Below are 111,305 nucleotides of genomic sequence, written 5' to 3'. Positions count from 1 at the left end.
CGACCTCGAGGGGCGGGTCGCCGTCTTCAACCCCGGCGCCGAGGTGATGCTGGGCCGGGCCGCCGAGGACGTGCTCGGGCAGCCCGCCGACCGGTTCTTCCGCGACGAGGAGCTCGGCCGTCACGCCGCCCGCCTCGGCACCCGGCCGCTGTTCGCGGACCTGTGTGCCGCCTCCGTCGCGGCCGACGACGACCGCCACCTCTGGGACGTACGCCGTCCGGACGGCGAGCAACGCACGCTCTCCCTGGTCGTGACCGGGATCCAGGACGAGCTGGGGGAGCCGTCGGGCTACCTGTGCGTCGCCGACGACGTCACCGAGCGCGAGGCCGCCCACGAGGCGCTCGTCGCGGCCCTGGACCACGAGCGGGACGCCGTCGAGCGGCTGCGCGACCTCGAGCAGGTCAAGGCCGACTTCGTCGCGACCGTCAGCCACGAGCTGCGCACCCCGCTGACGAGCATGATCGGCTTCGTCGAGCTGCTCGAGGACGGAGCCGTCGGCGAGCTCTCGGCCGACCAGCGGGCCGTCGTCAACCGGCTCGAGCGCAACGGCCGTCGGCTGCTGCTCCTGGTGGAGGACCTGCTGCTGCTCTCCCAGATCGAGGCCCGCCAGATGCAGCTCAACCCGACGAGGTGCGACCTGCGCGACGCAGCCCGGGCGGCGTACGACGCCCTCGGCCCGCTGCTCGCGACGCGGCACCTCGACATGGTCTTGCGGCTCCCCGACGAGCCGGTCGTGCACGAGGGCGACCCGGAGCAGGTCGAGCGGCTGGTGCTGAACCTGATCACGAACGGCGTGAAGTTCACCCCCGACGGTGGCCGGGTGGAGCTGGTCGTCCGGGAGCGGATCGACTCGGTGGAGATCGTGGTGCTCGACACCGGCATGGGCATCCCGGCCGACGAGCAGGACCAGCTCTTCACGCGGTTCTTCCGGGCCTCGACGGCGACGGCGCAGGCGATCCAGGGCACCGGGCTGGGCCTGACGATCGTGCAGGCGATCGTCGAGCGGCACGGGGGCCAGGTGTCGGTGTCCTCGAGCGAGGGGGTCGGCACCACCGTCGCGGTGAGCCTCCCCAAGGAGCTCTCAGGGGTGGGTCACTCCGCGACGCCGTAGAGCCGGTCGCCCGCGTCTCCGAGCCCGGGGACGATGTAGCCCTTGTCGTTGAGCTTCTCGTCGATCGCGCCGGTCACCACGGTGACGGGGACGTCGAGGTCCGCCAGCTCCTGCTCGAGCCGGGCGACGCCCTCGGGGGCCGCCAGCAGGCAGAGCGCGGTGATGTCGTTGGCGCCCCGGTCGACGAGGAAGCGGACCGCCGCCGCGAGGGTGCCGCCGGTCGCCAGCATCGGGTCCAGCACGTAGCACTGGCGGCCCGACAGGTCGTCCGGCAGCCGCTCGGCGTACGTCGACGCCTCGAGCGTCTCCTCGTTGCGGACCATGCCGAGGAAGCCCACCTCGGCGGTCGGCAGCAGCCGCATCATGCCGTCGAGCATGCCGAGCCCCGCGCGCAGGATCGGAACGACCAGCGGCTTGGGCCGGGCCAGCTTGACGCCCGTCGTGGGTCCGACCGGGGTCCGGATGTCCTTCGGCGAGACCCGGACGTCGCGGGTCGCCTCGTAGGCCAGCAGCGTCACGAGCTCGTCGGCCAGGCGCCGGAAGGTCGGTGAGTCGGTGGTCTCGTCGCGCAGGTAGGTCAGCTTGTGGGCGATCAGCGGGTGGTCGGCGACGTGGGTGCGCATGGCGAGAACCCTAGACCCCTCAACCGGACCTCTGACACTCTGGAGACGACCGCAGAACGTAGCCAGGAAAGGGAGTTCGTCATGGCCGACCAGCTGGACGGAGTCGACTTCGCTCTGGCTGCCTACCGGGAGGAAGGGGTCTGGCAGCTGCAGGAGCTCGCCCACGACGTGCTGGCCGACGTCGAGACCCTCTCCCACGCGCTACGACGGTTCCCGGGCGACGGCGGAGCCGTCGGTCTCGTCGCGATCGACGAGGACTTCTTCCTCGTCGTCCGCGTCGCCGGTGCCAGCACCCGCGTCCTGCTGTCCGACATCACCGCGGCCGAGGAGTGGGAGCTGGCGGCCTCGCTGGTCGACTTCCTCGGCCTTCCCCCGCCGGAGGACGACGACGAGCAGGCACCTGCCGGCGACCTCGACCTGCTCGGCGACCTCGGCATGCCCGCGATGGACATGGGCGTGCTGCTCGACGACTTCGACCTCTACCCCGACGAGATGCTCTCGGACGTGGCACGCCGGCTCGGCTTCGGCTCGCTCTTCGACGAGCACGTCGGGCTCGCCTCCTCCGCCTGAGTGCCGGGGTGACCGCGACGTACGACGCCGCCATGGGGGCTGCGCTGGAGGAGGCCCGTGCCGCGCTGGCGACGGGTGACGTCCCGATCGGCGCGGTGGTGCTCGACGCCGCGGGGGAGGTGGTGGCCACCGGCCACAACGTCCGCGAGGCGGAGTCCGACCCCACCGGCCACGCCGAGGTGGTGGCACTGCGGGCCGCGGCCCGCCGTCGTGGCGAGTGGCGGCTCGAGGGCTGCACGCTCGTCGTCACGCTCGAGCCCTGCACGATGTGCGCCGGCGCCGCGGTCCTGGCCCGCGTCGACCGCGTGGTCTTCGGGGCCCACGACGACAAGGCGGGCGCCGTCGGGTCGCTGTGGGACGTGGTCCGCGACCGGCGGCTCAACCACCGTCCGGAGGTGCTGGCCGGGGTCCGAGCGCCGGAGTGCGCGGCCCTGCTGGAGGAGTTCTTCCGCCGCCACCGGTGAATCGGTGGCCGCCGCCCGGTCGTCCCCTGCATGAGCGACCTCGACCTCCGTCCCGCCGCGGCGTCGACCGCGGCCCTGCTCGTCGGCGTGCGCGACGACCAGCTCGCCGACCCGACCCCCTGCCCCGACTGGACCGTCGGCGACCTCGTCGACCACCTCGGTGGCCTCGCCGTCGCGTTCACCCTCGCTGCGCGCAAGGAGTCCTACGACGCCGGACCGTCCGCCGACGCGACCCTGCTCGAGCCCGGCTGGCGGGACCGGGTCGCCGGTGCTCTGCACGGGCTGGGCGAGGCGTGGCTGGCCCCCGGTGCCTTCGACGGCACCACCCAGGCCGGTCCGGTCGAGATGCCGGCCGACGAGGCGGCGCTGGTCGCCCTCAACGAGGTGGTCGTCCACGGGTGGGACCTCGCCTCCGCCACCGGCCAGCCCTACGACCCGGACCCGGCCTCGGTCGCAGCCAGCCACGCCTTCGTCGAGTCCTTCGACGCGCCGGCCGACGACGGTGGGCTGTTCGGCCCGCGCGTCGACGTACCCCCGGCGGCGGAGCCGCTGCACCACCTGCTCGGCGCCACCGGCCGGGACCCGGGCTGGACGGCCTGAGGCGGATTTCGGCCGTCCCGGCCCCCTCCGGTAACCTTCCCGGCGGTGGCGTGTCCGAGCGGCCTAAGGAGAACGCCTCGAAAGCGTTTGTGGGTGCAAGCCCACCGAGGGTTCAAATCCCTCCGCCACCGCCAGCCAGCCGACAGCCGGGTCCCACGGGACCCGGCTGTCGTCGTCCGGGCACCCGCCGACCGATAGTGCGGTACGAATCGGTCGTCCCGGGCGCCTGACGACGACCGATCCGTGACGGACTATCGATCCATCGATGTGGGGGTCACGCCCGCTCCACCGGCAGCCAGAGCTCGCACGTGGCGGTCGAGAAGTCCTCGGCCCGGTCGAGGTAGGCCACGATCGAGGGACCCGGCCGCAGCCGCCACGGGTTCGACGGGAACCACTCGGTGGCGGTGGCGGCCCACGTCTCCTGCAACGTCGCCGGGTGCGGCCCGGAGGAGCGGAAGACCGCCCAGTGGCCGGCCGGGACCTCGATCTCGTCGAGCCCGGCCACGTCCGTCCCCGAGGCGACGGCGACGCCGTGGAGGTAGGTCAGCTCGGTGCCCTCCCGGCCGTCGGGGTCGACGTCGTCGCTGACCGAGAGCAGGCCCGGCGGGGTCCCGGACGAGAGGGCCTTGAGCCGCTGGTGCTCCTCGGGCGGGATGGCTGCGACGTGCTGCTGGATGTGGGGGTTGACGCCGTGGTGGACGAGCGGAACGCGGGTGGCGTGGCCGGCCAGGCGCAGGGCGGGGTGGTCGAGGACACGGGTGTCCATGGGGGTGCTCCCTTCGACGGTCAGGCGGAACCTGAGCTGCGGTTGTGTGCGGAGGGGGCCGCCGGACCGGCGCACGTCGCCCGGCGTGGCGCCGTGGACGGAGCGGAACGCCCGGCCGAACGCCTCGGTGGAGCCGTACCCGTGCCGGACCGCGATCGTCAGCAGGTCGTCCTCGCCCGCCACGACCTCGGCTGCTGCCACCGTCATCCGGCGGCGCCGGACGTACTCCGACAGCGGCATGCCCGCCAGCGACGAGAACATCCGGCGCAGGTGGTGCTCGGTCGTGCCGAGCGTGCGGGCGACCGCCGCCACGTCGAGCTCGTCGGTGAGCTGCTGCTCGACCACGTCGACCAGCCGGTTGAGCGCTCCGATCACGGCGACCTCCTTCCGGTGGACGAGCCTGCCCCGTCGACGGCGTGCTGCACCCGATCATCGCGGTCAGGTCCGATCGGAGTGGGTAGCCTCCCGCACCATGGCCTACGACCTGACGACCGGAGACGGTGACAGCGCGCTCGACGAGCGCCTCAGCAACGAGCTCGACCGCCACAACTTCGCGGCCGTCGGCCACGACGACCTCCGGGAGCTCACCGTCAAGGTCGAGGACGACGGCGAGCTGGTCGCCGGGCTGAGCGGCTGGACGTGGGGGACCTGTGCCGGCATCGGGATGGTGTGGGTGCGCGAGGCCGACCGGGCCGGCGGCTGGGGTGCACGCCTGCTCGCGGCCGCCGAGGAGGCCGCCCGGGAGCGCGGCTGCCGGCAGGTGCTGGTGTCCTCCTTCACCTTCCAGGCGCCGGAGTTCTACGCCCGCCACGGCTACACCGAGTTCGCGCGCTCGCCCGACCTGCCGGTCGAGGGCGAGGCCGACGTCCACTTCCTCAAGCTCCTGTGAGGCGCCGGACGTCGCGGAGTGGCATCGTGGACCCTGCAGCGGGCCGTGATCCCGCCGCAGGGGGTGCGCGGTGATCAAGGTCTTTCTCCTCGACGACCACGAGGTGGTCCGGCGCGGGCTGCGCCAGCTCCTCGAGGACGCCGGCGACATCGAGGTGGTCGGCGAGTCCGGCCTCGCCGTCGAGGCCGCCAGCCGGATCCCGGCGCTGCGTCCCGACGTCGCGGTGCTCGACGCGCGGCTTCCCGACGGGAGCGGCATCGACGTCTGCCGCGAGGTCCGGTCCGTCGACCCGACGATCAGCGCGCTGATCCTCACGTCGTACGACGACGACGAGGCGCTCTTCGCGGCGATCCTCGCCGGGGCGTCCGGCTACGTCCTCAAGCAGATCGGTGGCCACGACCTCGTCGACACCGTCCGCCGCGTGGCGGCCGGGCAGTCACTCATCGACCCCACCCTCACGGCGCGGGTCCTCGACCGGGTCCGCAACGGCGACCCGATGCCGAGCGAGCTGGCGGACCTGACGGAGCGGGAGCGCGAGATCCTCGGGCTGATCGCGGAGGGCCTCACCAACCGGCAGATCGGGGAGCAGCTCTTCCTGGCCGAGAAGACCGTGAAGAACTACGTGTCCAGCATCCTCGGCAAGCTCGGTCTCGAACGGCGTACGCAGGCCGCCGTGCTGGCCTCCCGGCTGCTCGGCTGACGGGACCTTGGTCCCTCGAGGGCCGGACCCACGCCCCTGACCCCGGAACCCTCCGCAGCGGTTGTCTGGAGGTGCCAGACAGGCACCTGACCAGGAGGACAGTCATGAACACCTCGACTCACGCCGGACATGCCGCCACCGCGTCCGACGCCACCACGCCGGTCGTGAGCAGGCCCGCCCGCCAGGCCCTCGCGGTCCTGCGGATCGGCTTCGGGCTCACGTTCCTCTGGGCGTTCTTCGACAAGCTGTTCGCTCTCGGCTTCGCCACCGGTCGCAGCGTCGACCCGGCCACCGGGGCAGAGACCGTGGACCGCTTCGGAGACGCCGCGTGGATCAACGGGGGGAGTCCCACCGAGGGCTTCCTCACCTTCGGCGCCAAGGGTCCCTTCCAGGACTTCTACAACTCGATCGCCGGCGACCCCTGGGCCGACTGGCTCTTCATGATCGGCCTGGCCGGCATCGGCTTCGCGCTGACGCTCGGCATCGGGATGCGGGTGGCCACCATCTCCGGCGCCCTGATGTACGTCCTGATGTGGACCGTCGTGCTGCCCCCGGAGAACAACCCGGTCCTCGACGACCACCTGCTCGGCGCGGTCACGATGATCGTGCTGCTGCTGACGGCCGCCGGCACCACCTGGGGCCTGGGGCAGGCGTGGAACCGCACCACGATGGTCAGCGGGAACCACTGGCTCCGCTGAACGCCCGGCACCGCACCCCCGACCACCCCGGGGGTGCGGTTGCCTGCGTGCCACCGTCCCGGACCTGGCTCAGCGCAGCGGCGCCCGCCAGGTGAAACGGGTGCCGTACGGCTCCACCGGCGCGACGACGAAGCTGCCACCGAGGTCGACCGCGCGGCGGCGGGCGTTGGCCAGGCCGCTCTCGCGGACCCCGTGGGCCGGACCGATGCCGTCGTCGCTCACCGAGAGCTCCAGCACCCGGTCGGCCACCCGGAGCTCGATCCGCGTCTCGGTGGCGGCGGCGTGGCGGGCCACGTTGCTGAGCGCCTCGCGCAGCACGGCGAGCAGCTCGTCGGCAACCCGGTCGTCGACCGCGGTGTCGACCGGTCCGTCGCTGCGCACCAGGGGCAGGAAGCCGAGCGGCTCGGCGTACTCCTCCGCGAGGGCCCGGACCTGCGAGAGCACGCCGCCGGTCCGGGCCTGGCGCAGCTCGAAGATGGTGGAGCGGATGTCGCGGATCGTCTCGTCGAGGTCGGCGACGGCCTGGTCGAGCCGTCCGGTCACCAGCGGGTCGCCGGCCTTCCCCCGCACCCCCTGCAGCTGCAGCCCGGTGGCGAACAGTCGCTGGATGACCACGTCGTGGAGGTCGCGGGCGATCCGGTCGCGATCGCTCACGACCGCCAGCGCCTCGCGGTCGGCCACCGCCTGGATCCGGTCGAGGGCCAGCGCCGCCTGGGTGGCGAAGGTCGCCATCAGCTCCCGCTCCTCCGACATCGCCTCACCCTGCAGCGGTCCGCCGGGGCGCAGCGCCACGAGCGCGGCGGCCGGGGTCAGGTGCGTGGGCAGCGGCACCAGGATCACCGGGTGCTCAGCCCCCACGGTCGACACCTCGTCGTCCTCGATCGCCCCCCGGACCGCCGCGGCCGCGGCGCTGACCACCTCGGCCACCCGGGAGCGGTGCCGGCCGTCGACGGCGACCAGCGTCGGTGCGTCGCCGTCGATCACCGCCACGCCGACCGGGTCGTCGGTGCCGAAGGCGCTGCGGGCGGCGATGGCGACCTGCTCGTAGGCCTCGGAGCGGTCGAGCTGCGGCTGCAGCACCTCCGTCAGCCGGGCGCTCGCCGCCAGCCAGCGGCGCTGCCGCTCGCTGCGGGCGTAGCTGCGGGCGTTCTCGATGACGAAGCCGGCCGCGTTGGCCAGCGCCTGCACCAGCCGCTCGTCCTGCTCGGAGAAGTCGCGGCCCCCGGCCTTCTCGGTGAGGTAGAGGTTGCCGAAGACCGTGCCCCGCACCCGCACCGGCACCCCGAGGAACGTCGTCATCGGCGGGTGGTGGGCGGGGAAGCCGACCGAGGCCGGGTGGGTGCCGAGGTCGCCGAGCCGCAGCGGGTCGGGGACCTCGGTCAGCAGGCCCAGGATCCCGTGGCCCCGGGGGAGGGCGCCGATCAGGGCGCGCTGCTCCTCGCTGATGCCGCGGTGGATGAAGTCGCTGAGCCCGCCGTCGCTGCCGATCACGCCGAGGGCGCCGTACGTCGCGCCGGTGAGGGTGCAGGCCGACCGGACGATCCGGTCGAGCACGTTGTGGAGGTCCAGGTCCGACCCGATGGCGACGACGGCGTCGAGCAAGGCGTGGTCGTCGCTGGTCAGCGTCGGGTCACCGGGATCGGGGCTCACCCGGCCATTGTGGCGGTGCGCGGGCCGATCCGTCGCCCGGTCAGGTCCTGCCACGGCAGCGAGACGTAGAGCCAGCGCTGTCCGCCGGCCCACGGCTGCGGGTCGTGGAGGTCGCGGATCCGCCGCAGCTCCTCGCTGTCCTCGACGAGCTGGCCAGGCCCGGTCGCCACGACGCTCCAGCCGGTGTGCTCCTCGGAGTCGACGTGGTCGATCTCGAAGGCCAACCGGCCACCGCCCCAGGAGTGCATGCCGAGCGCGCTGTAGGGGGTGGTGCGGAAGACGATCCGTTCGTCGTCGACGGCGTAGTTGACGGGGACGATCCGGGGACCGTCCGGCGTGCACACCGCGACCCGGCCCACCTGGCCCTCGCGCAACAGCTGAAGGCACGTGTCGTACGGCAGCTCGGCCGGGATCTTCATGGCGATGGCCTCCTCCGGGGGTAGGTGTGACTCGAGTCTGCTCCGCGGGAGACGGCACCCGGATGGGTCGAAGGTCCCGTGTGAGGATGGCCGGGTGACCTGGTTCGAGACCCCTGACGACGCCGCCTCGCGACTCGAGCGGACCGGCTACCTCGCCGACCCGGGGCTGGCGACCACGGCCTTCCTGGCGGGTCGGCTCGAGAAGCCGCTGCTCGTCGAGGGGCCGGCCGGGGTGGGCAAGACCGAGCTCGCCAAGGCCGTCGCCTGTGCCGCGGACGCCGAGCTGGTGAGGCTGCAGTGCTACGAGGGTCTCGACGAGGCCCGCGCGCTCTACGAGTGGAACTACAAGAAGCAGCTCCTCCGGATCCAGGCGAGTGGCGGCGAGGAGTCGTGGGGGGAGACCCACGACGACATCTTCACCGAGGAGTTCCTGCTGACCAGGCCGCTGCTCACCGCGATCCGGCGCGACCAGCCGACGGTGCTGCTGGTAGACGAGGTCGACAAGACCGACGTCGAGGTCGAGGGGCTGCTGCTGGAGGTGCTCTCCGACTCCCAGGTCACGATCCCGGAGCTCGGGACCGTTGCCGCCGTGCGCCGCCCGTACGTCGTCCTCACCTCCAACGCCAGCCGCGAGCTGTCGGAGGCGCTCAAGCGTCGCTGCCTCTACCTCCACCTCGACTACCCCGACGCCGACCGGGAGCGGGCGATCGTGGCCGGACAGGTGCCGGACCTGGACCGGCGGATCGTGGAGCGCCTGGTCGACACGGTGGGCCGGCTCCGCGACCTCGACCTCAAGAAGGCACCCTCCATCGCCGAGTCGGTGGACTGGGCGCGGACCCTGGTCGCGCTGCAGGTCCGCACCCTGGACGACGACGCCATCACCCGCACGCTCGGCGCCGTCCTCAAGCACGCCTCGGACACCGAGCGGGCCGTCAAGGAGCTGGGCCTGGGGTCATGAGCGGGCTCGTCGACCGGCACATCGTCTTCCTCGAGGCGCTGCGGGGCGCCGGCGTGCCGGTCTCCCTCGCCGAGGACCTCGACGCCGTCGCGGCGCTCTCGGTGCTGCCCTGGGACGAGCGCGCGACCGTGCGTGACGCGTACGCCGCCACCCTGGTCAAGAAGCACTCCCAGCGGCCGACCTTCGACGCGCTCTTCGACCTCTACTTCCCACGGCTCGTGGGCCGGCCCGGCCTCGACCACCGACCGCGACGACCTGGTCGCCAAGGACGGTCCCGAAGCGCTCGCAGACCTCCGCGAACGGCTCGCCGAGGCGCTCGGGTCCGGGGAGTCGGGCGAGCTCCAGGACCTGGCCGTCGAGGCCGTCGAGCGGTTCGGCGAGATGCCCGGTCGGGCCCCGGGGCTCTCGGGGTGGTCGGCCTACACGGCCCTGCGGCGGGTCTCGCCGGCCGAGCTGACCGAGCGGATCGTGGCGGGGCTGGTCGCGGGTGGTCGTACCGAGGAGGAGGCCCGCCGGGCGGCCGGCCGGCGGGTCGGAGGCTTCGCCGCCCTCGTCGAGGGCGACGCCCGCCGGCGGATCGCCGAGGAGAAGGGTCCCGACCACGTGGCCGACGTGGCGCTCCGGCCGACGATCGACCGGCTCGACTTCTCCTCCGCCCGCAAGGCCGACCTGGAGGAGATGCGTCGCGAGATCTACCCGCTGGCGCGCCGCCTCGCGACGCGGCTGGCCCGGGAGCAGCACGCGCGGCGCCGCGGACCGCTCGACGTCCGGCGCACGGTCCGGGCGTCGCTGTCCTCCGGCGGGGTCCCGCTCACCACCCACCACCGACCCAGGCGGCCGCACCGCACCGAGCTGGTGGTGCTGTGCGACGTGAGCGGGTCGGTGGCCAGCTTCGCGTCGTTCACGCTGCTGCTCGTCTTCGCGCTGCGCGAGCAGTTCACCAAGGTCCGCGCGTTCACGTTCGTCGACCGGGTGCACGAGGTGACCCACCACTTCCGGCCCGGTGCCGACGTCGCCGAGGTGATGGCGGACCTGGCGGCGAGCGCCGCGCACGCGGCGCTGTGGGGACGGACCGACTACGGACGGGCCTTCACCTCCTTCGCCGAGGAGCACGCCGACGCGCTCGGACCGAGGGCGTCGCTGCTGGTGCTCGGGGACGCCCGCTCCAACTACAGCGACCTCGCGCTGCCTGCCCTGCGCGAGCTCGCCGGCGGCGTCCGCCATGCGTGGTGGCTCAACCCCGAGCACCCCCGTCACTGGGACACCGGGGACTCGGCCGCCGGTCCCTACGGGGAGGTCGTCGCGATGGTCGAGTGCCGCAACCTGACCCAGCTCGGCGAGTTCGTCCACGACCTGGTGTGACCCACCCGGCATAACCCGCCGGTCACGCGCGTCGTTGACCCGGCACGACGACGCAACCGAGGAGGGCGCGTGAGGACCTGGCTGGTGTCCGCAGTGGTGGCCGTGTCCGGCCTGGTGGGGGTCTCCCCCGCCGCGGCCGGCGACGGGCAGGAGCCCGTCGGCGACGTACGCCGGGCGGTTTTCGTCGGCAACAACTGGGACGGCACGGCGACGGTGCTGGCCCCGCGCTCGTTCGAGCAGCTGGGCCGGATCGACATCATCCCGGACCGCGAGGAGCGGATGGCCGAGATCGCCCTCAACCCGGAGCGGCTCGCCTACTTCGTGGCGATCCGCGAGCTGATCGGCGAGGGCCACCACCAGTACGTCGACGACATGTACTCCTCCAACGACGGTCGGCTGCTCATCGTGTCCCGGCCCTCCTTCGCCGACGTGGTCGCCATCAGCCTGCGGACCGGTCGGATCCGGTGGCGCTTCCCGGTGGCCGGCCAGCGCTCGGACCACATGGCGGTCTCGCCCGACGGCCGCCGCGTCGTGGTGAGCGCGTCGACGGCCAACACCGTGCACGTGCTGCGGGTCCGTGACGGCGAGGAGCTGGGCTCCTTCCCCTCGGGCGGGTCGCCCCACGAGAGCGTCTTCATCGACGGCGGCCGCAAGATCCTCCACGCCAGCATCGGCCACGTCTACACCCCGACCGACCGCGACCTGGCCGACCCGACCAAGGGGGAGCGCGTCTTCCAGGTGGTCGACGCGCGGACCTTCGAGGTGCTGCGCCGCTACGACCTGCGCCGGACCTTCGACCGGGCCGGGAGGGACGGACTCAGCACCGCCGTCCGCCCGATGACGCTCTCGCGGGACGAGCGACGCGTCTTCTTCCAGGTCAGCTTCTTCCACGGGTACGTCGAGCTGGACCTCCGCACCGGCCGGCTGCTCGGCGTCACCCGGCTCCCCAACCTGGTCAGGGACACCCCGCGCGAGCAGTACCTGCTCGACTCCGCCCACCACGGGATCGCGATGAATCCTCGCGGCACCAGGCTCTGCGTCGCCGGGACGATGTCCGACTACGCCACGGTGGTCGACGAGGCCACCGGCCGGCGCGGTCCCCTGCTGCGGCGCGAGGACGGCAAGCCGTACTGGGTCACGCAGAGCGGGAACGGCCGGTCCTGCTACGTCTCGTGGAGCGGCACCGACGAGGTCTCCCGGATCTCCTACGCGACCGGTCGGATCGAGCGCACCGTCGACGTCGGCGACCACCCGCAGCGGATCCGCAACGGGTTCGTGAAGCGGTCGCTGGTGGCAGGGCTCCCCGACCACGTCCCGGACGAGGACGTGCAGTCGCCGCTCCCGCTCCGGTCGTCGCGCTGACCCCGCGCTGACTGCGCTCCCGCAGGGTGGAGCCGCCCGCTCGGCCCCGGTGCCCGCCGATAGACTGCGTCCTCGCCGCCCCTGCTCCGTCGCGAGGTGACACGTGTCGTTCGACGTCCACGACCTCGACACGTTCGTGCTCGTCGGCAGCGCCGTCACCCTGCTGGCGATCCTCGCGGTCCGGCTCTCGAGCCGCGCCGGGCTGCCCAGCCTGCTGATCTACCTCCTGATGGGGGTGGCCCTCGGCGAGGCCGGGCTCGGTATCGGCTTCGAGGACGCCCAGGTCGCCCACGCCCTCGGGTTCGCGGCGCTGGCGATCATCCTGGCCGAGGGTGGTCTCACGACCTCGTGGGCCGAGGTGAGGCCCGCGATGAAGCTCGGGGTCTCGCTGGCCACGATCGGGGTGGCGGTCTCGATCGCGGTGGTGGCAGTGGGCGCCCACTACCTGCTCGGTCTCCCGTGGCAGCTGGCGGTGCTCCTCGGGGCCGTCACGTCGCCGACGGACGCGGCCGCGGTCTTCTCGGTGCTCCGCGTGGTCCCGTTGCCGCAGCGGCTCAAGGGCACCCTCGAGGCCGAGTCCGGCCTCAACGACGCCCCGACCGTGGTGCTCGTGACCCTGGTGTCGAGCGGCGCGATGGCCGACCACGGGCTGCTCGGCGCCACCGGGATCGTGGCCTGGGAGCTGGTCGTCGGCGTCGCGTCCGGGCTGGTCTTCGGGTTCGGCGGCGCGTGGGCGATGCGGCGCGCGGCGCTGCCGTCCTCCGGCCTCTACCCGATTGCCGCGATGTGCCTCGCTCTGGTCTCGTACGGCGCCGCGTCGGCCGTGCACGCCTCCGGCTTCGCGGCCGTCTACGTCGCCGCGCTGGTCCTCGGCAACAGCGAGCTGCCCCACCGGGTCGCCACCCGTTCGTTCGCGGAGGGGGTCGCCTGGCTGGCGCAGATCGGCCTGTTCGTGATGCTGGGCCTGCTGCTCTCGCCGGGGACGATCACCCTCCGCACCGTCGCGCTGGCCGTCCTCGCCGGGTTGATCCTGACCCTGGTCGCCCGCCCGGTGTCGGTCCTGGTGAGCTCCGCGGCCTCGGACCTGTCGTGGAACGAACGCGGCTTCCTGTCCTGGGCGGGCCTGCGGGGTGCGGTCCCGATCGTCCTGACGACCATCCCGCTCTCGGAGGGCGTCCCCGGGGCGGACCGGCTCTTCGACCTGGTCTTCGTGATGGTCGTGATCTACACGCTGCTGACCGGCCCCACCCTGCCGACGGCCGCCCGGCTGCTGCGCGTGGCCAGCCGTTCGGAGCCGCGGGGGCTGGACGTCGAGGCCGCACCGCTCGACCGGATCGCCGCCGACCTGCTGCAGGTCAGCATCAGCCCGGCGTCGCGGATGCACGGGGTCGAGGTGGGGGAGCTGCGGCTGCCGGTGGGCGCGTCGGTCGCGATGGTGATCAGGAACGACGAGACGCTGGTCCCCGAGCGGCGTACGGTGCTCCGCCACGGCGACGACCTGCTCATCGTCACGCCCCGCCGGTTGCGCGAGAAGACCGAGAGGCGACTGCGCCAGGTCTCGGACTCCGGCCGGCTGGCGCAGTGGCTGGAACGCCCCCGCTGATCAGGCCCGTGGAGGGCCGCAGACCGAGGTGGCCTGACGTGCGACCACGGCGCGCTGGCCGGCCGTGAGGCTCTCGAAGTCGTCGCCCACCACGACCGCGATCCCCGCTCCGGGCGAGGAGCGCCGGACGACCCTGACGTCCTGGCCGAAGTGGCTGGCCACCAGGTCGACCGCGGGGTTCTTGGGCTCCTCGGTCCAGATCTGTACCCGCGCGACGCTCGCGCGGTCGGGGGCGTTGCCCTCGGAGCCCGCGGCGAACCCGGCGTCGGTGAGCAGGTTCATCGTCAGGCCGGCGAGCCCGACGCGGGTGCCGGCGTTGTAGACGCTGACCGTCACGTCGCGGCGGGTGATCCGGTCGCCGCGACCGAACTCGCGGTCCTCGCAGACCGCCGTCGAGGCCTCCTCGGGCAGTGGCTCGGTGAGCGCGGACCAGCCCCAGACGCCGCCGATGACGAGCAGGAGCGAGAGGACCCCGAGGGTCGCGATCGAGCGCGCCCGCGCCTCCATCAGCCCACCACCGCGTGCACCCGGGCGTGGAGCACCGAGCGCTGCTGCAGGGCGGCCCGGAGCGCGCGGTGGAGCCCGTCCTCGAGGTAGTACTCGCCCTCCCACTCCACGACGTGGGCGAACAGGTCGCCGTAGAAGGTCGAGTCCTCGTCGAGGAGCGCGTCGAGCTGCAGCGTGTCCTTGGTGGTGACCAGCTCGTCGAGCCTGACCTGACGCGGTGGCAGGGCCGCCCAGCCGCGGGACGTCAGCCCGTGGTCGGGGTAGGGCCGGCCCTGGCCGACTCGCTTGAAGATCACGGACGCAGCATAACGAGGGTCGTGGGGACCGCCCGGTCCCCGCGGAGTCTCCTGGATGAGTGATTCCCAGGGGAGTTGCCTGACCCGCGCCTCCCCGCATCCCGACTGGCTGCGTCGTCCTCGACCCGACGTGGCTCCGCCACACCTTCGCTCGTCCGCCGTGCCATCCGGGCGCGGATGAGGCGCTCGCTCGACCGGCACCCCCTGCGAATCACTCATCTACGCTGACGGCCATGACGGACAGCGCAGCGACGAGCCCCGACGACGCGGTCGCCGAGGGGATCGCGGCCGGCTACGCCTTCGAGGGGCCGGCCCTCGAGCTGGGTGGCCTGATGCTCGACGCGACCCGGCTGTCCGACGCACGGATCCGGATCCCGCTGTCGATGGTCAACCGGCACGGCCTCGTCGCCGGGGCGACCGGCTCCGGCAAGACCAAGACCCTGCAGCTGCTCGCCGAGCAGCTGAGCGCCCACGGCGTACCGGTCTTCGCGGCCGACATCAAGGGCGACCTGTCCGGCCTCAGCGTGCCCGGCGAGGGCGGCGAGAAGATCACCGCGCGGGCATCCTCAGTGGGTCAGGCGTGGCAGGCGACCGGCTTCCCGGTGGAGCTCTACGCCCTGGGTGGGCAGGGGACGGGGATCCCCCTGCGGGTCACGATGAGCTCGTTCGGCCCGGTGCTGCTCAGCAAGGTTCTCGGCCTCAACGAGACCCAGGAGTCCAGCCTGGGGCTGGTCTTCCACTACGCCGACCAGCGGGGGCTGCCGCTGCTCGACCTCGCCGACCTGCGCGCCGTGGTCCAGCACCTCGTCAGCGACGAGGGGAAGGCCGACCTCAAGGCGCTCGGCGGGCTGTCGGCCGCGACCGCCGGCGTGATCCTCCGCGAGCTCATCGGCTTCGCCGACCAGGGGGCGGAGGCGTTCTTCGGCGAGCCCGAGTTCGCGTCGTCCGACCTGCTGCAGACCGCCGCCGACGGGCGCGGGCTGATCAGCCTGGTGGAGCTGCCGAACCTCCAGGACCGGCCGGCGGTCTTCTCCACCTTCCTGATGTGGCTGCTCGCCGACCTCTTCCACGACCTCCCCGAGGTCGGCGACGTCGACCGGCCCAAGCTGGTCTTCTTCTTCGACGAGGCCCACCTGCTCTTCGACGACGCCTCGGAGGCGTTCCTCGACCAGATCGCCCAGACCGTCCGGCTGATCCGCTCCAAGGGGGTCGGCGTCTTCTTCGTCACGCAGAGCCCGACCGACGTGCCCGACGACGTGCTGGCCCAGCTCGGCTCGCGGGTCCAGCACCAGCTCCGTGCCCACACGCCCAGGGACGCCAAGGCGCTCCGGGCCACGGTGGAGACCTACCCCACGAGCTCCTACGACGACCTCGGCGAGGTGATCACCGGCCTGGGGATCGGCGAGGCGGTCGTGACCGTGATGAGCGAGCGCGGCGCGCCGACCCCGGTGGCCTGGACCCGGCTGCGGGCGCCCGAGTCGCTGATGGGCCCGGCCGACCCGGCGGCGATGCAGGCCGCGGTCGAGGCCAGTCCGCGGAACGCGACGTACGCCACGACCCTCGACCGGGAGTCGGCACGCGAGATCCTCGCGGCCCGGCTCGAGGAGGGCGCGGCCAAGGCGGAGGCCGAGGGGCAGACGGAGGCGGGTTCGACCGCGTCGAAGCCCAGGCCCAAGGCCAAGCCGAAGCCGAAGCCGAAGGAGGACGGCGGCCTGGTCCGCGACGTGGTGGAGTCGGACGCCTTCCAGGACTTCATGAGGACCGCGGCCCGCGAGATCGCCCGCGGGATGTTCGGCGCGGCACGCCGCTGACCCTCACCCCGCGGGTTCGGTCCACATCACCTGCAGCGCCCTGGCCCCGTCTCGGCCGACCAGTCGGGCACGGCCCGGAGGCCCCGGGACGGCCGTGAGCCGCCCGACCACGGGACCGTCGGTCGGGTCTCCCGGGAGCAGCAGGGTCGGGGACGCCAACCCGCGCAGCGCCTGGGCGACCGGGTCGTGGAGTGCCCGGACGCTGGTGCCGGTCGCCAGCACCAGGTGCAGCCCGACGTCGGCCGCGCGCGGGAGCAGCGGGAGCAACGGGGCAAGAGGCGGCGGTTCGCCCGGCAGCAGCGCCAGCTCGTGGTCGTCGACCACGACGAAGACCTCGGCTCCGGACCACCACGACCGCGCCCGGAGCTGCTCGCGGGTGACCCCGGGACCGGGCAGCCGGCGCTGCAGGTGGTCGGCCAGCTCGGCGAGGGCCGGGGCGGCGCCCGTCCCGTGGTGGCCCAGCAGGTGCGCCTCGGGGACCTCGCCCAGCAAGGACCGGCGGGGGTCGACCAGCACGACCTGGGCGCGGTCGGCCGGGTGGCTGCGGACGATCTCGTGGAGGAGGGTGCGCAGCGTCGCCGTACGGCCGGAGCCGGGACCGCCCAGCACGAGCGTGTGGGGATCCGCGACCGGGTCGAGGGTGACGGGTGCGAGACGCTCGTCGACGCCGAGCACCAGACCGGCGACGTCGCCGCTGGACGGTACGTCGGCCAGCGCGACCTGATCCGGGAGCGGGCGCAGCCGTGGCCGGGTCGTCGCGGGCCACGCCGCAGCCACCCGCGCCACCAGCCCCTCGAGGCCGGAATCGTCGAGGCGGGGCAGCGCCGCCAGGAAGTGGTGCGCCTCCGGCGTCAGCCCCCGCCCGGGCCGGTCCTGCGGGACGGCCCGGGCGGCGCGGCGGTCCACCTCGGAGTCGAGCGGGTCGCCGAGCCGCAGCTCCAGCCGGGTGCCGACCAGGTCGCGCATCGCCGCTCGCAGGTCGGCCCAGCGGTCGGCGGCGACGACGACGTGCACGCCGTGGGCGAGGCCACGGGCCGCGACCTGCTGGATCTCGGACTCGAGCTCGCCGGGCCCGCCACGCAGCCGGCTCCAGCCGTCCACCAGCACGAAGACCTCGCCGTCCCGGTCGCCGGCCCCGGTCTCGCGCCGGTCGAGCAGGTCGCGCAGCTCGGCCACCACCCGGCGTACGACGTCGGGGTCGTGGCCGGTGGCGTGGGCGACCACGTGGGGGAGCCCGGCAAGGGGGGTGAGACCACCGCCGGCGAGGTCGAGGAGCAGCAGCCGCACCTGCTCGGGGGAGTGGGTCAGCGCGAGCGCCGCCGCCAGGGTCTGCAGCAGGGTGGTGCGGCCGCTCCGCGGTGCGCCCACGACCGCGACGTGGCCGCCGGCTCCGGTCAGGTCGACGAGGAGCGGGTCGCGTCGCTGCTGGCGGGGACGGTCGACCGTGCCGAGCGGCAGCACCAGGCCCGCGGTCGCGACCTCCTGGAGCAGCGTGCCGAGCGCGGCGGGCTCGTCGAGCGGTGGCAGCCAGACCTGGCGGGCGCGCGGGCCGCGCCCGCAGAGCTGCGCGACGGCCTGCTCGAGCACCGACGGTCCGCCCGCCGGTGGGCCGGGCACGTCCGCGGGCAGCGGCACCTCCTCGAGCGTGAAGGGCAGCACCGCCGGGCGCGCCGTGGGTGGCGGTGCAGCCCCGGAGACGTACGACGCCCGGAACCGGACCGGGTCGCCGGGGCCGGTCCGCAGGAAGCCGCTGCCCGGGAGCGGCGGCAGCGAGGCGGCGTCCGGGACGCCCAGGACGGCCCGGGACTCGGCGCTGCTGAAGGTCCGCAGACCGATCCGGTAGGAGAGGTGGGACTCGAGGCCGCGCAGCCGACCCTCCTCGAGCCGCTGCGACGCCAGCAGGAGGTGCAGGCCGAGCGAACGGCCGAGCCGCCCGATGGCGGTGAACACGTCGAGGAACCCGGGCCGCGCGGCGAGCATCTCGGCGAACTCGTCGACGACCACGAGCAGGGAGGGGAGGACCGGCAGGTCGGACCCGGCAGCCCGGGCACGGTCGAGGTCGTGGACCGAGGCCAGTCCGCCCGCGGCCCGCAGCACCTCCTGCCGACGGACGAGCTCGCCCGCGAGGGCGTGCTGCACCCGGTCGACGAGCGTCAGGTCGTCGGCGAGGTTGGTGACGGTGCCGGCCACGTGGGGGAGCGGCGCCAGCCCGGCGAAGGTGGCCCCGCCCTTGAAGTCGACCAGCACCATCTCGAGGACGTCGGGCGGGTGGGTCAGGGCGAGCCCGAGGACCAGCGTGCGCAGCAGCTCGGACTTGCCCGAGCCGGTCGCGCCGACCAGCAGCCCGTGCGGACCCACGCCCCCGCGGGCCGACTCCTTGAGGTCGAGGTGCACCGGTCGTCCGTCGTCGCCGACGCCGATCGGGACCCGGAGCAGGTCGCGGGGCTCGTCCGGTCCCGAGGCCCGTTCGCCCAGGAGCGCGAGCAGGCCCGGATCGCCCAGCGGGCCGCCCGCGGGTACGGCGAGCGGCAGCAACCGCCTCGCCACGGCCTCGGCCGTCGCGAGGTCGCAGCGGTCTGCGACGGCGCTCGTGGGTGCGGCGCGGGGCGCCTCGACCCCCAGGGTGCCGTCGGGCCTCGCGTGCAGCCGCAGCGCCTCCCCCGAGGGTGGACCGGCTGGTCCAGGGCGCAGCCCGACCACGGTGAGGCCCGGGCGTGCCGGGGGCGGGTCGGCCCCGTCCACGACGAGCAGCACGTGGGCAGCGTCGGGTCCGGGCCGGGGGAGGAGCGGAGCCAGTGCCTCGGCCGAGGTCACGGCGCAGCGGGCACCGCCGACGGCGTCGTGACGCCGGCGGCTGTGCGCGTGGGGCAGCCACCCCAGCCAGCGCCAGTCGTCGAGAGCCTCGGGCGAGGCGAGGACCGCCACCGCGAGGTCGTCGGGCGAATGGCAGGTGGCGGCGGAGCAGACCATCGCCCGGGTCAGGGAGCGACCGGCCTCCCGCTCGCCGGTGACGTGGACCGAACCGGTCGCGACCAGGTCGACCAGCAGCGGCAGGCCGGGCACGTCACGGTGGGTGGCGAGCAGCCGGTCCAGGGCGGCCGACGCAACCGGGTCGGGCTCCTCGGCCGCACCGACCTCGGGGCGGACCAGCTCCACGGACAGCGGTTGCCGCGCCTCGGCGTACCTCACGAGGAGGGCGGGACCCTGGTCCGGTCGCTGCGGCCACGGCCGGCGCTCCTCGGCCCGAGCAGGAAGCGCGGTCGGCGGCGGGTGCTCACGGCGGAGGGCCTCCCGCTGCTGCGCGGCCGCCCGGTGCAGCCGCGCGCGGACGTCGGCGAGGTGACGCAGGTAGCCCCGCCGCGACCGTGCCTGCTGCTGCCGGCGCCGACTGCGCTGCCGGTCGACCTGCACCACGACGAAGCCGAGCGTTCCGAGCAGGAAGCAGCCCGCGGCGAGCAGGCTGCGGTGGCCGCCGGCCCCGGACTGGGTCGCCATCGTCGCCACGAGGACGACCGAGCCCAGGCTCCCCAGCATGGGTACGGCGCTCGACAGGATCGCTCCGACGCCCTCTCTCGGCTCGAGCGAGGGTGGCGCCTCCGGCACGATCGGTCCGGAGGGCGGGTCGGGGGCCGGCACGTCTGCTCCTCTCGGTCGGCGACCTCGAGGCTAGGACGGCGGGCAGGCTGCTGCCGGGTCGTGCGGGGAGCCTGTGGACAACGTCTCGGGCCGTTCCGCCGGGAGGGCGGCGCCGGGTAGGACAGGGGGTGCGCCCGGGCGAGCGATCCGGGGGACGGGAGCAACGTGATGGCCCACGAGATGGGGATGGGTGCCGGCACCCTCGGCCGGGCGGCCGAGCTGACGGCGGCCGCCCGCGAGGAGCTCGACCGGATGAGTGCCGAGCTCGACGCCGAGATCGTGCAGCTGCGAGGGCGGTGGGAGGGCGCCGGCGGCCGGGCGTTCTTCGTCCTCCAGGACGCCTGGAACGACAGGCAGCGCCGGATCGTCGCCGCCCTCGACGGGTTCTCGTCGTCGCTCCGCTCGACCGAGCGCGACGTGCTCGCCACCGACGAGGCGCAGGCCGCGACCTACCACCACGACCTCAGCCGCCTCGGCTGACCGGACCCAGGAGCCCCACATGGACCTCGACCGCATCCGCGTCTCCCACGACGGCCTCGATCGCGCAGCAGACGGGCTGCAGGCGCTGGTGCGTCGCATCGACGACCGCCTCGACCGCCTCGACGCAGAGCTGGCCCCGTTGCGCAGCGACTGGTCCGGCCAGGCGCAGCAGGCCTATCTCTCAGCCCGTCAGCAGTGGGAGCAGGCGATCCGCGAGATGCGCGACCTGCTCGACGCCACCGGACGCACCGTGGTCCGGTCCAACGGCGACTACCGCGCAGCCGACCAGCGGGGCGCGGCCAGCTTCGGGGCCTGAGGCGCGGTGACGCGCGTCGGTGCCGACCTGGTCCGGGTGACCGTGGTGGCGGCCCGGGGCCGGACCGACCTGGTGCTGCCGACGTCCGTGCCCGTGGCCGAGCTGCTGCGGGGGAGCGGCCTCCTCGACCGGGTCGCGGCAGGGGAGCGTCCTCGGCTGCTCGCCGGCGGGACGCGGGAGCTGCTGCCCGGCCGCGGGCTCACCGACCAGGAGGTCGACGACGGTGCGGTGCTCACCCTCACCTGCGAGACCGACCCGCCCCCGCACGCGCACGACGACCTGGTCACGGTCGTGGCCGACGTGGTCGAGCACGACCTGGCGACCTGGTCGGTCGCCACCGGCCGACGTACGGCCGTGGGGGCGGGGGCGGCGCTGCTCCTGCTCGGAGCCGCGGCGCTGCTGGCCGGGCGCGGTCCGCAGGCCTGGGGCGCAGCGGGGGCGGTGGCGCTGCTGGGCGTCGCGGCGGCCCTGGTGCTGTCGCGCCGGGGCTCGGCCCTCCCGGCGACGCTGGTGGCCTGGCTGGCCGTGGCGTACGCCGTGGTCGCGCTGGTGGGGTCGCCCTCACCGTTCCCGTGGCCGGTCCAGGGTGGGGCGGCGGCGGTGCTGGTGGGGGCCTCGTTCCTGCCGGACCGGAGGCTGCGGCTCGTGCTGCTGCCCGCGGTCCTGACCGGCGTCGCGGTGGCAGGGTCGGGTCTGCTCGCCGGGTGGCTCGGGCTGCCGGTCGTGGCGGTGCTCACCGGCGTGGCCGTGCTGGTGGCCGGCGCCGGGGACGTCCTGGTCTGGCTGGCGACGGTCCCTGCCCGGCTCCACCCCGAGCCGGTCGGCGTCCACGCCCTCGACCGTGACCGGGTCGTCGACCAGGTCACCCGGACCCACCAGGTCCTCGCCGTGCTCGGTGCTGCCTCCGGCCTGTTGCTGGTCGTGGCTGCCCCGGCCGCGGCCTCCCTCGGCGCCTGGGGCGCGACGGCTGCGATGGTCGCGTGCCTGCTCGTGCTGCTGCGGGCGCGGCGTCACCGGACGGCGACCGGCGTCCTCACCGGACTGGCCTCCGGGCTCACGGGGTCGGTGGCCCTCGCGGCGGCGGTGCTGTGGCTCCACCCCGACTGGCGGCTCGGGGTCGCTGCCGGCCTGGTCGCGACCGGGGGCGGGGCGGTGCTGGTCGGGGTTCGCGGGGTCGGCCCGTCCCTGCGCCTCGGACGCCTCGCCGAGCTGGCCGAGACGCTGGCGCTGGTGGCCCTGCCGCCGCTGCTGGTCGCGGCGACCGGGCTGCTCGGCGCCGTCCAGCGGTGGGTGCCGTGACCAGTCGCCAGGACCTGCTCGAGGCGCAGGCCTACGTCCGTCGCCGGCTGCACGCCGTGCTCGTCGGTGGCGCTCCGGGCGGCCTGGAGCCCGAGCCGGGCCAGCCCGGCCGCGCGCTGCTCGGGGGCCTGCTGGTCGGCGTGCTCCTGCTCGCCGGGGCTGCGGTGCTCGCGCTGCTCCGCTGAGACCTCATCCACCGGTGGTTCCGGCGTCGATCTCCTCTCCCAGGGTGGTGACGACGGTGATCCGGAAGCCGTCCGGGACGCTGCCCTCGAGGTCCTTCATGAGGGTGTCGGTCGGAGGAGCATGGGTCCGGGTGCGGACCTCGATCCTGAAGGTCACCGACGACAGGTCGACCGATTCGACCGACGCTCCCGGGACCTCACCCAGCCAGCTGGTCGCAGCGTCCTCGACGCGGGTTGTGAGGATCGCGACGTAGTAGGAGAACGCGGAGTTCAGGGCGAGCGGGACCAGCACGGTGACCGACAGCACGGCCAGGGTCGCGTAGGTCCGCCTCGGGCTCACGCTCCCGACCCCCTGGGTCGCGTCACGGTAGGCGAGGACCGTGAAGACGAACATCCCGGCGAGCACGAGTGCCACCAGGTTCGAGAGGAACAGCACCAGCGCCCCGGCCGCGAGGAGTCCGCTGCCGTGACCCAGGCAGACCCCCACCACGGCGAGCGGTGGGACCAGCGAGATCGCGATCGCCACACCCGGCAGGACCGCCGCCACGTCGCGGCGGGCCAGGGCCACCGCACCCGCCAGACCCGTGGCGAGTGCCGCTGCCAGGTCGACGAGCCGGGGCGAGACCCTGCCGGCGACCTGGGAGTTGTCGAGGAGGTCGTAGGAACCGGGCAGGGCCCACGAGAACGACGCGCCGACCGCGACCACCAGGAGCGCGCCGAGGACGACGTAGCGCACCGACCCGTTGCGCTGCCGCTTCACGACCGCGAGCGCGATGCCCATGATGGGCGTCGAGAGCGGGGCGATGATCATCGCCCCGATCACGGTGGCCGTGGAGTCGGCGAGCACACCGGCAGTGGCGATGACGGCCGAGAGCACGAGCATGGTCCAGAACGCCGAGCGCTTGGCGGTCGTGTCGCCGTGGCGCAGGTCGAGGTCCTCGGTCAGCTCGTCCAGGGTGCGCCGCTGGGCGGCCGGCAGGACGTGGGTCCGGAGAGCGGTCAGCATGGTCGAGTATGGCGCCGGCCCCGGTCCCGCCGCCTCTCCCGCCTCTCCCGACGCGAACGGCCGGACCCGTGGGTCCGGCCGTCGCGGTGGCGGAGGATAGGGGATTCGAACCCCTGAGGGCTGTTAACCCAACCCGCTTTCCAAGCGAGCGCCATAGGCCACTAGGCGAATCCTCCGCCGAGGAGAGTACCTGCCGCCGCGGGGGCGCCTGAAATCCGGGGCGCGAGGGGCCTCGGCTTGGTGGCCGCGACCTGCCCCACCTAGACTTCGGGGCAACCCCCCGTGCGGCGGCATCTTGCCGAACTCCCCCAGGGCCGGAAGGCAGCAAGGGTAAGCGAGCTCTGTCGGGTGCGCGGGGGGCCTTTTCATGCCCCGGCACCGCGCGCGCGACGCGTCACGGAACCGGCGGATCCAGCTCGGTGGACGCGGTCGACCACGCGGGTACCGGCTGTGGGAGCAGGTCGTTAGGGTTCAGGCGTGGAGTCACCCCTCGCCCTCTATCGCCGCTACCGGCCGGAGACGTTCGCCGACGTCATCGGGCAGGACCACGTGACGACTCCCCTCCGCGCGGCCCTCGCCAACAACCGGGTCAACCACGCCTACCTCTTCTCCGGCCCCCGCGGCTGCGGCAAGACGACCTCCGCCCGGATCCTCGCCCGCGCCCTCAACTGCGAGCAGGCGCCGATCTCCGACCCCTGCGGCGAGTGCGACAGCTGCCGCGACCTGGCCCGGGGCGGGCCGGGATCGATCGACGTGATCGAGATCGACGCGGCCTCCCACGGTGGCGTCGACGACGCCCGTGACCTGCGGGAGAAGGCGTTCTTCGCCCCGGTGCGGAGTCCCTACAAGGTCTACATCATCGACGAGGCCCACATGGTCACGACGCAGGGCTTCAACGCCCTGCTCAAGCTGGTCGAGGAGCCCCCGCCCCACCTGCGCTTCATCTTCGCGACGACCGAGCCGGAGAAGGTCATCCCGACCATCCGCTCCCGGACCCACCACTACCCCTTCCGGCTGATCCCGCCGCGGCTGCTCACGACCTACCTCGCCGAGCTCTGCGAGCGCGAGGGGGTGTCGGTGGAGCCGGCCGCGCTGCCGCTGATCGTCCGCGCCGGCGCCGGGTCTGCCCGTGACTCGCTGTCCGTCCTCGACCAGCTGCTCGGTGGCGCCGGTCCCGAGGGCATCACCCACGACCTCGCCGTCGGCCTCCTCGGCTACACGCCCGCCTCCCTCCTCGACGACGTGGTCGACGCGTTCGCCGCCGGCGACGGTGCGGCGGTCTTCGGGGTGGTCGACCGGGTCATCGAGACCGGTCAGGACCCCCGCCGCTTCACCGAGGACCTGCTCCGGCGACTGCGTGACCTGGTGATCGTCTCCGCCGTCCCCGACGCTCCCGCCACCGGCCTGATCGACGTCTCGGCCGACCAGGCCGAGCGGCTGGTCCAGCAGGCCAACCGCTTCGGTCCCGCCGAGCTGAGCCGCGCGGCCGACCTGGTCGCCGCCTCGCTCACCGACATGCGCGGGGCGACCGCGCCCCGGCTGCTGCTCGAGCTGATCTGCGCCCGGGTGCTGCTGCCCGGCGCCGACCCGTCCGAGTCGGGCGTGCTCGCCCGCGTCGACCGGCTCGAGAAGCGCGCCTCGATCGCCGGCGGCCCCCCCAGCGCGGCCCCGGTGCGCGAGGACCCCGCACCCCCGACCGCCCAACACCCCACCACCCCGGTGACCGAGCCCGAGACCAGCGCGCCGGTCGTCGAGCCGGCGCCGGCCATGCCCGAGCCGGTCGAGCCGGCCGTGGCACCCGCGCCCGAGGCCGAGGCTCCCGCCGCGGCGCCGGCCCCGGAGCCCGCGGCGGCGCCCGAGCCCGCAGCACCACCCGCCCCGGCCGGCGCGCTCTCGCTCGTCGACGTACGCCGGCTGTGGCCCGACATCGTCGAGGCGACCAAGCTCCGCCGCCGGGTGGCGTGGATGCACCTCACCCAGAACTCCCAGGTGGTGGCCGTCGAGGGCACGGTGCTGACCCTCGGGTTCGCCAACACCGGTGCCCGCGACTCCTTCGTCAACGGCGGCTGCGACGAGATCCTGCGCCAGGCGGCGATCGACGTGGCGGGCGTCGACTGGCGGGTGGAGACCATCGTCGACCCGGGCGCCGCCGGTGGCCAGGGTGCCACCCCGCCCCCGCGCCAGGCGCCGCCCGCGCCGGAGCCGCCCGCCGACGAGGACCGGGACGACCCGCCGCCGGCTGCCGCAACGGACCCCGGCGCGTCGAGCGCCGCGCGCGAGGCGATCCGCTCCACCCGTCCCGCCGGCCCGGCCGACGACGACGGCCCGTCCCGGGCGGAGGCCGACGCCGATGCCCACCCCGACGACCCCGACGCCGACACCAGCGGGCTGGCCGGCGCCGAGCTGCTGCAGCGCGAGCTCGGCGCCCAGGTGATCGAGGAGATCCGCCACTCGTGACCGGACCCGCCCGACCGACCCCGACCGATGAGGTGACTCACCCATGAGCCAGACCCCCGACAACCCCTTCGACGCCCTCGGCGGCGGCGGCTTCGACATCAACGCCCTCATGCAGCAGGCCCAGCAGATGCAGGAGCAGATCGAGCAGGCCCAGCAGCGGCTCACCGAGACCACGGTCGACGGCACGGTCGCCGGCGGTGCGGTGACCGTGACGGTCAACGGAGTGGGCGAGCTGGTCGGCGTGGAGATCCGGGCCGGCGGCTTCGACGGCAGCGACCCCGACGACCTCGCCGACCTCGGCGACATGATCGTCGCCGCCTACCGCGACGCCAAGGCCCAGGCCGACACCGTGGCCAGCGAGGCGCTCGGCCCGCTGTCCGGCGGCGGCGGGCTGCCCGGCCTCGGAGGGGCCTGACCTCCCGATGTACGAAGGCATCGTCCAGGACCTCATCGACGAGCTGGGCAGGCTGCCCGGCGTGGGTCCCAAGAGCGCGCAACGGATCGCGTTCCACCTGCTGCAGGCCGAGCCGGTCGACGTACGTCGGCTGGCCGACATCCTCCTCGAGGTGAAGGCCAAGGTGAAGTTCTGCACCACCTGCTTCAACGTGGCCGAGGACGAGCAGTGCCGGATCTGCCGTGACCCGCGCCGCGACCCGTCGGTGCTGTGCGTCGTCGAGGAGTACAAGGACGTCGTGGCGATCGAGCGGACGCGGGAGTTCCGCGGCCGCTACCACGTGCTCGGCGGGGCGATCTCGCCGATCGACGGGATCGGACCCGACCAGCTCCGCATCAAGGAGCTGGTGCAGCGCCTCGCCGACGGCACCCTCACCGAGGTGATCCTGGCGACGGATCCCAACCTCGAGGGCGAGGCCACCGCGACCTACATCACACGCCTGCTCAAGGACTTCGGCTTGCGCGTGACGCGGTTGGCGAGTGGACTGCCCGTGGGCGGCGATCTCGAGTACGCCGACGAGGTGACCCTCGGACGAGCATTCGCAGGAAGGCGGTCTGCAGATGACTGACGTGACTGGCGAGGTCGAGACGATCGACCGGGGCTTCGCGGCCCAGATCGCCGACCAGGTGGAGTCCTTCCTCCTGGCGCTGCGGGCGGTCGCCCGCGAGGGCGACGGAGGCCGCGGGATCTCGTTGCTGCTGCTCGAGATCTCCCAGATCTCGCTCGCCGGCGCGCGGCTCGGCGCCCAGCAGGACTTCACGCCCCGGACCGAGTACCAGCCCGACGTCGGGCCCGAGGCCGACGTCGAGGAGCTGCGGCTGGCCCTCGCCGCGCTGCTCGGCAACGTCGACACCTACAGCTTCGTCTTCGACCCCTACCTCCCCGAGGTGGTCGAGAGCCAGCTGTCCGACGACCTCACCAGCATGGCTTCCGACCTCGAGAACGGCCTGCGCCACTACCGCAGCGGCGACATCGCCGAGGCGCTGTGGTGGTGGCAGTTCTCCTACGTCTCCAACTGGGGCAACCTGGCCGGCGCAGCGCTCAACGCGCTGCTGTCGGTGGTCGCCCACGACCGGCTCGACGTCGAGCTGGAGTCGGAGCAGGAGCAGATCGAGGCCGCCGAGGCCGTGCTGGACGTCGACGAGGACTAGCAGGCCCCGCCGGTAGACTCGGTCGTCGATCCCGCACCCGAGAGCAGGAGGACGACCCGGTGGGCATTGTCGTGCAGAAGTACGGCGGCTCCTCCCTCGCCGACGCCGCAGCCGTCAAGCGGGTGGCGCGCCGGATCGTGGAGAGCAAGCGCGCCGGACACGACGTCGTGGTGGCCGTCTCGGCCATGGGTGACTCGACCGACGAGCTGCTCGACCTGGCCAACGACGTCAGCCCGCTACCGCCCGCCCGCGAGCTCGACATGCTGCTCACGGCCGGCGAGCGGATCTCGATGGCGCTCGTGGCGATGGCGATCTCCGACCTGGGGTTCACCGCGCGCTCGTTCACCGGTTCCCAGGCGGGCGTGATCACCGACTCGGTGCACGGCAAGGCCAAGATCATCGACGTCACGCCGGGCCGGATCTCCAGCGCCCTCGACGACGGTCACGTCGTCATCGTCGCCGGTTTCCAGGGGGTCAGCCAGGACACCAAGGAGATCACCACCCTCGGGCGTGGCGGCACCGACACCACCGCCGTCGCGCTGGCTGCGGCGCTGCACGCCGACCACTGCGAGATCTACACCGACGTCGACGGCGTCTTCACCGCCGACCCCCGCATCGTCCCGACCGCCCACAAGCTCGACCGCGTCTCCTACGAGGAGATGCTCGAGCTGGCGGCCTGCGGCGCCAAGATCCTCCACCTGCGGTGCGTCGAGTACGCCCGTCGCTACGACATCCCGATCCACGTCCGCTCCTCGTTCAGCCAGCTGGAGGGCACCTGGGTGGTGCCCGAGAGCGCGGTGGACGCCGACTCCCCGGAGGGAGAACCCATGGAACAGGCCATCATCGCCGGCGTCGCGCACGACCGCAGCGAGGCCAAGATCACGGTCGTCGGGGTGCCCGACAAGGTCGGCGAGGCCGCCCGGATCTTCGAGGCCCTCGCCGATGCGGAGATCAACCTGGACATGATCGTCCAGAACGTCTCCGCTGCCGCGACCAGCCTCACCGACATCTCCTTCACGCTCCCGCGGGCCGACGGCCAGACCGCGATGAAGGCGCTGGCGGCGCTGAGCGACGAGGTCGGCTTCGCCTCGCTGCTCTACGACGACAAGATCGGCAAGATCTCGCTGATCGGCGCCGGCATGCGCTCGCACCCGGGGGTGAGCGCCAAGTTCTTCTCCTCGATCGCGGCCGCCGGCGTCAACATCCAGATGATCTCGACCTCCGAGATCCGGATCTCGGTGATCGTCGACGAGGGCCTGGTCGACGACGCCGTCGCGGCAGCCCACTCCGCGTTCGACCTCGACGCCGACGAGGTCGAAGCCGTGGTCTACGGGGGGACCGGCCGATGAGATCCACCCCACGAAACCGCTCGCAGGGGGCGCTTCGCGCCGTCGCCTCACGCTTCCGCGGGGACCCCGAATGAGGCTCGGGATCGTCGGCGCCACCGGCCAGGTCGGTGTCGCGATGCGCCAGATCCTCGAGGAGCGTGCCTTCCCGCTCGACGAGATCCGGTTCTTCGCCTCGGCCCGCTCGGCCGGGACGGCGCTCCCGTACGCCGGCCGCGAGGTCGTCGTCGAGGACGCCGCCACCGCCGACCCGGCGGGGCTCGACATCGCGCTCTTCTCCGCCGGCGCCACCGCCTCGCGGGCGCTCGCGCCACGGTTCGCCGAGGCGGGGGCGATCGTCGTCGACAACTCCTCGGCCTTCCGGATGGACCCCGACGTCCCGCTCGTCGTCTCGGAGGTGAACCCCGGGGCGATCGCCGAGGCGCGCAGGGGGATCATCGCCAACCCCAACTGCACGACCATGGCCGCGATGCCGGTCCTCAGGCCGCTGCACGAGGAGGCCGGTCTGGTCCGACTGATCGCCTCGACCTACCAGGCGGTCTCCGGCTCGGGCGTCGCCGGCGTCGAGGAGCTGGCCGGGCAGGTGGCGGCCGCGGGCGACAAGGCGCGCGAGCTCGCCTACGACGGCGAGGCCGTGGCCTTCCCGTCGCCCGAGAAGTACGCGCGGACGATCGCCTACAACGTGCTGCCGCTGGCCGGTTCGATCGTCGACGACGGCCTCGGCGAGACCGACGAGGAGCAGAAGCTCCGCAACGAGTCCCGCAAGATCCTCGGGATCCCCGACCTCGCGGTCTCGGGCATCTGCGTGCGGGTCCCGGTCTTCACCGGGCACTCGCTGGCCGTGAACGCCGAGTTCAGCCGGTCGCTGCCGGTCGCGCGGGCCCAGGAGCTGCTCGCCGGTGCCCCGGGGGTCGAGCTGAGCGAGATCCCGACTCCGCTGCAGGCAGCCGGCAAGGACCCGTCCTACGTCGGTCGGCTGCGGCACGACCCGGGCGTGCCGGACCAGCGTGGCCTCGCGCTGTTCATCAGCAACGACAACCTCCGCAAGGGCGCCGCCCTCAACACCGTGCAGATCGCGGAGCTGGTCGCCGCCTCCCGCTGACCCCTCAGCGGTGCATGCGGTCCTCGACCGGCTCGACGAGCGCGGTCGAGACCCAGACCGCCACGGCGTACGACGCGGCCCCGACCAGCGGCACGGCGATGACCATCCACCACGCGAACAGGGCGTCGCCGAGGAACAGCAGGCTCACCACGGCGATCAGGCCGGTGCCGAGCGCACTGGTGCTGCCGGCGCCGGGCACGCCCAGCGCGCGGAGCACCACGGCGCCGACCCAGCCGACCAGCACGGTCACCGCGAGCAGCAGCAGGAAGCCCGGGTTGCCGCAGCTCGACGTACCGCGCACGACCTCGCAGAGGCGCAGCGACGCCCAGACCAGCCCCACGAGGAGCAGCCCCGAGACCAGCCCCGCCACCAGCGCTGCCGGGAGGGCGCCGATCGTGGGCAGGGAGACCGGCTGACGCCTCCGACGCTCGGGTGGCGGCGAGGCAGCGGGCTGCTCGGCCTCGACGGCCGGCGCCTCGGGGGCCGCGGGGACCTCGTCGGTGACGCGCGGCGCGGGCTCGACCGGGTCGGCGGGGGGCTCGGTGGACGGCTCGTCGCGGTTCGCCTTGCGCTTGCGGCGGAAGCCGAGTGACGGGAGCTCCAGCGAGGGTCCGTCCGGGTCCTTCTCAGCCATGCGGCGAAGTGTGCCAGAGCGACACGTGGTCGGGGTGACAGGATTTGAACCTGCGGCCTCTTCGTCCCGAACGAAGCGCGCTACCAAGCTGCGCCACACCCCGATCGCGCCGGGAACGGGTCCCCGGCGCGAGCAGGCGCCACCTTACCCGAGCGTCGAGAGCCGCCTGAAATCGGCCCGTGCCCGCGGCCGACCCGCCTCTCAGGCCCTCGCCGTGAGCGTCATCAGCGTCGCCTCGGGACGGCACGCGACGCGCACCTGGGTGTACGGCGAGGTGCCGAGCCCGGCCGACACGTGCAACCAGGCCGACCCCGGGTCGCCGGGCCGCGAGTCGGCCGGATGACGGTGGAGCCCCTTCGCCCGCGCAGGCTCGAGGTCGCAGTTCGTCACCAGTGCTCCGTGCCAGGGCAGGCACACCTGGCCGCCGTGGGTGTGCCCGGCGACGATCGCGTCGTAGCCGTCGGCGGCGAACTGGTCGAGCACCCGCAGGTACGGCGCGTGGGCGACGGCGAGCCGGACGTCGGCCGTCGGGTCGGCCGTCCCGGCGACGTCGTCGAGACGGTCGTACTCCAGGTGGGGGTCGTCGACACCCGCGAAGGCGATGCTGGTGCCCCCGACGGAGAACGCGGCCCGGGTGTTGGTGAGGTCGAGCCAGCCGGCCTCGTCGTAGGCCTCCTTCAGCTCCCGCCAGGCCAGCTCCTCGCTGCTGGTGCGGCGGGTGCCGTCGTCGGGGAGCAGGTATCGCAGCGGGTTGCGCAGCGTGGGTGCGAAGTAGTCGTTGGAGCCGAGCACGAAGACGCCCGGGACGTCGAGCAGCCCGTCGAGGCAGGCGAGCAGCGCGGGCAGCGCGTCGCGGTGCGCGAGGTTGTCACCGGTGTTGACGACCAGGTCGGGCTCGAGGTCGGCGAGCGTGCGCAGCCACTCCTGCTTGCGCTGCTGCCGCGGCGTCAGGTGAAGGTCGCTGAGGTGGAGCACCCGGAGCGGCACGTGACCGGCGGGCAGCAACGGCACGGACACCTCCCGCAGCACGAAGCGCCGGGTCTCGGCGACGGCGTACGCGGTGACCGCGGCGCCCGCGAGGACGCCGCCTCCGAGCACGCGGGCGAGGGCGGGGAAAGACATGGGGCAAGGCTGTCACAGGGCTGGCAGGATGGCTCCATGAGTGCTCTGAAGGACCGTCTCCGTGCCGACCTCACGACCGCGATGAAGGCGCGTGACGAGATCCGGGCGGGCACGCTCCGGATGGTGCTGACCGCCGTCACCAACGCTGAGGTGTCGGGCAAGGTCGCCCGCGAGCTCAGCGACGACGACGTGGTGGGCGTGCTCTCGACCGAGGCCAAGAAGCGGCGCGAGGCCGCGACCGCCTTCGAGGACGGCGGCCGGGCCGAGATGGCGGCCCGGGAGCGTGCCGAGGCCGAGGTGATCGCCGACTACCTGCCCGCGCAGCTCTCCGAGGAGGAGATCGTCGCGCTGGTCACCGCCGCCGTCGAGCAGGTCGGCGCCGCCGGTGAGGGGATGCGTGCGATGGGCAAGGTGATGGGCGTGGTCACGCCCCAGGTCAAGGGGCGCGCCGACGGCGCCGTCGTGGCTGCGGAGGTACGCCGCCAGCTGGCCTGATCAGTCCCGGCCGCCGCCACCGCCGCGGCCGCCACCGCCGGGACCGTCGTTGCCGCCGCCACCGCCGCCGCCACCGCCGTTGCCACCGTCACCGCCGTTGCCGCCGCCGTTCCCGCCGCCGCCGCTCGGCGGGGGCGGGGGTGCGGGGACGAAGCCGGTGGAGGGATAGATCGAGATGGCCGTGCCCCTGGGGGCGCCGGTGCCGGAGCCGGGATCGCTGTAGGCGACCGTGCCCTCGGGGTACTCGGAGTTGACGGGCGGGCCCACCAGCACGTTGAAGCCGGCGTCCTCGAGCACCCGGCGCGCGCTCTCGATCGAGAGTCCGCCGGTGCTCGGCACGGTGGTCGTGGCGCCACCGAGCGCGCTGAGGTCGGGGGGTGTGAAGAAGGCGTCCTCGAGGTACTGCTCGACGTTGCCCATCGCCTCGCCCCACATCGGGCCGGCGGTGCCGGAGCCGGAGGCCGAGTAGATCGTCTCGCCGCCGACCGTGAGGCCCTCCAGGCCGATCGGCTGGCCGAAGGAGTTGGCGCCGGCGACCATCGCCGCGGTCGCGAGGTTGGGGGTGTGGCCGACGAACCACACCGCACGTGCGCTCTGGGTGGTGCCGGTCTTGCCGGCGTCCTCCTGGGTCATCGTGATGGCCTCGCCGAATCCGCCCGGCGCGAGGACGCCCTTGAGGATGTCGTTGACGGTGTCGGCCACCGCGTTGGACATCACCTGGTTGCACTGGGAGCCGTACTCCTTGAGCAGGTTGCCCTCGGCGTCCTCGATCGAGGTCACCGCACGGGAGTCGCAGTGCTCGCCGCGGGCGGCGAAGGTGGCGTACGCCTCGGCCATCTCGAGCGGGCTGGTGTCGACGACGCCGAGCGTGAAGGACGGCACCCGCTCGAGGTCGGGGTTGGTCAGGTCGACGCCCATCTGCTTGGCCAGCTCGTAGGGCTTGCACAGCCCGGTGAGCAGCTCGAGGTTGGCGAAGAAGGTGTTCACCGACCGCTGGGTGCCGGTGTAGAGGTTGAACGTCCCGCCCGCGAAGTCGAAGTTGGCAGGGTCCCAGATCGTGGAGCTGGCGTACGGGATCTCGTTGCCGTTCTCGCCGCAGGTCGTGAACTGGTTCTCGGGGATGGACTCCTGGGCCGGCACCGTCAGGGTGGTGTCGGGCTGCACGCCGTCGATGAGTGCCTGGGCGAGGATGAAGGCCTTGAAGGTCGATCCTGCCTGGAAGCCGGCCGAGTCGCCGTACTCCTGCGGGACGACGTAGTTGAGGAACGTCTGGCCCTTGGACTTGTCGGGGCCCATCGGACGCGACTGGGCGAGCGCCTTGACGTCACCGGTGCCGGGCTCGACCATCGCCAGCCCGCCGATCGCCTGGTCGGTCGGGTTGACGTTGTTGCGCACCGCCTGGTCGGCGGCCGCCTGGAAGCGCAGGTCCACGGTGGTGCGGATGGTGAGGCCGCCGGTCCGCAGCAGCTGCTTGCGGGCGTCGCGGGTCCTGCCGAGCGAGGGGTCCTTCATGAGGACGTTGGTGACGTAGTCGCAGAAGAACGGGGCGCGCGAGTTCACGCAGCCGTTGTCGGTGGGCTGCACCCGGAGGCCGAGGTCGGTCTTCTTCGTCTTGTCGGCCTTGCGCTGCGAGATCACGTCGAGCTGCGCCATCCGGTCCAGCACCACGTTGCGCCGGTCGAGGGCCTCGTCGGGGGAGTTGGTGGGGTCGAGCCCGGTCGGGTTCTTGACCAGGCCCGCCAGCATCGCCGACTCCCGCAGGTTGAGGTCCTTGGCGTTCTTGTCGAAGTAGTGGCGGGCCGCCGACTGGATGCCGAACGCGCCGTCGCCGAAGTAGGCGATGTTGAGGTAGCGCTCGAGGATCCAGTCCTTGGAGTACTTCTCCTCGAAGGCGATGGCGTAGCGCAGCTCGCGCACCTTGCGGGCGAAGGTGTCGTCGGTGGCGGCGATCCGCTCGGCCTTGGTGTCGGCCTGGCTGACCAGGGTCAGCTTCACCATCTGCTGGGTGATCGAGGAGCCGCCCTGGACCACGCCGTTCGCGGCCTGGTTGGTGACCAGCGCGCGGAGGGTGCCGCGCAGGTCGAGCGCCCCGTGCTCGTAGAAGCGGTAGTCCTCGATCGAGACGATCGCCTTGACCATGGTGCGCGAGATCTGGGTCAGCGGGACGTTGACGCGGTTCTCGTCGTAGAGCGAGGCGATGAGGTTGCCGTCGCTGTCGAGGATCTTCGTCTTCTGCGCCAGCGGCTCCACCGCGAGCTCCGCGGGGAGGGTGTCCATGCTGCGGGCGACGTCACGCGTACCGACGCCGACCACACCGGCGAAGGGGATGGCGAGACCGGCTACCATCACGCCCATCACCACGGAGACCGCAGCCATCACCCCGAGGTGGGAGAGGATGCGGCGGGCAGGCAGACGCTCGTCGGGGGGCACGGACATGCCAGCCAAGATACCCGAGCGGTCCCGACCCGGCCCATTCATGGCATCGGGGGGCTAGTCACTTCGGACTATGCCAAAGGGGCAGATCGAGCCTGTTCCCCGGGTGGCGCCGGACTTTACGTTACTCGTGCGGGATTTGATCGGACCGTCGGTGGGGATGGTCCGGATCCCGGGCGAATGGGGACGTCTCATGTGGATCGAGGACTGGGCACCGTCGGCGGCTTGCCGCCAGGCACAGCCCGACGCACTCTTCGTGCGCGGCGCGGAGCAGAACAAGGCCAAGCTGGTGTGCGGCGGTTGCCCCGTGCGCACCGAGTGCCTGGCCGAGGCACTGGACAACCAGATCGAGTGGGGTGTGTGGGGCGGCATGACCGAGCGTGAGCGCCGAGCCCTGCTCCGGCGCCGGCCGGGTGCCTCCTGGCGGTCCGTGCTCGAGGCAGCGCGCGAGGAGCAGGCCGTCCCGGCCAGCCACTGATCCACCCGGCGGGGGACCTGGCCTGCGGGGGAGGTCAGGTCCCGGACAGCAGCTCCCCCACGTGACGCAGGCCCTCGAGGTCGTGGACGTCACCCGGCAGCGCAGGCACCACGGCGGTCGCGACCGCAGGGTGCGCCGCCGCGAACCTGGCCCGCAGGGCCGCCTCCCGCTCCGCCAGCCGTGACCGGTCGGCGTGCAGCCGCAGCAGTCCGGCGCTCGTCGAGCCCGGGTCGTCGTGCTGGAGCCTGGTGGCTGCCGCCATCGCCTCGTCGGCGGAGAGCGCCCCCAGCGGACCGGGGCTCGCCCGGTTCACCACGAGGCCCGCGAGCGGCATCCGGTCCTCGCCGAGGCGCTCGACGAAGTACGCCGCCTCCCGCAGCGCGTCGGGCTCCGGAGCCGCGACGACCAGGAACGCCGTCCGGTCGTCCTGCAGCAGCCGGAAGGTCTCCTCGGCCCGGGCCCGGAAACCCCCGAAGAGGGTGTCGAAGGCCGCCACGAAGGTCTGCATGTCGCGCAGCACCTGGGCCCCGAGCACCTTGGTCAGCGCCGAGGTCACCAGACCCAGCCCTGCCGACATCACGCGGGCCGGCCCCTTGGCCGGCGCCAGCAGCAACCTGATGAAGCGACCGTCCAGGAACCGGGAGAGCCGCTCGGGAGCGTCCAGGAAGTCGAGGGCCGACCGTGACGGCGGGGTGTCCACCACGATCAGGTCGTAGGTGCCCTCGGCCTGCGCCTGCCGGTGGACCTGGCCGAGCTTCTCCATCGCCATGTACTCCTGGGTGCCGGCGAACGAGCTCGAGAGGGCGACGTAGAACGGGTTGGCGAGGATCTGCTGCGCCTTCTCCGGCGTGGCCTGGCTCTCCACCACCTCGTCGAAGGTGCGCTTCATGTCGAGCATCATCGCGTCCAGCGAGCCGTCGCCGACCACGCCGGAGACCGGCCGCGGGGTGTTGTCGAGCGCCTCGATGCCCATCGACTGGGCGAGCCTGCGGGCGGGGTCGATCGTGAGGACGACCACCCGTCGCCCGCGCTCGGCGGCGCGGAGCGCGAGGGCGGTCGAGGTCGTGGTCTTGCCGACGCCGCCGGAGCCGCAGCACACGATGATCCCCGTGGCCGGGTCGTCGAGCAGGCCGTCGACGTCGAGGGGCGGCGCCTCGGAGGCCGGGGAGGCGAGCGGGCCGAAGCGGGCGCGTGGCGGCGTGCCGGTCATGCCAGGCCCCCGTCCTTGAGGTCCTCGGCGAGCTCGTAGAGCCCGCCGAGGTCGACCCCGCCGGGCAGCCGAGGGAGCTCGTACGCCGGCACGTCGAGGCCGTCGACCACCTCCCGCTGGGCGTCCTCCAGGGCACGGCGGACGGCGTGGTCCTGCGCCTCCGCGAGCAGCCCGGGGACCAGGCCGTCGTCGTCGGTCACCCCCACGGAGCGCAGGTCGGCCTCGAGCGCGGCCGCGTCCAGGGTGCCGGCACGGGCGGCGGCGAGCTGGTCGGCACCGAGGTCCTGCGGGCGGACCATGTTGACCACGACCGCGCCCACGGGGAGGCCTGCCGCGCGCAGCTCGGCGATGCCGTCCGCCGTCTCCTGGACGGGCATCTCCTCCAGGACGGTCACCAGGTGGATCGCGGTCCGGCGCGACCGGAAGAGCTTCATCACCAGGTCGGCCTGGTGCTTGATCGGGCCGACGCGGGCCAGGCCGGCGAGCTCGCTGTTGACGCCGAGGAACTGGGCGATCCGGCCGGTGGGCGGGGCGTCGAGCACGACCGCGTCGTAGGAGCGGACGTCCTTGCCGCGGCGGTTCTTCTTCGCGGCCTCGTAGACCTTGCCCGTCAGCAGCACGTCGCGCACCCCGGGGGCGAGCGTGGTCGCGAACTCGACGACGCCGAAGCGGTCCAGCGCCTTCCCGGCGCGGCCCAGGCGGTAGTACATCGCCAGGTACTCCAGCAGCGCCGACTCCGGGTCGATGTGCAGCGCGTGGACGCTCCCGGGCCGCCCCTCGGGGCCGGTCAGGCCGGAGGCGATGCGCCGCTCGGCGTACGGCAGCGGGTCGACGTCGAACATCCGGGCGATGCCCTGCCGGCCCTCCACCTCGCACAACAGCACGCTGCGGCCGTGGCTGGCCAGGGCGAGCGCGAGCGCGGCGGCGACGGTGGTCTTGCCGGTTCCGCCCTTGCCGGTCACGACGTGGAGCGAGACCCCGGACAGGTCGGCGGCGGACGGGGGCACCCGACCAGCGTAGTGGCGCCACCGTGGCGCCCGGTCGTGTCCGCGGCGGACGCCGTGGTGGCGGCGATGTGTGGCCGGGGGCCATACGTGACCGGCGCCACGCGCCGCTAGTGTGGTCGGCGCCACGGCCCGTCGGGGCCGGGGTGCAGAGACGTGGGAGGACGGACGTGGACAAGGTCGTGGCCAGCGCCGCCGAGGCGGTCGCCGACATCACCGACGGGTCGACCCTCGCGGTCGGCGGCTTCGGGCTGTGCGGCATCCCCTCGGTGCTCATCGATGCCGTGCTCGACGCCGGCGTGACCGACCTCGAGGCGGTCTCCAACAACTGCGGGGTCGACGAGTGGGGCCTCGGCCGGTTGCTCATGGCCCACCGGCTGCGCCGGATGATCTCCTCCTACGTCGGGGAGAACAAGGAGTTCGCGCGCCAGTACCTCTCCGGCGAGCTCGAGGTCGAGCTCACCCCGCAGGGCACGCTCGCCGAGCGGATGCGGGCCGGCGGCTCCGGCATCCCGGCGTTCTTCACCGCGACCGGCGGCGGCACCCAGGTCGCCGAGGGCGGCATCCCGTGGCGCTACGACTCCGAGGGCAACGTCACCGTCTCCTCGCCGGCCAAGGAGACGCGGCTCTTCGGGGACCGCGAGTACGTCCTCGAGGAGGCGATCGTCGCCGACTTCGGCCTGGTGCGCGCCTGGAAGGGCGACCGGCACGGCAACCTCGTCTACCGGCAGTCCGCACAGAACTTCAACCCGCTCGCCGCCATGTGCGGCCGGCTCACCATCGCCGAGGTGGAGCACCTCGTCGAGCCCGGCGAGATCGACCCCGCCGAGGTGCACACGCCCGGCGTCTTCGTGCAGCGCGTGGTCGCGCTGACCCCCGAGCAGGCCGCGGACAAGAAGATCGAGAAGAGGACGGTGCGCTGACATGGCCTGGACGCGTGAGGAGATGGCCGCGCGGGCGGCCTCCGAGCTGACCGACGGCTCGTACGTCAACCTCGGCATCGGCCTGCCGACGCTGGTTCCCAACTACGTCGCCGACGACGTCGAGCTGGTCCTGCAGTCGGAGAACGGCATCCTCGGGGTCGGCGCCTACCCCACCGAGGACGCCGTCGACGCCGACCTGATCAACGCCGGCAAGGAGACCGTCACCCTGCGCAAGGGGGCGTCGTTCTTCGACTCGGCCACCAGCTTCGGGATGATCCGCGGCGGCAAGATCGACGCCGCGATCCTGGGGGCGATGCAGGTCAGCAAGGACGGCGACATCGCCAACTGGATGATCCCCGGCAAGATGGTCAAGGGGATGGGCGGCGCGATGGACCTGGTCCACGGCGCCAAGCGCGTCATCGTGCTGATGGAGCACGTCGCCAAGGACGGGTCGCTCAAGATCCTCGACGAGTGCACGCTCCCCTACACCGGCAAGCGCGTCGTGCAGCGGATCATCACCGACCTCGCCGTCATCGACGTGACGCCCGAGGGGCTGAAGCTCGTCGAGCTCGCCCCCGACGTCACCGAGGACGAGGTGCGGGAGAAGACCGGGCCGGCGCTGGTCTGAGCCCCGGGCCCGTTGCCCTCGCCCGCACCCCGGGGCACAGTGGGGCCGTGCGGCCACTCGAGGAGGCGGACATGGAGCGACCACCGGCGATCGTGCGCTGGACCTTGCAGCTGGAGGACGCCACCGCCCTCGACGCCCCGGTCAGCGCCCTGGAGCCGAAGATCGGCGCGCTGTTCGGGTCGGGGACCCGGGGCTCGGTGCTGCGGGGTGAGTGGCTCGGGCACGCGCTGCACCCGGTGCTGACCGACCTCGTGCTCGGCACCTGGACCTCGGCCACCCTGCTGGACCTGCTCGGTGGCGAGGAGTCTGCCGCCGCGGCCCGGCGGCTCGTCGGCATCGGCGTCCTCGGCGCCGCCCCCACGGCCTGGACCGGCTGGGCGGAGTGGTCGGGGGCCCGTCCGCGTGAGAAGCGCGTCGGCGTCGTCCACGCGGTCAGCAACGCGACCGCGATCGGCCTGTACGCCGCCTCGTGGCTGGCCCGCCGCCGAGGCGGGCGCGGGTCCGGGACGGGCCTCGCGCTCGGGGGAGCGACGGCCGCAGCCGTCGGCGGCTACCTGGGCGCGCACCTCGCCTCCGCCCGCAAGGTGGGCAGCCACCACCCGGCGTACGAGGTCAGCTGACCGAGGCCGTGAGGTAGTAGGCGCCGAGGTCGGCCAGGTCCCCGGTCGACTCCGGCAGGTAGGCCGCCGGGCCGTGGACGTCGACCGGGCTCCAGACGCCCTCCGACGCGAGCCGGTCGACGACCTCCTGGCACCGGCGCGGCTCCCACAGGTCCTCGCGCTGCGTGAGGACCACGTGTCCCGGGGGCCGCACGACGCGGGCGAACTCGCGCCACACGGCCTCGACCTCCGGGAGGTAGGTCATCACGCCGACGCAGACGACCGCGTCGACGGCGTCGTCGGCGAGGGGGAGCGGCTGCGTCAGGTCGGTCGGCCGGAGCTCGTCGTAGGCGCCGGACTCCTCGGCCAGCCGGAGCGACGCGGTGGAGATGTCGAGCCCGACGAGCCGGCCGCGGTAGCCGCCGGCCCGCAACGCCCGGCCGGCCAGGCCGGTCCCGCAGCCCACGTCGAGGATCGTGCCGGAGGCCGGCTGGCGGGCGAGCAGCAGCCCGGCGACGACGCCGGGTGCCTGGTAGGACCAGGCGTCGAGGTCCGCGTCGTAGCTCTCCGCCCACGCGTCGTAGTGGTCCGCGACCTCGCGCGGGTCCCCGTCCCCGCGGACCAGCCAGTCGTCGTCCGGGCTCTCGTGGACCGCCATCCCGACAGCGTCCCACGGAGCGAGCCAGCGCGCACCGGACGTCGACCGGGGGTGGATGACGACTAGGGTCGCCGGGTGGCGCGCGACCGGTTGCTGGCGGACACCCGTCCGCTCCGGATCCACCACTTCCGTCGTCTCTGGCTGGCCAACATCGTCACGGTCATCGGCGCGCAGCTGACGGTGGTCGCGGTGCCGGCCCAGATCTACGCGATCACCGGCTCCTCGGCGTACGTCGGCCTCACGGGGATCTTCGGCCTCGTCCCGCTCGTCGTCTTCGGGCTGTGGGGCGGCGCCCTGGCCGACGTCTTCGACCGCCGCACGCTCCTGGTGGTCACCACCTGCGGGCTGATCCTCACCAGCGCCGGGTTCTGGCTGCAGGCGGCGGTGGGGTCGCAGGACGTGTGGCTGCTGCTCGGCCTCTTCTCGGTGCAGCAGGCCTTCTTCGCGATCAACCAGCCGACCCGGTCGGCGGTGCTGCCCAAGCTCGTCCCGCCCGAGCTGCTGCCCGCGGCCAACGCCCTCAACACGACGGTCTTCCAGGCCGGCGGGATCGCCGGCCCGCTGGTCGGCGGGGCGCTCATCCCGATCGTCGGATTCTCGTGGCTCTACCTCATCGACACCGTGACCCTCCTCGCCACGCTCGGCGCCGTGGTCGGGCTGCCGCGACTCCCGGTGGAGGGTGCGACCGCGATCCCCGGCGTCCGCGCGGTGATCGACGGGTTCCGCTACCTACGCGGTCACCCGATCCTGCTGATGTCGTTCGTCGTCGACCTGATCGCGATGGTCTTCGGCATGCCGCGGGCGCTGTTCCCCGAGCTCGCCGACGTCGCGTTCGGTGGTCCCTCGGAGGGCGGCCTGGCCTTCGCGCTGCTCTTCGCAGCCATCCCCGCGGGGGCCGTGGTCGGGGGCGTCCTCTCGGGCTGGGTGTCACGCGTCGAGCGCCACGGCCTCGCCGTGATCGTCTCGATCCTGGTCTGGGGCCTCGCGATCACGGGGTTCGGCATCGCCGCCCTGCTCGCCCCGCTCGCGCCGACCGCGATGCTCGTCGTCGCGGTCGTGCTGCTCGCGATCGGCGGTGCGGCCGACATGGCGTCCTCGGCCTTCCGCAACACCATGCTGATGTCGGCGGCCGAGGACGAGGTCCGCGGACGGCTGCAGGGCATCTTCATCGTGGTCGTCGCGGGCGGGCCCCGGGTCGCGGACGTCACGCACGGCGCGGCGGCGGCGGTCACGGGAGCCGCGGTGGCCGCGGCCGGTGGCGGCATCCTGGTCATCGTCGGCACCGTCCTCGCGGCGCTGGCGGTCCCCGCCTTCGTCCGCTACCGCGTCACGCGGGGGTGAGGGCAGGGGTCCGGAACGCCGTCACGACCGAGCCCGCCGCGCAGGCGACCGCGACGCCGAAGACGGCCAGGAACGGGTCGCCGTCGGCCTGCTCGGCCACGGTGAAGCCGATGCCGCACAACGACAGTGCCAAGGCGGCGCCCAGCGAGTCGGCGATCGTGAGCGCGGAGGAGTTGAAGCCGCGGTCGGTGTCGGTGGACGCCGCCAGCATGGCCACCCCCGTGCGGGAGAAGCCGAAGCCCATCCCGGCGCCGGCGGCCACGAAGGCGGCACCGGCGAGCAGCGAGGGTGCGTCGCCCCACACGACGAGCCAGAGCATCACGGAGGCGCCGAGCAGGGTGAGGGTGCCGACCTGCATCGCCGCCTCGTGGGACACCCGTTCCCTGAGGCGCGCCTGCAGCTGGCTGGCGCTCGCCCACACGATCCCGACCACCGTGAGCGCGATGCCGGCGTGCCCGGCCGTCAAGCCCCAGCGCTCCTGCAGCACCAGCACGATGTAGGCCTGCCCGCAGAAGAACGCGGCGCTCATCATCCCCCGGGTCCCGATCACCGCGGGCAGGCCGCGCCCGGCGCGCAGCGTGCCGCGCGGGGTCAGCGGCCGTACCGACACGAGCACCACGAGGAGGGCCACCCCGGCCAGCAGCACGCTGCTGCGGGACCCGAGAAGCTCGACGCCGAGCACCGCGACCGCGGCGACCGCGGCCCACAGCAGCTGCGAGCGTGCCGCGGGCGCGCGGTCCTCGTCGGCCGGTCGCCGCAGCGACGGCAGCACCGGCGCGATCAGCGCCGCGGCGAGGAGCACCAGCCCGACGATGCCGAGGAAGACCCAGCGCCAGCCGAGGGCTGCGGCGACGAAGGCGGCGATCCCCGGGCCGAACAGCGAGGGGAGGACCCAGGCGGCGGCGAAGCTCGCGAACACTGCGGGCTGCAGCACGGACGGATAGACCACGCCGACCACGACGTACAGGCTCACGATGAGGGCACCGGTGCCGAGGCCCTGCACGACCCGGCCGGCCACGAGCACCTCCATCGCCGGGGCGAGGCCGCAGGTCAGCACGCCGAGGGTGAACAGCACCAGCGAGACCAGCAGCGCGCCCGCCGGGCCGCGGCGGTCGCTCCACAGGCCGGCCGCCACCATGCCGACCACGCTGCTGGCGAGAGGCGCTGCGAAGGCGAGGGCGTAGAGGTCGCGGCCGTCGAGCTCCTGGCTGATCGTCGGCATCACGGTCGTGACGGCCAGCGTCTCGAAGGCGTTGAAGGCGATGAGGGCGAAGACGCCGATCGTGGTGGCGGCGTACGCCGGGGAGAGCAACCGCTCGCGGGGCCCCGAGGTCGGTGTGGCGGTCACGGTTCGAGACTAGGACCTCGAGCGGACTGGAGGTCAACGCGATGATTCCGCGGCCCAGCGCCGGTCGAACCTCCATCAGCGCCTGCATCCCCGGAGGAGCCATGGGCAAGGTCGTCGCCGCCATCACCGTCTCGCTCGACGGCTACGTCACCGGACCGGACGACCGTCCCGGCCAGGGCCTCGGCATCGGTGGTGAGCGGCTCCACTACTGGGTGATGGGGGGACCCTGGACCTACGACTCCGAGCACGAGCCCGGAGCGGGCATGTCCGAGGCCGACGAGGCCTACTACTCCCAGCTGACCGAGGGCCTGGGCGCCGGCATCTGCGGCCGCGGGATGTACGACGCGGCCGGGGCCTGGGGTGGGGAGAACCCCTTCGAGGGCACGCTCGTCGTCCTCACCCACCGGACCGAGGACCAGCCCGACCCGGCGACCGGCTTCCTGATGGTCGACGGCTTCGACGCGGCGCTGGCGGCAGCCCGCGAGGCCGCCGGGGACGCCGGCATCGCGGTCGGCGGCGGGGCGGACACGATCCGGCAGGCGCTCGCGGCGGGTGTCGTCGACGAGATCGGGATCTCCACCGCACCCGTCGTCCTCGGCGGTGGCAAGCGGCTCTTCGAGGGCGTCGAGCAGGACCTCGACCTCGACATCCTGTCGGTGCACCCGTCGGCCTACGCCGTCCACGTGCGGTACGCCGTCCGGCGCTGAGACCTCAGCGGTAGACGGGCACGTCGAGCCCGGCGGCCCAGCCGGGGCGCAGGGCCACCTCGCACGACCCGTCGGTCGCGTCGCAGCGCAGCAGCCAGGTGCGACGCGCGGGGGCGTCCACGCCGTAGGTGAGGGACACCGTGGCGACGTCCGAGCGCGGGTCGAACTGGAACAGCAGGTGGCGCTGGTCCTCCCACGTGGGCAGCCACGTCGCCGATCCCTCGGTGGGGAGGTCGAGCTCCACGCTCTCTCCGCCACCGACAGGGGTGACCACGAAGCGGCCTTCCTCCTCGTGCGCCACCAGGCTCCGGTCGGGGGAGAAGGTGCTCGCGTCCAGGTCGACCTGGCGTCGCTGGGTGAGGTCCCCGTCGGCGGTGACGGTGCCGACGACGGAGGTGGAGGCGCCAGTGCCGCGCACGCCGATCCCGTCGGCGGTCACGAACCGGACGCGGACGGGCAGCACGCCGGGCAGGTCGGTCACCGGCACGGTGCGCCGGCTGCGGATGTCGTAGGTCCACACCTTGCTGGTCTCGAAGGTGGCGACGTAGACCCGGCCGAGGTCGTCGATCCCGGGGACCCACACCTCGGAGGTCGGGAACGGCTGCTCCGCCACCCGGGAACCGTCCTCGAGGTCGACGACGTGGAGCGTGCCGGCGTCACCCCGGCCCGGGGCGTCGGCCACCCAGGCGGCGTAGTGGCCGTCGACGCTCAGTGCCGGGAACCAGTAGCTCGGGAAGCCCCCGCCGAGCGGCAGCCGTTCACCGTCGACCAGCCTGGCCAGACCGTCGGGTGCGTAGTGCAGCGTCGAGCCACCCCGGTGGAGCATCACGTCGCAGCGCGCCTCGATCGGGGCGCCCGCCCCGACGATCCGGTCCGCCCCGTCGCAGTGCGGGATGGCGGGCGGGTCGCCCATCGGCAGGTCGGTGACCGACGTCTCGTCGGGGCGCGGCGAGATCACGGGCGGCCGCTCCGCGCCCGGCCAGCCGAGGTCGAGCGTCAGGGGGACCGCCGCGAGCAGGGCGACGCAGGACAGTGCGACGACGCCGCGGCGTACGTCCCGGGTGCGGCGGCGCCGTCGCCCTCCGGCGGTGATCGCGGCGAGGTCCGGCTCGGGCGCGGCGTGCGCCTCCGCGACCTCCCGGAGCACGGCCCCGAGGTCCTGGTCCACGCTCATCGCTGCACCCCTCCGGTGGTCGGGATCGCGGCCACGCTGCGGCGCAGCGCCTGCATCGCGTCGTGGGCCGTGGACTTGACGGTGCCGGCCGAGCAGCCGAGCACGTCGGCGATCTCACGCTCGGACAGGTCCTCGTAGTAGCGCAGCACCACGACCGCGCGCTGCCGCGGCGGCAGCGCGCACACCAGCGGCCACAGCAGCTCCCGGTCGACGAGCACCTGCTCCGGGGACGGCGTGCCGGTGTCCGGCGGGTCCGCGCTGGGCACCTCGTGGCGCTGCCAGGCCCGACGCCGCGTCGAGATCAGCGTGTTGACCATGATCCGGCGGACGTAGGCGTCGGGCGCCTCCATGGCGCTGATCCGCGGCCAGGCGACGTACGCCTTCTCGAGGGTCACCTGCACCAGGTCCTGCGCCGCCGTCTCCGAGGCGGTGAGCAGCAGGGCGAGCCGGGAGAACGTCGACCAGCGCGCGGCGACGTACTCCTCGAATCCCGTCTCGTCGCGCATCGGTCCTCCCGGCGTCGCTCTCCACCATTGAACGCCTGCGGGCCCCGGTGGGTTGGGTGGTCTGGTCAGCCCCCGGGCGGGTTCGCCGCGCCGTGCCGGGCGGCTAGGGTCGGCCCATGACCAAGTGGGAGTACCAGGTGGCGCCGATTCCGCTCCACAACGAGGCCTTGATGCTCAACAACTTCGGCCAGGACGGCTGGGAGCTGGTGACCATCCAGACCAACGCGCAGGGTGGGCTCGTCGCCTTCCTGAAGCGTCCGTCGGAGGGCTGAGCCGTGAGCCATCCCGAGGAGCGGCTGGCCGCGATGGGGCTGAGCGTCCCGGACGTCGCCAAGCCGGTGGCCGTCTACGTCCCCGCCGTGCGCTCCGGCAGCCACGTCTTCACCTCCGGCCAGCTGCCGATGCGCTCGGGAGAGCTGATCCGCACCGGCAAGGTGGGCGGCGAGGTGAGCCTCGAGGAGGCAGTCGAGTGCGCGCAGCAGTGCGCCCTCAACGCGATCGCGGCGGTCCGGGCCGAGATCGGCGACCTCGCTGCCGTGGCGCGGGTCGTCAAGGTGGTCTGCTTCGTCGCCTCGACGCCCGACTTCACCGGCCAGCCGCAGGTCGCCAACGGTGTCTCCGAGCTGCTGGGCGAGGTCTTCGGCGAGGCCGGCGTCCACGCCCGGTCGGCCGTCGGCGTACCGGTGCTGCCCCTCGACGCGCCGGTCGAGGTCGAGCTCGTGGTGGAGGTCTCCGGAGGCGCGCTCTAGTGCAGCGGATGCCGCTGCCGGCGAGCCTGGTCGAGCACGCCCGGGCGTACGCCGAGGGGTCGGCCACCCCGGCCGAGCCCCGCGACGCCGCGACCGTGGTGCTGCTGCGGCCCGACGACCGGGGGTCGTCGGTCTACCTGCTGCGGCGGCAGACGTCGATGGCGTTCGCGGGTGGGATGTGCGTCTTCCCCGGCGGTGGCGTCGACCCCCGCGACTTCGACCACGCCGTCGCCTGGGCCGGGCCGGACCCGGCCGAGTGGGCACGCCGGCTCGACGTCGACGAGCGCAGGGCCCGCGCCCTGGTGTGTGCGGCGGTGCGGGAGACCTTCGAGGAGTCCGGGGTGCTGCTCGCCGGCACCGCCGACGAGGTCGTCGGCGACACCACGGGTGAGGACTGGGAGGCCGACCGGGTCGCGCTGGAGGCCCGGGAGCTGTCGCTCACCGACTTCCTGGACCGGCGCGGGCTGGTGCTGCGCAGCGACCTGCTGGGCGCCTGGGCCGCCTGGCTGACCCCGGAGTTCGAGCCCCGCCGCTACCGGACCTGGTTCTTCGTGGCCGCCCTGCCCGAGGGCCAGGTGACGCGCGACGTCTCGACCGAGTCATCGTCGGTGATGTGGCTGCCGGTGCCCGACGCCACGGCGCGGGCCGACGCCGGCGAGGTGTTCATGATGCCGCCGACGTACCTCACCTGCCTCGACGTCGACCGGCACGGCTCGCCCCGCGACGTGCTGGCCGAGGCGGCGACGCGGGAGGTCACGATGTTCATGCCCGAGGTGGTCTCCGTCGACGGTGGCCACTTCCTGTCGATGCCCCCCGGCTCCGAGGCGCTGGTGGCCGACCGATGACTTGGGCGGGCGGCAGCTTCGGCGAGCGCGGCAGGTGTGTGCTCGCACCCAACGCCAACCCGATGACGCTCGACGGCACCAACACCTGGGTGCTGCGGGAGCCGGGCGCGCGACGGTCCGTCGTGGTCGACCCGGGCCCGCCGGACGCGGGCCACCTCGATGCGGTCCGGTCCGTGGCAGGCGACGTCGCGGTGGTGCTGCTGACGCACCACCACCTCGACCACTCCGAGGCCGCGCGCGAGTTCGCCGAGTCCGTCGGCTGCGGGGTCCGTGCGCTCGACCCGGCGTACCGGCTGGGGAGCGAGGGGCTCGGCGAGGGCGACGTCGTCGAGGTCGACGGGCTCGAGGTGCACGTCGTGGCCACGCCCGGCCACACCGCCGACTCGCTGTCGTTCTGGCTGCCGGGGGACGCGACGGTGCTCACCGGCGACACGGTCCTCGGGCGGGGGACCACCGTCGTCGCCCACCCCGACGGCCAGCTGGGCGCGTACCTCGACTCGCTCGACCGGCTGCACGCGCTCGTCGAGCGCGAGGAGGCCGCGGCGATCTGGCCCGGCCACGGCCCGGTCGTCGACGACGCGCTCGGCGTCCTCGACCACTACATCGCCCACCGCGCCGAGCGACTCGAGCAGGTGGCGGCCGCGGTCGCGCAGCTGCGGGCGGGGGGCGTCGCCGACGCCACGTCCCTGCCGCGCCAGGTCGTCGAGATCGTGTACGCCGACGTCGACCCGGTCCTCTGGGGGGCTGCCGAGCTCTCGGTCCGGGCCCAGCTCGAGCACCTGCAGACCCGTTGAGTTGGGCCCCCGCAACCGTTGAAGTAGGCCCCCGCAACCGTTGAAGTGGGCCCCCGCAACGGTTGAGCTGGGACCCGGTTCCGGTTGAGCGGGGCCGTGGTGCCGCGAGTCGTCCACAGTCGACCCGCAGGGGCGGTCGTCCACAGCGCCGCAGCGGCCCCGAGGCGGGCAGGTGGTTCCGGGGGCAACCTGCGGCCCATGATGAAGAGAGCCCTGCCCGACGGTCCGTTCACCACCGCCGACGCCGCGCGCCTCGACACGAGTCGTACGACGCTGACCCGCTGGGTCCGGGAGGGCAGGCTGCGACGCCTGTTCACCGGCGTCTACGTCCGCGCCGACCTGCCCGACACGACGCTGCTGCGGGCACAGGCCGCGCGCCTCGTCCTGAGCACGCACTCGGTGCTGTGCGACCGCACCGCGGCGTGGATCCACGGCATCGACGTCTTCCGGTACGCCGAGCTCGACGCGATCCCCGAGCTGGAGACGGTCGTGCTGCGCGGCCACGACCCGACCGACCGCGGTGGCTGCCGCGGCGGGAGCCGGGACCTCGAGCCGGGGGACTGGCAGGTCATCGGTGGGGTGCGCGTGACGACGCCGGTGCGCACCGCCCTCGACCTCGCCTGCCGGCTCCCACGGCGCGACGCGCTCGCCGCACTCGACGCCTTCGCGCGCGAGTGCGGCGTCACCATCGCCCAGCTGGACCGGCTGCTGGTGCGCTACCACCGGCGGAGGGGTGTCGTGCAGGCGCGCGAGCTCGCGCAGCTGGTCGACGCGCGCAGCGAGTCGCGTCGCGAGTCGTGGACGCGGCTCGAGCTCAACGACGAGGGGCTGCCGGCGCCGACGCCGCAGCACTGGATCCTGGTCGACGGGGTGCCGACGTACCGCCTCGACCTTGCCTACCCGCGTGCCCGGGTGGCCGTCGAGTACGACGGCGAGGACTTCCACACCAGCCCGGAGCAGCGGGCGTACGACAGGGAGCGCCGCGCCTGGTTGGAGGAGCACGGGTGGTACGTCGTGGTCGTCACCCGCGGCTGCATCAGCGGTGCTGCCCTGGCCGCGTGGATCACCGAGGTGCGCGAGGTGCTGCGGGAGCGGGGCGTGAACGTCCGCGGACGGTGATCACGCCCAGCTCACCCGTTGCGCGGGCCCCACTCGACGGTTGCGGGGGCCCATCTCGGCGTCAGCGGGCGCGGCGGGTGAGGCGCTCGAGGTCCATGATCACGACCGACCGGGGCTCGAGGCGCAGCCAGCCGCGCGAGGCGAAGTCGGCCAGGGCCTTGTTGACCGTCTCGCGGGACGCGCCGACCAGCTGGGCGAGCTCCTCCTGGGTGAGGTCGTGGTGGACGTGGACGCCGTCGTCGGCGGTCCGGCCGAAGCGGTCGGCGAGGTCGAGCAGCGCCTTGGCGACGCGGCCGGGGACGTCGGAGAAGACCAGGTCGGCGTTGACGTCGTTGGCCTTGCGCAGGCGGGCGGCGATCTGCGAGAGCAGCCCGCGGGCGACGACGGGGCGGCCCTCGAGCCAGCGCAGCAGGTCGTCGTGGGAGAGCGAGACGAAGCCGACGTCGGTGACCGCGGTGACCGTGGCCGAGCGGGGGCCCGGGTCGAAGAGGGAGAGCTCACCGAACATCTGACCGGGGCCGAGGATCGCCAGGAGGTTCTCGCGGCCGTCGCTGGAGGTACGACCGAGCTTCACCTTGCCGTCGAGGACGATGTAGAGCCTGTCGCCCGCGTCGCCCTCGTGGAACAGCACCTCACCGCGTCGCAGCCGGGTCTCGGCCATCGAGGCACGCAGCGCCGTCGCGGCCTCGTCGTCGAGCGCGCTGAAGAGCGGCGCCTGACGAAGCACGTCTGTGTCCACGTCGTTCCTCCCAAGTCGTCTCGCCCTGCCGGTCCGGCACAGCGTCGTCCCGATCCTATCCAGTGGTACAGGTCACAGCCCGAATTGGCCACACCTGCAGCCGTCGCCGGTGCCGCATAGGCTGACAGCATGGAGCAGGCATGGTGACGTCGCCCCCGCCCGAGGTCAGCCGGACCTCGCTCGTGCGTCGCGCCCGCAAGGTCGACCGGATGCTCGCCGAGACCTATCCCGACGCCCGGTGCGAGCTCGACTTCGACGACCCCTTCCAGCTCCTGGTCGTGACGGTCCTCAGCGCGCAGACCACCGACCGCCGGGTCAACGCCGCCCGGCCGGCGATCTTCGCCGCCTACCCCGACCCCGCGGCGATGGCGGCCGCGCCGCGCGAGCACCTCGAGCAGCTGCTCGGCCCGCTGGGGTTCTTCCGCCAGAAGACCGAGTCCCTGCTCAAGCTCTCCGCGGCCCTCGTCGAGCGGTACGACGGCCAGGTGCCGGCCCGTCTCGACGACCTCGTGACGCTGCCCGGGGTCGGCCGCAAGACGGCCAACGTCGTGCTGGGCAACGCCTTCGGGGTGCCCGGCATCACCGTCGACACCCACTTCGGACGGCTGGTGCGGCGGCTCGGGTGGACCGAGGAGACCGACCCGGTGAAGGTCGAGCACGCAGTCGGCGAGCTGTTCCCGAAGCGGGACTGGACCATGCTCAGCCACCACCTGATCTGGCACGGACGCCGCCGCTGCCACGCCAAGAAGCCGGCCTGCGGGGCCTGCCCGGTCGCCCGCTGGTGCCCGTCCTACGGCGCCGGCCCGACCGACCCGGTGGCCGCCGCCGCGCTGGTCAGGACCGAGGGGCCGGCGTGAGGCGGACCGTCCTCGCCGTCGCCTCGGCGGCCCTGCTCGCGGGCTGCAGCGGCGCCACGCCCGCACCCGGCCCGGCGCGGATCGACGTCGACACCCCCGAGCTGCGCGAGCTCAAGGCCGAAGCCGGTGTCGAGGACTGCGCGCCCGGCGACGCAGGGCCCGCGGCCGGTGGGCTGCCCGACGTCACGCTGCCCTGCCTCGGTGGCGGACCCGACGTCGAGCTGGCGAGCCTCCGGGGCCCGCTCGTGGTCAACCTCTGGGCGTCGTGGTGCGGTCCGTGCCGGGAGGAGATGCCGGTCATCCAGCAGTTCCACGAGCAGCACGGCGAGCAGGTGCAGGTCCTCGGCATCGACTACGAGGACCCCCAGGTCGAGAGCGCGATGGACCTGGTCGGCGAGACCGGGGTGACCTACCCGCTGCTGGCCGACCCGCAGTCCTCGCTGCAGGGCGCCGGGCCGTTCCCGGGCCTGATGGGGTTGCCGATGTTCGCCTTCGTCGACGAGGACGGCGCCGCGACCGTGGTGGCGCAGAAGGTCGACTCGGTGGGCGAGCTCGAGGACCTCGTCGACGAGCACCTCGGGATCCGCCTGTGAGGCCCGACTGGTTGCGCCCGATCGAGGAGGGCGCGCGGGCGATCACGGTCCACGACCTGACCCGCTTCATGCCGCCCGAGGACAGCGACCCGCGGCGCGGTGCCGTGCTGGTGCTCTTCGGCGAGGGCGACCACGGCCCCGACCTGCTGCTCACCGAGCGTTCCCACCACATGCGCAGCCACCCCGGCCAGATCTCCTTCCCCGGCGGTGGGATCGAGCCGGGTGAGACCGCCCACGACGCGGCGCTGCGCGAGGCCGAGGAGGAGACCGGCCTCGACCCCGCCGGGGTCGACGTGTTCGCCGAGCTCCCCGAGCTCTGGCTGCCGCCGAGCAACTACGCCGTGACCCCGTTGCTGGGCTGGTGGGAGACCGAGAGCCCGGTCGCGGCCGTGGACCCCGACGAGGTCCACGAGGTCCATCGCGTGCCGATCGCCTCGCTCGTCGGTCCCGACCACCGGATCTCCGTACGCCACCCGTCGGGCTGGGTCGGGCCCGGCTACCTCATCGGCGCCGGCAAGGACCTGGTGCTGTGGGGCTTCACGGCCGGCATCATCGCGCGGCTCTTCGACTTCGTCGGGTGGGCCGACACGGTCGAGGACCCGCCGGTCCACCTCGTTCCCGACCACATGCTGCAGGGTGAGGACCTCCGGGCCGACGTACGGTCCAACACCAGATTCGGAGAAGGCCGGTGAACGTCCTCGACTGGCTGCTCGTGGTGCTGGTCCTCCTCTACGCCCTCTCGGGCTACTGGCAGGGCTTCGTCACCGGCGCCTTCGCCACCGCCGGGCTCCTGCTCGGCGGGCTGTTCGGCGTCTGGCTCGCCCCGTTCGCGCTCGGCGAGGCGGCGCCGTCGCTGGTGGTCTCCCTGGGGGCGCTCTTCATCGTGATCCTGTCGGCGTCGGTCGGGCAGGCGCTGTTCCAGTTCGCCGGGTCGCGGCTGCGCGACCGCATCACCTGGCAGCCGGCACGCGCCGTCGACGCGGTCGGGGGCGCGTTGCTCAGCGCTCTCGCGGTGCTGCTCGTCGCCTGGGCGCTCGGTGTCGCCGTTTCCGGGTCGGGCATCTCCGGCATCACCGGCCAGGTGCGCAGCTCGACGGTGCTGGCGAAGGTCGACCAGACGCTGCCGACCTCGGCCGACGACCTGCTGGGTGCCTTCAACGACGTGGTGGGAGCCGGCTTCTTCCCCCGCTACCTCGAGCCCTTCGCGCCCGAGCGGATCGTGGAGGTGCCGCCCGGCCCGCAGCGGATCCTGCGCGACTCCGACGTCCGCGCGGCCGAGGCGGCGGTGCTCAAGATCCGTGGCACCAACTCGTGCGGCCGCGGGGTCGAGGGGTCCGGCTTCATCTACGCCGACGGCCGCGTCATGACCAACGCCCACGTGGTCGCCGGTGTCTCCGACCCCGAGGTCGAGATCAGCGGCGACACCGTCTCGGCCGAGGTCGTCCACTACGACCCCGAGCTCGACGTCGCCGTGCTCGCGGTCGACACCGCCGGGATGCCGGCCCTGTCCTTCGACAACGGCGCCCAGCCGCGCGACGCGATCGCCGTGCTCGGCTACCCCGAGGACGGACCGTACGACGTGCGTGCGGGCCGGATCCGGGCCGAGCAGCGGCTGCGGTCGCCCAACATCTACGGCGAGGGCACCGTGATCCGCGAGGTCTTCTCGCTGCGCGCGCTGGTGCGCCCCGGCAACTCCGGCGGGCCCATCGTCTCCACCGACGGCGACGCCGTCGGCATGGTCTTCGCCGCCTCGGTCACCGACGACGAGACCGGCTACGCGCTGACCGCCGACCAGGTGGCGCAGAGCGCGGCGCGGGGGCTGGCGACGAGCGAGCCGGTGGCCACCGGCGACTGCGCCGGTTGACCCCGGGTCAGGCCTGACCCTTCAGGGCACGGGGGATCTCCCGGCCCTGCTGGATCGCCCGCTCGGGTCCCCGGACCCTCTTGACCTTGCGCACGCCCAGGAAGACGAGGAGGGCGGCGACCAGCACGTAGAAGGCGAAGACGATGAGGAAGGCCCAGTGCAGGTCGAGCCCCTCGCCGTTCCAGTTGATGAAGTAGGCGATCGCGACCGAGAGCATGATCACGGCCAGCACGAGGAGGAAGGCCGCCGCCGCGAACAGGCCGATGCCGAGGCCGCCCGCCTTGACGCTGACCTTGAGCTCCGACTTGGCGAGCTGGATCTCCTGGGAGACCAGCGACGACAGGTCGCGACTGGCGTCGGCGACGAGGCGGCCGATGGTGGGGTCGGTCTCCCGGACGGGTTCGGGGGCCATGTCGTGGAGTTCCTCCGTGGTGGGATGCGCGCGGACCTCGACCCTACCGTCCCGCTAGGCTGGACCTCGGTGTGCCGGGAAGTCTGGTCGGCTCGCTGGTCGCACGGGCCGGCGGAGTGCCCGTCGACGACGCCCGAAAGGCGGCCCCATGACCGACGATTCCCCGTCCCCCTCCTCCGAACGCTCGGGTGAGCGCGCCACGGACCACGGCCAGGACGCCGTGTGGCGGCTCGGCCCGGTCTACTCGGAGAGCGACCGGACGCTGGCCCGGCTGGTCGCCCGGCCGGTGCGGGAGTTCCTCCGGGTCGAGACGGCGGGCTCGGTGCTGCTGCTGGCCGCGGCCGTCGTCGCCCTGGTGTGGGCGAACTCGCCGTGGACCGAGGCGTACGACTCCTTCTGGCACACCACGATCACGCTCGACATCGGGGTCCTGACCCTGGAGGACACGCTCCAGCACTGGGTCAACGACGCCCTCATGGTGATCTTCTTCTTCGTCGTCGGGCTGGAGATCAAGTACGAGCTCGTCCACGGCGACCTCCGTGACCCCAAGACCGCGGCGCTGCCGATCGTGGCGGCCGTCGGCGGCATGGTCGTCCCCGCGGGCATCTACGCGGTGATCGTCGCCGGGGGCGAGGGCGCCTCCGGCTGGGGGATCCCGATGGCCACGGACATCGCGTTCGCGGTGGGGGTCCTCGGCCTGCTCGGGCGCCGCATCCCGTCGGCGGCCCGGCTCTTCCTGCTGACCCTGGCGATCGTCGACGACATCGGCGCGATCCTGGTGATCGCCGTCTTCTACACCGATGACCTGAACCTCATCGCCCTCGCGATCGCGATCGCGCTGCTGGGGCTGATGCTCGTGATGCGCAGGCTGCGGATCTGGAGCGTGTGGGCCTACGTCGTGGTCGGCGTGCTCGTCTGGCTGGCCACCTTCGAGTCCGGCGTGCACGCGACGCTGGCGGGGGTGGCGATCGGCCTGATCACGCCGACCAGGCCGCTGCTCGAGGAGAAGGTCGCCCGCGGCTACGCCCAGAAGGCGCTCGAGGACCGCCACCTCGACGCCGACGAGCTGCACCGGCTGCGGTTCCTGCTCGCGGAGTCCGTCCCGGTCCAGGAACGGCTCCAGAACCGGCTGCACCCCGTGTCGTCGTACTTCGTGCTGCCGGTGTTCGCGCTCGCCAACGCCGGGGTCTACCTCGGTGGCGGGGTGCTCGGACAGGCGCTGGACTCCGCGGTCGCGCTCGGCATCGCTGCCGGGCTCGTCGTGGGCAAGCCGGTCGGCATCCTGCTCGCCGCCTTCCTCGCCGTCAGGCTCGGTCTGGGCAGGCTGCCGGAGAACACCGGGTGGCGCATGGTCGCCGGGCTCGGAGCGGTGGGCGGCATCGGGTTCACGGTCAGCCTCTTCATCGCCGGGCTGTCCTTCCCCGGCGACGAGCTCCTCACCGGGGAGGCCAAGGTCGGCATCCTCGGTGGCTCGCTGGTCGCGGCGCTGCTCGGCGTTGCCCTGCTGCTGCTCGGCGGCAAGCAGCCTGTCGACGCCGAGGACGAGACCGACGATGCCGAGTCGGCGCGGGCTGACACCTGATCCGTGCCGAGTGGGCGCCTCAACGGTGAGAGGAAGCGCCGACTCGGCAGGCCGCGGGCGAGAGGAAGCGCCGACTCGCCGGCTCAGTCGTCGTCGGAGGCGCCCGAGCCCTCCTTGTCCTTGATCAGGTCCATCACGGTGGAGTCGGCGAGGGTGGTCACGTCGCCCACCTCCCGGTGCTCGGCGACGTCCTTGAGCAGCCGGCGCATGATCTTGCCCGAGCGCGTCTTCGGCAGCTCGGGGACGATCATCACCTGACGCGGCTTGGCGATCGCGCCGATCTCCTTCTGCACGTGCTTGCGCAGCTCCTCGATCAGCTCGTCGGGGGCGGCCTCGCCACCCTCGAGCGCCGACTCGCGCAGGATCACGAACGCGCAGACCGCCTGGCCGGTGGTGTCGTCGGCGGCACCCACGACGGCGGCCTCGGCGACCTTGGGGTGGGAGACCAGGGCCGACTCGATCTCGGTCGTGGAGAGCCGGTGGCCGGACACGTTCATCACGTCGTCGACCCGACCGAGGAGCCAGATGTCGCCGTCGTCATCCTTCTTGGCGCCGTCGCCGGCGAAGTAGAAGCCCTTCTCCGCGTAGCGCGACCAGTACGTGTCCTTGAACCTCTCGTCGTCGCCCCACAGCGTGCGCAGCATCGCCGGCCACGGCTTCTGGAGCACGAGGTAGCCGCCGGAACCGTTGGGCACGGACGCGCCGAGGTCGTCGACCACGTCGGCGGCGACGCCCGGGAGGGCCTTCATCGCCGAGCCGGGCTTGCCGTGGGTGACGCCGGGCAGCGGGCTGATCATGATCTGGCCGGTCTCCGTCTGCCACCAGGTGTCGACGACCGGGACCGAGCCCGCCCCGATGTTCTCGCGGTACCAGACGTACGCCTCGGGGTTGATCGGCTCGCCGACCGAGCCGAGCAGGCGGATCGAGGACAGGTCGAACTTCGCGGGGATGTCGTCGCCCCACTTCATGAACGTCCGGATCGCCGTGGGGGCCGTGTAGAAGATGGTGACGCCGTACTTCTCGACGATCTCCCACCAGCGGCCCTTGTGGGGGCTGTCGGGGGTGCCCTCGTACATCACCTGCGTGCAGCCGTTGGCGAGCGGGCCGTAGGCCATGTAGGAGTGGCCGGTCACCCAGCCGACGTCGGCGGTGCACCAGTAGACGTCGGTCTCCGGCTTGAGGTCGAAGACCTCCCAGTGGGTGAACGAGGTGCCGACGAGGTAGCCGCCGGTGGTGTGCAGGATCCCCTTCGGCTTGCCCGTGGTGCCGGAGGTGTACATGACGTAGAGCGGGTGCTCGGAGTCGTGCATCTCCGCCTCGTGGTCCGCCGACTGGCCGTCGACGGCGTCGTGCCACCACAAGTCACGGCTGTCGTCCCAGTCGACGTCCTGACCGGTGCGGCGCACGACGAGCACGGACCGGACCGCCTGGCCCTGCTCGGAGGCCTTGCCGACCGCCTCGTCGACGGCGGGCTTGAGGGCCGAGGGAGCGCCGCGGCGGAAGCCGCCGTCGGAGGTGATGATCACCTCGGCGCCGCAGTCGACGACCCGGTTGGCGAGGGCGTCGGCGGAGAAGCCGCCGAACACGACCGTGTGGGGGGCGCCCAGACGGGCGCAGGCCAGCATCGCGACGACCGTCTCCGGGATCATCGGCATGTAGATCGCGACCCGGTCGCCCTTCGCGACCCCGAGCTCGACCAGGGCGTTGGTCGCCTTGCAGACCTCGTCCTTGAGCTGTGCGTAGGTGAGGTCGCGGGTGTCGTCCTCCGGCTCGCCGACGAAGTGGATCGCCACCTTGTCGCCGTGTCCGGCGTCGACGTGGCGGTCGACGCAGTTGACCGCGGCGTTGAGGGTGCCGCCGACGAACCACTTCGCGAACGGCGGGTCGTCCCAGTCGAGCACGCGGTCCCACTTCCGGCCCCAGTCGAGCCGCTCTGCCGCATCGGCCCAGAACGCCTCCGGGTCGGCGTCGCCACGGGCGTACGCCTCCTCGCGGACGTTGGCGTCGGCAGCGAGGTCCGCCGGCGGCTCGAAGCGGCGGTCCTCGTTCATCAGGTTGGACAGGGTCTGCTCGCTCATGGATCTGAACCTACTCCGTGTGGGTTGGCCCGGGGTTGCCCGGAGGAGACGCCACCGGCGGCGAGGGGACGCCTCGCCGCCGGCGGTCTGGGGGGTTGCCGGTCAGGCTCCGGCAGGTCAGACCTGCCCCTCGGCGTGCTTGGCCACCAGCTCGGTCCGCCCCGGGAACCGGATCTCCTCGACGAGCTCCTGCATCACCGGCGACGGCTTGGTCGTGAACTTCGAGACCGTGATCGTGACGATGAAGTTGATGATCATGCCCACCGTCCCGAAGCCGGTCTCGGCGATCCCGAAGATGCCGTCGGAGTTGCCGTAGATGTCGATCGTCCACAGCATGTAGGCCATCGTGGTGATCAGTCCGGCCGACATGCCTGCCGTGGCACCCGCGGCCGTGCAGTTCTTCCAGAAGATGCCGAGCACCAGGATCGGGAAGAAGCTCGCCGCCGCGAGGCCGAAGGCCAACGCGACCACCTGGGCCACGAAGCCGGGAGGGTTGATGCCGAGGTAGCCGGCGACGACGATCGCGCCGCCCATCGCGATCCGGCCCACCATCAGCTGCCGCGCCTCGGTGGCCTGCGGGTTGATCCGCTTGTAGTAGACGTCGTTCGCCACCGACGAGGAGATCACCAGCAGCAGCCCCGAGGCGGTCGACAGCGCGGCCGCGAGGCCACCCGCGGCGACCAGCCCGACGATCGGTGCGGGCAGCCCGCCGATCTCCGGCGAGGCGAGCACGATGATGTCGTTGTTGACGAAGATGTCGGTGTACCTGAGCACGGTGTCCGGGGCCAGCTCCGAGATCGGTGCCCCGACGGCACCCGGCTCGGACGGCGCCTGGGTGATCAGGCCGACCTCTGCCCACGTCGTGAACCACGAGGGCACGTCGGAGACGGCCGTCCCCTCGACGTCGTTGATGATCTGCAGCTTGCTGAACGCTGCCACGGAGGGAGCGGTGGTGTAGAGCAGCGAGATGAAGAACAGCGCCCACAGCGCCGAGAAGCGGGCGGCTCGCACGCTCTTGGCGGTGTAGAACCGCACGATCACGTGGGGCAGGCCCGCGGTCCCGAACATGAGCGCCGCCGTGATCAGCAGCATGTTGAGCATGTTGGTCGACCCGAAGGCGGCGGTGTACTCGCCGAGACCGAGGTCGGCCTGCAGCCCGTTGAGCTCGTCGAGGATGGTGCCGAACCCGATCTGCGGGACCGCGACGCCGGTCACCTTCGCCGACACGGCGAAGGCCGGGATCAGGTAGGCGATGATGAGCACGGTGTACTGCGCCACCTGGGTCCAGGTGATGCCCTTCATGCCGCCGAGGACGGCGTAGAAGAAGACGATCGCCATGCCGATGACGACGCCGACCGTGGTGTCGACCCCGAGGAACCGGGTGAACACCAGGCCGACCCCGGCCATCTGGCCGGCGACGTACACGAACGAGACGACGACGGCGCAGAGCACCGCGATCAGGCGGGCGGACTCGGAGTACCGGTCACCGACGAAGTCGGGGATCGTGTACTTGCCGAACTTGCGGAGGTACGGCGCCAGCAGCAGTGCCAGCAGCACGTAGCCGCCGGTCCAGCCCATGAGGTAGACCGAGCCGCCGTAGCCGTTGCCGGCGAGGCCGATGATGCCGGCCATGGAGATGAACGACGCAGCGCTCATCCAGTCCGCGGCGATGGCGGCGCCGTTGGCCGGGGCGGGGATGCCGCCGCCGGCGACGTAGAAGCCCGAGGTGCTGTTCACCCGGCTCGCGTAGGCGATGTAGATGTAGACGCCGAAGGAGAGGGCCGTGAAGACGAGGGTCCAGGTCTGGATGTCGGTCACGAGTGGTGCACCTCCTCCTCGTACTCGTCGATGCCGTACTCGGCGTCGAGCTTGTCCATCCGCCACACGTAGACGGCGATGAGGGCGACGAAGGTGATGATCGACCCCTGCTGGGCGAACCAGAAGCCCAGCGGGAAGCCCATGATGGAGAAGTTGTTCAGCGGCTCGACGAAGATGATGCCGGCGCCGAACGACACCAGCGCCCAGATCGTCAGCAGCACCGCCATCAGTCTGAGGTTCCTGCGCCAGTAATCCTGGCGCGCCTGTGCATCCATGGGTGTCCTTCCGGCAGTCGCTCGACGGGTCCTGGGAGTGAGGACAGCAACGTCGCGGAGTGCCGGTCAAGGTCTGGATATGACCCAGGTCACGTCGAGCGCCGAGTGGTGCGGATACGTCGGTCAGCGGCGCGGCGGGCCCCCGGGGAACGCTCGTTGCGGGTGTGACCTCGCTCACGGACCGCTGGTCCCGGGCCTGGCGCCGTTCGTCGTACGACGAGCGGGCGAGCGGCACGACGAACGACCGTGACGGTGCCGCGGCCGTGCGTAGCATCGCCGCATGGACCAGACAGTGGGCACGGCTGGCGCGACCACGACCGGGAAGTCGACGGGACGCCGGATGGCCGTTCCCGGACGCCGCCGGCTGCTGGGGGCCGTGGCCATGGTGGCGGTGGGGTCGTTCATGCCGTGGCTCGACACCGTCGTCGGGACCGTCTCCGGTGCGCGCGGCGCCGGCCTGTGGACGTTCTACGCGGCGATGCTCGGCCTGGCCGGCGCGCTCGTCCCGGTCCGCTCGCTCGCCGTCGTCCAGGGCGCGGTCCTCGCCCTGGTCGCCTCGGTGCTGCCGGTCTGGCAGCTGGTCCACGTCTACTCGATGGTGGGGACGGCCGGCTGGATGCCCGGCCCGGGGCTGGTCCTCGTCCTCGGCGGCGGCGTCCTGGCGGCGGTGGCGGTGCGCCAGATGGCGACCGCGCCCTGGCCCTCCCGACGCTGAGCCCGTCCGGGCGGCTCAGCCGCGGTCGAGCTGCACCTGCTCAGGGGTGTGCAGTCGCACCATGAAGCGGTGCACGTCGACGGGCCGCCGGTCCCGGGTGGCGAGCGAGACGGCCCACATGGTCACGAAGGCGGCCGGGACGCTCCACGCCGCCGGCTGCTCGAGCAGCACCGAGGACCAGCTCCCTCCCGGCGGGGTGCTCAGCGTCCACACGACGGCGGCTCCGGAGCCGGCTCCGCCCACCAGCAGGCCCGCGAGCGCGCCGGGCGGCGTCAGCCCTCGCCACCAGATGCCGAGCACGAGCAGTGGGCAGAAGGTCGAGGCCGCCACGGCGAAGGCGAGCCCGACCGCCCTGGCGACGCCCACCCCCGGCACGAGGAGGGCGAGCGCGCACGGCACGGCGACGGCGATCACGCAGCCTGCGCGGAAGGCAGCGACGCCGCTGAGCCGTCGCCCGCCGAACGGGCGGCCGGTGACGTCCTGGCCGAGGACGCCGGCCACCGCGATGGCCAGTCCCGAGGAGGTCGAGAGGAAGGCAGCGAACGCGCCGGCGGTGACCAGCGCCGTGAGCAGCTCACCGGCCAGCCCGGGCACCATCAGCCGTGGCAGCTCCAGCACCAGCACGTCGGTCCGCCCGGACGCGACCAGCGCGTCGGCGTACACCCGCCCCAGCGCGCCGTAGAGCGGCGGCAGCAGGTAGAAGAGGCCGAGCAGCCCCAGGACGACGAGGGTGGTCCGCCGCGCGGCCCGGCCGTCGGGGTTGGTGTAGAAGCGCACGACGACGTGGGGAAGCCCCATGGTGCCGAGGAAGGTCGCCACGATCAGGGAGTAGGTGAGGTAGAGGCCCTGGCCGTCGCCGGACGCCAGCGGCAGCGCCCAGTCGGTGGCCCCGAGCCCGGAGGTCGGTACGTCGGCCGGGTGGGGACTGCCGTCGCCCACCCAGACGATGAGGAGCGCCAGCACCGGGACCAGCAGCGCCGTCAGCTTGAGCCAGTACTGGAAGGCCTGGACGAAGGTGATGCTCCGCATGCCGCCCGACACGACGTTGGCCAGGACGATGACCGGCACGATCAGCTCCCCGACCCACCGCGGCACCCCGATGGTGGACTGCAGGGTGATGCCGGCGCCCTGGAACTGCGGCAGCAGGTAGAGCCACCCGACGAGCACGACGATCAGCGAGCACAGCGAGCGCACGCGGCGGGAGTGGAGCCGCGCCTCGGCGAAGTCGGAGAGGGTGTAGGCGCCCGACCGACGCAGCGGAGCCGCGACCAGGACCAGCAGGACGAGGTAGCCGGCGGTCCAGCCGACCGGGTACCAGAGCATCTCGGTGCCCCTGACGAGGACCAGCCCGGCGATCCCGAGGAACGAGGCCGCCGAGAGGTACTCGCCGCCGATCGCCGAGGCGTTGAGCCGCGGGCCGACGCTGCGCGAGGCGACCATGAAGTCGCTCGTCGTCCGCGAGAAGCGCAGGCCCCAGGTCCCGATCGCGAGGGTGGCGATCGTGACCACGGCAACCGCGACGATGCCCCAGGCCGGAGAGCTCATCAGGGGTCCATCGTCTCGACCAGGTCGGTGAAGTCGTCCTCGTTGCGCTCCGCCGCGCGGACGTAGCGCCAGCCGACGAGCAGGAGGAACGGGTACGCCGCGAAGCCGATGAGCAGCCAGGGGAGCGGGATGCCGAGCAGCCGGACCTCGGCGAGCCCGGGCTGCCACCAGAACAGCGCGGGCAGGGTGCCGAGGCCCAGGAGGAGCACCAGCAGGCTGAGCGCCGCCAGCCGGAGCTGCTCACGCAGCAGCGACCCGAGGTAGATCTCGCCCAGCCTGGTCTCGGCGTCGATGTGACGGCGCCTCGGCTGCGCCCGGCCGGTCCGGCGGCGCGGGGGCCCCGAGACCCGGACCCGCTCCGGGGGCCGGTCATCGGTCATGTGCGGCTCCGCCGGCTCAGCACCTCGCGGAGCTGGGGGGTGTGGCGGCGGCTCACCTGGAGCACCGCACCGCCGACCAGCACCGAGCAGCGGGTCCCCTCGAACCGCACCTCCTCGACGTGGCCGAGCGCGACCAGCAACGAGCGGTGGATGCGGACGAAGCCCGCATCTGCCCACTGCTCCTCCAGGGCCGAGAGCGGGGACCGCAGCAGGTGGGAGCCGGTCGCGGTGTGCAGGCGCGCGTAGTCGCCCTGCGCCTCGACGTAGCGGACGTCGGAGCGGGCGACGAACCGCGTGACCCCGCCGCGCTCGACGGGGATCTGTTCCTCCGCCTCGGGCGTCGGATGACCGGCACGCTCGATGACCCGGCGCACGGCCTCGGCGAGCCGTTCCTCGCGGACCGGCTTGAGGACGTAGTCGACGGCCCGCAGGTCGAAGGCCTCGACAGCGTGGCCCTCGTGGGCGGTGACGAACACCACCGGGGGCGGGCTGCGGAAGCGGGCCAGGACCTGGGCGAGGTCGAGCCCGGAGAGGCCCGGCATCTGGATGTCCAGGAAGACCACGTCCACGTCGCGCTCGTGGAGGGTCCGCAGCGCGTCGGTCGCGGAGTCGCAGGCGACGATCTCGCCGATGCGGGGGTCCTGGCCGAGCAGGAAGGACAGCTCGTCGAGGGCCGGGCGCTCGTCGTCGACGACCAGGGCGGTGAGCGGCGTACCGGTCATGGGTGGACTCCGGGTGCGAACTTGGGCACCCGGACGGTCACCTTGGTGCCGGCTCCGGGTGCGGTCTCCACCACGAGACCGTAGTCGTCGCTGAAGGCGTTGCGCAGCCGTGCGTCGACGTTCCCGAGACCGACGCTGTCCAGTGCGGCGTCGCCGGCGAGCGCACGGCGTACGCGTTCGGGGTCCTCACCGACGCCGTCGTCCTCGACCTCGATCACGCACTCCTGGTCGAGGTCGCGCGCCACGATCGTGAGCCGGCCCGCCGCCTGGCCCTCCAGCCCGTGGCGGACCGCGTTCTCGACCAGGGGCTGGATGCACAGGAAGGGCACGGCCACCGGGAGCACCTCGGGCGCCACGCGCAGCGTGACCGTGAGCCGGTCGCCGAACCGGGCCTGCTCGAGGAGCAGGTAGCGCTCGATCGACCGCAGCTCCTCCGCCAGCGTCGTGAACTCCCCGTGGCTGCGGAAGGAGTAGCGGGTGAAGTCGGCGAACTCGAGCAGCAGCATCCGGGCCCGGTCGGGGTCGGTGCGGACGAAGCTGGCGATGGCGCTGAGCGAGTTGTAGATGAAGTGGGGGCTGATCTGGGCGCGCAGGGCGCGGACCTCGGCCTCCATCAGCTGGGTGCGTGACACGTCGAGCTGGGCCAGCTCGAGCTGGCCGGAGACCCAGCGGGCCACCTCGTCGGTCGCGCGTACGAGGGCGCCGTTCGGTGAGCCGGTGAGCACCGCGAGGGTGCCGACGATGACGTCCTCGACGACGAGCGGGCCGATCACGGCGTGCCGGATCGGGCACCGGACGTCGTCACAGGCGTCGAGCGCGCTGATGCTGGGCTCGCCGTGGTCCGCGGCCCGCCGCACCAGCCCGGTGAGCTGGTCGCGGTGGCCGAGGCCCTCGCCGTCCCACGCGAGCAGGGCCTCGGTGTCGGTGAGCACCGCGGCAGGGGCGCCGAGCAGCGTGCGCAGGTGCTTGATGCTGCGCTCGGCGCTCGCCGTCGTGAGGCCCTCGCGCAGGGCGGGGGAGGCCAGCGACGCGGTGTGGAGCGCCCGGTACGTCGCGCGGTCCACCTCGGTGCCGAGGCGCGTACGCCGCCGGAGCCGGGGCCAGCCGCGCGTCATGCCGGGAGGGTACCTGTGTCGAACCGCACCGCAGCGGGTCCGACGCGGGCTAGGCTCTGCCGGCTCGACGTGCCACGGGAGGAGAAGACCGTGAACAGTGGACGCCCGCGCCTGGTGGAGGGCGGACGCCCCGCCGACGACCCGCGGGTGCTGGCCGTGCTCGAGGTGCTCGGCGGCGAGCGTGCTCCGGTCGTGGCCCAGCGGTGGGCCGTCGACGTGGCCGTGCTGCACCGGTGGGTCCGCGACTTCGTCGAGGCCGGGACGGCCCAGGTCACCAACCGACCCGACGAGGACCAGGCCCGACAGCGCGACCGCTTCCTCGCTGCCTTCGCCCACGAGACGCGGACACCGCTCGCGGTGGCGCAGGGCTGGGTCGCGATGCTGGCCGAGGAGGAGCTCCCGCCGGCCATGGTGCAGCGGACGGTCGCCAGGCTCGCGGAGGCGCTGACCCGGTTGGCCGAGCGCTCGCGTGACGTGGAGCTGATGGCGGCGGCCTCGCTCGGGCTGGTCCGTCCCGCGCCCGAGGCCGTGAGGGTCGGGGACCTGGTCGCCGACCTCGAGCCGGCACCCGAGGTCGGCGGAGAGGGGCCGGGCGTCGAGCTGCTCGTCGACCCCGAGCTCTTCGGCAGGGTGCTGCGCGACCTGTGGCGGGAGGCCGGTGCGGCGCGCCCGGAGCCGGACTCGCTCGCTCTGGAGGTGCGACGCACGGCTCCCTGGGTCGAGGTCCGCGTCGTGCGCAGGGGGTCCCCGGTGGACCCGCAGGTGCTGCGGGCCCTGTTCGAGCCGTTCGACCTCAACGACGACGCCAGCGGAGTTACGATCGGGCTGTACCTGGCTCGAGCGCTTGCCGTGGCCCACGGAGGGGCTGTCGGGCTCGACCAGGACGAGGACGGCACGTCGTTCTGGGTGAGAGTCCCGGAGCGGCGGCTCGCGGGGTCGTCCTGACGCTCTCCCGACGGACCTTGAGGAGCCCTCCCATGAAGTTTTCCCTTGCCTGTGGCGACGTGATGCCCGGCTGCGTGTCCCGCTTCGAGACCGGTGACCGCGACCTCCTGCTGCAGCAGGTCGCCACCCACGCCGCTGCCGACCACGGCATCACCGAGATCACTCCCGAGGTGCTGCAGGCGGTCGAGAGCCGCATCGTCGCCGTCGCCTGACGACCTCGCCCACGGGTCGGGTCAGCGGAAGTCGATGAGCAGCATGTCGGTGTCGGTGCCGTCGCTGACCTGCCCGTCGGACCGTTCCCGCGGCTGCGGGTCGGCCGGGGTGTCCGTGTCGTCCTCGGGCTCGGGTTCACCGCGCTCGGGCCGGTCGATGACGCGCGCGCGGTAGCAGCGGCAGTCGTACGGCAGCTGCATGCCGTCCATGCCCCGGCCGTAGTCGTCGTAGAAGGCGAGCACCTCGGCGAGCTTGGCCTCACGCGCCTCGTCGTCGAGGGTGGCGACGTAGCTGCGGGAGGCGGCCATGTCGAGGATCGAGTCGCGGTCGACGCCCTGCCAGAAGTGGAAGTCCTTCTCCTCCACGAAGCCGAACAGGTCCGACTGGACCAGCGCCTGCGTGGAGTCGGTCGTCTCGGAGCCGGGAGAGCCGAGCAGCGCTCCCAGCTTGCGCACCCACGGGATGCGCTCGTCGCGGAGGTTCCAGGTGAGGGCGAGGTGCCCTCCTGGCCGCAGCACCCGGGCGATCTCGGGGAGCGCCCGGTCGTGGTCGAACCAGTGGAAGGCCTGCGCGACGACGACCACGTCGACGGAGCGGTCCGTGAGCGGGATCTCCTCCGCCGGTGCCTGGCTGGTCGGGACGTCGGGGAGCGTACGCCGGAGCACCGCCAGCATGTCGGCGTCAGGCTCGGTCGCGTGGACGTCGTGGCCGAGGTCGACCAGCTCCGCGGTCAGCTTGCCGGTGCCGGCGCCGAGCTCGAGGACCGTCGTCGGGTCGGCTCCCGCCAGCCACCGGGCGGCGTCGCGGGGGAAGGCCGGGCGGCCCCGGTGGTAGCGCTCGGCCACGGAGCCGAAGGAGCGCGCCTGGCGCTGCACGTCGTCGTCCATCCCCGGCAGGCTACCTGCTGGGGCACGGTCCGCCGCGGCTAGCCTGAGCCCACGATGAGCACCGATCTCCTGACGCGCCTCGACGCCCTCGACGGCGTCCCCTCGGCCTTCGCCGCCGCCCGCGACGGCATCGACGCGATGCTGCGCGACCGGGGGCTGCGGCGCACCAGCCCGGAGACCACGGCCGAGTCGCTCTTGCGGGGCGCCCACGCCAGCGCGGTCCTCGAGGGGTCGACCTCGACCCTCGAGGAGGTGCGGGACGGGGGCGGTGACGAGGTCGCGCGGGCCTCGGTCCGGTTGTCCACCGAGCTGCTCGGGCTGGCGCCGGTGCTGCTCCGCTCGCCGCTGCAGGCGCTCGCCCGGATCCACGCGGTCGTGGGGTCCGGGTCGCTGCCGGCCGACCAGCTCGGGCGGCCGCGCGACGCCGAGGCCGCCGTACGCCTGCGTGCGGTCGGTGGACTGGTCTCCGCGGAGGGGTCGGCGCTGCTGGCGGCCGCGGTCGTCCACGCCGAGCTGCGGGCGGCCCAGGCGTTCGCCAGCCACAACGGGATCGTCGCGCGTGCGGCCGAGCGGCTGGTGCTGGTCGCGCGAGGCCTGGACGAGAAGTCGCTGGTGGTGCCCGAGGCCGGCCACCTGGCGCTGCGTCCGGCGTACGAGGCGAGGATCGACGGCTACCGCGAGGACCCGGAGACGGGGATGCACCCGTGGCTGCTCTACGCCGCCGAGGCGTACGGCGCTGCGACGGAGGCGAGCCCGGTGCGCACCCCGACCCCGGGGTCCTGAGGGCGGGGCTGCGTCGCGTCGGTTCCCCGCTCGAGCGGGGGACCGACGCTTGGTGGGCGAAGCTTCCTGCGCCAGACTCGCCCACCAGGTTGCGGCCCTGCAGCCCTGCGCCGTCCGGACATGCGAGCGGCACCCGACTCAAGAGACTCGGGTGCCGCCGCTGACACGTGAGACCCGGCTACCAAGCGTGCTGTTCTCATTGCTGACCCGGGTGTGTCCCGGCGACAGGCGCCCTGTAGGAAGGGTGGATCGCCGCGTGGGTACCTGGCTCACGTGCGGGCTTCTGGAGTTGTGGTGGGTCCTGTCTACGCCGCGACCGATGACAGTTCAAGACTTGATTTCGCGGCCACGGTGTGGGTCCCCGTGTGTCGTTCAGGCGCCGTCGCGGCGCCTGCGCGCGTTGCTCCAGAGCACCCCGCCGACGGCCAGTGCTCCGCCGACGGCGAGGGCGGCCAGGGTGGGCGTCCGGGGCGGCAGCGGCACCCGGGCGCGCAGCGCCACCGGCTTGTCGAAGACCAGCACCGGCCAGCCGCGTGAGGTGGCGATCCGCCGCAGCTCCTTGTCGGGGTTGACCGCGTGCGGGTGGCCCACCGCCTCCAGCATGTGGACGTCGGTGACCGAGTCGCTGTAGGCGTACGACGCCGCGAGGTCGTAGCCGACCGTGTCGGCGAGGTCCTGCAGGGCGCGCGCCTTCTCCTCGGCGTACGCGTAGTACTCGATCCCCCCGGTGTAGCGGCCCTCGGCGATCTCCATCCGGGTCGCCACGACGCGGTCCGCACCGAGCATCTCGCCGATCGGCTCGACCACCTCGGCGCCCGACGTCGACACGATCACGATGTCGCGGCCGGCCATGCGGTGCTCCTCGATGAGGCTCACCGCCTCGTCGAAGACCAGGGGGTCGACGATGTTGTGGAGCGTGTCGGCGACGATCTCGCGGACGGTCGCGACGTCCCAGCCGGCGCACAGCTGGGACATGAAGGCGCGCATCTTCTCCATCTGGTCGTGGTCCGCGCCGCCGACGAGGTAGACGAACTGGGCGTACGCCGACCGCAGCACCGCCCGGCGCGAGATCAGCCCGCCGGCCTGGAAGGGCTTGCTGAATGCCAGCGTGCTCGACTTGGCGATGATCGTCTTGTCGAGGTCGAAGAAGGCCGCCGTCGGGCCGGCGACTGCGGGCTGGGTCACGCGGCCATCGTAGGCAGGGCGGTGGCGGCGCGGCGCCACGAGTCGTCCACAGCACGGCCGGACGTCGCGTTCTCCACAGCTGGCGTCCCGGGCCGGGCCGCCCGGGGGAGCGGGCGGGCAGGGTGCCGTCCATGAGCGCACCGCTGCTGATCACCCGCGACCAGACCCTGCTCGACGAGCTGCTCCGGCTCGCCGCGGCCGCCGGTGTCACGCCGGTCGTCGCCCGCGACGGCGTGGCGGGTCTGGCCGGGTGGTCCGCAGCCCCTCTCGTCCTGGTCGGGCCCGACGTCGCGCCCGAGCTGGTCGAGCTGCGACCCCGACGTCGTGAGGGCGTGCACGTGGTCTCCTACGGGGGCTTCGCCGACGACCTGATGGGTCTGGCGCTGGCGCTCGGCGCCGAGAACGTCGGTGACCTGCCGGGCTCGGGAGAGTGGGTGGTCGAGCAGCTCACCGACCTCGGGGACGAGCGGCCCCGCCGCGCGTGGAGCGTCGCCGTCGTCGGCGGGGCCGGGGGAGCCGGGGCGACGACCTTCGCCGCTGCGCTGGGCCAGGTCGCGGCGCAGTCGGGTCCGACCCTGGTGGTCGACGCCGACCGGTGCGGGCCCGGCCTCGACCGGGTGCTCGGCATGGAGGGGCTCACAGGGGTCCGGTGGGACGAGCTGTGTCGGACCACCGGCCGGCTGGGAGCGGTCGCGCTGCGCGAGGGGGTGCCGCGGCAAGGGCCGCTCGGGGTGCTGAGCTTCTACGCCGGCTCGCAGCCTTCGCTGCCGTCGTTCGCCGTGCGCGAGGTGCTCTCCGCAGCCCAACGGGGACACGACACGGTCGTCGTCGACGTCCCGCGGGTGCGCGACGAGGCGCTCGACGAGGTGTTGGTCCGCTGCGACCGGGTCGTGGTCGTGACGCGACCGTCACTCTCCGGGCTGACCTCGACCGGGCGGGTCGTCGCGGGGCTCCCGGACCCCGGGCGGGCGGGGCTGGTGGTCCGCGGCTCGGGGCTCGACCTCGACGGGATCGGGCGGGTGCTGCCCTGCGCGGTTCTGGCCCGCATGGGCGACCAGCGCGGGCTGGGGGAGTCCGTGGACCTCGGCCTCGGACCGGTCCGCTCCCGGCGGGGTCCCCTGGGGCGCGCTGCCCGCGCGGTGCTCGACCTCGCGCCGGACCGGGAGCGGGCCGCGTGAGCGAGGCCCCGGCCGACCTGGTCGACCTGGTCCGCGACCGCCTCGCCCGCGACCCCGGCGCGCTCACCCCACACCGGGTCGCCGCGGCGCTGCGGGGGGCGGGCCGTCCGGTCGGCGACACGACCGTGCTGGCGGTCCACGAGACGCTGCGCCGCGACGTCGTCGGGGCGGGTCCGCTCGAGCCGCTGCTCCGGCTCCCGGGGGTGACCGACGTCCTGGTCAACGGTCCTGGCGAGGTGCACGTCGACCGGGGCGAGGGGCTGGAGCTGACCGACGTCCGGTTCGCCGACGACGAGGCGGTGCGGCGGCTGGCCCAGCGGCTGGCTGCGGCAGGCGGGCGTCGCCTCGACGACGCGACTCCCCACGTCGACGTGCGCCTGCCCGACGGGACGCGCTTCCATGCGGTGCTCGCGCCGGTGGCACGCCCCGGCACGGTGCTGTCGATGCGCGTCCCGAGCCGGGTCGCCCTCTCTCTCGACGACCTGCTGCGGCTCGGGACGGTGACTGCGGAGGGCGCCCGGCTGCTGCGGTCCCTGGTCGCGCGGCGGCTGGCCTTCCTGGTCTCCGGCGGCACCGGCGCGGGCAAGACCACGCTGCTGGCCAGCCTGCTGTCCCTCGTCGACCCGGCCGAGCGGCTCGTCGTCGTCGAGGATGCCAGCGAGCTGCGACCCGACCACCCGCACGTCGTCGGGTTGGAGGCGCGGCCGGCCAACATCGAAGGGGCCGGTGGGGTGACGGTGCAGGAGCTCGTACGCCAAGCGCTGCGGATGCGCCCCGACCGGCTGGTCGTCGGTGAGGTGCGCGACGCCTCCGTCACCGATCTGCTCGCGGCCCTCAACACCGGTCACGAGGGCGGTTGCGGCACCCTCCACGCCAACTCGGCGCTCGACGTCCCCGCCCGGGTGGAGGCCCTCGCGCTGGCGGCCGGGTGGGGTCGGGCGGCCACGCACAGTCAGCTGGCCTCGGCGCTGGACGCGGTGGTCCACGTCGGACGTCGGCGCGACGGGCGTCGCCTGCTCCGGCAGGTCGCGGTGCCCCGCCGCACGGCCGAGGGATGGGTGGTGCTCGAGGCCGCGGTGGAGTTCGACGACGACGGCGCGGCCAGCTACGGCCCCGCGGCCGACGCGCTGGCCCAGCGGCTGGCGCCGTGACCGGGGCGGTCCTCGCCGGCCTGGCGGCGGCCGGCACGGTCGCGCTGCTGCTGCGCCCCGGGGCGCGGATGCCCGGATCCGACGGAGCACGTCGCGGCCGGTGGTGGTGGTGGCTGCTGCCGCTCGCCGCCGGTGCGGCATCGGTCGCGGGATCGCCCACGGGTGCGGTGGTGGCGGTCATCGCCCTCGGGGTCGCGACGTCGGGGCGGGCGCTCCTCGCGGTGCGACGTCGCCGCCGCGAGGCCGCGGACACCGCCGACCGGGTGCTCGAGACCTGTGAGCTGCTCGCCTCCGAGCTCGTCGCCGGCCAGTCGCCGGTGGTCGCGCTCCGCCGGGCCGCCGAGGAGTGGCCAGCGCTCCGACCGGCCGCGGAGACGGGGGAGCTCGGGGGAGACCTGCCGATGGCGCTCCGTGACCTGGCGCAGCTGCCGGGGGCCGCGGACCTGCGCCTGGTCGGCGCGGCGTGGGCGGTCGCCCACCGGACCGGCGGTGGCCTCGCCGACGTCCTCGACCGGGTCGCCGACGCACTCCGGGCCCGCCGCGCGACCCGGAGGGTCGTCGAGTCCGAGCTCGCGTCCGCCAGGGCCACCGCCCGGCTGGTCGCGGTGCTGCCGGTGGCAGTGCTCGTGCTCGGCAGTGGTGACGCCACCTCGCCGTGGCGCTTCCTCCTCGGCAGCGCCCCGGGCCTGGCCTGCCTGGCGGCAGGGCTCGCCCTCGGTGTCGCCGGACTGTGGTGGATCGAGCGGATCGCCGACGAGGTGGCGGTGTGACAGCGTGGTTGGTCGGTGCGGTCGCCGGGCTCGCGGTCGCGCTCGCGCTGGCCCCCACTCCCCGCGCGCCCCACCGCGCGCCCGCTCCCGAGGCCGGAGACCCCGACTGGGTCCGTCGAGGGCGGTGGGTCTGGGCGGCGTCGGCGGGGCTCGCCTGCTGGACCTTCCGGCCCGGGTGGACGGGTCTGGTCCTGGGGGCGGTGGCCGCCGGTTTCGTCCACCGGCTCGCATCGACCGCCGAGCCGGCCTCCGGTCGTCGGGCGCGGGAGGCGCTCCGGGCCGATCTGCCCATCCTGGTGCTGCTGCTCGCCGCCTCGCTGCGAGCGGGTGCTACCCCGGGCGTCGGCGTCCGCCGCGCCTGCGCTGCGCTCCCCGGACCCGCGACCGACCGACTCGCGCCGGTCACCGACCGGCTTGCCCTCGGGGTCGACCCGGTCTCGGTGTGGGAGGAGGTGGCCCGTGATCCCGACCTCGCGATGCTGGGCCGGGCGATGTCCCGTGCCCAGCGGTCGGGTGCTTCCGTGGCCACCGGCGTCGAGCGGCTCGCCGAGGAGCTGGCTGCCTCCGGCCGGGCCGAGACCGAGGACCGTGCCCGGGCGGTCGGGGTCAAGGCCGCCGTACCTCTCGGCCTGTGCCTGCTCCCCTCCTTCCTGCTGCTCGGGATCGTGCCGATGGTGGCATCGCTCGTGGCGGGACTGCGGCTGTGACGTGCCTGCCGGATGCCGCGAATCGCTCACAGGCCGGCGTCCCGCAGGGCTCTCCACAGCCGCCGTCCGGGTGGTCGCGGTCATCCACCCGGCCGACGAGAGTCGAGGTCGGGGCCGCACGGGGCGGGCCCACGAGAGGAGGCACGACATGGACAAGCGCACATGGGCCGAGGACGGCATCACGACGGCCGAGTACGCGGTGGGAACTGCGGCGGGGGCCGGTCTGGCGGGGCTGCTCTACCAGCTGCTCACCGGAGGCTTCGGGGACCAGATGCTCCGCACCCTGTTCGACCACGTGCTGGGCCTGTTGGGCATCGGATGAGTGGTCGCGCGGCCGGGGGCCGGGAGCGGGGAGCGGTGACGGCCGAGCTGGCGCTCGGCCTGCCGCTCCTGCTCTCCCTGACGCTCGGGCTGGTGTGGCTGCTCGCCGCGGGGGCCGCACAGATCCGGGTGGTCGACGGTGCCCGTGAGACCGCCCGCGCCGTGGCCCGGGGCGATGCCGAGTCGGCCGCGGTCGGGCGCGGCGCCACGGTGGCCGGTCCCGGGAGCGAGGTCGCGGTGGCCTCGCGCGACGGTGAGGTCGCGGTGACGGTGACCCGTGACTTCGACGGACCGGGTGGGCTGCTGTCGGCGCTGCCCGCGATCGAGCTGCGGGCGGTTGCGGTCGCGGCCAGCGAGCCCGGGCAGGAGCCGTGAGCCGGCGGCGGGGGGAGGCGGGGGCGGCGACCGTGCTGGTGGTCGCCTTCCTCGGCGTCCTGCTCTTCACCGGGTCCGCGCTCGGCGTGGTGGCCGCGCTCTTCCGCGACCACCGCGCCGCGCAGGCCGCTGCCGACCTTGCGGCCCTGGCCGGGGCGGGGGCGCTCCAGCAGGGTGGCGACGCGTGTGCGGCGGCAGGCCCGATCGCCGAGGCCAACGGGGCGGCGCTCGTCGGCTGCACGGTCGAGGGGACCGACGTGGTGGTGCGGACCGAGGTCAGCGGCCCCCGCTGGCTCGGCCAGTCGGGGGATCTCCAGGGGACGGCCCGGGCGGGGCCGGCGCATGCTCGAGCAGCACGTCGAGCAGCGCCGCGGCGCCGGCCTTGTCGAGCGGGTGGTTCTGGTTGCCGCACTTCGGCGACTGGACGCAGGAGGGGCAGCCCTCCGGGCAGCCGCAGTCGCGGATCGCGTCCCGGGTGGCGCCGAGCCAGCCCGCTGCGGCCTCGTAGCCCCGCTCCGCGAAGCCGGCGCCTCCGGGGTGCCCGTCGTAGACGAAGACGGTGAGCCGGTCGGTGTCCGGGTGCAGCGCGGTCGAGACCCCGCCGATGTCCCAGCGGTCGCACGTGGCGAAGAGGGGGAGCAACCCGATCGAGCAGTGCTCGGCGGCGTGCGCGGCCCCCGGGAGGTCGGCGGGATCGATCCCTGACTCCCCGAGCACGTGGTCGGGGACGCTCCACCACACCGCGGTCGTCCTCAGCGCCCGCTCCGGCAGGTCGAGCGGCTCCTCGCCGATGACCTCACCGGAGGGCCGGCGCCTGAGGAAGGAGACCACCTGGTGCGTCACCTGCACCTCGCCGATCGACAGCCGGCAGCTGCCCCACGGGGTGTGCTGCCGCTCGGCGAGGATCGAGATCGAGGTCGTCTCCCGGGCCGAGGTGGAGTAGTCGGGATCGGCCCGACGCATCACCGCGACGTGCTCCTCGAGGTCGAGCTCGTCCACCACCCAGGTCTCGCCCCGGTGCAGGTAGACCGCACCGGTGTGAGCGGTGGCGTGCGAGCGCGAGGAGTCGACCGTACCGATCACCCGCCCGGTGTCCGCCTCGAGGAGCTGCACGGCGGGGCCGCCGGTCGAGCGGATGTCGGCGAGGTCGGCGGCGCGGCGGGCGTCGGTCCAGAACCAGCCCCTGCTCCGCCGGCGCAGCAGGCCGGCGCCGACGAGGTCCTCCACGACGGCGAGGCTGGTCGGCCCGAAGGTCGGCAGGTCCGCCTCGGTGAGCGGCAGCTCCTGGGCGGCGGCGCACAGGTGGGGCCCGAGGACGTACGGGTTGTCGGTGTCGAAGACGGTGGCCTCCACGGGCTGCGCGACCAGCGCCTCCGGATGGTGCACCAGATAGGTGTCCAGCGGGTCGTCCCGGGCGACCAGCACGCCGAGCGCGTCACCGGCACCCCGACCGGCCCGTCCGAGCTGCTGCCACAGCCCGGACCGGGTGCCGGGGTAGCCCGCCATCAGCACCGCGTCGAGTCCGCTCACGTCGATCCCCAGCTCCAGGGCGCTGGTCGCGGCAAGACCCAGAAGCTGACCGGCGCGGAGCCGCTCCTCCAGGTCGCGTCGCTCCTCGGGCAGGTAGCCCCCCCGGTAGGCCGCGACCCGTGACGGCAACGTGGCATCCACCTCGGCCAGCGCGTCGGCGGCCGTCAGCGCCAGCTGTTCGGCTCCGCGCCGCGAGCGCACGAACGCCAACGTCCGTACGCCGTCGACGACCAGGTCCGTGAGCAGGTCGGCCGCCTCGGCTCCGGCCGAGCGTCGCACCGGGGCGCCGTTCTCCCCCGTGAAGGAGGTGAACGGGGGCTCCCAGAATGCGAGTGCCACCCGGCCCCGGGGTGAGGCGTCCTCGGTGACCGCCACCACCGGCAGCCCGGTCAGCCTCCCGGCGGTCGCGGCGGGGTCGGCCATCGTGGCGGAGGCCAGCACGAAGGTGGGGTCCGCCCCGTAGCGGGCGGACACCCGTCGCAGCCGCCGCAGCACCTGCGCGACGTGCGCCCCGAAGACCCCGCGGTAGTGGTGGGCCTCGTCGACCACGACGTAGCGCAGCGACCCGAAGAACCGCGCCCACCGCTGGTGGCCGGGGAGCATGGACCGGTGGAGCATGTCGGGGTTGGTGAGCACGTACTCCCCGTGGTCGCGGGCCCAGTCGCGCAGCTCCCGGCTGCTGTCCCCGTCGTGCGTCGTGACCCGGGTGTCGACGCCCAGCCCCCGCAGGCCCGCCCACTGGTCCTGGGCCAGCGCCTTGGTCGGGGCGACGTAGAGCACCGTGGCGCCGCGCTCCCCGCGGGCACCCCGTGACGCGTGCACCGCGGCAAGTGCCGGAACCTGGAAGGCCAGCGACTTGCCGGAGGCCGTCCCGGTCGAGACCACCACGTGGCGGCCCGCGTGGGCGTGCTCCGCAGCCTCCACCTGGTGACGCCACGGGGTGCTGATGCCGCGGGCCGCGTACCCCTCCCGGAGCGCTGCCGGGACCCATCCCGGCCACGGCGCCGGAGTCGCCTCCCGGGGAGGCAGCACCTCGAGGTGGGTGAGCCGGTCGGCCCTGTCGAGGGGTGCCGTCAGCCGGTCCACGAGGTCGGAGACCGGTCGGCTCCGGTCGTCGCGGGATGGTGGCACCCGGGCAGTGTGGCAAACACGCCACGGGGTGGGGTGGCGTGGTTTGATGGGTTCACCAGATCGACGCGATCGACGCGTGGCCGAGGTGCTCCGACGCCACGCCGGTCCGAGGGAGAAAGCACACGTGGACCTGACCCTGACCACGCGCCAGGCAGACGGCAAGACCATCGTCTCCGTCGGTGGAGAGATCGACGTCTACACCGCCCCCAAGCTGCGCGACAAGATCAGCGAGCTGGTCGCGACCGGCTCCTACGACCTCGTCGTGGACATGCAGGCAGTCGAGTTCCTCGACTCCACCGGCTTGGGCGTGCTCGTGGGCGGGCTGAAGAAGGTGCGCGCCCACGACGGCTCGCTGCGCCTGGTCTGCAACCAGGACCGGCTGCTCAAGATCTTCCGCATCACCGGCCTCGCGAAGGTGTTCGTGATCCACGAGACGGCCGACGACGCGCTCGCCGCGAGCTGAGCCGTTTCCCCTGGGGCGCCGAGGGAAAAGTGTGGCGCCACTCACACCGGGGTGCTGCCGGACCCTGACGTCTGCGTAGACTCCGCGACGTTCATGAGACTTGAGTCACTCCCAGGAGGAACCACATGGCCGGGATCCATCCCGCTGTCGTGAGCGTCTCCGGTGGCAACCTCGTCCTGGTCCTCCTCGTCCTCCTGATCTCGCTCGGCGCGCTCGGGATGGCCTGGAAGTTCCGCCAGGAAGTGCTTGCTGCCGGTGAAGGCACCGACAACATGAAGAACATCGCGCTGGCCGTGCAGGAGGGGGCCAACGCCTACCTGCAGCGGCAGTTCCGGACGCTCGGCATCTTCGCCGCGATCGCGTTCGTGCTGCTGCTCGCCCTGCCGGCCGACGACGTGGTGATCCGGATCTTCCGGTCGGTGTTCTTCCTGGTGGGTGCGGGCTTCTCGGCCGCCATCGGGTACCTCGGCATGTCGCTCGCCGTCCGGGCCAACCTCCGCGTCGCCGCGGCCGCCAACGAGCAGGGCCGCGACCCCGCGATGAACATCGGCTTCCGCACCGGCGCCTTCGTCGGCATGGCCACGGTGGGCCTGGGCCTGCTGGGCGCCAGCGTCGTGGTGCTGCTCTTCCAGGACGACTCGCCCGAGGTCCTCGAGGGCTTCGGCTTCGGCGCCGCGCTGCTCGCCATGTTCATGCGCGTCGGCGGCGGCATCTTCACCAAGGCCGCCGACGTCGGTGCCGACCTGGTCGGCAAGGTCGAGAACAACATCCCCGAGGACGACCCGCGCAACGCCGCGACCATCGCCGACAACGTCGGCGACAACGTGGGCGACTGCGCCGGCATGGCGGCCGACCTCTTCGAGTCGTACGCCGTCACGCTGGTGGCCGCGCTGATCCTCGGCTCGCAGGCGTTCGGCGACGCGGGTCTCGTCTTCCCGCTGCTGATCCCCGCGATCGGTGCCCTCTCGGCCGTGGGTGGCGTCTACCTCACCAAGCCTCGCCAGGGGGAGAGCGGCCTCAAGACGATCAACCGTGCCTTCTACATCTCCGCCGCGGTCGGTGCCGTGGCCTCGGCGATCGTCGCGTTCATCTACCTGCCGACCGACTTCGCCGACCTCGAGGGCGTGCCCGCAGGCGGGAGCCCGCTCGACTCGGCCTTCGGCTACAGCGCCGCCTCGGGCAACCCCGCCCTGATCGCCGCCCTCGCGGTCGTGATCGGGGTGGTGCTCGCGGCCGGGATCCTCGCCCTGACCGGCTACTTCACCGGCACGGAGTTCAAGCCGGTCAAGGACGTCGGCCGCACCTCCATCACCGGCCCGGCGACCGTGATCCTCTCCGGGCTCGCGGTCGGGTTCGAGTCGGCGGTCTACACCACGCTCGTGATCAGCGCGGCGGTCTTCGGGGCGTTCCTGCTCGGTGCGGGCTCGCTCTCGATCGCCCTGTTCGCCGTGGCGCTGGCCGGCTGCGGTCTGCTCACCACCGTGGGCGTGATCGTCGCGATGGACACCTTTGGTCCCGTCTCCGACAACGCGCAGGGCATCGCGGAGATGTCCGGCGACGTCAGCCCCGAGGGCGCACAGATCCTCACCGAGCTCGACGCCGTCGGCAACACCACCAAGGCGATCACCAAGGGCATCGCGATCGCCACGGCCGTGCTCGCGGCGAGCGCGCTGTTCGGCTCCTACATCGGGACCGCGATCGACAGCCTGCTCGAGGCGAACCTCACCGACGACGACACGTTCAGCTTCTTCGTGTTCAGCCCCGACGTGCTCGTCGGCCTGCTGATCGGCGTCTCGGTGGTGTTCCTCTTCTCGGGCCTCGCCATCAACGCCGTCGGGCGCGCCGCCGGTGCCGTGGTGATGGAGGTGCGCCGCCAGTTCCGGGAGATCCCGGGGATCATGGAGGGCACCGGTCGCCCCGAGTACGGCAAGGTCGTCGACATCGTCACCAAGGACTCGCTGCGCGAGCTGGCGACACCCGGCATCCTGGCCATCCTGTCGCCGATCGCGGTCGGCTTCGGCCTCGGCATCGGTGCGCTCGCGGGCTTCCTCGCGGGAGCGATCGGCTCCGGCACCCTGATGGCGGTCTTCCTCGCCAACGCGGGCGGCGCCTGGGACAACGCCAAGAAGCTCGTCGAGGACGGCCACCACGGCGGCAAGGGATCGCCCGCCCACGAGGCGACGATCATCGGAGACACCGTCGGTGACCCGTTCAAGGACACCGCCGGTCCGGCGATCAACCCGCTGATCAAGGTGATGAACCTGGTCTCCCTGCTCATCGTCGGCGCGGTGGTCAGCCTGACCCTCGGCACGGACGCCAACCGGCCGCTGTCCGTGGTCATCGCGCTCGTCGCCACGGGCGGCATCGTGGCCGCGGTCGTGGTGTCCAAGCGTCGGTCGACCGTGATCGGCGAGGACGACCCGGGCACCCCGGCACCGCCGGCACCGCCCGCGCCGGCCGCCGACCCGGAGCCGGCCCCGACGCAGCAGTTCGAGCCGACCCCCGGTCCTCACCAACCGTAGGTCACCCGCAGCCACACCACCTCGACCCCGTCCGGTACGCCGGACGGGGTCGAGGTGCGTCCGGGGGCCGGTGCGAGGATCCTCAGGTGGACGCCACCCGCCTGCGCCAGGCCCTCGCCGCTGCCGACTTCACCCACGACGGGGTGCTCGACCTGCTCGGGAGCCGGGCCCACCAGGCCCTCGCGCGCAACGAGACGACGCCCGCGCTCCGGCGTACGACGGACGGCTCGGCGCTCGCCACCCTGACCAGGTTGTTCGTGCTGCAGGCTCCGGTGGACGCCGGCGCGGCCGACCGGGCCCTCCCCGGGCTGGTCGCGGAGCTGGCGTCGGAGTCGGTCCTCGAGAGCAGCGGCGGCGAGGTGCGGGCGCTCGTTGACTGCCGGCCGTACGCCGCCGACGACCGCGACCTGTGGGTGCTCAGCGACCTCACCCCCGGCCTCGACGGCGGTCCCAACCGGGTCGCGTCCGACCACGTCCTCGGCATCAGTCCCGCGTCCACCTCGCTGGCCCTGCTGACGATCCGCGAGCCGGTCGGGAGCGCCCTCGACCTCGGCACCGGCTGCGGGGTCCAGGCGCTCCACCTGGCCGGCCACAGCGACCGGGTCGTGGCCACCGACGTCAACCGGCGTGCGCTGTGGCTGGCCCGGCTCGGCTGCGAGCTCAACGAGGTCGGTCGGGTCGACCTGCGCGAGGGCTCCCTCTTCGAGCCCGTGGCCGGGGAGCGCTTCGACCTGGTCACGACCAACCCACCGTTCGTGATCTCGCCACCGGGCGGGGAGCAGCTGGTCTACCGCGACAGCGGCCTGCCCGGTGACCAGGTCGTCGAGCAGATCGTGCGGTCCGCACCTGCGCACCTCACCGACGGGGGCTGGTGCCAGGTGCTGGCCAACTGGGCGGTGCTCGAGGGCCAGCCGTGGGACGAGCGGCTCGCGGGCTGGATCGACGACGACTGCTCGGCGCTGGTGGTGCAGCGGGAGGTGCTCGACCCCGGCGAGTACGTCGAGCTGTGGCTCAAGGACGCCGGCCGTCACGGCGCCCCGGACTACGTCGAGCGCTACGACGCGTGGCTCGGCTGGCTCGAGGACCAGGCCGTCGAAGGCATCGGCTTCGGGTGGATCAACGTCCGCAGCACGCCCGGCCCGCGGACCTTCCTCGACTGGCCGTACGCCGTCGAGCAGCCGATCGCACCCGAGATCGCGGGCTGGGGCGCCCGGAGCAGCCACCGGGTCGCCCTCGCGGACCGGCTCGTCCGGCGCGAGGACGTGCTGCAGGAGACGACCGGCATCCCGGGTGCTGAGGACCCCGAGACGATCGTGCTGCGCCAGCAGCGCGGCCTGCGCCGCGCCCGGCGGGCCGACACGGTCGAGGCGGCCCTGGTCGGGGCGTGCGACGGCGACCTCACCGTCGGCCAGATCCTCGGCGCGCTCGGCAGCCTGCTCGACCGCGATGCCGACGAGCTCGCGACGGCGTACCTCCCCGTGGCCGGGGAGCTCGTCGCGGAGGGGTTCCTCACGACGGCGGGGGCGGGCGACGCCGCCCGGGACGTGTAGGCCGGAGCACCGCGACGTGGCCGGATCTGTGGACGGAAACCGGCGGGGGAGCCGGCCGACTGGACACCACGCGCTACCGTGATCGGCCGTGAGGCACCGTGAGGTGTCCCACCCATCGAAGCCAGGACGCAGGAGAAGCACCCACGTGGCACACAAGCTCGTCATCGTCGAGTCCCCGGCGAAGGCCCGCACCATCGGCGGGTACCTCGGCCGGGACTACGTCGTCGAGTCCTCCATCGGCCACATCCGCGACCTCCCGAACAGCGCGGCCGACACCCCGACCAAGATCAAGGACCAGCCGTGGGGGCGGCTCGCGGTGGACGTCGACCACGGCTTCGAGCCCTACTACGTCGTGCCGCGCGACAAGAAGGCCCACATCGCGAAGCTCAAGAAGCTCCTCAAGGACGCCGACGAGCTCTACCTCGCCACCGACGAGGACCGCGAGGGCGAGGCCATCGCGTGGCACCTTCTCGACGAGCTGAAGCCCGGGAAGGACGTCCCGGTCAAGCGGATGGTCTTCCACGAGATCACCAAGCAGGCGATCCTCGAGGCGGCCGACAACCCGCGGGAGCTGGCGATGGACCTCGTCGAGGCCCAGGAGACCCGCCGCATCCTGGACCGGCTCTACGGCTACGAGGTCTCGCCCGTGCTGTGGAAGAAGGTCATGAGCGGCCTCTCCGCCGGCCGCGTGCAGTCGGTCGCCACCCGTCTGGTCGTCGACCGCGAGCAGGAGCGGATGAAGTTCCGCGTCGCGTCCTACTGGGACCTCGACGGCACCTTCGACGCCGGGTCCGGCCACGACCCGCGGATCTTCCCCGCCAAGCTCTACAGCGTCGACGACGTCCGGGTCGCCCGCGGCTCCGACTTCGGCAACGACGGCGAGCTGTCCAAGCGCGATCGGGTCCACCTGACCCGCGCCGACGCCGAGTCGCTGGCCGGCGCGCTGGCGGACACGACGTACGCCGTGAGGTCGGTGGAGTCCAAGCCCTACACCCGCAAGCCCTACGCGCCGTTCCGCACCACCACCCTCCAGCAGGAGGCGTCCCGCAAGCTCGGCATGAGCTCCTCGGTCACCATGTCGGTGGCGCAGCGGCTCTACGAGAACGGCTTCATCACCTACATGCGCACCGACTCGACGACGCTGTCGGGCGGGGCGGTGCAGGCGGCCCGCACCCAGGTCCGCGAGCTCTACGGCGCCGACTACGTCCCCGACCAGCCGCGGGTCTACGCCAGCAAGGTCAAGAACGCCCAGGAAGCGCACGAGGCGATCCGCCCGGCGGGCGAGAGCTTCCGCACCCCCGCGCAGACCGGCCTGAGCGGGGACCAGTTCCGCCTCTACGAGCTGATCTGGATGCGCACCGTCGCCTCGCAGATGAAGGACGCCCGCGGTGAGTCCGTGACGATCCGGCTCGGCGGCGCCGCGGCCGACGGTCGCGACGTGGTCTTCTCCTCGAGCGGTCGCACGATCACCTTCCACGGCTTCCTCCGGGCCTACGTCGAGGACACCGACGACACCTCGAAGCGACGCGACGACGTCGAGACCCGGCTCCCGGCGCTCGCCGAGGGCGAGGCGGTCAGCGCCGCGTCGGTGACCCCGGAGGGGCACGAGACGAAGCCGCCGGCGCGCTACACCGAGGCGACGCTGATCAAGGAGCTCGAGGAGCGCGAGATCGGGCGGCCGTCGACTTACGCCTCGATCATCGGGACCATCCTCAACCGGGGCTACGTCTACAAGAAGGGCACCGCGCTGGTGCCGGCCTGGCTCGCGTTCTCCGTGACCCGGCTGCTGGTCGAGCACTTCCCGCGACAGATCTCCTACGAGTTCACGGCACGGATGGAGGACGTCCTCGACGACATCGCAGGCGGACGGCGCGACCGCAACACCGAGCTGGCCGAGTTCTACTTCGGGTCCGGTGACGTCGAGGGGCTTAAGACGCTGGTCAACGAGCTCGGCGACATCGACGCCCGCGAGCTCGCGACGTTCCGGGTCGGCGACCGCGAGGAGGGCATCAACCTGCGGGTCGGCCGCTACGGCCCCTACCTCGAGGGCGACGAGGACGGCCCGTTCGCGGGCAAGCGCGCCAACGTGCCCGACGACCTGCCCCCCGACGAGCTGTCGGTGGCGAAGGCGCGCGAGCTGTTCGCCAACCCCGCGGGCGAGGAGATCGAGCTGGGCCAGCACCCCGAGACGGGGCTGCGGGTGGTCGCCAAGAACGGCCGGTACGGCCCCTACGTCACCGAGCAGCTGCCCGAGGACGCGCCCAAGAAGGACCGGCCGCGCACCGGCTCGCTCTTCAAGTCGATGAGCCTCGACACGATCACGCTCGAGGACGCCGTCAAGCTGTTGTCGCTGCCGCGGGTCGTCGGCGAGGACGCCGACGGCGTGGAGATCACCGCCCAGAACGGTCGCTACGGGCCGTACCTCAAGAAGGGCACCGACTCCCGCTCGATCGACTCCGAGGAGAAGCTGCTCTCGATCACGCTCGACGAGGCGCTGGCGATCTACGCCCAGCCCAAGCAGCGCGGTCGGGCGGCCGCCCAGGCGCCGCTCAAGGAGCTCGGCAACGACCCGGTCTCGGGTCAGCCGGTGGTCGTGAAGTCGGGCCGGTTCGGCGAGTACGTCACCGACGGCGAGTACAACGCCACCCTGCGCAAGGACGACTCCGTCGAGGACCTCACCCTGGAGCGGGCCGCCGAGCTGCTGGCCGACCGGCGTGCGCGGGGTCCGGCGAAGAAGGCGGCCAAGAAGGGCGCCAAGAAGGCCCCGGCCAAGAAGACCGCCAAGAAGTCCACGGCGAAGAAGGCCACGAAGAAGGTCGCGAAGAAGTCGTGACCACGGCCGGGTCCCTCCGGCTCGGAGGTGGCGAGGGCGAGCTCGAGGTCGGACTCGCGCTGCTGGGCGCTCGGCTGACGTCGGTGCGCGTGCCCTGGGGCGAGCGGCGCCGCGAGGTGACTGTCGGCATCGGCGCCGACGCCGACTACCTGGTCTCCGAGGCCTACCAGGGTGCCAGCGTCGGGCGGTACGCCAACCGGATCGGCCACGGCGACCTGCCGCTCGACGGGGCCAGCCACCGGCTGCCGACCAACGACCGCGGCCACACCCTCCACGGCGGCCCCGAGGGGTTCGACAGGAGGAGCTGGTCGCTCGTCGAGCACGACCGGTGCCGGGCGGTGCTGGAGCTGGTCAGCCCGGACGGCGACCAGGGCTTCCCCGGCACCCTCCGGGTCCGCGCGGCGTGGGAGGTGTCCGGACCGACGCTGCGGACGACGTACGAGGCGGTCACCGACGCCCCGACGGTCGTGAGCCTCAGCAGCCACCCCTACTTCCGGCTGGCCGACGAGGTCGACCGGCACCTGCTCCGGGTCGACGCCGACCGCTACCTTCCGACCGACGACACCGGCCTGCCCACGGGCTCGGCCGCGGTGGCGGGCTCGGCGTACGACCTCCGGGCGCCGACGCCGGTCGACCCCGGCCTCGACCACTGCTGGGTGCTCCGCGGAGAGGGGATGCGGACCGTCGCCGAGCTGGAGGGCGGCGGCCTCCTGCTCTCGCTCGCGACCGACCAGCCCGGCCTCCAGGTGTACGCCGGCGGCGGCCGGGTCGCGGGCGTCGCGCTCGAGCCGCAGCACCTGCCGGACGCCCCGCACCACCCGGAGTGGCCCTCGCCCGTGCTGCGGCCCGGTGGGACCTACCGGTGGTGTTCGGAGATCTCCGTCGGGCCCCGCCCGTAGGGTGATCCCGTGACCGACGGGACCTTCACCGACACCGGGGTCTTCGTGTGCTTCGAGGGCGGCGAGGGCGCCGGCAAGTCCACGCAGTCCCGGCTGCTGGCGGCCTGGCTGCAGGAGCAGGGCTGTGCGGTCCGGCTGACCTTCGAACCCGGCGACACCCCGGTCGGCAAGCAGCTCCGCGGGATCGTGCTCGACCCCGCGACCGGCGACCTGTCCCCCCGCACCGAGGCCCTCCTCTACGCCGCCGACAAGGCCGAGCACGTCGACACCCTCGTGCTGCCCGCCCTGCGCCGCGGCGAGGTCGTCATCACCGACCGTTACGTCGACTCCTCGCTCGCCTACCAGGGCGCCGGCCGGGTGCTCGACGTCGGCGAGGTGACCTCGCTGCAGCGCTGGGCGACCGGCGACCTGCGTCCCCACCTGACGGTCGTCCTCGACGTGGCTCCCGAGCAGGGCCTGGGTCGCTTCGAGGGTCGGGACCGGATCGAGGCGGAGTCCGTCGACTTCCACGAGCGCGCGCGGCAGGCCTTCCTCGGGTTCGCTGCCGCCGACCACGACCACTACCTCGTGCTCGACGCCCGCCTCCCCGTCGACGAGATCGCCGCCGCGGTGCGCGAGCGCGTCGCCCCGCTGCTCGGGCAGGCGGCCCGATGACCACCACGGCGACGGCCACGGTGTGGGACGACCTCGTCGGGCAGCACCGGGTCGTCGAGGCGCTGCGGACGGCCGTCGCCGGGCGCGGCATGTCCCACGCCTGGCTCTTCACCGGTCCACCGGGCTCCGGGCGCTCCAACGCGGCGGTCGCGTTCGCGGCCGCGCTCCAGTGCGAGGACGGTGGCTGCGGGAGCTGCCACGAGTGCCGCACGGTGCTCAAGGGCTCCCACGCCGACGTCACCATGGTGCGCACCGAGAAGCTCTCGATCGGGGTCGACGAGGTCCGTGACCTGGTGCGTCGCTCCGCGCTCGCGCCGGTGGGCAGGCGCTGGCAGATCATGGTCGTCGAGGACGCCGACCGGTTGACCGAGCAGGCCTGCAACGCCCTGCTCAAGGCGATCGAGGAACCCACCGACCGGACCGTGTGGATGCTGTGCGCGCCCACCGTCGAGGACGTGCTGCCGACGATCCGGTCCCGCAGCAGGCTGGTCTCGCTGACCACGCCGACCCCCCGAGACGTGGCCGACTTCCTGGTCCGGGTCGACGGCGTCGACACCGAGCTGGCGGCGTACGCCGCTCGCGCCAGCCAGGGCCACATCGGGCGCGCCCGGGCGCTCGCCCGGGACGAGGACGTACGGACCCGCCGCGAGACCGTGGTCGCCATCCCGGCCTCGCTCACCTCGCTCGGTGCCTGCATGCGGGCGGCCACCGAGCTCACCGAGACGGCCAAGGCCGAGGCCGAGGCGATCACCGACGCGCTCGACGCGCGGGAGCGTCGCGACCTCGCGGAGGCCTACGGCGTGGTCGAGCGCGGCCGCCGTCCGCGCGAGTACGCCCCGGCACTCTCGGCCATGGAGAAGAGCCAGAAGACCCGCGCCAAGCGTCGCCACCTCGACGTGGTCGACCGGAGCCTGATGGACCTGGTCTCGGTCTACCGCGACGCGATCGCGATCGCCGCCGGCGCTCCCGGCGAGCTGGTAAACGAGGGCCGGCGGGCCGAGATCGCACAGCTGGCCGCGTCGTCGAGCGCCGAGCTCAACCTGCGTCGCATCGGCTGGATCTTCGAGGCCCGCGAGCAGATGCTCGAGTTCAACGTGCCCGTGCTGCTGGCGCTGGAGTCGATGATGGTGGCCCTGCGGCTGCCCGACGGGGCGCGACGGTGAGGCGGCTGGTCGCCGTGGTCCTCGTGATCGCGCTCGTGGGGGCCGGCGTGGGGATCGCGGTCGGGACGATCTTCGGCGGCTCCGGCGGCGCGGACCCCGACGCCGACCGGCCCACCCGGGCGGCGGTCCCCGAGCCCGGGTCCGCGAAGGCGCCCAGTCGCAACCTGGGGGAGTACTACGGGCAGCGGCTCGACTGGTCCCCCTGCGGCGACCACGAGTGCGCCCGGCTGACGGTGCCGCTCGACTACGACAGGCCGCGCGGTCGCACCCTCGAGCTCGCCGTGCTGCGCGTCCCCGCGCAGGGGGAGCGGCAGGGGTCGCTGGTCGTCAACCCGGGAGGCCCGGGCGCACCCGGCACCACGTACGCCGCCGCAGGCACCCGGGCGTTCCGGCAGCCCCTCCTCGACGCCTTCGACATCGTGGGCTTCGACCCTCGCGGGACGGGGGCCAGCTCGCCCGTCGACTGCGTCTCCGACGAGCAGCTCGACACCTACCTCGCCGCCGATCCCTCGCCCGACGACCCGGCGGAGGAGGAGACGTTCGTCGACCTGGTCGAGGCCTTCGGTCGGGGATGCGTCGACGACGACGCCGCCCTGGCCGCCCACGTGTCGACGATCGAGGCCGCCCGCGACATGGACGTGCTGCGCTCGGCGCTCGGCCACCGCCGCCTCGACTACTTCGGAGCCTCCTACGGCACCAAGCTCGGCGCCACCTACGCCGAGCTCTTCCCCTCGCAGGTCGGCCACTTCGTGCTCGACGGCGCGGTCGACGTCTCGCTCCCCTCGCGGGAGCTGAGCCTGGGCCAGGCCGGGGGCTTCGAGACCGCGCTGCGCGCGTACGTCGGCAACTGCGTCGAGACCGTCGACTCGTGCTTCCTCGGCGACTCCGTCGACGAGGGGCTGCAGCGGATCCAGGACTTCCTCGACGAGGTGGAGGCCTCGCCGCTGCCGACGGCGGGGGACCGCGAGCTCGCGGTCGGCAACGCCTTCTACGGCATCGTCGCGCCCCTCTACGTCCGCGACTACTGGCCGATCCTGAGCAGTGCCCTCCGGGCGGGCCTCGGCGGTGACGGGACCGGGCTCCTGCAGCTTGCCGACCTCTACTCCTCCCGCGGCCCCGACGGCTTCACCGACAACAGCAGCGAGGCGATGATCGCGATCAACTGCCTCGACGACCCGTACGCCATCTCCGCCGACGAGGTCGATGCCGAGCTGCCCGCCTTCCAGGAGGTCTCGCCCACCTTCGGCGACGTCTTCGCGTGGGGGCTGGTGGGGTGCTCCGGGCAGGTCGCGGAGACGACCGAGGAGCCGCTCGACATCGACGGCGCGGGGGCGGCGCCGATCCTGGTGATCGGGACGACCCGTGACCCCGCCACCCCCTACGCCTGGGCCGAGGCGCTGGCCGACCAGCTCGAGTCCGGGGTCCTGGTCAGCCGTGACGGTGACGGTCACACCGGCTACAACTCCGACAACGCGTGCGTGGACCAGGTCGTGGAGTTCTACCTGGTCGACGGCACCGTCCCCGAGGACGGCCTGTCCTGCTGACCGGGCAGTTGAAGCCACCCAGGACCCGCTGAGCGGGCAGTTCAGTACGCCGCGGGGTCGCCCACCGGGCACCCCCGGTCAGCGTGGGTTGATCGGCTCGGCGATCGACTGGATCCGCCGGGTCGCGAGGTCGATCATCAGGGTGGCCGCGGGGGAGAGGGTTGCTCCGGCGCGGTGCACGATCGCCAGGGTGTCGAACTGGCGGGGGCGCAGGGCGACCAGCCCGGCGGTGGGCGCCAGCCGGGGGAGCAGCTGCTCGGCGGCACCCCGTGGGATCACCGAGTCGGCCATCCCCATCCCGACCAGCTCGACCGCGGTCTCGACGTCCTCCACCTCGATCCGGGTCTGCGGGTTGCGGCCGGTCTCGTGGAGCATCTGACGCAGGATGATCCGCGTCGAGTCGTCGGCGCGCCACGTGGTCTCGGGCATGACCAGAGACGCAGCAGCCAACCGTTGCGGGGTGACCGGCGTCTCGAGCCGGGTGGGGTCGGCGCTGATGTAGACCAGCTCGTCGCGCGCCACCGGGGTGACGGCCATTCCCTCGCTCGACACCTGCGGCACCGCGATCATGGCCGCCTCGAGCCGGCCGCGGCGCAGCTCGTCCTGCACGTCGGAGGAGTTCTGGCCGATCAGCTCGACCCGGACGCCCGGGTACTGCCGGAGCACGTCGGCGACCAGGCCCGCGCCGGCGTACAGCCGGGCGGTCCCGAACATGCCGAAACGGATGGTGCCGGTCTCGAGGGCCATCACGCTCCGGGCGGCGCGGCGGGCCTCCTCCGCGGCGGCGAGCGTCCGCTCGGCGTGCGGCCGGAGCGTGTCGGCGACGGTGGTCGGCACCACGCCGCGGCCGACCCTGCGGAAGAGCTGGGCGCCGATCGACTTCTCCAGGGCCCGGATCTGCTCGGAGACCGAGGGCTGGGCGTAGCCGAGCTCCGCGGCGGCCGCGGTCAACGAGCCGTGCTCGTACGTCGTCAGGAAGCAGCGCAGCTGGTGCAACGAGAACATATAGGCATCTCCTTGGGATCCTGCAGCAAAGACAGGCTACCCCTATGCCTTGACTGGCTCCAGAATGGAGTCATCCGACGATCGAGACTTCCAGGGGAGGACCCGTGTTCACTCACCACTGCACCGCCTGCAACCGCCGCCAGCTGATCCTCCCGAGCCAGGTCACCCGGCTCGACAACACCCACCGTGGCATCGACGTGACGTTCACCTGCTGGTGCGGGAGCGAGCAGTCGCTCCTCACCGGCCGGGCGGCCCAGCAGCCGCGCGCCACCCTCGTCGCCTGAGGTCGGGGGGACGACGTCCCTCGGTTTCGCCGACGAGCGCGCGGCTCCGTATACTCACCCGCGTTGCCCGGGCTCCGACCCGGGCAGCGCGCCGCCTTAGCTCAGTCGGTAGAGCGATTCACTCGTAATGAATAGGTCGTCGGTTCGATTCCGACAGGCGGCTCCATGTCCGGCCCCTGACCTGCAGTGATGCAGATCGGGGGCGTTCCGGCTTCCGTGCGGCGTCGGCGCCGCCGACGGGGGACGGTCACCGGTTGGAAGGGCGCTGACGCCGGAGGTCAGTGGGAGGCGGCCAGCAGCGCGGGCTGCTCACGGAAGATCTCGTGGTCCGCAGCGATCTCAACGATGGGGGCGCCCACGGACGCTGCCATCACCGGTTGGGCCTCCGGCGGCACGAGGGTGTCGGCGGTGGGCAGGACAGGGCGATCAGGATGGGGAGCCGGCAGCGGTTGCGGACCGGCGCTGCGGGCGTGCCGCGAGCGGATCGGGCACTGTTGACGCATCCTGCAGGCGGTCGCTACCTTCCAATGAGGGGCAGCGCAGCACCGCCCCGGGGGAAGTCATGAGCGATCAGGACGCGAACGAGAAGCGACAGGACCCGCGGGTCGGACACCTCCGTCCCGATCCGGGCGAGCCGGCGATCCGGACCCGTTCGCTCGACGGGCTGTGGGGCGACAGCGACCGTCCCGGGTTCGCGCGGCTGTACCTCACGCGCGACTTGAGCATCTACGCCGAGTTCCGCGTCGGGGACGTCCTCGTGACCAAGGAGATCCCCGAGGAACGGGGGCCGTTCGTCGGCGAGAAGTCCACCCACATCGAGTTGCCCAGCGACGCCAACGTGGACATCACGCACTCGCGCCTGGCTGGGGACATCGACGAGTTCGACCTCGACATCCGGCTCGGCGCTCGCACGCGCTTCGCGTCGGTGGGCTATGCCTCTTCGGGACCCAACGAGTGCACCAAGGCCGAGGACGACACCGACTTCCCGTGCGGGCACACCTGCGACCCCTTCCTGTGCAAGACCTTCATCGGGCCAGGCGGGGGACGATGTCCGGATGGTGGTGGTCCTCGGGGCGGCAGCGACGACTGCACCGCAACCTGCGCTACCTGTGAGACCTGTGAGACTCAGTGCGTGCCGTGCTACTCGGACTACGGCCACACAGCGTGCGGTACCTGCTACACCGACCCGGGACAGACCGAGTGTGGCGGATGCAATCGATACCGCCGGCGCTGAGCTGCACAGTCGGGCCGGGTGTGAGGCCCTGGACGGCGGTCCTCTCGGGCGAGCGGGTCGAGGCCGCCCTGCGGGCCGCGCTCCACGTCGGCCGCGCGTTCGCGGATCCCGTCCGCGTACGACGCTGCGTCGCCCTCGCGGCCGATCAGACCGAGTTCCCCGGATCGGTCCGCTGGTCGCCGCACGACATCGCGCAGGGTGATGCCGGTCTCGCGTTGGCGGCGTCGTACTTCGACCGCTGCTTCCCCGATGCCGGCTGGGACACCATCGGTCACCACTACCTCGCCGCCGCCGTCGAGTCCCTGGAGCAGACCGAGGTGGGTCCGGGTCTGTTCACCGGTGCCGCTGGGCTGGAGCTCGTCACCCATCGCCTGAGTCGGTCTGGCACGCGGTACGCCCGGTTGCACGCGACCCTGACCCAGGAGCTGGACGCCGAGGCCGAGCGGTTGACACATACCGTCAACGGCCGGGTCGCCGGGCTGGCCGTCCGCGAGTTCGACGCGATCTCCGGCCTTGCGGGCGTCACTGCCCAGCTGTTGGCCCGACCCGAGGCAGCAGCCACACGCGGCGCCCTCGAGGCACTGATCGCGCTGGTCCGTGGGTCGGGAGGCGACCCGCAGCCACCTCGCTGGTACACGCCTCCAGAGCTGTTTCCGAGCGAGGAGGAGGCATCCCGGTACCCGAACGGCAGCATGAACTGCGGGCTCGCCCACGGCGTACCCGGCCCCTTGGCGGTGCTGGCGCTCGCGGTCGCGGACGGTGTGGCCGTCGAGGGCATCCGGGAGGCTGTGGCCGACGTCTCCGGGTGGCTGGTGGGGCATCGACGCGACGACCGGTGGGGCGTCAACTGGCCCAGCTTGGTCAGCATCCCCGACGGCTCGGTGAGGGACGGACCAGGCCGGGCTGCGTGGTGCTACGGCGCGCCCGGCGTGGCGCGGGCTCTCTGGTTGGCAGGCGCGGCGCTCGGCGACGAGGCACTCACCGGGCTCGCGGTCGAGGCCATGACACGGGTCTACGAGCGTCCGGTAGCAGCTCGCCAGATCGACTCCCCGACTTTCTGCCACGGCGTCGCCGGGCTGCTGCAGATCACGCTGAGGTTCAGGCACGACACGGGGCTCGCGCTGTTCGACGACGCCGCTTGCGCCCTGCTCGACCAGCTCCTCGACCGCTTCGAGCCCGAGGAGTCGGTGCTCGGTTATCGCGGGATCGAGCCCGGTGGCACGCGGGTCGACCAGGCCGGCTTGCTCGACGGCGCACCGGGGGTGGCGCTGGTGTTGCTCGCCGCCGCCCTGCCGGTCGAGCCGACCTGGGACCGGCTGTTCCTGCTCGCATGAGCCGACTCGCGAGGTACGTCGCCCTGTCGCCGGTGCTGGTGCGCGCGCCGACGCTGCCCGTCGACGCCTACCTCGCCCTGCCGGCGGACGCCGCGGCCGAGCAGGTCCGCGATCCGCTCGTGCGAACCGCAGTGGCGGTGGCGAGTCCGGACCTGCTCGACGGGATCGACCACCCGAGCCCCGGTCGGGCTGGCCGCGCCGCGAGCGCCTTGCTGCGCTACCGGATCCGGATGTCGACCCGACCGACGCCGTTCGGCATGTTCGCCGGGGTGGGCCTGGCAGCATGGGGTGACCGGACGTCCATCCATCTGCGAGCGGAGGACCTGCGCACCTGCACCCGCCCCGACATGGCGTGGCTGCTGGCCCTCGTAGCCGAGGCCGAGGCGCGCCCGGCGGTGCGGCGCGAGCTTCGGGTGCTGACCAACCCCATGGCGTGGGAGTGCGGTGGACGGTTCCTGCTGGCCGAGCGCGCTGCGGTCGACGGCGGTGGTGAGACCAGGTCGGTCGACGTCCGAGCCACCCGCGCTGTACGACGAGCCCTCGCGCTCGCCCGGCGGCCGGTCGCCTGGCGCGACCTCGCCGCCGACCTCGTCGTGGCCACCGGTGCCGACGAGGAGCGCATCGAGCGGCTGCTGGCGCAGTTGTGGCAGCAGACGTTCCTGCTCACCGACCTGCGACCGCCGCTCACCCATCGGTCACCGGCTCGCTACGTGGCGCAGCGCCTGGCAAGCATCGACGCCGCGTCGGCCCACCACCGCGCGCTGGCCTCGTTGCTGGACCGGATGGCGGCTTGGGACGACCTGCCGATGGCCGGCCGCCCCGCCGCACTCCGCGACCTGTCCGCTGCCGCCAGCCGTGTGCTGCCCGCGTTCGAGGGGAGCCCGGCCCAGGTCGACACGGCACTTCCGCTCGCCGGCGCGATCGGCCGGCGGGTCGGCGACGCCGTGGTCGAGGCTGTCGAGCTGCTGCTGCGGCTGGGTCCGGCGTCCCTGACCGGTGGCCTGGACGGCTACCGCCAGGCGTTCTCCAACCGCTACGGAGCCGATCGTGAGGTCGCGTTGCTCGAGCTGCTCGACCCCGAACGCGGTCTCGGTCCCCCCTCCCGCCACGGGACTGGCCCGACCGTGGACACCGAGGCCGAGGCTGCTCGTCGGGCCTGGCTGCGGACGACGGCCGCGGAGGCGCTGCGCTCCCGACAGCTCGCCATCCGGCTGGAGGAGTCGGATGTCGCCCGGCTGGCCGGACCGGGTCCGCCGCCGGATCGGGCACCGATCTCGGTCGACCTCTCGTGCTTCGTGCTCGCGGGGTCGGCGGAGGACGTCGACCGTGGCGCCTTCCGGCTGCTGATCGGCCCCAACCTCGGGGCGCAGGCGGCCGGTCGTACCCTGGGCCGGTTCGCGGACCTGCTGGGTCCAGACGGCAGCCGCGCTGCGGCCGAGGTCGCCGCCGCGGTACGTGGTCTGCAGCCCGGCCGACTGCACGCCGAGCTCGTGTACCTTCCCCGCCGACCGCGGGCGGCGAACGTCGCCGTGCGGCCGCGGCTCCACGACCACGAGGTGATGGTGTCGACCTCACCCGGCGTCGACCCGGAGCAGGGGATACCGCTGTCCGACCTGTTGGTCGGCATCCGCGGCGACCGCTTCTACCTGCGGTGGCCGGAGTCGCCGGGCGACGTGGTCGTCCATGCCGGTCACATGCTCAACCCCCGGGGCGCGCCCGAGGCCTGCCGGTTCGTCGAGGAGGTGGCCCGCGACGAGCGTGCGCCGCTGTCGGGGTTCGGGTGGGGGGCAGCCTCCGACCTGCCGTTCCTGCCCCGGCTCGAGATCGGGCCGATCGTGCTCGTGCCGGCGCAGTGGCGGATCGACGTCGTCGTGCGTGACCGCCACTTCTCCGGTGACGACAGGGGCGCCTCCGAGTGTCTGGCGGCATGGCGATCGGCCTGGCTGGTGCCGCGCCACGTCTACCTCGCGGCCGGCGACAACCGGCTGCTGATCGACCTCGAGGCGCCCGCCCAGGCCGACCTGCTCGTGGGCGCGCTACGCGGGCTCACCGCGGACGACGTGGTCGTCCTGCACGAGGCGCTCCCCGGACCCGAGCACGCCTGGCTGGCCGGACCGCACGGACGGCACCTGCCCGAGCTGGTCGTGTCCGTGGTCCAGCGAAGCCCGGCGCCCTCCTCCGACCCACCGACCCGGAGCGCGACGGAGGTCAGTCGCGAGGAGCGATTCCGCGCGCTGGGGAGCGACTGGTTGTTCGCCAAGCTCTACGGCCCCGTCAGCGGCCAGGACGAGCTGCTGGCAGGCCCGATCCGCCGGTTCGCCGAGTTCGCGACGTCCAGCGGACTCGCGGCACGATGGTTCTTCCTGCGCTACGCCGATCCCGACCCGCATCTGCGACTCCGCTTCGCAGGAGAGCCGGCCGACCTGATGGCCGGCCTGCTGCCGCGGCTGAGCGAGTGGAGCCGGTCGCTTCTGGCCGATGGCAGCTGCGATCGCATTGCCTTCGACACCTACGAGCGCGAGGTCGAGCGGTACGGCGGTCCGTCGGGCCTGGCCGTGGCCGAGCAGATCTTCGCGCTCGACAGCATGACCACCGTCGAGCTCCTCGACCTCGGGCACGATCCGGGCGATCCCACGATCGCCGTCCTGAGCGTCGACTCGCTGCTTGCCGCCCTCGGCCTGGACCGAGCCCGACGCGCCGCGGTCTACCGCAGCTGCGTGGCCGACCGCCACCAGGCCGGCGCGGAGTACCGCGAGCGACAGCGCGCCCTGCGGCCCCTCCTGGCGACCCACGACGGAGCCGGCCTGGAACCGGACGGCGCACTGGCCCGCCTGCTACGAGCCCGAGACCTCGAGATGCATCCCCTCGGGCAACACCTGGTCCACCTCGAGCAGGCAGGCGAACTCGGCGCGTCGGTCGACCACATCTGTCGCAGCCTGATCCACCTCCACTGCAACCGGCTGCTCTCCCGATCGGGCCCCTCAGAGCAACGCGTCCTCGGCCTGGCCCTACGAACCGTCGAGAGTCTGCTGGCCGCGCCGCTACCGCCGACCGACGATCGACAACCTGGTTGAGCGGGGTCCTCCTGGACGGCGGGAGGATCGATCATCAGGAAGCTCGCCTGGCCGCTTGGGTGGTCTGGCTCACCCCGACCCGCGATTGGGGCCTTCCACGGACGCCTGGTCAGAGGCGCCCACGGCGGCTCTGGGCACCGACGTCCAGCAGAGCCCACGTCCCCCGTGGGGCGAGCCGCCCGCCCTAGTGCTCGTGGTGGTCGTGGCCGCCGCACTCCAGGCCGCAGCCGACGTGCAGCGTCACCGGGTGCAGGGTGTCCGGCGTCAGCTCGCCGACCCGGACGCCTTGCTTGAGGTCCGGCACGAGGTCGTAGTAGATGGACGCCATCGGCAGCAGCTTGCCCTTGACGTCCTCGTAGGCGAGCACGACGACCCGGGTGTCGGTGGCGGAGACGAGGTCGAAGACGACCGAGCGGTTGCTCACCAACACGTCTGCGCTGTCGGCGAAGTCGCGTACGTCGATCGCGTGCGGGCCGTGCTGGAAGGTCACGACGGGCGACTCGGCCACGCCGGAGAACGGCTCGTAGTCCTCGGCTGCCACCGTGCAGTCCTTGGACTGCCGGCCGGTGGTGTTGGCCGTGCCGTCGAAGTTGCGCGACTCCTCGATCATGAACCGGTCGTTGACCTTGAGGTAGCCGCTCTTCTTGTCGACGGGGTCCTGGAACTTCGAGACGGTGACGCGGCCGACGATGAAGCCGCGGTAGCGCAGGAACGCGAAGCCGCAGCGGTAGGCACGACGGTCGCCGTCGACCCAGCCGGCCTCGGCGTCGAGGGTCGGTGTGACGTCGAGCAGGTCGCGTTCGTAGATGATGTCGAGGGCGCGGGACTCGGCCTTGCCGTTGGCGTCCTCGTCGGTGGCGACGGTGAACCGGAACTTGTCGCCACGGGGTTCCCGGGCGGTCGCGGGCATCGCGGCGAGGAGTGCGGTGAGCAGCAGGCAGAGTGCCGCGGTGGTGGCCTTGATCATGGGGGGTGGCCTTTCCTGGTCGGACAGGTCGTGAGGCTAGTGGAGTTGCGACTCCGCCGAGGCCGAATCGGCTGATTCCACGTGCGGCCCGACCCGCGCGGCCTGGCGGGTCGGGGTCCGCCTAGGGTCGGCCAGGAGCGAGCGGCCCACGTACTCCGACGGACGGGACACCTGTGAACGACCTGATCTTCGCCAACGGTCGGCTCTTCGACGGCCTGAAGTACCATCGCGACCACGCGGTGGGCGTGCGCGGAGACATGATCTACGCGGTAGGACCCCTCGAGCGGGTGCGCGAGGAGATGTCCGCGGGCGGAGCCCGGGTCGAGGAGTACGACGCGCAGGGCGGCCTGGTGATGCCGGCCTTCCACGACGCCCACGTCCACCCGTTGATCGGTGGCCTGGAGCTGCGCAGCGGGCTCCTCACCGGCTGCGCCAGCGCCGAGGAGTGCCTCGAGGCGATCGCCACCGCGGTGCGGGAGCAGGACGACGGACACGCCAGCGACACCTGGTTCCGCGCCGGCGGCTGGTCCCTGGACCAGTTCGACGCACGGACGGGGCCGACCGCGGAGACCCTGGACCGCGTGGTGCCACACCGCCCCGCGTTCCTGCCCAGCAACGACCACCACAACGCCTGGGTGAACACCCGTGCGCTGCAGGTGGCCGGCATCGACCGGGACACCCCCGACCCGCCGGACGGGTGGATCGAGAGGGACCGCGACGGGAACCCGACGGGAACGCTCCGGGAGGCTGCTGCGCAGCTGGTGCACCAGCACGTCGACACGACGCGCGAGGAGAAGCGCCGGGCGTTGCGCGACGCCCAGGCCCACCTCCACTCGTGGGGGATCGTGGGCTGGCAGGACGCCCTGGTCGGTGGGTACGCCGGCATCGACGACCCGACGCAGGCCTACCTCGACCTCGTGGACGCCGGCGAGCTCACTGCCCGCGTGCGGCTCGCCCTGTGGTGGGACCGCAACCGCGGCGTGGAGCAGCTCGAGGACCTCGTGGCCGAGCGTGACCGCCTCGCCGAGTCGGGGCTGGATGCCGGCTCGGTCAAGCTGATGGTCGACGGCGTGTCCGAGACCTTCACCATGGCGGTGGAGGAGCCGTACCTCGGCGGGGCCCGGTGCCCCTGCGACGGCGGCGACCGGGGCCTCACCTTCCTCGAGCCCGAGCAGCTCGACGAGGCCGTCGTCGCCCTGGACGCCGCGGGGTTCCAGGCGCACTTCCACGCGCTGGGCGACCGGGCGGTCCGTACCTCCCTCGACGCGATCGGCGCTGCCCGCCGGCGCAACGGGTGGAGCCGCCAGCGCCACCAGCTGGCGCACCTGCAGCTGGTCGCACCCCGCGACCGCAACCGGTTCCGGCTGCTCGGGGCGATCGCGAACGTCGAGGGCATGTGGGCCCGCTACAACACGCCGGCGGTCCAGATGGTCGAGCCGTACCTCGACCAGGAGCGGCGGGACTGGCAGTACCCGTTCGCCGACATCGTCGACAGCGGCGCCCTCGTGGCCGGCGGTTCGGACTGGCCGATCAACCCGCCCGAGCCGATGGAGGGCATCCACGTGCTCGTGAACCGCTCCTCGCGGCGTACCGACGAGCGCGACGAGGAGCCCCCGATGCGCGACGACCAGGGGCTCACGCTGACCCAGGCCCTGCAGGCCTACACGAGCGGTGCCGCGCACGCCAACCACCAGGAGGACTCGGGCAACCTCCGCGTCGGGGCGTGCGCGGACGTCGTGGTGCTCGACCGGGACCCGTACGACCTCCACGAGGACGACATCGGCTCCGCCGAACCGGTGTCGGCCTGGGCGCGGGGGGCCGAGGTCCACCGTCGCGACTGACGGTCGGCGAGCACTCGTTCCTCCCGGCCGGACCGGCAGCGGTCAGGGGAGCAGGAGGTCGCCGGCGAGTCCTCGTGCCTGCGCGAGGCGGTGGTCGTCCTCGTCGATGCCGCGATGGGCGACCGCGCCCTCGAGGAGGAGGAAGACGTGGTCGGCGACTGCGCGGGGGTCCTCGAGGTGCGGGCAGTCCTCGGCGACCAGCTCGCGCAGTCGTCGCTGCACCTGCTGCTTGTGGTCCCGCACGACGACCATCCCCGGGTGGTCGGTCGGCAGCTCGGCGGCACCGTTGAGGAAGGCGCAGCCGCGCTCGACCGCCGGAGCGTCCTCGGCGTAGGCGTCGAAGACCGCCAGGGCGCGTGGCCCACCCGCCCCCGCCAGCCTGTCCTCCAGCCGTGCCCACCAGTCGTCGTGACGGCGCTGCAGGTAGGCGGTCACGAGGGCGTCCTTCGAGCCGAACCGGTCGTAGAGGGTGCGCTTGGTGACCCCCGACTCCGCCGCGATGGTGTCGACGCCGACGGCGTGGATGCCGTGGCGGTAGAACAGCTGCGAGGCGGTCTCCAGGATGCGTAGCGCACGCGGCGTGAGGGGCTGGTCGGTGGGAGGGGCCGTCACGGTCGTCGCCTTGCCTTTACAGATCTGTGTACCTAACCTCGGCACCTCGGACTTCACAGATCAGTGTAGGGGGCTCGCATGGCGGGAGGACGCGACGCGGCAGGCCTTGCCGTCGCCGGGCTGTCGCTGATCGCGGTCTGCTACGGGCTGGCCCGGTTCGCGTACGGGCTGTTCGTGCCGGTCCTGCGCGAGGAGCTCGGTCTCGACGGCTCGACGGTGGGCGCGATCGCCGCCACCAGCTACGTCGGCTACTGCGTGGCCATCGTGGCCGCGACGCTGCTCACCGCCCGGTACGGCGCCCGGCCGGTGGCGGTCGCCGCCGGCGTCGCCGCCACGCTCGGCACCGCGGTGATCGCCGTGGCCGGCTCGGCGGCCGTCCTGGCCGCCGGCGTGGTGATCGCCGGCTCGAGCACCGGACTGGCGTCGCCGCCCCTCGCGGACGCCGTGGCCCGGAGCGTGGCGCCTGGTCGGCGGGACCGGGTGCAGACAGTGGTGAACGCCGGGACCGGTCTCGGGGTGATGGTCTCCGGGCCGGTGGCGCTGCTGACCCAGGGCAGCTGGCGGACCGCCTGGTGGGCGTTCGCGGTGGTCGCTGCCGTCGTCACCGCCTGGGTGGCGGTGGCCGTCCCCGGCCGGGCAACCGCGGTGACCGGTGCAGGTGCGCCCCAGCGGCCCGGCCTCGCGCTCCCACCGGGCTCGGCGCGACTGATGGCGGCCGCGACGTCCATGGGGCTGGCCAGCGCCCCGGTGTGGACCTTCGGGCGCGACATCGCGATCTCGACCGGCGATCTGGGCGAGCGGGCCTCCACCTGGTTGTGGATCGTGCTCGGCGCGGCGGGCCTGCTGGCTGCCTTCACCGGCCACCTGATCGCGCGCACCGGTCTCCCCTCCGCCTGGGCGGGAGGCATGCTCGCCCTGTCCGCGACGACCACTGCCTTCGCGGTGGCAGGCCAGCAGGCCGTCCTGTTCGGGGCGGCTGCGGTGTTCGGGGCCGTCTATATCGCGTTGACCGGCGTGCTGCTGGTCTGGGGCACCCTGGTCCACCCGGCCGCACCCGCGGTCGGTGTCGGGGTCGCCTTCCTGATGATCGCTGTGGGCCAGGGCATCGGCGCGCCGCTCACCGGCGCGGTGAGCGACCTGACCACCCCGCGCACCACGTTCCTGCTCGCGGCGGTCGTCGCGGCAGCCGGTGCTGCTGTGGTCCCGAGCCGCCTGCCGCCCCGCGCGCCTGACGCGCGGCCCCGGAGGCAGGAGCGCCAGGGCAAGAGGTCGGGCTGACCCTCCAGGGTGTGCCGCGGCGTACGCCCTCCGGTCTCGACGACTAGACCGGCGACCTGCGCCGGAGGCGGCCCGGGCAGCGGCCGTGCCGGCGGACCTTGACGCCGGGTGGGGGTCTGAGCACACTCCAAGAATTGATTCTTTGCAATCGGTTGCACCACCTGGTTGCCCACGAGGAGAGGGTTGTGATGGACGGTCAGCAGGACAACAGGCTCAGTCGGCGTCAGCTCGGGATCGGCGTCGCGGCGGCGAGCGGTGCGGCGGTGGTGGGAGTCGGCTCCCCGGCTGGCGCAGCAGGCAACGGCGGCAAGGGCGGCCGGGATGCGGCCGACAGCCTGACGCTGGTCAACGGGACCATCGTCACGCTCGATGCCCGGGGCTCCCTGGCGCGGGAGCTGGCGATCGAGCACGGACGGGTCGCCGAGGTGGGTCGCAAGGTTCGGCGTACGGGACGTGTGGTCAACCTCGAGGGGGCGACGGTCGTCCCGGGCCTGATCGACTCCCACCAGCACTTCATGCGCGCCTGCCACAACCCGGGCCACGAGACCCGCGACATCGAGTCGGCCACCTCGGTGGCCGAGCTCCAGCAGGCGCTGGCGGACAAGGCGGAGCAGGTTCCTGCGGGGGAGTTCCTGACCTGCATCGGCGGCTGGAACCGGAACGGGCTGGCCGAGGCGCGCCTGCCCACCGTCGCCGAGCTCGACGAGGCCGCACCGGGCCACCCCGTCTACCTGTCCGAGACCGGCGGAGGCGGTCAGGGCGTGGCGAACTCCCTGGCGAGGGCCTTCTTCGAGTCCGCTGGGGTTCCGGTGAACCCCGACACAGGGACGCTGACCCCGGCCGCCGGTCGTGCCGCCCTGGTGGCGGTCCAGACCTTCGATGACAAGCGTCAGGGCACGGCCGAGGGCATCGCCCACGTGGCGGGGCTCGGCATGACGATGATCAGCGACGTGGGCGGCGCGCTGCTGCCCGACTGGGTGCACGCCAACGCGCTCTGGCGCGCAGACCAGCTCGACCTGCGCCTCCGGCAGTTCTTCACGGGCTTCGAGTTCCCGACGCTCGACGCGATCAAGACCTTCGTCGACAACAACCACAACAAGATCGGTGACGACGTCTTCCGGGTCATCGGCGTGGGCGAGCGCCTCACCTCCGGCAGCACGGCGGACGTCCCGACGCTCACCGAGGCGGCAGAGTTCCTGAGCGCGCGCGGCTGGACGCTGATCCTCCACTCCCTGTCGAACGCGGACAACACGGCTCAGATCGCGGTCTTCCAGGAGATCGCGCAGACCCACGACATCGCGGCGATGCGGTGGCAGCTGCACCACATCAACGACATCACGCCGGAGAACCTCCAGCTGGTCGCGGACCTCGGGATCCCGGTCGGGCTGCAGTCCTACCGCTACACCTCGGCCAGCGGAGCGACGCCGTTCCGGCGGGTGCTCGACCTGGGGATCCGGGCGGGTGGCGGGTCCGACGCCACCAACGTGGCCGCCCAGAACCCGTGGCTGATGATCTACCACATGGTCTCGGGGCGGAACAACGCCGGCGTCCTCATCAACGGTGACCAGCGGATCTCGCGTCTGGAGGCCTTGCGGCTCTACACGTCGGGCAGTGCCTACCTCACCGGCGACGAGCATCACCTCGGCTCCCTCGAGGTGGGGAAGTACGCCGACCTCGCCGTGCTCAGTGCCGACTACCTCACGGTCCCGGAGGACCGGATCCGCAAGCTCCGCTCGCAGCTGACGCTGCAGGCCGGTCGTGCCGTCCACGCGACGGGGAGGTACGCATCGATCCTCACCTGAGCCGGGTCCGGCGATGGCGCCCCGCTCGGGGGACCCCGTGCGACCCTGGGCGGGCGACGGCACGCCGTCGCGGAAGGCCGGCCCTCGGAGCCGGCCGTCACGGGAGGAGCGGGGCATGGGGCCGATCGGATGGGTACTGCTCGGGGCGGTGGTCCTGCTGGTCGTGGGTGCGGTGTTCGCGATGCGTCATCGGACCCGCAACACGCGACACGTCCCGCCCGGCGCCGACCAGGGGCTCGACACAGCCCAGCGCGTGCACGAGGCGCAGGCGATCGCCACGATGCCTCGCAACCACGGACCCTTCTGACTCAGCCGCCCTCGCCTCGGCAGCGGCAGGTGAGCAGCAGCCGAAGGCCGGCCGCGACCTGTCCCAGGTCGTCGACCGGTCCGCCGGGGAACGGCAGCCGCAGCCGGCAGACGCCGTCGTCGGTGATCGCGGCGACCTCCAGCCCGTAGCGGTCCAGGCCGCGCGGCACCACGGCGCGGGTGTCGCGGTGGCCGTGGGCCCGCAGGCACGACAACAGCTCCGCTGCGTGCGCGGTCTCGAGGTGCTGCAGCGTGGCCGCCGCGTGGCGGTGCAGGGGGTCGGGAGCGGCGTCGATGAAGGCGGTCAGCGGGATCGGCAGCACCTCCGGACCGATCAGCCGGGCCGAGACCAGCGACATCCGGTGGGTGCGGCTCCCGTCGCGGGTCCGGCGGGGGAGCACCGGTCCGGTGAGGGCGAGGGCTCGGTAGGGATCGGGCCCGGGCACGGCCAGCGTCGCGACCGGGCAGGCGGCCAGCAGCCGGTGGACGGGCGAGGTGGCCCCGAGGTGCAGCAGCGGGTGGCCGTCGGGCTGTGGCTCGATCCGGACGACTGTCACCGCCCGGGGGCAGCGGCCCGCCGTGAGCGTGGCGACGGTGGTCATCGCCAGCGCGGTTCGTGCGCGCTCTGCCCACGACGGCTCGACCCCGTCCACTAGGCGACCTCGGCCTCCATGGCAGCGACGAAGTCCCGCTTGACCGCGCGCCACGCCTCGTCGGTCATCGTGCGTCGCCAGTAGGGCGAGCAGGACATGTCCTGGCGGGAGAGGCCGCGGTCGGCGAGCAGGTGCCGGCGTACCTCGCGGATCTCCTCGGCCTCACCGTGGACGAAGGCGTGCACGCGACCGGGTGGGAAGGCAAGGCTCCGTACGGCGGCCGCCAACAGGTCCCGGTCGTCGGGTGCTCCGCGGCGGTGCAGCCACACCACGTCGAGGGCGGCGTGAGGGGGCAGCGGCACCTCGTGGTCTGGTCCGTCGCAGACCATGCGGACCACGGCCGGAGCGCCGTCCGGCAGGGACTCGAGGGACGCAGCGATCGCGGGCAGCGCGGACTCGTCGCCGACCAGGAGGTGCCAGTCGGCACCCGGGTCGGGTCGGTAGCCGCCCGAGGGGCCCTCGAACACGAGAACCTCGCCCGGTGCGACGCGCGCAGCCCAGGCCCCGGCAACGCCGACGTCCCCGTGGACGACGAAGTCGATGGTCAGCAGCCGGGCGACCGGGTCCCACGAGCGGACGGTGTAGCGGCGCCGGGCGGGCCAGGCCTGCGCCGGGTGCTGGTCCTTGACCTCGCGCGGGTCGAACACCCCGCGGTACGGAGCGCCGGGCGGCGGGATGGCCACGTTGACGTACGCGTCGGTCGCGTCCGGCATCTCGAGGCGGTCCAGGTCGCCGCCGGCGAGCACCACGCGCACCATCGCGGGCGTGAGGTGGTCGGCCGAGATCACACGTGCATGCATGAAGTTAGGTTAGCCTAACCTGAAGCCCGATCGTCAACCGGGTGGCGAGCGCGACCACCTGCTGAGAGGGTGTGGCGCGTGACCCCGCGCACCGTCGTCCTGGTGGAGGGGGACAGCGACGCGGTCGTCGTCGCGCTGCTCGCTCGGCGCAACGGTCTCGTCGAGGCGACCGAGGTGGTGCCGATGGGCGGTGTGACCAACGTCGGCCGCCACGTACGTCGGCTGGCCTCCGGTGAGCGGGGCGTCCTCGTCCTCGGGCTCTGCGACGCTCCCGAGCGACGCTTCCTGGAGCGGGCCGAGCCGGCCCTGGACGGCATCTTCGTGTGTGACCGCGACCTCGAGGAGGAGCTGATCCGCGCCGTCGGGCCGGACCAGGTGCTCGACGTCCTGGACGAGCTCGACGAGCTGGGCCGCTTCCGGACCTTCCAGGCGCAGCCGGAGTGGCGGGAGCGACCCCTGCCCGACCAGCTGCGTCGCTTCGCGGGAACGCGCAGCGGGCGCAAGGCGGTGCTGGCCGAGCGGCTCGCCGGCCGGCTCACACCGAGGACGACCCCCCGCGCGCTGGCCGAGCTCTTCGCCGTCGTCGAGCGCCAGGCGGTGGAGCGCTAGTCCGAGACCAGCTCGGTCCGCTCTGCCGCGAGCAGCACGGCGCCGACCATGCTGGCCCGCTGGCCCAGGCCGCTGGCGACGATCGGGGTCTGCGCAACCGCGTCGAGCGCGTGGCGGCGCAGGCCGGTGCGGGCCGGCTCGAGCAGCAGGTCGCCCGCGCTGACCATCTCCCCGCCGACGATCACGATCGAGGGATTGAGCAGGTTGACCAGGCTGGCCAGCGCCCAGCCGAGGTGCAGCCCCGCGTCCTCGAGCGCGCGCTGGGCGGAGACGTTCCCGCTGGTCGCCTCGGTCACCAGGTCCTGCAGCGTCGCGTCGGGAAGGGTGGTGGCTACCAGCCGCAGGATGTGCTCGCTGGAGGTGTAGGTCTCCAGGCACCCCCGGCTGCCGCAGCGGCACATCGGTCCCTGCTCGTTGATCGTCAGGTGACCGATCTCGCCGGCCGTGCCGTCGGCCCCGTGGAAGAGCTTGTCGTCCACGATGATCCCGGCGCCCACGCCGCTGGCGATCTTCACGAAGACCGAGGTGGAGTGGCCGCGACCGTTGCCCTGCCGGTGCTCGGCCAGCGCCCCGAGGTTGGCGTCGTTCTCGACGTCGACGGGCACGCCGAAGACCGCCTCGGCGGCCGAGCTGGTGTCGACCTCGTCCCAGCCGGGGAAGATCGCGGCCGAGCGCACGACGTTGTTCTTGACCGGCGCGGGCAGGCCGAGGCCGACGTGGCGCAGCGGCCCACGCTCGTCGAGCAGCCGGGTGAGGATGGAGGAGGCCAGGGCCAGGGCCTGCTCGTGGCCGAGGGTGTCGGGCGTACGTGCGCGCTCCTCGGCCAGCACTCGGCCGCCGAGGTCGCCGACCGCCACGCCGACGTGGCTGTGGCCGAAGTCGATGCCGGCCACGACGCCGGCGCGGCTCGAGAGCCGGACCGCGGAGCCGCGTCGGCCGCTGCCCGGCACAGTGTCGACCAGGCCGGCGGCGGCCAGCTCACGGACGATGTTGGACACGGTCGCGGGCGCGAGACCGGTCACCCGGGCGAGCTCGGCCTGGGTCGGGGCGTCGTCCTCGACCTGGGCGTCGCGGAGCGCGTCGAGCACCCGGTGCTGGTTGGCCGCCTTGAGCGACGACGTCGACCCCGGTGCGCTGGCGGGCGGACGTGTCACCGACATGGGCACACCCTGCACTCCGTCGCTCGTATGGTCAAGAGTTGTTGATTACACGTGGAAAAACACCTTGCGACCACATTTTGTATTCATCTCTTGACGACAAAGGTGTGACCGTCGACACTCGATCGAAAGGACGCAGCCGTGCGTGCTGCCCGAGCTCGAGGAGAACCACCGTGTCCACACCCCTGACCCGCGTCTTCGCCGTCGGCATCACGGCGGCACTCGCCCTGGGTGCCACCGCGTGCGGCGCCAACGACGCAGACACCGGCGGCGAGGACGGCGGCGGCCAGACCATCGCCCTGCTGCTGCCGGAGTCCAAGACCACCCGCTACGAGACCTTCGACAAGCCGCTGTTCGAGGCCAAGGTCGCCGAGCTCTGCTCGGAGTGCGAGGTGTCCTACTACAACGCCGACCAGGACGAGGCCAAGCAGGCCCAGCAGGTCGACTCGGCCATCAACGAGGGTGCGGCCGTGATCGTCCTCGACCCGGTCAACGGCGCCGGTGCCGGTGGCATGGTGACCTCGGCCCAGGACGCCGACATCCCGGTCATCGCCTACGACCGGTTCATCGCCGAGGCCGACTACTACATGTCCTTCGACAACGAGACCGTCGGCCAGATGCAGGGCGAGGCGCTCGTCGAGGCGATGGGCGGCGAGGGCGACATCCTGATGCTCAACGGCGCCCCCTCCGACCCGAACGCCGCGCAGTTCAAGGCAGGCGCCCACAGCGTCATCGACGGCACCCTGAACATCCTCGAGGAGTTCGACAACCCCGACTGGAGCCCGGAGAACGCCCAGCAGTTCGTCACCGACCAGCTGAGCAACTACGACCCCTCCGAGATCCAGGGCGTCTACGCCGCCAACGACGGCCAGGCCGGCGGCGTCGTCGCCGCCATGACCGGCGCGGGCGTGTCCCCGGACGCGCTGCCGCCGATCACGGGGCAGGACGCCGAGCTCGCCGCGATCCAGCGGATCATCGCCGGCCAGCAGGCCATGACGATCTACAAGCCGATCCCGATCGAGGCCGAGACGGCCGCCGAGGTCGCGGTCAAGCTCGCCAACGGGGAGGAGATCTCCGGACCGAGCGACACCGGCATCGAGCTCACCGAGTACGAGGGCGTCCCGTCGTTCATCTTCGACCCGATCGCGGTCACGGTCGACAACGTCAACGACACCGTCGTGGCGGACGAGTTCTACTCGGTCGACGACATCTGCACCGAGGAGTACGCCGACGCCTGCTCGGCGGCCGGCATCAGCTGATGACGACACAGACGACGGAAGCGCCGGTCAGGGAGGCAGTGCTCTCCCTGACCGGCGTGAACAAGAGGTTCGGCGCGGTCCAGGCGCTCACCGACGTGTCGCTGCACGTGGCACCCGGCGAGGTGGTCGCCCTCGTGGGCGACAACGGCGCGGGGAAGTCGACGCTGGTCAAGATCATCTCGGGTGTCTACGAGTCCGACGGTGGCGAGATCCGGATCGAGGGCAAGCCGGTCTCCGTCCACGGGCCTGCCCACGCGCAGGAGCTCGGCATCGCGACCGTCTTCCAGGACCTGGCCCTCTGCGACAACCTCGACGTCGTCGCGAACCTGTTCCTCGGGCAGGAGGTCAGTCGGACGAGCGTGATCGACGAGGTCGAGATGGAGAAGGAGTCGTGGCGGCTGCTGCGCACCCTCTCCGCCAAGATCCCGTCGGTCCGGATCCCGATCGCCTCGCTCTCCGGCGGGCAGCGGCAGACCGTCGCGATCGCCCGCAGCCTGATCGGCAACCCCAAGGTGGTCATGCTCGACGAGCCGACCGCCGCCCTGGGGGTCGCGCAGACGGCGGAGGTCCTCAACCTGGTCGAGCGGCTGCGGGAGACCGGGCTCGGCGTGATCCTGATCAGCCACAACATGGCGGACGTCCAGGCGGTCGCCGACCGGATCGTGGTGCTCCGCCTGGGCCGCAACGCGGCCGACTTCACCGTGGAGGAGGCGACCACCGAGCAGCTCGTCGCCGCCATCACCGGCGCCAGCGACAACGTCGTGGCCTCGCGGGCCGCGCGCCACAAGGGGGCGACCGATGAGTGACACCGGGACCGAGGCGTCGGAGGACCGGGCCGAGGCAGAGCCCGAGGCGACCGCGGTCGCCGCCGACCTGGCTGACGAACGGCTGCTGCAGAGCAAGGGGCTGAGTGGCTGGCTGCAGATGCAGGTCAACCGGCTCCGGTCCGGTGACCTCGGCAACCTGCCGGTGATCATCGGCCTCGCGGTCATCTGCATCGGCTTCTACGCCGAGAACGCGCGGTTCCTCTCCTCGCGCAACATCGTCTCGATCACCCAGTACGCCGCCCCGATCGGCATCATCGCGCTGGGCATCGTGCTGGTGCTGCTGCTCGGCCAGATCGACCTCTCGGTCGGCTCGGTCAGCGGCATGGCCGCGGCCGTGATGGCGGTGCTGATGGTCAACCAGGGCTACTCCACCCTCGTCGGCATGCTGGCCGGCATCCTGGTCGGCGTCGCGGTGGGGGCGTTCTACGGCCTGCTGTTCACGTGGATCGGGGTGCCGTCGTTCGTCTTCTCGCTCGCGGGACTGCTGGGCTTCCAGGGCGTGCTGCTCCTGGTGCTCGGCGAGAACGGCACCATCAACCTCCCGAGCGACTCCTACCTGCTGGAGTTCACCCGGTTCAGCTTCGTGACCGGCTGGCAGTCGTACGCCCTGGTGGCCCTGCTGGTCCTGGGCTTCCTCGGCTCGCAGTACCGCTCGTCGGTCAAGCGGCGCGCGGCCGGGCTCGGGACCCCGTGGTGGCCGATGGTGCTGGCCAGGGCTGCGCTGCTCGGCGGCGGCCTCGGCTTCCTGACCTACTACGTCAACATCGACCGCGGCTTCAGCTATCTCTGGATCCTGTTCGTGGTGCTGGTGATGTTCGCGGACTTCGCGCTGCGGCGCACGGTCTGGGGTCGTCACGTGTTCGCGGTCGGCGGCAACGTCGAGGCGGCGCGCCGCTCCGGCATCAAGGTCAACCGGGTGTTCATGTCGGTTTTCGTGCTGACGTCCACCCTCGCGGCGCTCGGCGGCCTGCTCGCCGCCGGCCTGCAGACCTCGGTCTCGCAGGCCAGTGGCACCACCGACACCAACCTGACCGCCATCGCCGCCGCGGTCATCGGTGGCACCAGCCTCTTCGGTGGTCGCGGCTCGGCCTACTCCGCGCTGCTCGGCATCCTGGTGCTGCAGGCGATCACCAGCGGGCTCAACCTCGCCGGTGTCGAGTCGGAGGTGCGGTTCATGGTCACCGGAGCCGTGCTGCTGATCGCGGTCGCGATCGACTCGGTGTCGCGCCGGGCGCGCTCCTCGAGCGGACGCGGCTAGCGGGTCCGTCCTCACCAGGACGCGTCGCGCCCGGCCGGGATCACCCGGCCGGGCGGCGGCGCATCGGCAGGTGCGGGATGCCGTCGTCGAGGAACTCCTCGCCGTCGACGGTGAAGCCGAGGCCGGTGTACCAGTCGGCGAGCGGGGTCTGGGCGTCGATGACGACGTCGCGGTCGGGACAGACCTGCAGGGCCGTGTCCATGACGACGTCGGCGAGTCCCCGGCCACGGGCGGCCGGCGCGAGCACGACCCGCCCGATCCGCCACACGGTCGCGTCGTCGAGGACCCGCGCATAGCCGATCACCAGGTCGTCCTCGCGCAGCACCACGTGGCGGGTGCCGTCCTCGGGGTCACGGCCGTCGAGGTCGCCGTAGGGGCACTGTTGCTCGACGACGAAGACGTCCTGGCGAAGCTTCCACACGGCGTACGAGGTGGCGGCGTCGAGGGCGCCGAACGGCAGGGCGGTGACGGTGATCATGCGAGGAACTCCAGCGTCGTCCGCCAGGCGGTCCGGGCCTCGGGGAGCAGCGGCAGGATCGGGAAGACGTGGATCAGGTCCGGCTCCTCGACGTAGGTGAGGTCCCAGCCGACGTCGGCCGCCCGCTTGGCGAGCAGCCGGCAGCCGGGGACGAGGAGGTCGCGGGTGCCGCAGAACATCAGCGCCCGCGGCAGACCGGTCAGGTCCCCGAGCGCGGGACTCACCTCGGGGCGTGCGAGGTCGTCGGGCGAACCTGCCCACCAGCCGGCGTACGCGTGCACCTTTCCGAGGAACAGCCACGGGTCCCGCTCGGCGTACGCCGGGGTGTCGGGCGTCGAGGTCGTCAGGTCGACCCACGGCGAGAGCAGCAGCAGCTCGGACGGCTGCGGGCCGCCCCGGTCGCGCAGCGCGAGCGCGATGGCCAGCGCCGGGCCGCCACCCGCGGAGTCACCCAGCAGCGTGACCCGGCCCTGCTCCAGCCAGCGGCTCGTCAGCTCCACCAGCGGGGGGACGGTGTCGCGCCAGCTGTGCTCCGGCGCGAGGGGGTAGTCGGGCATCACGACGCGCGCGCCGAGGGCGAGCGCCAGCCGGGTGGCGTAGCGCACGTGGAAGTCGTCGACCGGCGCGATGAAGCCGCCCCCGTGGACGTGGACGACGGTCCTGGCCGGGTCGATGCCCCGCGGCGTGATCACGTGGACCGGGAACCCGTCGAGCTCCTCGGTCACGACGGAGAAGCGCCCCGCGAAGCGGGGCACCAGCCGGGTGGGCAGCGACGGGTCGAGGGCGGCGTGGCGCCGCTCGAGGCGCGCCCGTTCGGTCGGCTCGTCCACGAGGTCCTGTGCCCTGCGGATCCGTGGCACCACCCGGGCGAGCAGCTGGTGGCGACGGCTCGGCATGCGGCCACCCTAGGGCGTGTCTCCCAACCCCGTGGCCTGCTGCGCGCGGCCCTGCGGGCTCCCCGCTGCGACCGAGGGCGGAGGGACACTCCCTGGGCGGTGACCCAGGGCGGCCGGCCCGGGCGTGGCGGCGTAGGCTGGCGAGGTACAGACAGGGGAGCCCGCGAGGCGGGCTGAGAGTGCGGACACCCGCAGACCCTCCGAACCTGATCCGGTCAGCACCGGCGTAGGGAGTCGTTCGATGAAGTCCAGCCTTTCCGTGACCCTCGTGGCTGCCCTGCTGGCGGGCTGCAGCCTGACCGGCGGGAGCTCCGACGAGCAGTCCACCGCCGAGGACGGCACCACCCCCGGCGAGGTCGTGCTCGTCACCCACGAGTCGTTCAACCTGCCCAAGCCGCTGGTCAAGCAGTTCGAGGAGGAGTCGGGCCTCGACCTCGAGATCCGCAGCGCCGGGGATGCGGGGGCCCTGACGACGCGGCTGGCGGTGACCGCCGACAACCCGACCGGGGACGTCGCCTTCGGCGTCGACAACACCTTCGCCTCGCGGGCGCTCGAGGAGGACGTCTTCGACACCCTCGACGTCGAGCTGCCCGCCGGTGCCGACGACTACGTCCTGCCCGGCGACGACGGCCAGCGGCTCGCCCCGGTCGACAACGGCAACGTGTGCGTCAACGTCGACGCCACCTGGTTCGAGGAGCGCGACCTCGCCCCGCCCGAGTCCCTCGACGACCTGGCCGACCCCGCCTACGAGGGCCTCTTCGTCACGCCCTCGGCGCTGTCCAGCTCGCCGGGGCTCGCGTTCCTGCTGGCCACCGTGGCGGCGTACGGCGAGGACTGGCCGACCTACTGGGAGGACCTGCTCGCCAACGACGCGCTCGTCGTCGACGGCTGGACCGACGCCTACTACGGCGACTTCACCCAGGGCGGCGAGGGCGGCACCCGCCCGATCGTGCTGTCCTACGACTCCTCCCCGGCGTTCACGGTCCCCAAGGGGTCCGACGAGTCGACCACCGAGGCGCTGCTCGACACCTGCTTCCGCCAGGTGGAGTACGCCGGAGTGCTGGCCGGTGCCGCCAATCCCGAGGGCGGACGCGAGCTGGTCGAGTTCCTGCTCGGCGAGGACGTGCAGGCGGCCCTGCCCGGCTCGATGTACGTCTTCCCGGTGCGCGACGGCGTCGCGCTCCCGGAGGAGTGGGCCGCGCACGCCGAGCAGCCCGCCGACCCGTACGCCGTCGACCCGGACGAGATCGCGGCCAACCGCGACGCCTGGCTCGAGGAGTGGCGCGACCTCGTGACCGGCTGAGGTCGAGGTCGTCGTGAACCGCCGGCTGCTCGGCCTCGCCGCCCTGGCACTGGTGCCGGTGCTGGTGCTGGTCGCCTTCTTCGTGGTGCCCGTCGCCGCCATGCTGCAGCTGGGCTTCTGGCCGGACGGCGAGCTCGACGTGGCGGGGGTGCTCGAGGTGCTGACCCGCGACCGGACGGTCCGGGTGCTGCTGTTCACCCTCGGCTCGGCCACCGCCGGGACCGTGCTCTCGGTGCTGCTGGGGCTGCCCGCGGCGTACGTCCTGCACCGGACGGCGCTGCCGCTGCGCCGTGTGGTGCGGGCGCTGCTGCTCGTGCCGTTCGTGCTGCCGACCGTCGTGGTGGGCGTCGCCTTCCGGCAGCTGCTGGGGGAGGGCGGACCGCTCGGCCCGCTCGGTCTCGACGCGACGCCGGTCGCGATCGTGCTCGGCCTGGTCTTCTTCAACGTCGCCGTGGTGATCCGCGTGGTCGGCAGCGCCTGGGAGTCGCTCGACGAGCGCGCCGGCCAGGCCGCCGCCACCCTCGGCGCCGCACCCTGGACCGTGCTCCGGACCGTCACCCTGCCGCGGCTGCGTCCGGCCATCGTCTCGGCGGCCACCGTGGTCTTCCTCTTCTGCTCGACCGCCTTCGGCGTCGTGCTCACCCTCGGCGGGCCGCGCTACGCCACGGTGGAGACCGAGATCTACCTGCTCACCGTCCAGGTCTTCGACCTGCAGGCCGCGGCCGCGCTGTCGGTCCTCCAGCTCGTGGTCGTGGCGGTGCTGCTCGTCGCCGCGCAGCGGACCCGGGTCTCCGCGCCGGTGGCCCGCGAGGCCTCACGCGCCCGTCCGGTCACCCGCGCCGACGCGGTCCCGGTCACGGCCACCCTGCTCGTCCTCCTCTACGTCGCCCTGCCGATCGCGGCGCTGGTCGCCGGGTCCTTGCGCGTGGCCGGCGAGTGGAGCCTGGGCAACTACGCCGCTCTCGACACCACCGGTGAGCGGACCTCGCTGCTGGTGCCGGTCACCGAGGCGCTGGCCAACTCGCTGCGGACCGCCGTCGACGCGACCTGGATGGCGCTCGGCACCGGTCTGCTCGTGGCCCTCGTCGTGACCCGGCGCTCCCGCTCGCGGGTCGAGCGCCGCGTCCGCGGCGTGCTCGACGGCTTCTTCATGCTGCCGCTCGGCGTGTCCGCGGTGACCCTCGGGTTCGGCTTCCTGGTCGCCCTGGACCAGCCTCCGCTGGACCTGCGCGACAGTCCGCTGCTGGTCCCGATCGCGCAGGCCCTGGTGGCGCTGCCGCTGGTGGTCCGCACGCTCGTCCCCGTGCTCTCCGGCATCGACGACCGGCAGCGCCAGGCCGCCGCGTCGCTCGGCGCCGGGCCGCTGCGCACCCTCACGACCGTGGACGTCCCCGTGCTGTGGCGGCCGATGCTGGCCGGGGCGGGCTTCGCGTTCGCCGCGTCCCTCGGCGAGTTCGGCGCCACCTCGTTCCTCGCCCGGGCCGAGGCGCCGACGCTGCCGGTGGTGATCTTCCGGCTGCTCGGCACCCCCGGCCAGATGAACTACGGCATGGCGCTGGCGGCATCGGTCGTGCTCGCCGCCACCACCGCACTGGTGATGCTCCTCGTCGAGCGCCTCCGCGTGCCCTCCCTGGGAGCCCTGTGATGCTGACCCTGCGCGACGTCACCGTCGCCCTCGACGGCACCCCCGTCGTGGTCGACGCGTCCCTCGACCTGCCCGACGGCGAGGTGCTCGCCGTCCTGGGCCCGTCGGGCAGCGGCAAGTCGACGCTGCTGCGGGCGGTCGCCGGCCTCGAGCCGCTGGCCGTTGGCAGCATCGGCTGGGACGGTGTCGACCAGGCCGGCGTCCCGACCCACAAGCGGGGCTTCGCGCTGATGTTCCAGGACGGCCAGCTCTTCGAGCACCTGACGGTCGCCCGCAACGTCGGCTACGCCCTGAAGCTGCGCCGTGCGCCCGACACCGACGCGCGCGTCGACGAGCTGCTCGAGCTCGTGGGGCTCCCGGCGTACGGCGGGCGGATGCCGGCGACCCTCTCGGGCGGTGAGCGGCAGCGGGTCGCCCTCGCCCGGTCGCTGGCGGTGCAGCCCCGGCTGCTGCTCCTCGACGAGCCGCTCTCGGCGCTCGACGCCGGGCTGCGCGAGCGGCTCGCCGCCGACCTGCGAAGGATCCTGGGCGAGGCCGGGACCACCGCCCTGCTGGTGACCCACGACCACGACGAGGCCTTCACCGTGGCCGACCGG

General features: G+C 73.1%; 109 protein-coding genes, 4 tRNA genes, 1 other RNA gene, 1 pseudogene and 1 riboswitch (2 of these 116 only partly in view). Of the genes and pseudogenes, 76 read left to right on the top strand and 39 right to left on the bottom strand.

Annotated elements, in window-relative coordinates:
- Positions 1-1,111 carry the 3' portion of an ATP-binding protein gene (locus EXE57_RS10615; RefSeq protein WP_135077329.1) on the top strand. The gene continues 962 nt to the left of window position 1, outside the view, so 1,111 of the gene's 2,073 nt are visible here — the last part of the coding sequence; its start codon lies off the left edge, out of view; its stop codon occupies positions 1,109-1,111.
- On the opposite strand, the gene upp is transcribed toward EXE57_RS10615, so the two are convergent.
- On the bottom strand, positions 1,093-1,734 hold the full coding sequence (upp, locus tag EXE57_RS10610; protein WP_135077327.1) for a uracil phosphoribosyltransferase: 642 nt from the start codon (positions 1,732-1,734) through the stop codon (positions 1,093-1,095). The genes EXE57_RS10615 and upp overlap by 19 nt on opposite strands.
- Before the next feature lie 81 nt (positions 1,735-1,815).
- Between upp and EXE57_RS10605 the strand changes: the two genes are divergently transcribed.
- From EXE57_RS10605 to EXE57_RS10590, 4 genes are all read left to right on the top strand, one after another.
- Positions 1,816-2,304: a tRNA adenosine deaminase-associated protein gene (locus EXE57_RS10605; RefSeq protein WP_135077325.1), complete on the top strand. Its 489-nt coding sequence runs from the start codon at positions 1,816-1,818 to the stop codon at positions 2,302-2,304.
- A gap of 32 nt (positions 2,305-2,336) precedes the next feature.
- Positions 2,337-2,768, top strand: coding sequence for a nucleoside deaminase (locus EXE57_RS10600; protein ID WP_135080842.1), 432 nt, complete (start codon positions 2,337-2,339; stop codon positions 2,766-2,768).
- Between the two features lie 30 nt (positions 2,769-2,798).
- Positions 2,799-3,368 (top strand): TIGR03086 family metal-binding protein, encoded by a 570-nt coding sequence (locus EXE57_RS10595; protein ID WP_135077323.1) that lies wholly within the window; start codon positions 2,799-2,801, stop codon positions 3,366-3,368.
- A 44-nt stretch (positions 3,369-3,412) separates the two neighbouring features.
- Positions 3,413-3,502, top strand: a tRNA-Ser gene (locus EXE57_RS10590).
- Positions 3,503-3,642: 140 nt separating this feature from the next.
- Here EXE57_RS10590 and EXE57_RS10585 read toward each other — a convergent pair.
- A complete protein-coding gene (locus tag EXE57_RS10585) occupies positions 3,643-4,509 on the bottom strand; it encodes an AraC family transcriptional regulator (protein WP_135077321.1) in 867 nt (288 codons plus the stop codon).
- Positions 4,510-4,606: 97 nt separating this feature from the next.
- On the opposite strand from EXE57_RS10585, the gene EXE57_RS10580 reads away from it, so the two are divergent.
- The 3 genes from EXE57_RS10580 to EXE57_RS10570 all read left to right on the top strand — a co-directional run bounded on the left by EXE57_RS10580 (position 4,607) and on the right by EXE57_RS10570 (position 6,421).
- Complete coding sequence (locus EXE57_RS10580; RefSeq protein ID WP_135077319.1) at positions 4,607-5,023, top strand: GNAT family N-acetyltransferase; 417 nt, start codon at positions 4,607-4,609, stop codon at positions 5,021-5,023.
- A 70-nt stretch (positions 5,024-5,093) separates the two neighbouring features.
- Positions 5,094-5,723: a response regulator gene (locus EXE57_RS10575; RefSeq protein WP_135077317.1), complete on the top strand. Its 630-nt coding sequence runs from the start codon at positions 5,094-5,096 to the stop codon at positions 5,721-5,723.
- A gap of 104 nt (positions 5,724-5,827) precedes the next feature.
- The gene (locus EXE57_RS10570) at positions 5,828-6,421 is read left to right on the top strand and encodes a hypothetical protein (protein WP_135077315.1); all 594 of its coding nucleotides are present in this window, start codon (positions 5,828-5,830) and stop codon (positions 6,419-6,421) included.
- A gap of 69 nt (positions 6,422-6,490) precedes the next feature.
- Here the strand turns inward: EXE57_RS10570 and EXE57_RS10565 are convergent, their stop codons facing one another.
- A complete protein-coding gene (locus EXE57_RS10565) occupies positions 6,491-8,071 on the bottom strand; it encodes a GAF domain-containing sensor histidine kinase (protein WP_167305874.1) in 1,581 nt (526 codons plus the stop codon).
- Positions 8,068-8,490 (bottom strand): pyridoxamine 5'-phosphate oxidase family protein, encoded by a 423-nt coding sequence (locus tag EXE57_RS10560; protein ID WP_135077311.1) that lies wholly within the window; start codon positions 8,488-8,490, stop codon positions 8,068-8,070. The genes EXE57_RS10565 and EXE57_RS10560 overlap by 4 nt, the downstream gene beginning before the upstream one ends.
- Before the next feature lie 94 nt (positions 8,491-8,584).
- Between EXE57_RS10560 and EXE57_RS10555 the strand changes: the two genes are divergently transcribed.
- From EXE57_RS10555 to EXE57_RS10540, 4 genes are all read left to right on the top strand, one after another.
- Positions 8,585-9,448 carry an AAA family ATPase gene (locus tag EXE57_RS10555; protein WP_244246784.1) on the top strand — a complete coding sequence of 288 codons (864 nt, stop codon included), beginning with the start codon at positions 8,585-8,587 and terminating at the stop codon, positions 9,446-9,448.
- 132 nt (positions 9,449-9,580) lie between these two features.
- Entirely contained in the window at positions 9,581-10,810 is a 1,230-nt protein-coding gene (locus EXE57_RS10550; protein WP_244246783.1) for a VWA domain-containing protein, read from the top strand.
- 69 nt (positions 10,811-10,879) lie between these two features.
- Positions 10,880-12,172: a YncE family protein gene (locus EXE57_RS10545; protein WP_208542818.1), complete on the top strand. Its 1,293-nt coding sequence runs from the start codon at positions 10,880-10,882 to the stop codon at positions 12,170-12,172.
- A 103-nt stretch (positions 12,173-12,275) separates the two neighbouring features.
- Positions 12,276-13,775: a potassium/proton antiporter gene (locus EXE57_RS10540; protein WP_135077309.1), complete on the top strand. Its 1,500-nt coding sequence runs from the start codon at positions 12,276-12,278 to the stop codon at positions 13,773-13,775.
- Here EXE57_RS10540 and EXE57_RS10535 read toward each other — a convergent pair whose 3' ends face one another.
- Together EXE57_RS10535 and EXE57_RS10530 are read right to left on the bottom strand one after the other, a co-directional pair.
- A complete protein-coding gene (locus EXE57_RS10535) occupies positions 13,776-14,282 on the bottom strand; it encodes a LytR C-terminal domain-containing protein (RefSeq protein WP_135077307.1) in 507 nt (168 codons plus the stop codon).
- Positions 14,282-14,578 (bottom strand): type II toxin-antitoxin system VapB family antitoxin, encoded by a 297-nt coding sequence (locus EXE57_RS10530; protein WP_135077305.1) that lies wholly within the window; start codon positions 14,576-14,578, stop codon positions 14,282-14,284. Before EXE57_RS10530 ends, EXE57_RS10535 begins: the two co-directional genes overlap by 1 nt.
- Before the next feature lie 233 nt (positions 14,579-14,811).
- Here EXE57_RS10530 and EXE57_RS10525 point away from each other — a divergent pair, with 233 nt between their 5' ends.
- On the top strand, positions 14,812-16,389 hold the full coding sequence (locus EXE57_RS10525) for a helicase HerA-like domain-containing protein (RefSeq protein ID WP_167305873.1): 1,578 nt from the start codon (positions 14,812-14,814) through the stop codon (positions 16,387-16,389).
- Positions 16,390-16,392: 3 nt separating this feature from the next.
- Here the strand turns inward: EXE57_RS10525 and eccCa are convergent, their stop codons facing one another.
- Positions 16,393-20,025, bottom strand: a complete 3,633-nt coding sequence (gene eccCa / locus EXE57_RS10520) for a type VII secretion protein EccCa (RefSeq protein ID WP_135077303.1) — start codon at positions 20,023-20,025, stop codon at positions 16,393-16,395.
- 168 nt (positions 20,026-20,193) lie between these two features.
- Here eccCa and EXE57_RS10515 point away from each other — a divergent pair, with 168 nt between their 5' ends.
- Genes EXE57_RS10515 through EXE57_RS10500 form a run of 4 tightly spaced genes read left to right on the top strand, consistent with a single transcriptional unit; the run spans position 20,194 to position 22,305 of the window.
- Positions 20,194-20,505, top strand: coding sequence for a WXG100 family type VII secretion target (locus EXE57_RS10515; protein WP_244247084.1), 312 nt, complete (start codon positions 20,194-20,196; stop codon positions 20,503-20,505).
- A 19-nt stretch (positions 20,506-20,524) separates the two neighbouring features.
- Positions 20,525-20,821, top strand: coding sequence for a WXG100 family type VII secretion target (locus EXE57_RS10510; protein WP_135077299.1), 297 nt, complete (start codon positions 20,525-20,527; stop codon positions 20,819-20,821).
- A gap of 6 nt (positions 20,822-20,827) precedes the next feature.
- Positions 20,828-22,120 (top strand): EsaB/YukD family protein, encoded by a 1,293-nt coding sequence (locus EXE57_RS10505; protein WP_135077297.1) that lies wholly within the window; start codon positions 20,828-20,830, stop codon positions 22,118-22,120.
- Positions 22,117-22,305 carry a type VII secretion protein EccB gene (locus tag EXE57_RS10500; RefSeq protein WP_135077295.1) on the top strand — a complete coding sequence of 63 codons (189 nt, stop codon included), beginning with the start codon at positions 22,117-22,119 and terminating at the stop codon, positions 22,303-22,305. The genes EXE57_RS10505 and EXE57_RS10500 overlap by 4 nt, the downstream gene beginning before the upstream one ends.
- Positions 22,306-22,309: 4 nt before the next feature.
- On the opposite strand, the gene EXE57_RS10495 is transcribed toward EXE57_RS10500, so the two are convergent.
- Both EXE57_RS10495 and EXE57_RS10490 read right to left on the bottom strand, forming a co-directional pair.
- A complete protein-coding gene (locus EXE57_RS10495) occupies positions 22,310-23,311 on the bottom strand; it encodes a DUF389 domain-containing protein (protein WP_135077293.1) in 1,002 nt (333 codons plus the stop codon).
- A gap of 87 nt (positions 23,312-23,398) precedes the next feature.
- Positions 23,399-23,487: transfer RNA gene (locus tag EXE57_RS10490), tRNA-Ser, on the bottom strand.
- Between the two features lie 98 nt (positions 23,488-23,585).
- Here EXE57_RS10490 and ffs point away from each other — a divergent pair.
- From ffs to EXE57_RS10455, 7 genes are all read left to right on the top strand, one after another.
- Positions 23,586-23,676, top strand: an RNA gene (gene ffs, locus EXE57_RS10485) — signal recognition particle sRNA small type.
- Between the two features lie 112 nt (positions 23,677-23,788).
- The gene (locus tag EXE57_RS10480) at positions 23,789-25,768 is read left to right on the top strand and encodes a DNA polymerase III subunit gamma and tau (RefSeq protein ID WP_135077291.1); all 1,980 of its coding nucleotides are present in this window, start codon (positions 23,789-23,791) and stop codon (positions 25,766-25,768) included.
- Positions 25,769-25,811: 43 nt separating this feature from the next.
- Entirely contained in the window at positions 25,812-26,183 is a 372-nt protein-coding gene (locus EXE57_RS10475; protein WP_135077289.1) for a YbaB/EbfC family nucleoid-associated protein, read from the top strand.
- Between the two features lie 7 nt (positions 26,184-26,190).
- Positions 26,191-26,790: a recombination mediator RecR gene (gene recR / locus EXE57_RS10470; protein ID WP_135077287.1), complete on the top strand. Its 600-nt coding sequence runs from the start codon at positions 26,191-26,193 to the stop codon at positions 26,788-26,790.
- Positions 26,783-27,373 carry a DUF5063 domain-containing protein gene (locus EXE57_RS10465; RefSeq protein ID WP_135077285.1) on the top strand — a complete coding sequence of 197 codons (591 nt, stop codon included), beginning with the start codon at positions 26,783-26,785 and terminating at the stop codon, positions 27,371-27,373. The genes recR and EXE57_RS10465 overlap by 8 nt, the downstream gene beginning before the upstream one ends.
- Before the next feature lie 59 nt (positions 27,374-27,432).
- On the top strand, positions 27,433-28,722 hold the full coding sequence (locus EXE57_RS10460) for an aspartate kinase (protein WP_135077283.1): 1,290 nt from the start codon (positions 27,433-27,435) through the stop codon (positions 28,720-28,722).
- A gap of 70 nt (positions 28,723-28,792) precedes the next feature.
- Entirely contained in the window at positions 28,793-29,821 is a 1,029-nt protein-coding gene (locus EXE57_RS10455; protein ID WP_135077281.1) for an aspartate-semialdehyde dehydrogenase, read from the top strand.
- A 4-nt stretch (positions 29,822-29,825) separates the two neighbouring features.
- On the opposite strand, the gene EXE57_RS10450 is transcribed toward EXE57_RS10455, so the two are convergent.
- The 3 genes from EXE57_RS10450 to EXE57_RS10440 form a co-directional block, all read right to left on the bottom strand.
- On the bottom strand, positions 29,826-30,455 hold the full coding sequence (locus EXE57_RS10450) for a hypothetical protein (protein ID WP_135077279.1): 630 nt from the start codon (positions 30,453-30,455) through the stop codon (positions 29,826-29,828).
- Between the two features lie 26 nt (positions 30,456-30,481).
- Positions 30,482-30,558 (bottom strand) — tRNA-Pro (locus tag EXE57_RS10445).
- Positions 30,559-30,656: 98 nt separating this feature from the next.
- Positions 30,657-31,577 (bottom strand): metallophosphoesterase, encoded by a 921-nt coding sequence (locus tag EXE57_RS10440; RefSeq protein WP_135077277.1) that lies wholly within the window; start codon positions 31,575-31,577, stop codon positions 30,657-30,659.
- Between the two features lie 36 nt (positions 31,578-31,613).
- Here EXE57_RS10440 and EXE57_RS10435 point away from each other — a divergent pair, with 36 nt between their 5' ends.
- Positions 31,614-32,072: a GatB/YqeY domain-containing protein gene (locus EXE57_RS10435; RefSeq protein WP_135077275.1), complete on the top strand. Its 459-nt coding sequence runs from the start codon at positions 31,614-31,616 to the stop codon at positions 32,070-32,072.
- On the opposite strand, the gene EXE57_RS10430 is transcribed toward EXE57_RS10435, so the two are convergent.
- A complete protein-coding gene (locus EXE57_RS10430; RefSeq protein ID WP_135077273.1) occupies positions 32,073-34,508 on the bottom strand; it encodes a penicillin-binding protein in 2,436 nt (811 codons plus the stop codon).
- Positions 34,509-34,698: 190 nt separating this feature from the next.
- Between EXE57_RS10430 and EXE57_RS10425 the strand changes: the two genes are divergently transcribed.
- Entirely contained in the window at positions 34,699-34,983 is a 285-nt protein-coding gene (locus EXE57_RS10425) for a WhiB family transcriptional regulator (protein WP_135077271.1), read from the top strand.
- A gap of 34 nt (positions 34,984-35,017) precedes the next feature.
- On the opposite strand, the gene bagB is transcribed toward EXE57_RS10425, so the two are convergent.
- Both bagB and bagA read right to left on the bottom strand, forming a co-directional pair.
- Positions 35,018-36,193, bottom strand: a complete 1,176-nt coding sequence (gene bagB / locus EXE57_RS10420; RefSeq protein WP_135077269.1) for an ArsA family ATPase — start codon at positions 36,191-36,193, stop codon at positions 35,018-35,020.
- Entirely contained in the window at positions 36,190-37,200 is a 1,011-nt protein-coding gene (gene bagA, locus EXE57_RS10415; RefSeq protein WP_135077267.1) for an ATPase BagA, read from the bottom strand. Before bagA ends, bagB begins: the two co-directional genes overlap by 4 nt.
- 167 nt (positions 37,201-37,367) lie before the next feature.
- On the opposite strand from bagA, the gene EXE57_RS10410 reads away from it, so the two are divergent.
- The 3 genes from EXE57_RS10410 (at position 37,368) to EXE57_RS10400 (ending at position 39,368) form a co-directional block, all read left to right on the top strand.
- Positions 37,368-38,120: a CoA transferase subunit A gene (locus EXE57_RS10410; protein ID WP_135077265.1), complete on the top strand. Its 753-nt coding sequence runs from the start codon at positions 37,368-37,370 to the stop codon at positions 38,118-38,120.
- A gap of 1 nt (position 38,121) precedes the next feature.
- Entirely contained in the window at positions 38,122-38,748 is a 627-nt protein-coding gene (locus EXE57_RS10405; protein ID WP_135077263.1) for a CoA transferase subunit B, read from the top strand.
- A gap of 71 nt (positions 38,749-38,819) precedes the next feature.
- The gene (locus tag EXE57_RS10400; protein WP_135077261.1) at positions 38,820-39,368 is read left to right on the top strand and encodes a DUF2231 domain-containing protein; all 549 of its coding nucleotides are present in this window, start codon (positions 38,820-38,822) and stop codon (positions 39,366-39,368) included.
- Here the strand turns inward: EXE57_RS10400 and EXE57_RS10395 are convergent.
- The gene (locus EXE57_RS10395) at positions 39,361-40,005 is read right to left on the bottom strand and encodes a class I SAM-dependent DNA methyltransferase (protein WP_135077259.1); all 645 of its coding nucleotides are present in this window, start codon (positions 40,003-40,005) and stop codon (positions 39,361-39,363) included. The two genes, EXE57_RS10400 and EXE57_RS10395, sit on opposite strands and share 8 nt — an antisense overlap.
- A gap of 75 nt (positions 40,006-40,080) precedes the next feature.
- Here EXE57_RS10395 and EXE57_RS10390 point away from each other — a divergent pair, with 75 nt between their 5' ends.
- Positions 40,081-41,346 (top strand): MFS transporter, encoded by a 1,266-nt coding sequence (locus EXE57_RS10390; protein WP_135077257.1) that lies wholly within the window; start codon positions 40,081-40,083, stop codon positions 41,344-41,346.
- On the opposite strand, the gene EXE57_RS10385 is transcribed toward EXE57_RS10390, so the two are convergent.
- Complete coding sequence (locus EXE57_RS10385) at positions 41,333-42,694, bottom strand: MFS transporter (RefSeq protein ID WP_135077255.1); 1,362 nt, start codon at positions 42,692-42,694, stop codon at positions 41,333-41,335. The genes EXE57_RS10390 and EXE57_RS10385 overlap by 14 nt on opposite strands.
- Before the next feature lie 101 nt (positions 42,695-42,795).
- Here EXE57_RS10385 and EXE57_RS10380 point away from each other — a divergent pair, with 101 nt between their 5' ends.
- Complete coding sequence (locus EXE57_RS10380; protein WP_135077253.1) at positions 42,796-43,401, top strand: dihydrofolate reductase family protein; 606 nt, start codon at positions 42,796-42,798, stop codon at positions 43,399-43,401.
- A 4-nt stretch (positions 43,402-43,405) separates the two neighbouring features.
- Here EXE57_RS10380 and EXE57_RS10375 read toward each other — a convergent pair whose 3' ends face one another.
- Together EXE57_RS10375 and EXE57_RS10370 are read right to left on the bottom strand one after the other, a co-directional pair.
- Positions 43,406-44,575, bottom strand: coding sequence for a hypothetical protein (locus EXE57_RS10375; RefSeq protein WP_135077251.1), 1,170 nt, complete (start codon positions 44,573-44,575; stop codon positions 43,406-43,408).
- The gene (locus EXE57_RS10370) at positions 44,572-45,081 is read right to left on the bottom strand and encodes a SigE family RNA polymerase sigma factor (protein ID WP_135077249.1); all 510 of its coding nucleotides are present in this window, start codon (positions 45,079-45,081) and stop codon (positions 44,572-44,574) included. Before EXE57_RS10370 ends, EXE57_RS10375 begins: the two co-directional genes overlap by 4 nt.
- 116 nt (positions 45,082-45,197) lie before the next feature.
- Between EXE57_RS10370 and sp36 the strand changes: the two genes are divergently transcribed.
- The 5 genes from sp36 to EXE57_RS10350 all read left to right on the top strand — a co-directional run bounded on the left by sp36 (position 45,198) and on the right by EXE57_RS10350 (position 48,588).
- Positions 45,198-45,353 carry a Sp36 family protein gene (sp36, locus tag EXE57_RS19740; protein WP_167305872.1) on the top strand — a complete coding sequence of 52 codons (156 nt, stop codon included), beginning with the start codon at positions 45,198-45,200 and terminating at the stop codon, positions 45,351-45,353.
- Between the two features lie 3 nt (positions 45,354-45,356).
- Complete coding sequence (locus tag EXE57_RS10365) at positions 45,357-45,830, top strand: RidA family protein (protein WP_135077247.1); 474 nt, start codon at positions 45,357-45,359, stop codon at positions 45,828-45,830.
- A gap of 8 nt (positions 45,831-45,838) precedes the next feature.
- Complete coding sequence (locus EXE57_RS10360; RefSeq protein ID WP_135077245.1) at positions 45,839-46,675, top strand: NUDIX hydrolase; 837 nt, start codon at positions 45,839-45,841, stop codon at positions 46,673-46,675.
- Complete coding sequence (locus EXE57_RS10355) at positions 46,672-47,469, top strand: MBL fold metallo-hydrolase (protein WP_135077243.1); 798 nt, start codon at positions 46,672-46,674, stop codon at positions 47,467-47,469. Before EXE57_RS10360 ends, EXE57_RS10355 begins: the two co-directional genes overlap by 4 nt.
- Before the next feature lie 198 nt (positions 47,470-47,667).
- Positions 47,668-48,588, top strand: a complete 921-nt coding sequence (locus EXE57_RS10350) for a type IV toxin-antitoxin system AbiEi family antitoxin domain-containing protein (RefSeq protein WP_135077241.1) — start codon at positions 47,668-47,670, stop codon at positions 48,586-48,588.
- A 61-nt stretch (positions 48,589-48,649) separates the two neighbouring features.
- Here the strand turns inward: EXE57_RS10350 and EXE57_RS10345 are convergent, their stop codons facing one another.
- Positions 48,650-49,327: a Crp/Fnr family transcriptional regulator gene (locus EXE57_RS10345; RefSeq protein ID WP_135077239.1), complete on the bottom strand. Its 678-nt coding sequence runs from the start codon at positions 49,325-49,327 to the stop codon at positions 48,650-48,652.
- A 140-nt stretch (positions 49,328-49,467) separates the two neighbouring features.
- On the opposite strand from EXE57_RS10345, the gene nth reads away from it, so the two are divergent.
- Genes nth through EXE57_RS10325 form a run of 4 tightly spaced genes read left to right on the top strand, consistent with a single transcriptional unit; the run spans position 49,468 to position 52,641 of the window.
- Positions 49,468-50,184, top strand: coding sequence for an endonuclease III (gene nth / locus EXE57_RS10340; protein WP_135077237.1), 717 nt, complete (start codon positions 49,468-49,470; stop codon positions 50,182-50,184).
- Positions 50,181-50,777 carry a TlpA family protein disulfide reductase gene (locus EXE57_RS10335; RefSeq protein WP_167305871.1) on the top strand — a complete coding sequence of 199 codons (597 nt, stop codon included), beginning with the start codon at positions 50,181-50,183 and terminating at the stop codon, positions 50,775-50,777. Before nth ends, EXE57_RS10335 begins: the two co-directional genes overlap by 4 nt.
- Positions 50,774-51,469 (top strand): NUDIX hydrolase, encoded by a 696-nt coding sequence (locus EXE57_RS10330; protein ID WP_244246782.1) that lies wholly within the window; start codon positions 50,774-50,776, stop codon positions 51,467-51,469. Before EXE57_RS10335 ends, EXE57_RS10330 begins: the two co-directional genes overlap by 4 nt.
- The gene (locus EXE57_RS10325) at positions 51,466-52,641 is read left to right on the top strand and encodes a MarP family serine protease (RefSeq protein WP_135077233.1); all 1,176 of its coding nucleotides are present in this window, start codon (positions 51,466-51,468) and stop codon (positions 52,639-52,641) included. The genes EXE57_RS10330 and EXE57_RS10325 overlap by 4 nt, the downstream gene beginning before the upstream one ends.
- A 7-nt stretch (positions 52,642-52,648) precedes the next feature.
- Here the strand turns inward: EXE57_RS10325 and EXE57_RS10320 are convergent, their stop codons facing one another.
- Positions 52,649-53,053, bottom strand: coding sequence for a phage holin family protein (locus EXE57_RS10320; protein WP_135077231.1), 405 nt, complete (start codon positions 53,051-53,053; stop codon positions 52,649-52,651).
- A gap of 148 nt (positions 53,054-53,201) precedes the next feature.
- Between EXE57_RS10320 and nhaA the strand changes: the two genes are divergently transcribed.
- Positions 53,202-54,635, top strand: a complete 1,434-nt coding sequence (gene nhaA, locus EXE57_RS10315; RefSeq protein WP_135077229.1) for a Na+/H+ antiporter NhaA — start codon at positions 53,202-53,204, stop codon at positions 54,633-54,635.
- 83 nt (positions 54,636-54,718) lie between these two features.
- On the opposite strand, the gene acs is transcribed toward nhaA, so the two are convergent.
- The 3 genes from acs to EXE57_RS10300 form a co-directional block, all read right to left on the bottom strand.
- Complete coding sequence (gene acs, locus EXE57_RS10310) at positions 54,719-56,713, bottom strand: acetate--CoA ligase (RefSeq protein WP_135077227.1); 1,995 nt, start codon at positions 56,711-56,713, stop codon at positions 54,719-54,721.
- A gap of 117 nt (positions 56,714-56,830) precedes the next feature.
- Positions 56,831-58,531 carry a sodium:solute symporter family protein gene (locus EXE57_RS10305; protein ID WP_135077225.1) on the bottom strand — a complete coding sequence of 567 codons (1,701 nt, stop codon included), beginning with the start codon at positions 58,529-58,531 and terminating at the stop codon, positions 56,831-56,833.
- Positions 58,528-58,758: a DUF4212 domain-containing protein gene (locus tag EXE57_RS10300; protein ID WP_244246781.1), complete on the bottom strand. Its 231-nt coding sequence runs from the start codon at positions 58,756-58,758 to the stop codon at positions 58,528-58,530. The genes EXE57_RS10305 and EXE57_RS10300 overlap by 4 nt, the downstream gene beginning before the upstream one ends.
- 328 nt (positions 58,759-59,086) lie before the next feature.
- Between EXE57_RS10300 and EXE57_RS10295 the strand changes: the two genes are divergently transcribed.
- A complete protein-coding gene (locus tag EXE57_RS10295) occupies positions 59,087-59,521 on the top strand; it encodes a hypothetical protein (RefSeq protein WP_208542817.1) in 435 nt (144 codons plus the stop codon).
- 15 nt (positions 59,522-59,536) lie between these two features.
- On the opposite strand, the gene EXE57_RS10290 is transcribed toward EXE57_RS10295, so the two are convergent.
- From EXE57_RS10290 to EXE57_RS10275, 4 genes are read right to left on the bottom strand one after another with little or no spacing between them, the layout of a single operon-like run.
- Complete coding sequence (locus tag EXE57_RS10290) at positions 59,537-61,066, bottom strand: sodium/solute symporter (RefSeq protein WP_135077221.1); 1,530 nt, start codon at positions 61,064-61,066, stop codon at positions 59,537-59,539.
- Positions 61,066-61,446: a hypothetical protein gene (locus EXE57_RS10285; RefSeq protein WP_135077219.1), complete on the bottom strand. Its 381-nt coding sequence runs from the start codon at positions 61,444-61,446 to the stop codon at positions 61,066-61,068. Before EXE57_RS10285 ends, EXE57_RS10290 begins: the two co-directional genes overlap by 1 nt.
- Positions 61,443-62,168 carry a LytR/AlgR family response regulator transcription factor gene (locus EXE57_RS10280; protein ID WP_135077217.1) on the bottom strand — a complete coding sequence of 242 codons (726 nt, stop codon included), beginning with the start codon at positions 62,166-62,168 and terminating at the stop codon, positions 61,443-61,445. The genes EXE57_RS10285 and EXE57_RS10280 overlap by 4 nt, the downstream gene beginning before the upstream one ends.
- Positions 62,165-63,283, bottom strand: a complete 1,119-nt coding sequence (locus EXE57_RS10275; RefSeq protein ID WP_135077215.1) for a histidine kinase — start codon at positions 63,281-63,283, stop codon at positions 62,165-62,167. Before EXE57_RS10275 ends, EXE57_RS10280 begins: the two co-directional genes overlap by 4 nt.
- Before the next feature lie 90 nt (positions 63,284-63,373).
- Here EXE57_RS10275 and EXE57_RS10270 point away from each other — a divergent pair, with 90 nt between their 5' ends.
- Positions 63,374-64,228: a sensor histidine kinase gene (locus EXE57_RS10270; protein ID WP_135077213.1), complete on the top strand. Its 855-nt coding sequence runs from the start codon at positions 63,374-63,376 to the stop codon at positions 64,226-64,228.
- A 32-nt stretch (positions 64,229-64,260) separates the two neighbouring features.
- On the top strand, positions 64,261-64,440 hold the full coding sequence (locus tag EXE57_RS10265; protein WP_135077211.1) for a DUF1059 domain-containing protein: 180 nt from the start codon (positions 64,261-64,263) through the stop codon (positions 64,438-64,440).
- Between the two features lie 21 nt (positions 64,441-64,461).
- Here the strand turns inward: EXE57_RS10265 and EXE57_RS10260 are convergent, their stop codons facing one another.
- Entirely contained in the window at positions 64,462-65,328 is an 867-nt protein-coding gene (locus EXE57_RS10260) for a class I SAM-dependent methyltransferase (RefSeq protein ID WP_135077209.1), read from the bottom strand.
- 54 nt (positions 65,329-65,382) lie between these two features.
- Between EXE57_RS10260 and EXE57_RS10255 the strand changes: the two genes are divergently transcribed.
- Positions 65,383-66,111: an oxidoreductase gene (locus EXE57_RS10255; RefSeq protein WP_135077207.1), complete on the top strand. Its 729-nt coding sequence runs from the start codon at positions 65,383-65,385 to the stop codon at positions 66,109-66,111.
- A gap of 372 nt (positions 66,112-66,483) precedes the next feature.
- Here the strand turns inward: EXE57_RS10255 and EXE57_RS10250 are convergent, their stop codons facing one another.
- Positions 66,484-67,296: an HAD family hydrolase gene (locus tag EXE57_RS10250; RefSeq protein ID WP_135077205.1), complete on the bottom strand. Its 813-nt coding sequence runs from the start codon at positions 67,294-67,296 to the stop codon at positions 66,484-66,486.
- Between the two features lie 131 nt (positions 67,297-67,427).
- Between EXE57_RS10250 and ssd the strand changes: the two genes are divergently transcribed.
- The 7 genes and pseudogenes from ssd to EXE57_RS10215 all read left to right on the top strand — a co-directional run.
- Positions 67,428-68,474 carry a septum site-determining protein Ssd gene (gene ssd, locus EXE57_RS10245; RefSeq protein WP_208542816.1) on the top strand — a complete coding sequence of 349 codons (1,047 nt, stop codon included), beginning with the start codon at positions 67,428-67,430 and terminating at the stop codon, positions 68,472-68,474.
- Positions 68,471-69,625, top strand: a complete 1,155-nt coding sequence (locus EXE57_RS10240) for a TadA family conjugal transfer-associated ATPase (protein WP_208542815.1) — start codon at positions 68,471-68,473, stop codon at positions 69,623-69,625. The genes ssd and EXE57_RS10240 overlap by 4 nt, the downstream gene beginning before the upstream one ends.
- Entirely contained in the window at positions 69,622-70,395 is a 774-nt protein-coding gene (locus EXE57_RS10235) for a type II secretion system F family protein (RefSeq protein ID WP_135077203.1), read from the top strand. The genes EXE57_RS10240 and EXE57_RS10235 overlap by 4 nt, the downstream gene beginning before the upstream one ends.
- Positions 70,392-71,102, top strand: a complete 711-nt coding sequence (locus EXE57_RS10230) for a type II secretion system F family protein (protein ID WP_135077201.1) — start codon at positions 70,392-70,394, stop codon at positions 71,100-71,102. Before EXE57_RS10235 ends, EXE57_RS10230 begins: the two co-directional genes overlap by 4 nt.
- A 148-nt stretch (positions 71,103-71,250) precedes the next feature.
- Complete coding sequence (locus EXE57_RS10225; RefSeq protein WP_135077199.1) at positions 71,251-71,424, top strand: DUF4244 domain-containing protein; 174 nt, start codon at positions 71,251-71,253, stop codon at positions 71,422-71,424.
- 35 nt (positions 71,425-71,459) lie between these two features.
- Positions 71,460-71,798 (top strand): TadE family type IV pilus minor pilin, encoded by a 339-nt coding sequence (locus EXE57_RS10220; protein ID WP_244246780.1) that lies wholly within the window; start codon positions 71,460-71,462, stop codon positions 71,796-71,798.
- Positions 71,795-72,076: pseudogene (locus EXE57_RS10215) on the top strand (Rv3654c family TadE-like protein); the annotation flags it as partial. The gene EXE57_RS10220 and the pseudogene EXE57_RS10215, both read left to right, overlap by 4 nt.
- Here EXE57_RS10215 and EXE57_RS10210 read toward each other — a convergent pair.
- Positions 72,075-74,459, bottom strand: coding sequence for a DEAD/DEAH box helicase (locus tag EXE57_RS10210; RefSeq protein WP_244246779.1), 2,385 nt, complete (start codon positions 74,457-74,459; stop codon positions 72,075-72,077). The pseudogene EXE57_RS10215 and the gene EXE57_RS10210 overlap by 2 nt on opposite strands.
- A gap of 124 nt (positions 74,460-74,583) precedes the next feature.
- On the opposite strand from EXE57_RS10210, the gene EXE57_RS10205 reads away from it, so the two are divergent.
- The 8 genes from EXE57_RS10205 (at position 74,584) to EXE57_RS10170 (ending at position 86,087) form a co-directional block, all read left to right on the top strand.
- The gene (locus EXE57_RS10205) at positions 74,584-74,922 is read left to right on the top strand and encodes an anti-sigma factor antagonist (protein ID WP_135077193.1); all 339 of its coding nucleotides are present in this window, start codon (positions 74,584-74,586) and stop codon (positions 74,920-74,922) included.
- Between the two features lie 125 nt (positions 74,923-75,047).
- Positions 75,048-77,444, top strand: a complete 2,397-nt coding sequence (locus tag EXE57_RS10200; RefSeq protein WP_135077191.1) for a sodium-translocating pyrophosphatase — start codon at positions 75,048-75,050, stop codon at positions 77,442-77,444.
- 86 nt (positions 77,445-77,530) lie between these two features.
- A complete protein-coding gene (locus tag EXE57_RS10195; protein WP_135077189.1) occupies positions 77,531-78,994 on the top strand; it encodes a DUF7059 domain-containing protein in 1,464 nt (487 codons plus the stop codon).
- A 145-nt stretch (positions 78,995-79,139) separates the two neighbouring features.
- On the top strand, positions 79,140-81,827 hold the full coding sequence (topA, locus tag EXE57_RS10190) for a type I DNA topoisomerase (RefSeq protein ID WP_135077187.1): 2,688 nt from the start codon (positions 79,140-79,142) through the stop codon (positions 81,825-81,827).
- Positions 81,824-82,726 (top strand): aldose epimerase family protein, encoded by a 903-nt coding sequence (locus tag EXE57_RS10185; RefSeq protein WP_135077185.1) that lies wholly within the window; start codon positions 81,824-81,826, stop codon positions 82,724-82,726. Before topA ends, EXE57_RS10185 begins: the two co-directional genes overlap by 4 nt.
- Before the next feature lie 9 nt (positions 82,727-82,735).
- On the top strand, positions 82,736-83,380 hold the full coding sequence (tmk, locus tag EXE57_RS10180; protein ID WP_135077183.1) for a dTMP kinase: 645 nt from the start codon (positions 82,736-82,738) through the stop codon (positions 83,378-83,380).
- Positions 83,377-84,543, top strand: a complete 1,167-nt coding sequence (locus tag EXE57_RS10175; RefSeq protein WP_135077181.1) for a DNA polymerase III subunit delta' — start codon at positions 83,377-83,379, stop codon at positions 84,541-84,543. The genes tmk and EXE57_RS10175 overlap by 4 nt, the downstream gene beginning before the upstream one ends.
- On the top strand, positions 84,540-86,087 hold the full coding sequence (locus tag EXE57_RS10170; protein WP_135077179.1) for an alpha/beta hydrolase: 1,548 nt from the start codon (positions 84,540-84,542) through the stop codon (positions 86,085-86,087). The genes EXE57_RS10175 and EXE57_RS10170 overlap by 4 nt, the downstream gene beginning before the upstream one ends.
- Before the next feature lie 78 nt (positions 86,088-86,165).
- Here EXE57_RS10170 and EXE57_RS10165 read toward each other — a convergent pair whose 3' ends face one another.
- Complete coding sequence (locus EXE57_RS10165; protein ID WP_135077177.1) at positions 86,166-87,092, bottom strand: LysR family transcriptional regulator; 927 nt, start codon at positions 87,090-87,092, stop codon at positions 86,166-86,168.
- Between the two features lie 104 nt (positions 87,093-87,196).
- Here EXE57_RS10165 and EXE57_RS10160 point away from each other — a divergent pair, with 104 nt between their 5' ends.
- From EXE57_RS10160 to EXE57_RS10140, 5 genes are all read left to right on the top strand, one after another.
- Positions 87,197-87,376: a hypothetical protein gene (locus EXE57_RS10160; RefSeq protein WP_135077175.1), complete on the top strand. Its 180-nt coding sequence runs from the start codon at positions 87,197-87,199 to the stop codon at positions 87,374-87,376.
- A gap of 90 nt (positions 87,377-87,466) precedes the next feature.
- Positions 87,467-87,542, top strand: a tRNA-Thr gene (locus EXE57_RS10155).
- Between the two features lie 396 nt (positions 87,543-87,938).
- The gene (locus EXE57_RS10150; protein WP_135077172.1) at positions 87,939-88,610 is read left to right on the top strand and encodes a hypothetical protein; all 672 of its coding nucleotides are present in this window, start codon (positions 87,939-87,941) and stop codon (positions 88,608-88,610) included.
- Between the two features lie 20 nt (positions 88,611-88,630).
- Positions 88,631-89,944, top strand: a complete 1,314-nt coding sequence (locus tag EXE57_RS10145; protein ID WP_167305870.1) for a lanthionine synthetase C family protein — start codon at positions 88,631-88,633, stop codon at positions 89,942-89,944.
- Positions 89,941-93,018: a lantibiotic dehydratase gene (locus EXE57_RS10140; protein ID WP_135077166.1), complete on the top strand. Its 3,078-nt coding sequence runs from the start codon at positions 89,941-89,943 to the stop codon at positions 93,016-93,018. The genes EXE57_RS10145 and EXE57_RS10140 overlap by 4 nt, the downstream gene beginning before the upstream one ends.
- Before the next feature lie 184 nt (positions 93,019-93,202).
- On the opposite strand, the gene EXE57_RS10135 is transcribed toward EXE57_RS10140, so the two are convergent.
- Positions 93,203-93,985 (bottom strand): hypothetical protein, encoded by a 783-nt coding sequence (locus EXE57_RS10135; RefSeq protein WP_135077163.1) that lies wholly within the window; start codon positions 93,983-93,985, stop codon positions 93,203-93,205.
- 173 nt (positions 93,986-94,158) lie between these two features.
- On the opposite strand from EXE57_RS10135, the gene EXE57_RS10130 reads away from it, so the two are divergent.
- Positions 94,159-95,826 carry an amidohydrolase gene (locus EXE57_RS10130; RefSeq protein WP_135077160.1) on the top strand — a complete coding sequence of 556 codons (1,668 nt, stop codon included), beginning with the start codon at positions 94,159-94,161 and terminating at the stop codon, positions 95,824-95,826.
- Positions 95,827-95,868: 42 nt separating this feature from the next.
- Here EXE57_RS10130 and EXE57_RS10125 read toward each other — a convergent pair whose 3' ends face one another.
- The gene (locus EXE57_RS10125; protein ID WP_244246778.1) at positions 95,869-96,495 is read right to left on the bottom strand and encodes a TetR/AcrR family transcriptional regulator; all 627 of its coding nucleotides are present in this window, start codon (positions 96,493-96,495) and stop codon (positions 95,869-95,871) included.
- A 21-nt stretch (positions 96,496-96,516) separates the two neighbouring features.
- On the opposite strand from EXE57_RS10125, the gene EXE57_RS10120 reads away from it, so the two are divergent.
- The 3 genes from EXE57_RS10120 to EXE57_RS10110 all read left to right on the top strand — a co-directional run bounded on the left by EXE57_RS10120 (position 96,517) and on the right by EXE57_RS10110 (position 99,825).
- The gene (locus EXE57_RS10120) at positions 96,517-97,716 is read left to right on the top strand and encodes an MFS transporter (RefSeq protein ID WP_135077157.1); all 1,200 of its coding nucleotides are present in this window, start codon (positions 96,517-96,519) and stop codon (positions 97,714-97,716) included.
- Between the two features lie 188 nt (positions 97,717-97,904).
- Positions 97,905-99,518 carry an amidohydrolase gene (locus EXE57_RS10115; protein ID WP_135077154.1) on the top strand — a complete coding sequence of 538 codons (1,614 nt, stop codon included), beginning with the start codon at positions 97,905-97,907 and terminating at the stop codon, positions 99,516-99,518.
- A 115-nt stretch (positions 99,519-99,633) separates the two neighbouring features.
- On the top strand, positions 99,634-99,825 hold the full coding sequence (locus tag EXE57_RS10110; RefSeq protein ID WP_135077152.1) for a hypothetical protein: 192 nt from the start codon (positions 99,634-99,636) through the stop codon (positions 99,823-99,825).
- Between the two features lies 1 nt (position 99,826).
- Here EXE57_RS10110 and EXE57_RS10105 read toward each other — a convergent pair whose 3' ends face one another.
- Together EXE57_RS10105 and EXE57_RS10100 are read right to left on the bottom strand one after the other, a co-directional pair.
- Positions 99,827-100,426, bottom strand: coding sequence for a DUF2470 domain-containing protein (locus EXE57_RS10105; protein WP_135077149.1), 600 nt, complete (start codon positions 100,424-100,426; stop codon positions 99,827-99,829).
- Positions 100,427-100,476: 50 nt separating this feature from the next.
- Positions 100,477-101,277, bottom strand: coding sequence for a siderophore-interacting protein (locus EXE57_RS10100; protein WP_208542814.1), 801 nt, complete (start codon positions 101,275-101,277; stop codon positions 100,477-100,479).
- 78 nt (positions 101,278-101,355) lie between these two features.
- Between EXE57_RS10100 and EXE57_RS10095 the strand changes: the two genes are divergently transcribed.
- Positions 101,356-101,886: an ATP-dependent endonuclease gene (locus EXE57_RS10095; RefSeq protein ID WP_135077146.1), complete on the top strand. Its 531-nt coding sequence runs from the start codon at positions 101,356-101,358 to the stop codon at positions 101,884-101,886.
- Here EXE57_RS10095 and EXE57_RS10090 read toward each other — a convergent pair.
- On the bottom strand, positions 101,883-103,046 hold the full coding sequence (locus EXE57_RS10090; protein ID WP_135077143.1) for an ROK family transcriptional regulator: 1,164 nt from the start codon (positions 103,044-103,046) through the stop codon (positions 101,883-101,885). The two genes, EXE57_RS10095 and EXE57_RS10090, sit on opposite strands and share 4 nt — an antisense overlap.
- A 170-nt stretch (positions 103,047-103,216) precedes the next feature.
- On the opposite strand from EXE57_RS10090, the gene EXE57_RS10085 reads away from it, so the two are divergent.
- Genes EXE57_RS10085 through EXE57_RS10075 form a run of 3 tightly spaced genes read left to right on the top strand, consistent with a single transcriptional unit; the run spans position 103,217 to position 106,387 of the window.
- Positions 103,217-104,302, top strand: coding sequence for a substrate-binding domain-containing protein (locus tag EXE57_RS10085; protein ID WP_135077140.1), 1,086 nt, complete (start codon positions 103,217-103,219; stop codon positions 104,300-104,302).
- Entirely contained in the window at positions 104,302-105,108 is an 807-nt protein-coding gene (locus EXE57_RS10080; RefSeq protein WP_135077137.1) for an ATP-binding cassette domain-containing protein, read from the top strand. Before EXE57_RS10085 ends, EXE57_RS10080 begins: the two co-directional genes overlap by 1 nt.
- Complete coding sequence (locus EXE57_RS10075) at positions 105,101-106,387, top strand: sugar ABC transporter permease (RefSeq protein WP_135077134.1); 1,287 nt, start codon at positions 105,101-105,103, stop codon at positions 106,385-106,387. Before EXE57_RS10080 ends, EXE57_RS10075 begins: the two co-directional genes overlap by 8 nt.
- A 40-nt stretch (positions 106,388-106,427) precedes the next feature.
- Here the strand turns inward: EXE57_RS10075 and EXE57_RS10070 are convergent, their stop codons facing one another.
- Together EXE57_RS10070 and EXE57_RS10065 are read right to left on the bottom strand one after the other, a co-directional pair.
- The gene (locus EXE57_RS10070; RefSeq protein ID WP_135077131.1) at positions 106,428-106,865 is read right to left on the bottom strand and encodes a GNAT family N-acetyltransferase; all 438 of its coding nucleotides are present in this window, start codon (positions 106,863-106,865) and stop codon (positions 106,428-106,430) included.
- Positions 106,862-107,761 (bottom strand): alpha/beta hydrolase, encoded by a 900-nt coding sequence (locus EXE57_RS10065; RefSeq protein WP_135077128.1) that lies wholly within the window; start codon positions 107,759-107,761, stop codon positions 106,862-106,864. The genes EXE57_RS10070 and EXE57_RS10065 overlap by 4 nt, the downstream gene beginning before the upstream one ends.
- Positions 107,762-107,904: 143 nt before the next feature.
- A riboswitch (TPP riboswitch) is annotated at positions 107,905-108,011 on the top strand.
- On the opposite strand from EXE57_RS10065, the gene EXE57_RS10060 reads away from it, so the two are divergent.
- From EXE57_RS10060 to EXE57_RS10050, 3 genes are all read left to right on the top strand, one after another.
- Complete coding sequence (locus EXE57_RS10060) at positions 108,003-109,064, top strand: thiamine ABC transporter substrate-binding protein (RefSeq protein WP_135077125.1); 1,062 nt, start codon at positions 108,003-108,005, stop codon at positions 109,062-109,064. It overlaps the preceding riboswitch by 9 nt.
- 13 nt (positions 109,065-109,077) lie before the next feature.
- Positions 109,078-110,709 (top strand): ABC transporter permease, encoded by a 1,632-nt coding sequence (locus EXE57_RS10055; RefSeq protein ID WP_244246777.1) that lies wholly within the window; start codon positions 109,078-109,080, stop codon positions 110,707-110,709.
- A protein-coding gene (locus EXE57_RS10050; protein WP_135077122.1) for an ABC transporter ATP-binding protein crosses the window boundary here: on the top strand, positions 110,709-111,305 show its 5' portion. Its footprint extends 390 nt past the window's final position; 597 of the gene's 987 nt are visible here — the first part of the coding sequence; its start codon is at positions 110,709-110,711; its stop codon lies beyond the right edge, outside the window. Before EXE57_RS10055 ends, EXE57_RS10050 begins: the two co-directional genes overlap by 1 nt.

Origin of the sequence: Nocardioides euryhalodurans (assembly GCF_004564375.1) — a bacterium.
Classification (GTDB): Bacteria; Actinomycetota; Actinomycetes; order Propionibacteriales; family Nocardioidaceae; genus Nocardioides; species Nocardioides euryhalodurans.
Note: the sequence above shows the minus strand (reverse complement) of the source record. Positions and strands in the feature narration are given on the sequence as shown.

Bases quoted from the DNA above. Each gene is read 5' to 3' on its own strand.
- EXE57_RS10110 (WP_135077152.1), top strand. From the start codon at position 99,634: ATGGGGCCGATCGGATGGGTACTGCTCGGGGCGGTGGTCCTGCTGGTC.
- EXE57_RS10265 (WP_135077211.1), top strand. From the start codon at position 64,261: ATGAAGTTTTCCCTTGCCTGTGGCGACGTGATGCCCGGCTGCGTGTCC.
- acs (WP_135077227.1), bottom strand. From the start codon at position 56,713: ATGAGCGAGCAGACCCTGTCCAACCTGATGAACGAGGACCGCCGCTTC.
- EXE57_RS10360 (WP_135077245.1), top strand. From the start codon at position 45,839: ATGCCGCTGCCGGCGAGCCTGGTCGAGCACGCCCGGGCGTACGCCGAG.
- EXE57_RS10560 (WP_135077311.1), bottom strand. From the start codon at position 8,490: ATGAAGATCCCGGCCGAGCTGCCGTACGACACGTGCCTTCAGCTGTTG.
- EXE57_RS10535 (WP_135077307.1), bottom strand. From the start codon at position 14,282: ATGGAGGCGCGGGCGCGCTCGATCGCGACCCTCGGGGTCCTCTCGCTC.
- EXE57_RS10060 (WP_135077125.1), top strand. From the start codon at position 108,003: ATGAAGTCCAGCCTTTCCGTGACCCTCGTGGCTGCCCTGCTGGCGGGC.
- EXE57_RS10570 (WP_135077315.1), top strand. From the start codon at position 5,828: ATGAACACCTCGACTCACGCCGGACATGCCGCCACCGCGTCCGACGCC.
- EXE57_RS10260 (WP_135077209.1), bottom strand. From the start codon at position 65,328: ATGGACGACGACGTGCAGCGCCAGGCGCGCTCCTTCGGCTCCGTGGCC.
- EXE57_RS10100 (WP_208542814.1), bottom strand. From the start codon at position 101,277: ATGCATGCACGTGTGATCTCGGCCGACCACCTCACGCCCGCGATGGTG.
- EXE57_RS10600 (WP_135080842.1), top strand. From the start codon at position 2,337: ATGGGGGCTGCGCTGGAGGAGGCCCGTGCCGCGCTGGCGACGGGTGAC.
- EXE57_RS10440 (WP_135077277.1), bottom strand. From the start codon at position 31,577: ATGTCTTTCCCCGCCCTCGCCCGCGTGCTCGGAGGCGGCGTCCTCGCG.
- EXE57_RS10435 (WP_135077275.1), top strand. From the start codon at position 31,614: ATGAGTGCTCTGAAGGACCGTCTCCGTGCCGACCTCACGACCGCGATG.
- EXE57_RS10580 (WP_135077319.1), top strand. From the start codon at position 4,607: ATGGCCTACGACCTGACGACCGGAGACGGTGACAGCGCGCTCGACGAG.
- EXE57_RS10075 (WP_135077134.1), top strand. From the start codon at position 105,101: ATGAGTGACACCGGGACCGAGGCGTCGGAGGACCGGGCCGAGGCAGAG.
- EXE57_RS10300 (WP_244246781.1), bottom strand. From the start codon at position 58,758: ATGGCGGTGCTGCTGACGATCTGGGCGCTGGTGTCGTTCGGCGCCGGC.
- EXE57_RS10605 (WP_135077325.1), top strand. From the start codon at position 1,816: ATGGCCGACCAGCTGGACGGAGTCGACTTCGCTCTGGCTGCCTACCGG.
- upp (WP_135077327.1), bottom strand. From the start codon at position 1,734: ATGCGCACCCACGTCGCCGACCACCCGCTGATCGCCCACAAGCTGACC.
- EXE57_RS10105 (WP_135077149.1), bottom strand. From the start codon at position 100,426: ATGACCACCGTCGCCACGCTCACGGCGGGCCGCTGCCCCCGGGCGGTG.
- EXE57_RS10090 (WP_135077143.1), bottom strand. From the start codon at position 103,046: ATGTCGGTGACACGTCCGCCCGCCAGCGCACCGGGGTCGACGTCGTCG.
- EXE57_RS10135 (WP_135077163.1), bottom strand. From the start codon at position 93,985: ATGATCAAGGCCACCACCGCGGCACTCTGCCTGCTGCTCACCGCACTC.
- EXE57_RS10525 (WP_167305873.1), top strand. From the start codon at position 14,812: ATGACGGACAGCGCAGCGACGAGCCCCGACGACGCGGTCGCCGAGGGG.
- recR (WP_135077287.1), top strand. From the start codon at position 26,191: ATGTACGAAGGCATCGTCCAGGACCTCATCGACGAGCTGGGCAGGCTG.
- EXE57_RS10465 (WP_135077285.1), top strand. From the start codon at position 26,783: ATGACTGACGTGACTGGCGAGGTCGAGACGATCGACCGGGGCTTCGCG.
- EXE57_RS10165 (WP_135077177.1), bottom strand. From the start codon at position 87,092: ATGTTCTCGTTGCACCAGCTGCGCTGCTTCCTGACGACGTACGAGCAC.
- EXE57_RS10120 (WP_135077157.1), top strand. From the start codon at position 96,517: ATGGCGGGAGGACGCGACGCGGCAGGCCTTGCCGTCGCCGGGCTGTCG.
- EXE57_RS10475 (WP_135077289.1), top strand. From the start codon at position 25,812: ATGAGCCAGACCCCCGACAACCCCTTCGACGCCCTCGGCGGCGGCGGC.
- EXE57_RS10375 (WP_135077251.1), bottom strand. From the start codon at position 44,575: ATGAGCGTGGACCAGGACCTCGGGGCCGTGCTCCGGGAGGTCGCGGAG.
- sp36 (WP_167305872.1), top strand. From the start codon at position 45,198: ATGACCAAGTGGGAGTACCAGGTGGCGCCGATTCCGCTCCACAACGAG.
- EXE57_RS10275 (WP_135077215.1), bottom strand. From the start codon at position 63,283: ATGACGCGCGGCTGGCCCCGGCTCCGGCGGCGTACGCGCCTCGGCACC.
- EXE57_RS10515 (WP_244247084.1), top strand. From the start codon at position 20,194: ATGGCCCACGAGATGGGGATGGGTGCCGGCACCCTCGGCCGGGCGGCC.
- EXE57_RS10150 (WP_135077172.1), top strand. From the start codon at position 87,939: ATGAGCGATCAGGACGCGAACGAGAAGCGACAGGACCCGCGGGTCGGA.
- EXE57_RS10370 (WP_135077249.1), bottom strand. From the start codon at position 45,081: ATGCGCGACGAGACGGGATTCGAGGAGTACGTCGCCGCGCGCTGGTCG.
- EXE57_RS10400 (WP_135077261.1), top strand. From the start codon at position 38,820: ATGGAGCGACCACCGGCGATCGTGCGCTGGACCTTGCAGCTGGAGGAC.
- bagB (WP_135077269.1), bottom strand. From the start codon at position 36,193: ATGACCGGCACGCCGCCACGCGCCCGCTTCGGCCCGCTCGCCTCCCCG.
- EXE57_RS10200 (WP_135077191.1), top strand. From the start codon at position 75,048: ATGGCCGGGATCCATCCCGCTGTCGTGAGCGTCTCCGGTGGCAACCTC.
- EXE57_RS10285 (WP_135077219.1), bottom strand. From the start codon at position 61,446: ATGACCGATGACCGGCCCCCGGAGCGGGTCCGGGTCTCGGGGCCCCCG.
- EXE57_RS10425 (WP_135077271.1), top strand. From the start codon at position 34,699: ATGTGGATCGAGGACTGGGCACCGTCGGCGGCTTGCCGCCAGGCACAG.
- EXE57_RS10510 (WP_135077299.1), top strand. From the start codon at position 20,525: ATGGACCTCGACCGCATCCGCGTCTCCCACGACGGCCTCGATCGCGCA.
- EXE57_RS10175 (WP_135077181.1), top strand. From the start codon at position 83,377: ATGACCACCACGGCGACGGCCACGGTGTGGGACGACCTCGTCGGGCAG.
- EXE57_RS10350 (WP_135077241.1), top strand. From the start codon at position 47,668: ATGATGAAGAGAGCCCTGCCCGACGGTCCGTTCACCACCGCCGACGCC.
- EXE57_RS10225 (WP_135077199.1), top strand. From the start codon at position 71,251: ATGGACAAGCGCACATGGGCCGAGGACGGCATCACGACGGCCGAGTAC.
- EXE57_RS10355 (WP_135077243.1), top strand. From the start codon at position 46,672: ATGACTTGGGCGGGCGGCAGCTTCGGCGAGCGCGGCAGGTGTGTGCTC.
- EXE57_RS10495 (WP_135077293.1), bottom strand. From the start codon at position 23,311: ATGCTGACCGCTCTCCGGACCCACGTCCTGCCGGCCGCCCAGCGGCGC.
- EXE57_RS10295 (WP_208542817.1), top strand. From the start codon at position 59,087: ATGGACCAGACAGTGGGCACGGCTGGCGCGACCACGACCGGGAAGTCG.
- ssd (WP_208542816.1), top strand. From the start codon at position 67,428: ATGAGCGCACCGCTGCTGATCACCCGCGACCAGACCCTGCTCGACGAG.
- EXE57_RS10395 (WP_135077259.1), bottom strand. From the start codon at position 40,005: ATGGCGGTCCACGAGAGCCCGGACGACGACTGGCTGGTCCGCGGGGAC.
- EXE57_RS10070 (WP_135077131.1), bottom strand. From the start codon at position 106,865: ATGATCACCGTCACCGCCCTGCCGTTCGGCGCCCTCGACGCCGCCACC.
- EXE57_RS10455 (WP_135077281.1), top strand. From the start codon at position 28,793: ATGAGGCTCGGGATCGTCGGCGCCACCGGCCAGGTCGGTGTCGCGATG.
- EXE57_RS10290 (WP_135077221.1), bottom strand. From the start codon at position 61,066: ATGAGCTCTCCGGCCTGGGGCATCGTCGCGGTTGCCGTGGTCACGATC.
- EXE57_RS10450 (WP_135077279.1), bottom strand. From the start codon at position 30,455: ATGGCTGAGAAGGACCCGGACGGACCCTCGCTGGAGCTCCCGTCACTC.
- EXE57_RS10280 (WP_135077217.1), bottom strand. From the start codon at position 62,168: ATGACCGGTACGCCGCTCACCGCCCTGGTCGTCGACGACGAGCGCCCG.
- EXE57_RS10405 (WP_135077263.1), top strand. From the start codon at position 38,122: ATGGCCTGGACGCGTGAGGAGATGGCCGCGCGGGCGGCCTCCGAGCTG.
- EXE57_RS10255 (WP_135077207.1), top strand. From the start codon at position 65,383: ATGAGCACCGATCTCCTGACGCGCCTCGACGCCCTCGACGGCGTCCCC.
- EXE57_RS10595 (WP_135077323.1), top strand. From the start codon at position 2,799: ATGAGCGACCTCGACCTCCGTCCCGCCGCGGCGTCGACCGCGGCCCTG.
- nth (WP_135077237.1), top strand. From the start codon at position 49,468: ATGGTGACGTCGCCCCCGCCCGAGGTCAGCCGGACCTCGCTCGTGCGT.
- EXE57_RS10320 (WP_135077231.1), bottom strand. From the start codon at position 53,053: ATGGCCCCCGAACCCGTCCGGGAGACCGACCCCACCATCGGCCGCCTC.
- EXE57_RS10115 (WP_135077154.1), top strand. From the start codon at position 97,905: ATGGACGGTCAGCAGGACAACAGGCTCAGTCGGCGTCAGCTCGGGATC.
- EXE57_RS10065 (WP_135077128.1), bottom strand. From the start codon at position 107,761: ATGCCGAGCCGTCGCCACCAGCTGCTCGCCCGGGTGGTGCCACGGATC.
- EXE57_RS10430 (WP_135077273.1), bottom strand. From the start codon at position 34,508: ATGTCCGTGCCCCCCGACGAGCGTCTGCCTGCCCGCCGCATCCTCTCC.
- EXE57_RS10140 (WP_135077166.1), top strand. From the start codon at position 89,941: ATGAGCCGACTCGCGAGGTACGTCGCCCTGTCGCCGGTGCTGGTGCGC.
- EXE57_RS10080 (WP_135077137.1), top strand. From the start codon at position 104,302: ATGACGACACAGACGACGGAAGCGCCGGTCAGGGAGGCAGTGCTCTCC.
- EXE57_RS10380 (WP_135077253.1), top strand. From the start codon at position 42,796: ATGGGCAAGGTCGTCGCCGCCATCACCGTCTCGCTCGACGGCTACGTC.
- nhaA (WP_135077229.1), top strand. From the start codon at position 53,202: ATGACCGACGATTCCCCGTCCCCCTCCTCCGAACGCTCGGGTGAGCGC.